The organism is Lachnospira multipara LB2003, assembly GCF_000702205.1.
GTDB classification, from domain to species: Bacteria; Bacillota; Clostridia; order Lachnospirales; family Lachnospiraceae; genus Lachnospira; species Lachnospira multipara_A.
Genome location: NZ_JNKW01000010.1, coordinates 1 through 101,605 on the forward strand (window position 1 = coordinate 1; position 101,605 = coordinate 101,605).

87 protein-coding genes, 1 pseudogene and 1 riboswitch are annotated in these 101,605 nt (G+C 32.5%); of the genes and pseudogenes, 9 read left to right on the top strand and 79 right to left on the bottom strand.

Translation table 11 applies throughout. The annotated features are described in order from the left end of the window. From T537_RS0107100 to T537_RS0107120, 5 genes and pseudogenes are all read right to left on the bottom strand, one after another. Positions 1-1,179, bottom strand: a pseudogene (locus T537_RS0107100) (hypothetical protein); the annotation flags it as partial. Positions 1,180-1,312: 133 nt separating this feature from the next. Continuing rightward, positions 1,313-1,388: riboswitch (cyclic di-GMP riboswitch) on the bottom strand. Between the two features lie 72 nt (positions 1,389-1,460). Beyond that, a complete protein-coding gene (locus tag T537_RS0107105) occupies positions 1,461-1,775 on the bottom strand; it encodes a glutaredoxin domain-containing protein (protein WP_027438612.1) in 315 nt (104 codons plus the stop codon). 23 nt (positions 1,776-1,798) lie between these two features. Continuing rightward, a complete protein-coding gene (locus tag T537_RS0107110; RefSeq protein WP_031556930.1) occupies positions 1,799-2,125 on the bottom strand; it encodes a hypothetical protein in 327 nt (108 codons plus the stop codon). A 127-nt stretch (positions 2,126-2,252) separates the two neighbouring features. Further along, positions 2,253-3,485 (bottom strand): 6-phosphofructokinase, encoded by a 1,233-nt coding sequence (locus tag T537_RS0107115; RefSeq protein ID WP_031556931.1) that lies wholly within the window; start codon positions 3,483-3,485, stop codon positions 2,253-2,255. 1 nt (position 3,486) lies between these two features. Further along, positions 3,487-5,988, bottom strand: coding sequence for an EAL domain-containing protein (locus tag T537_RS0107120; protein WP_031556933.1), 2,502 nt, complete (start codon positions 5,986-5,988; stop codon positions 3,487-3,489). A gap of 265 nt (positions 5,989-6,253) precedes the next feature. Between T537_RS0107120 and T537_RS0107125 the strand changes: the two genes are divergently transcribed. Then, positions 6,254-7,627 carry an NCS2 family permease gene (locus T537_RS0107125; RefSeq protein ID WP_027438608.1) on the top strand — a complete coding sequence of 458 codons (1,374 nt, stop codon included), beginning with the start codon at positions 6,254-6,256 and terminating at the stop codon, positions 7,625-7,627. 70 nt (positions 7,628-7,697) lie between these two features. Here T537_RS0107125 and T537_RS0107130 read toward each other — a convergent pair whose 3' ends face one another. Further along, positions 7,698-8,495 (bottom strand): TatD family hydrolase, encoded by a 798-nt coding sequence (locus T537_RS0107130; RefSeq protein ID WP_031556935.1) that lies wholly within the window; start codon positions 8,493-8,495, stop codon positions 7,698-7,700. A 152-nt stretch (positions 8,496-8,647) separates the two neighbouring features. Between T537_RS0107130 and T537_RS12040 the strand changes: the two genes are divergently transcribed. Next, positions 8,648-10,993: a response regulator gene (locus T537_RS12040; protein ID WP_031556936.1), complete on the top strand. Its 2,346-nt coding sequence runs from the start codon at positions 8,648-8,650 to the stop codon at positions 10,991-10,993. After that, positions 10,978-12,852 carry an ATP-binding protein gene (locus tag T537_RS12415; protein WP_031556938.1) on the top strand — a complete coding sequence of 625 codons (1,875 nt, stop codon included), beginning with the start codon at positions 10,978-10,980 and terminating at the stop codon, positions 12,850-12,852. Before T537_RS12040 ends, T537_RS12415 begins: the two co-directional genes overlap by 16 nt. Before the next feature lie 70 nt (positions 12,853-12,922). Here the strand turns inward: T537_RS12415 and ilvC are convergent, their stop codons facing one another. The 6 genes from ilvC to T537_RS0107170 form a co-directional block, all read right to left on the bottom strand. Continuing rightward, the gene (gene ilvC, locus T537_RS0107145; RefSeq protein WP_031556940.1) at positions 12,923-13,948 is read right to left on the bottom strand and encodes a ketol-acid reductoisomerase; all 1,026 of its coding nucleotides are present in this window, start codon (positions 13,946-13,948) and stop codon (positions 12,923-12,925) included. 181 nt (positions 13,949-14,129) lie between these two features. Beyond that, complete coding sequence (locus T537_RS12690) at positions 14,130-15,434, bottom strand: response regulator (protein ID WP_031556941.1); 1,305 nt, start codon at positions 15,432-15,434, stop codon at positions 14,130-14,132. Between the two features lie 145 nt (positions 15,435-15,579). After that, complete coding sequence (locus tag T537_RS0107155; protein ID WP_027438602.1) at positions 15,580-16,290, bottom strand: FadR/GntR family transcriptional regulator; 711 nt, start codon at positions 16,288-16,290, stop codon at positions 15,580-15,582. Positions 16,291-16,319: 29 nt separating this feature from the next. Next, positions 16,320-16,973: a hydrogenase nickel incorporation protein HypB gene (gene hypB / locus T537_RS0107160; RefSeq protein WP_027438601.1), complete on the bottom strand. Its 654-nt coding sequence runs from the start codon at positions 16,971-16,973 to the stop codon at positions 16,320-16,322. Next, positions 16,960-17,637 (bottom strand): hydrogenase nickel incorporation protein HypB, encoded by a 678-nt coding sequence (gene hypB, locus T537_RS0107165; protein ID WP_031556944.1) that lies wholly within the window; start codon positions 17,635-17,637, stop codon positions 16,960-16,962. Before hypB (T537_RS0107165) ends, hypB (T537_RS0107160) begins: the two co-directional genes overlap by 14 nt. Before the next feature lie 161 nt (positions 17,638-17,798). Further along, positions 17,799-18,452: a sce7726 family protein gene (locus T537_RS0107170; protein ID WP_031556946.1), complete on the bottom strand. Its 654-nt coding sequence runs from the start codon at positions 18,450-18,452 to the stop codon at positions 17,799-17,801. Positions 18,453-18,797: 345 nt separating this feature from the next. Here T537_RS0107170 and T537_RS12425 point away from each other — a divergent pair, with 345 nt between their 5' ends. Continuing rightward, positions 18,798-19,121 carry a hypothetical protein gene (locus T537_RS12425; protein ID WP_051637182.1) on the top strand — a complete coding sequence of 108 codons (324 nt, stop codon included), beginning with the start codon at positions 18,798-18,800 and terminating at the stop codon, positions 19,119-19,121. Positions 19,122-19,322: 201 nt separating this feature from the next. On the opposite strand, the gene T537_RS0107185 is transcribed toward T537_RS12425, so the two are convergent. The 23 genes from T537_RS0107185 to T537_RS0107295 all read right to left on the bottom strand — a co-directional run bounded on the left by T537_RS0107185 (position 19,323) and on the right by T537_RS0107295 (position 43,899). Continuing rightward, positions 19,323-20,468, bottom strand: coding sequence for an RNA-guided endonuclease TnpB family protein (locus T537_RS0107185; protein ID WP_031556951.1), 1,146 nt, complete (start codon positions 20,466-20,468; stop codon positions 19,323-19,325). A gap of 597 nt (positions 20,469-21,065) precedes the next feature. Next, positions 21,066-22,823, bottom strand: coding sequence for an ABC transporter ATP-binding protein (locus tag T537_RS0107190; RefSeq protein WP_031556954.1), 1,758 nt, complete (start codon positions 22,821-22,823; stop codon positions 21,066-21,068). 86 nt (positions 22,824-22,909) lie between these two features. After that, on the bottom strand, positions 22,910-23,368 hold the full coding sequence (locus T537_RS0107195; protein WP_027438597.1) for a hypothetical protein: 459 nt from the start codon (positions 23,366-23,368) through the stop codon (positions 22,910-22,912). 135 nt (positions 23,369-23,503) lie between these two features. Then, positions 23,504-23,962: a hypothetical protein gene (locus tag T537_RS0107200; protein ID WP_027438596.1), complete on the bottom strand. Its 459-nt coding sequence runs from the start codon at positions 23,960-23,962 to the stop codon at positions 23,504-23,506. A gap of 43 nt (positions 23,963-24,005) precedes the next feature. Continuing rightward, on the bottom strand, positions 24,006-24,638 hold the full coding sequence (locus tag T537_RS0107205; protein ID WP_027438595.1) for a hypothetical protein: 633 nt from the start codon (positions 24,636-24,638) through the stop codon (positions 24,006-24,008). A gap of 26 nt (positions 24,639-24,664) precedes the next feature. Next, on the bottom strand, positions 24,665-24,979 hold the full coding sequence (locus T537_RS0107210) for a hypothetical protein (protein ID WP_027438594.1): 315 nt from the start codon (positions 24,977-24,979) through the stop codon (positions 24,665-24,667). A gap of 77 nt (positions 24,980-25,056) precedes the next feature. Beyond that, positions 25,057-25,371 (bottom strand): hypothetical protein, encoded by a 315-nt coding sequence (locus T537_RS0107215; RefSeq protein ID WP_027438593.1) that lies wholly within the window; start codon positions 25,369-25,371, stop codon positions 25,057-25,059. A gap of 21 nt (positions 25,372-25,392) precedes the next feature. Beyond that, positions 25,393-25,725, bottom strand: coding sequence for a hypothetical protein (locus T537_RS0107220; protein ID WP_027438592.1), 333 nt, complete (start codon positions 25,723-25,725; stop codon positions 25,393-25,395). A 21-nt stretch (positions 25,726-25,746) separates the two neighbouring features. Continuing rightward, positions 25,747-26,028 (bottom strand): DUF4176 domain-containing protein, encoded by a 282-nt coding sequence (locus T537_RS0107225; protein ID WP_027438591.1) that lies wholly within the window; start codon positions 26,026-26,028, stop codon positions 25,747-25,749. 72 nt (positions 26,029-26,100) lie between these two features. Further along, a complete protein-coding gene (locus T537_RS0107230; RefSeq protein ID WP_027438590.1) occupies positions 26,101-27,837 on the bottom strand; it encodes a hypothetical protein in 1,737 nt (578 codons plus the stop codon). 12 nt (positions 27,838-27,849) lie between these two features. Further along, positions 27,850-28,119: a hypothetical protein gene (locus tag T537_RS0107235; protein ID WP_027438589.1), complete on the bottom strand. Its 270-nt coding sequence runs from the start codon at positions 28,117-28,119 to the stop codon at positions 27,850-27,852. Positions 28,120-28,131: 12 nt separating this feature from the next. Beyond that, the gene (locus T537_RS0107240) at positions 28,132-28,419 is read right to left on the bottom strand and encodes a hypothetical protein (protein ID WP_155895243.1); all 288 of its coding nucleotides are present in this window, start codon (positions 28,417-28,419) and stop codon (positions 28,132-28,134) included. Between the two features lie 13 nt (positions 28,420-28,432). Next, entirely contained in the window at positions 28,433-28,855 is a 423-nt protein-coding gene (locus T537_RS0107245) for a DUF5082 family protein (protein WP_027438587.1), read from the bottom strand. An 86-nt stretch (positions 28,856-28,941) separates the two neighbouring features. After that, positions 28,942-29,235, bottom strand: coding sequence for a WXG100 family type VII secretion target (locus T537_RS0107250; protein WP_027438586.1), 294 nt, complete (start codon positions 29,233-29,235; stop codon positions 28,942-28,944). A gap of 64 nt (positions 29,236-29,299) precedes the next feature. Next, positions 29,300-33,790, bottom strand: coding sequence for a type VII secretion protein EssC (gene essC, locus T537_RS12430; protein WP_034244418.1), 4,491 nt, complete (start codon positions 33,788-33,790; stop codon positions 29,300-29,302). Positions 33,791-33,806: 16 nt separating this feature from the next. Further along, a complete protein-coding gene (locus tag T537_RS0107260; protein WP_027438584.1) occupies positions 33,807-34,052 on the bottom strand; it encodes an EsaB/YukD family protein in 246 nt (81 codons plus the stop codon). Between the two features lie 16 nt (positions 34,053-34,068). Beyond that, positions 34,069-35,034, bottom strand: a complete 966-nt coding sequence (locus T537_RS0107265) for an AAA family ATPase (protein ID WP_051555025.1) — start codon at positions 35,032-35,034, stop codon at positions 34,069-34,071. An 11-nt stretch (positions 35,035-35,045) separates the two neighbouring features. Beyond that, positions 35,046-35,954, bottom strand: a complete 909-nt coding sequence (locus tag T537_RS0107270) for an FHA domain-containing protein (RefSeq protein ID WP_027438583.1) — start codon at positions 35,952-35,954, stop codon at positions 35,046-35,048. Between the two features lie 25 nt (positions 35,955-35,979). Continuing rightward, on the bottom strand, positions 35,980-39,963 hold the full coding sequence (locus T537_RS0107275; protein ID WP_027438582.1) for a hypothetical protein: 3,984 nt from the start codon (positions 39,961-39,963) through the stop codon (positions 35,980-35,982). Positions 39,964-39,992: 29 nt separating this feature from the next. Beyond that, positions 39,993-40,334 (bottom strand): hypothetical protein, encoded by a 342-nt coding sequence (locus T537_RS0107280; protein WP_027438581.1) that lies wholly within the window; start codon positions 40,332-40,334, stop codon positions 39,993-39,995. After that, positions 40,334-42,019 carry a serine/threonine protein kinase gene (locus T537_RS0107285; protein ID WP_027438580.1) on the bottom strand — a complete coding sequence of 562 codons (1,686 nt, stop codon included), beginning with the start codon at positions 42,017-42,019 and terminating at the stop codon, positions 40,334-40,336. The genes T537_RS0107280 and T537_RS0107285 overlap by 1 nt, the downstream gene beginning before the upstream one ends. Before the next feature lie 11 nt (positions 42,020-42,030). Further along, the gene (locus T537_RS0107290) at positions 42,031-42,792 is read right to left on the bottom strand and encodes a PP2C family protein-serine/threonine phosphatase (RefSeq protein ID WP_027438579.1); all 762 of its coding nucleotides are present in this window, start codon (positions 42,790-42,792) and stop codon (positions 42,031-42,033) included. A gap of 15 nt (positions 42,793-42,807) precedes the next feature. Further along, on the bottom strand, positions 42,808-43,899 hold the full coding sequence (locus T537_RS0107295; RefSeq protein ID WP_031556960.1) for an FHA domain-containing protein: 1,092 nt from the start codon (positions 43,897-43,899) through the stop codon (positions 42,808-42,810). A 227-nt stretch (positions 43,900-44,126) separates the two neighbouring features. Between T537_RS0107295 and T537_RS0107300 the strand changes: the two genes are divergently transcribed. Continuing rightward, positions 44,127-45,095, top strand: a complete 969-nt coding sequence (locus T537_RS0107300; protein ID WP_027438577.1) for a tyrosine-type recombinase/integrase — start codon at positions 44,127-44,129, stop codon at positions 45,093-45,095. 149 nt (positions 45,096-45,244) lie between these two features. Here the strand turns inward: T537_RS0107300 and T537_RS0107305 are convergent, their stop codons facing one another. The 14 genes from T537_RS0107305 to T537_RS0107375 all read right to left on the bottom strand — a co-directional run bounded on the left by T537_RS0107305 (position 45,245) and on the right by T537_RS0107375 (position 60,257). Beyond that, on the bottom strand, positions 45,245-46,528 hold the full coding sequence (locus tag T537_RS0107305) for an O-acetylhomoserine aminocarboxypropyltransferase/cysteine synthase family protein (protein WP_031556962.1): 1,284 nt from the start codon (positions 46,526-46,528) through the stop codon (positions 45,245-45,247). Positions 46,529-46,686: 158 nt separating this feature from the next. Then, a complete protein-coding gene (locus tag T537_RS12050) occupies positions 46,687-49,038 on the bottom strand; it encodes a rhamnogalacturonan lyase family protein (RefSeq protein ID WP_081823267.1) in 2,352 nt (783 codons plus the stop codon). Between the two features lie 166 nt (positions 49,039-49,204). Further along, entirely contained in the window at positions 49,205-49,828 is a 624-nt protein-coding gene (locus T537_RS0107315) for an HAD-IA family hydrolase (RefSeq protein WP_027438575.1), read from the bottom strand. 200 nt (positions 49,829-50,028) lie between these two features. After that, the gene (locus T537_RS0107325; RefSeq protein ID WP_027438574.1) at positions 50,029-50,868 is read right to left on the bottom strand and encodes a CAP domain-containing protein; all 840 of its coding nucleotides are present in this window, start codon (positions 50,866-50,868) and stop codon (positions 50,029-50,031) included. 175 nt (positions 50,869-51,043) lie between these two features. Then, entirely contained in the window at positions 51,044-51,808 is a 765-nt protein-coding gene (locus T537_RS0107330; RefSeq protein ID WP_027438573.1) for a hypothetical protein, read from the bottom strand. Between the two features lie 118 nt (positions 51,809-51,926). After that, positions 51,927-53,162, bottom strand: coding sequence for a threonine/serine exporter family protein (locus tag T537_RS0107335; RefSeq protein ID WP_051555024.1), 1,236 nt, complete (start codon positions 53,160-53,162; stop codon positions 51,927-51,929). 37 nt (positions 53,163-53,199) lie between these two features. Continuing rightward, positions 53,200-53,847 carry a helix-turn-helix domain-containing protein gene (locus T537_RS0107340; RefSeq protein WP_031556967.1) on the bottom strand — a complete coding sequence of 216 codons (648 nt, stop codon included), beginning with the start codon at positions 53,845-53,847 and terminating at the stop codon, positions 53,200-53,202. After that, positions 53,813-54,505 carry a DUF3990 domain-containing protein gene (locus tag T537_RS0107345; RefSeq protein WP_031556968.1) on the bottom strand — a complete coding sequence of 231 codons (693 nt, stop codon included), beginning with the start codon at positions 54,503-54,505 and terminating at the stop codon, positions 53,813-53,815. The genes T537_RS0107340 and T537_RS0107345 overlap by 35 nt, the downstream gene beginning before the upstream one ends. A gap of 207 nt (positions 54,506-54,712) precedes the next feature. Beyond that, entirely contained in the window at positions 54,713-55,141 is a 429-nt protein-coding gene (sufU, locus tag T537_RS0107350; protein WP_031556970.1) for a Fe-S cluster assembly sulfur transfer protein SufU, read from the bottom strand. Further along, on the bottom strand, positions 55,131-56,372 hold the full coding sequence (locus T537_RS0107355) for an aminotransferase class V-fold PLP-dependent enzyme (RefSeq protein WP_031556972.1): 1,242 nt from the start codon (positions 56,370-56,372) through the stop codon (positions 55,131-55,133). Before T537_RS0107355 ends, sufU begins: the two co-directional genes overlap by 11 nt. A 33-nt stretch (positions 56,373-56,405) precedes the next feature. Then, complete coding sequence (locus tag T537_RS0107360) at positions 56,406-57,488, bottom strand: SufB/SufD family protein (protein WP_051637183.1); 1,083 nt, start codon at positions 57,486-57,488, stop codon at positions 56,406-56,408. 134 nt (positions 57,489-57,622) lie between these two features. After that, positions 57,623-59,032 carry a Fe-S cluster assembly protein SufB gene (gene sufB, locus T537_RS0107365; protein ID WP_031556976.1) on the bottom strand — a complete coding sequence of 470 codons (1,410 nt, stop codon included), beginning with the start codon at positions 59,030-59,032 and terminating at the stop codon, positions 57,623-57,625. A gap of 31 nt (positions 59,033-59,063) precedes the next feature. Continuing rightward, a complete protein-coding gene (sufC, locus tag T537_RS0107370; protein ID WP_031556978.1) occupies positions 59,064-59,807 on the bottom strand; it encodes a Fe-S cluster assembly ATPase SufC in 744 nt (247 codons plus the stop codon). Between the two features lie 24 nt (positions 59,808-59,831). Further along, positions 59,832-60,257 (bottom strand): winged helix-turn-helix transcriptional regulator, encoded by a 426-nt coding sequence (locus T537_RS0107375; RefSeq protein ID WP_031556980.1) that lies wholly within the window; start codon positions 60,255-60,257, stop codon positions 59,832-59,834. 231 nt (positions 60,258-60,488) lie between these two features. Here T537_RS0107375 and T537_RS0107380 point away from each other — a divergent pair, with 231 nt between their 5' ends. Then, a complete protein-coding gene (locus T537_RS0107380; protein WP_031556982.1) occupies positions 60,489-61,826 on the top strand; it encodes an MATE family efflux transporter in 1,338 nt (445 codons plus the stop codon). An 81-nt stretch (positions 61,827-61,907) separates the two neighbouring features. Here T537_RS0107380 and T537_RS0107385 read toward each other — a convergent pair whose 3' ends face one another. From T537_RS0107385 to pheA, 22 genes are all read right to left on the bottom strand, one after another. After that, entirely contained in the window at positions 61,908-64,049 is a 2,142-nt protein-coding gene (locus T537_RS0107385) for an ABC transporter permease (RefSeq protein WP_031556984.1), read from the bottom strand. Between the two features lie 149 nt (positions 64,050-64,198). After that, positions 64,199-65,104 (bottom strand): ABC transporter ATP-binding protein, encoded by a 906-nt coding sequence (locus tag T537_RS0107390; RefSeq protein WP_027438564.1) that lies wholly within the window; start codon positions 65,102-65,104, stop codon positions 64,199-64,201. Further along, entirely contained in the window at positions 65,105-65,464 is a 360-nt protein-coding gene (locus tag T537_RS0107395) for a GntR family transcriptional regulator (protein ID WP_027438563.1), read from the bottom strand. Between the two features lie 248 nt (positions 65,465-65,712). After that, positions 65,713-66,054 carry a PadR family transcriptional regulator gene (locus T537_RS0107400; protein ID WP_031556986.1) on the bottom strand — a complete coding sequence of 114 codons (342 nt, stop codon included), beginning with the start codon at positions 66,052-66,054 and terminating at the stop codon, positions 65,713-65,715. 11 nt (positions 66,055-66,065) lie between these two features. Next, entirely contained in the window at positions 66,066-66,941 is an 876-nt protein-coding gene (locus tag T537_RS12435; protein WP_051637184.1) for an NUDIX hydrolase, read from the bottom strand. Positions 66,942-67,026: 85 nt separating this feature from the next. Further along, entirely contained in the window at positions 67,027-68,592 is a 1,566-nt protein-coding gene (cls, locus tag T537_RS0107415; RefSeq protein WP_027438561.1) for a cardiolipin synthase, read from the bottom strand. A 107-nt stretch (positions 68,593-68,699) separates the two neighbouring features. After that, entirely contained in the window at positions 68,700-70,532 is a 1,833-nt protein-coding gene (locus T537_RS0107420) for an ABC transporter ATP-binding protein (protein WP_242839171.1), read from the bottom strand. After that, complete coding sequence (locus T537_RS0107425; protein WP_031556988.1) at positions 70,525-72,261, bottom strand: ABC transporter ATP-binding protein; 1,737 nt, start codon at positions 72,259-72,261, stop codon at positions 70,525-70,527. The genes T537_RS0107420 and T537_RS0107425 overlap by 8 nt, the downstream gene beginning before the upstream one ends. A gap of 82 nt (positions 72,262-72,343) precedes the next feature. Then, positions 72,344-72,847, bottom strand: coding sequence for an NUDIX hydrolase (locus tag T537_RS0107430; protein WP_031556990.1), 504 nt, complete (start codon positions 72,845-72,847; stop codon positions 72,344-72,346). A 229-nt stretch (positions 72,848-73,076) separates the two neighbouring features. Beyond that, positions 73,077-74,351 (bottom strand): pseudouridine-5'-phosphate glycosidase, encoded by a 1,275-nt coding sequence (locus T537_RS0107435; RefSeq protein WP_027438557.1) that lies wholly within the window; start codon positions 74,349-74,351, stop codon positions 73,077-73,079. Between the two features lie 66 nt (positions 74,352-74,417). Beyond that, a complete protein-coding gene (locus T537_RS12440) occupies positions 74,418-75,725 on the bottom strand; it encodes a sensor domain-containing diguanylate cyclase (RefSeq protein ID WP_051555021.1) in 1,308 nt (435 codons plus the stop codon). A gap of 93 nt (positions 75,726-75,818) precedes the next feature. Next, positions 75,819-76,319: a preQ(1) synthase gene (gene queF / locus T537_RS0107445; protein ID WP_031556994.1), complete on the bottom strand. Its 501-nt coding sequence runs from the start codon at positions 76,317-76,319 to the stop codon at positions 75,819-75,821. Between the two features lie 98 nt (positions 76,320-76,417). Then, a complete protein-coding gene (gene queC, locus T537_RS0107450) occupies positions 76,418-77,122 on the bottom strand; it encodes a 7-cyano-7-deazaguanine synthase QueC (protein ID WP_031556996.1) in 705 nt (234 codons plus the stop codon). 58 nt (positions 77,123-77,180) lie between these two features. Continuing rightward, positions 77,181-77,864: a putative 7-carboxy-7-deazaguanine synthase QueE gene (gene queE / locus T537_RS0107455; protein WP_031556998.1), complete on the bottom strand. Its 684-nt coding sequence runs from the start codon at positions 77,862-77,864 to the stop codon at positions 77,181-77,183. A gap of 21 nt (positions 77,865-77,885) precedes the next feature. Then, the gene (queD, locus tag T537_RS0107460; protein WP_031556999.1) at positions 77,886-78,293 is read right to left on the bottom strand and encodes a 6-carboxytetrahydropterin synthase QueD; all 408 of its coding nucleotides are present in this window, start codon (positions 78,291-78,293) and stop codon (positions 77,886-77,888) included. 516 nt (positions 78,294-78,809) lie between these two features. Beyond that, positions 78,810-80,507, bottom strand: coding sequence for a glutamate--tRNA ligase (gene gltX, locus T537_RS0107465; RefSeq protein ID WP_031557001.1), 1,698 nt, complete (start codon positions 80,505-80,507; stop codon positions 78,810-78,812). Positions 80,508-81,273: 766 nt separating this feature from the next. Next, a complete protein-coding gene (locus tag T537_RS0107470) occupies positions 81,274-82,698 on the bottom strand; it encodes an ATP-binding protein (RefSeq protein WP_031557003.1) in 1,425 nt (474 codons plus the stop codon). Positions 82,699-82,924: 226 nt separating this feature from the next. Next, positions 82,925-83,758, bottom strand: coding sequence for a Cof-type HAD-IIB family hydrolase (locus T537_RS0107475; RefSeq protein WP_031557005.1), 834 nt, complete (start codon positions 83,756-83,758; stop codon positions 82,925-82,927). Positions 83,759-83,867: 109 nt separating this feature from the next. Beyond that, positions 83,868-85,649, bottom strand: a complete 1,782-nt coding sequence (locus T537_RS12445; protein WP_051637185.1) for a cellulase family glycosylhydrolase — start codon at positions 85,647-85,649, stop codon at positions 83,868-83,870. 172 nt (positions 85,650-85,821) lie between these two features. After that, the gene (locus T537_RS0107485; RefSeq protein ID WP_031557008.1) at positions 85,822-87,003 is read right to left on the bottom strand and encodes a phosphoribosylaminoimidazolecarboxamide formyltransferase; all 1,182 of its coding nucleotides are present in this window, start codon (positions 87,001-87,003) and stop codon (positions 85,822-85,824) included. 49 nt (positions 87,004-87,052) lie between these two features. Next, a complete protein-coding gene (locus tag T537_RS0107490; protein WP_027438549.1) occupies positions 87,053-87,766 on the bottom strand; it encodes an IMP cyclohydrolase in 714 nt (237 codons plus the stop codon). 70 nt (positions 87,767-87,836) lie between these two features. Next, positions 87,837-88,967 (bottom strand): prephenate dehydratase, encoded by a 1,131-nt coding sequence (gene pheA, locus T537_RS0107495; RefSeq protein WP_027438548.1) that lies wholly within the window; start codon positions 88,965-88,967, stop codon positions 87,837-87,839. A 258-nt stretch (positions 88,968-89,225) separates the two neighbouring features. Here pheA and T537_RS0107500 point away from each other — a divergent pair, with 258 nt between their 5' ends. After that, positions 89,226-90,242, top strand: a complete 1,017-nt coding sequence (locus T537_RS0107500; protein WP_031557010.1) for a DUF5050 domain-containing protein — start codon at positions 89,226-89,228, stop codon at positions 90,240-90,242. Between the two features lie 163 nt (positions 90,243-90,405). On the opposite strand, the gene T537_RS0107505 is transcribed toward T537_RS0107500, so the two are convergent. Next, positions 90,406-92,241 carry a hypothetical protein gene (locus tag T537_RS0107505; protein WP_027438546.1) on the bottom strand — a complete coding sequence of 612 codons (1,836 nt, stop codon included), beginning with the start codon at positions 92,239-92,241 and terminating at the stop codon, positions 90,406-90,408. A 204-nt stretch (positions 92,242-92,445) separates the two neighbouring features. Here T537_RS0107505 and T537_RS0107510 point away from each other — a divergent pair, with 204 nt between their 5' ends. Beyond that, a complete protein-coding gene (locus T537_RS0107510) occupies positions 92,446-92,823 on the top strand; it encodes a metal-dependent transcriptional regulator (RefSeq protein WP_027438545.1) in 378 nt (125 codons plus the stop codon). Positions 92,824-92,887: 64 nt separating this feature from the next. Here T537_RS0107510 and pflA read toward each other — a convergent pair whose 3' ends face one another. The 7 genes from pflA to T537_RS0107545 form a co-directional block, all read right to left on the bottom strand. After that, positions 92,888-93,646 (bottom strand): pyruvate formate-lyase-activating protein, encoded by a 759-nt coding sequence (pflA, locus tag T537_RS0107515; RefSeq protein ID WP_031557012.1) that lies wholly within the window; start codon positions 93,644-93,646, stop codon positions 92,888-92,890. A 159-nt stretch (positions 93,647-93,805) separates the two neighbouring features. Beyond that, positions 93,806-94,024 carry a hypothetical protein gene (locus T537_RS0107520; RefSeq protein ID WP_027438543.1) on the bottom strand — a complete coding sequence of 73 codons (219 nt, stop codon included), beginning with the start codon at positions 94,022-94,024 and terminating at the stop codon, positions 93,806-93,808. Positions 94,025-94,193: 169 nt separating this feature from the next. Then, the gene (pncB, locus tag T537_RS0107525; RefSeq protein ID WP_031557013.1) at positions 94,194-95,390 is read right to left on the bottom strand and encodes a nicotinate phosphoribosyltransferase; all 1,197 of its coding nucleotides are present in this window, start codon (positions 95,388-95,390) and stop codon (positions 94,194-94,196) included. A gap of 143 nt (positions 95,391-95,533) precedes the next feature. Beyond that, positions 95,534-95,941 (bottom strand): hypothetical protein, encoded by a 408-nt coding sequence (locus tag T537_RS0107530; protein WP_027438541.1) that lies wholly within the window; start codon positions 95,939-95,941, stop codon positions 95,534-95,536. Positions 95,942-96,176: 235 nt separating this feature from the next. Continuing rightward, entirely contained in the window at positions 96,177-98,429 is a 2,253-nt protein-coding gene (gene pflB / locus T537_RS0107535) for a formate C-acetyltransferase (protein WP_031557014.1), read from the bottom strand. Positions 98,430-98,657: 228 nt separating this feature from the next. Next, positions 98,658-98,972: a thioredoxin gene (trxA, locus tag T537_RS0107540; protein ID WP_027438539.1), complete on the bottom strand. Its 315-nt coding sequence runs from the start codon at positions 98,970-98,972 to the stop codon at positions 98,658-98,660. 104 nt (positions 98,973-99,076) lie between these two features. Next, positions 99,077-100,063, bottom strand: coding sequence for a putative ABC transporter permease (locus T537_RS0107545; protein ID WP_031557015.1), 987 nt, complete (start codon positions 100,061-100,063; stop codon positions 99,077-99,079). 222 nt (positions 100,064-100,285) lie between these two features. On the opposite strand from T537_RS0107545, the gene T537_RS12450 reads away from it, so the two are divergent. Further along, complete coding sequence (locus tag T537_RS12450) at positions 100,286-101,371, top strand: asparaginase domain-containing protein (RefSeq protein ID WP_051637186.1); 1,086 nt, start codon at positions 100,286-100,288, stop codon at positions 101,369-101,371. The last annotated feature ends 234 nt before the right edge of the window (positions 101,372-101,605 follow it).

A 101,605-nucleotide genomic window follows, 5' to 3' on the forward strand; every position in this document is an offset into this window, starting at 1 on the left:
TACCGGTGTTTCTTCTGCCACTGGAGGTTCTTCCATTACTGGCATCTCTGCTACTGGAACTTCCTCTGTTACTGGCATTTCTGCTACCATTTCTTCTACCGGTGCTTCTTCTGCTACTAGAGGCTCTTCCATTACTGGCGTTTCCTCGGCTACCGGAACTTCCTCTGCCACCATTTCTTCTACCGGTGCTTCCTCAACTACTGGAGGTTCTTCCATCACTGGTGTTTCCTCTGCCACTGGAGGTTCTTCCATTACTGGCATCTCTGCTACTGGTGCTTCTTCCATCACTGCTGTTTCTTCAACTACTGGAACTTCCTCTGCCACTGGCATCTCTGCTACTGGTGCTTCCTCCGCAACTGGTACTTCTTCTGCTACTGGTATATCCTCAGCCACTGGTGGCTCTTCCATTACTGGTATTTCCTCAACTACTGGAACATCCTCTGCTACTGGCATTTCTGCCACCATCTCTTCCACCGGTGTTTCTTCAGCCACTGGCATTTCTGCTACTGGTACTTCTTCTGCTACTGGCATTTCTGCCACCATCTCTTCTACCGGTGTTTCTTCAACTATCGGAGGTTCTTCTGCCACCGGTGCCTCTTCCATTACTGGTGTTTCCTCCGCAACTGGAACATCCTCAGCCACCGGCATCTCTTCCACTGGTACTTCTTCTACTACCGGTGCTTCCTCTGCCACTGGAACTTCTTCAACTACTGGTATCTCTTCTACTACCGGTGTTTCCTCAGCTACTGGAGGTTCTTCCATCACTGGTGTTTCCTCAGCTACTGGAGGTTCTTCCATCACTGGTGTTTCCTCTGCCACTGGCATTTCTTCCACTGGTGCTTCTTGTTGTGTATCTTCTCCAAATGCATCTATTGTTTCAGCTTGTTCATTCATACTATTAGTTACAGCAGCAGTAATGTCTTTTGCTACATTCTCATCTATATCTTCTACTTTTCGCACCATTTCCCTTAATTCACGCATAAAATCAAGTCCCAATGGTGTTTGAAAAACTAAAGCTCCTGCATCTGCTACGTATATAATCTGCTTTTGTGTTTCATAATCATAGATATCATGAAACTTTGCCATATTCTTGATTTTTTCAAGCTCATCTAGAGCAATATTGTACTCTTCTTCTGTTTCAAACGTATAATTCTTTAGCTTATACTGTCCATCTGCCATAACTTCACCTCACCAAACTCTCTAAGTTTTATTCACTCAAACGGTAAAGCTCCTAATCCTTTGTATTTAGGCTAAATCAAATGTTTTTATGACACAAAAAGAGCGCCATTTGGTTAAAAATAGCGCCTAATAAATATGCACCTGGCTACCATTTTAAAGGCCCTCTAGTTTTGCGTCACAGGATTTCCCCTGCTTTGCCCAATATTGAATTCACGATTTATCTGAAATAATAGTATCACACTTTTAAGATATTTTCAACAGTATCAGAAGTGATATTTGACCTAACATCCCTTTCCATCTATGCTACAAGACTGTCCAAAATTTTCATAAGTAATTGGTAGATTTCTTTCTGCTAAAAAGCCCTCCCAATCTGTGAAAACAGTGCCATCTTCCATAACAATAGCTGGAATTCCTATATCGTTAATTTTCTTTAGTCTGTCAAATATAGGATTTGTGTCTCTCATAATTAAGAAGTCTTTTAAATCCTTAAGATTTTTATTAATATCAACGAATCTGTATTCGATCCCATTATCATCAAAACTTCTTTTGCAATTAATGCAATCCGGACACATCTCGCTTCCATAAACAACTAACATAAAAACCTCCTAACTAAAGGCTATTAGCCCTTTAAATCTCTAGACTGTCTGTCCATATCCTCAACAACAATATCATAGATTTCTCCATGAGTTCTGCAATATGATAAAACATCCCATGGTTCATTAGTGTGATAATGAAGCTTAACTGTTGCCTTATTACCATATTCATCTTCTCCACTATCTCCTGCAATTACCATAGAATCGCCCTTAATATTGTCAATTAAATATTCTCTGATTTCATCTGTTAAATCATCCGCTACATCATCTGCATCTACGTCATCATCAGCATAAACGTCTAATAATAATTGTGTATCATATCTAAATTCAATTGTCTGTTCTGGCATTGCCATGTTCTCTTCCTCCTAAATATAATCTAATACTATTATAATCTAGTTTTTCTCCATTTAAAAGTTACTAAACTATAAACTTACATAAAAAACACCTAATTGAGAAAAAATCCCAACTAGGTGTTAAATTCTACTGATTAATTAAATGTGTTACATCTAAGTACTGTGGTAAACCATCTACATATTCTAGCTTAGCTTCGCCCTTAATAAGTGGCTTTAAGTATGTAAGCATCTCTTCTGTAACGTCATTGCCTCGTTCATTGATCCATTCTCTTGGAACAGCTTTAACTCCATTAGCAATTTCACAAACTGGATGTCCACCATAAACTACTTCATATGGTTTATCACTAGTTCTTGTAATAGTTGCCATTAAACCTGTCTTACCATCTTTAGCTAATTCACATGCCTTTTCACCTAACTTAACTGATTCTTCTAAATCTGTTAATGAAGCCTGATGAGTTGCACATCTTTGTAAAATATTTAATTCTACAGAACGTACCTTACAACCAATTTCATTAGCAATTAAGTGTTCAAGAGCTTTTCCAGCACCACTTAGCTGAACATGTCCAAATTTATCAAGTTTGCTTTCAGAAGCTGAGAAATAATTGCCATCCTTGTCTCTAATACCTTCAGAAATAGCAATTATTACATCATCTTGTTTTTCAAGTAATGCCTTAACATCTTCTACACATTCCTTAGCATCAAAAGCTGCCTCTGGAAGATATATAAGATGTGGAGCCTTACTATATTCGTTTCTTGCAAGTGCTGAAGCTGCTGTTAACCAACCTGCATCACGTCCCATAATCTCCACGATTGTAACTGATTTCACGTGATAAATATATGTATCATGAGCCATTTCCAAAATAGATGTAGCAACATACTTAGCTGCTGAACCAAAACCTGGTGTATGGTCTATATGAACTAAGTCATTATCAATTGTTTTTGGAATGCCTATTACTCTTACATCACTATTAATTGATGCTGCATACTTTGATAATCTATCAACTGTATCCATTGAGTCATTACCACCAATATAGAAAAAGGCATCTATATCATTTTTCTTAAAGAAATCAAAAATTTTCTCATATATTTCCTTGTTATCCTCTGGTAAAGGCATCTTATATCTACATGAACCAAGGTACATAGCAGGAGTTACAACTAGTTTTTCTACAAAACCATCAATTTCATTGATTTTTTCTGAAAGATTAATAAATCTATCTTCTAATATACCTGTAATTCCGTTTAATGAACCATATACATTTTCAAAAATTCCATTTTTTATATTGTAGTTTAAAACACCAGCTAAGCTAGCATTAATAGCCACTGTAGGACCACCTGATTGTGCTATAATAGCATTTTTCATATTACTCACCATTCCTAAATTTATTTTTTGCTTGAGCTATTTTTTGGAATGTTGTTCCAAGCATTTGCTCTGCATTAGATTCTTCCAAGCAAGTAGTATATTCTATCAATGCATCAATTGTAAATATTTTATCGGAAATTTTATTTATCTTACGTATTTTTGTAAGTATTCTATCTTTCAAATCATCCATTTCTTTCTCATCATACATGCAGGTAATTACTACGAAATGATCCATAGATAAACGACCTACAACCCCTGTTATACCTACACATTCCCTTATAATATTTCCAACTTCTCTTAACACAAGCTTAGAAAACTCTCTACCATATACATTTAAGCAATGCTCAAAATCTATTATATCTACAACACTAATGCCATACTTAACATCATTAAATATGTATTCATCACAATACTGATTTGCCTCTGCTAATAAACCCTTTGCATTATAAAGTCCTGTATATTCATCCGTTAATAGTAGTTTTTCATTTTTTAATATATTACCTGGAAAATCAGTAATAATGCCAACTACTCCCTTACATTCTCCGCCTTCATAATATGGATGAACGCTTATAATTACCGGTTTTGTTTCATTTCCAAAGCTCTCAGTCTCAACTATTGTTACACTTTTACCTGTGGAAATGGCATATGCCTCTTTTTTAGTAGTAGATGTCTTCTCAGCCCAATTTAATTCACGCTCTGTTTTTCCTATAATCTCTGACTTATCCTTAAAACCATAAAATTCAAGAAAGCTTTTTGATGCATCAACATATCTTAAGTTAATATCTTTCCAATAACAGTTTACACTTGGATAATCCTCATCCTTAAAATTATTCTTGAATTCATCAATTTCAATAATTTTATCCTTGCATTTAGCTATCTTCTTAGCATAAAGTTTTTCCTCATAACTTGCATTTCTTGCTGTAGAGATAACCTTATTGTTACCAATATAAATACATTCCATAGTCTTCCAGACATAATCCATGTTTTCTTTAATTCTAATATACTCTGTTATTATCTGCTCTTTTGAACTTCTAATTCTATTTTTTAATGTATCCATATCGTAGAACTTCAAATACTTATCTCTATCAGAAAAATATATTCTATCCTCAATATACCTAGCCATATTATTGCCTATATCTTTGCCATCATATGAATAGCTATCTTGATCATTTACATATAATTCTGTATTTGTAAATGTATTTAAATCAAACACATCTATCCTATCATACTTATTAAGCAAGAACTTATCATACATCTGCTTTATAGCCCTGTTGTAATATATTTTTTCCAAAAACATATTAACTATATTACAAACATATGCCTTTTTATTATCAAATTCTGCCACTTTACATATTCTTACAACGCAGAATTTCCCATCTATAACAAAATCTGCAGATGCTGCCTTATCTCCTTTTTTATCGGCCGAATTAAATAAACTATGTACTTTGTTATAATAATAGACATTTCTTTTCTCATTAATATAAATTTCTAATTGTTCTGGTGTAGAAAACCTAAATCCGCTTAAGAAGTTTTTAAGGCTGTTGTTATAATAAAGCATAGTTAGCTTATCTTCACATTCTTCAAAAATTGCTATAGGTATTTGTGTATCATAACCCAAATCATCAATTTCATACTTATCGCCTTCCATTATAGGTACACCGCTAAGTACGTTAACTGAACCAATATTGTCATAATAAGACGACTGATATATATATTCTACGCCACCTTCATATGTGTCTATAAAATTAGGAACATCTTCCCAATTCATAGGTTTTCCAAAGTAATAACCTTGTATTTTTTCACATCCTATACTTCTTAGGAATTCATACTGTTCCCTTGTTTCAACGCCCTCTGCAAGTGTCTTAATTCCAATCTTCTTGGCCATATCTATAATTGACATAATAATCATTTGTGACTTTCTATCATTATTAGATATAAATTTCATATCAAGTTTAACATTATCGAACTCGTAGTCTTTTAAAATATTTAAAGAAGAATAGCCACTTCCAAAGTCATCCATCCAAATTTCAAAACCAGCATCTTGAAGTTTTTTTACTTCTTTCTGCATAAATACAGGATCATCAGCCACTGTGCTCTCTGTAATTTCAAAATGAATAATATTTCTTGGGATCTTGTATTTTTTAATATTCTTTTCAATAACATCTAAAATACGATTGTCATTAAAGTCCTGTCTTGATAAATTTACAGATACAGGAAAAAACTTGTTTCTAATTCTTTTATATTCATCGTGGCTTTGACATACTCTTTCTAGAATGCAAAAATCCAGTTTATATACTAAATTAGCTTCTTCAAGTGCAGGCACGAAAACTGCAGGTGAAATCATCCCATATTCAGGATCAATCCACCTTGCTAAAGCTTCAAAACCACATAATTTTCCAGTAATAGATCTTATAATAGGTTGATAATACACATTAATGTATCCGTCATTTACTGCTCTATCTATATTAGCTATTACATATTCCTTCATCTCTTCATTTGACATTTTAGTTCCCCCAAATTATTAGATTTCACGTCACGAAAGAATACTTTTATCGTTAAATGAATTATATCATCAAAACTCTTGTTTATCAACAATATAGATTTCATACATTTTTCTATTATTTTACAAAAAATTAATTTTTATGTTTATTATTCTATTTCTTTTTGATATAATTTAGATGTTCGCGCGTTTATCCCTTGTTTGCTTTATATTCAATCAGTAAACTCGTGAAACAAAATACATTTATTCAAGAAAGAGAGAGAACAAAATGCTTGAAAAAACATTTAAACTCAAAGAACACGGAACATCTGTAAAGACAGAAGTTATTTCCGGTGTAACAACATTCCTTGCAATGGCTTACATTTTAGCCGTAAATCCTAACATCTTAGGAACAGTAATGAATCAGGATGGCGTATTTATAGCTACATGTTTAGCTTCTGCTATTGCTACTTTTGTTATGGGTCTTTGGGCTAACTATCCAATCGTACTTTCTGCTGGTTTAGGTCTTAATGCTTACTTTGCATATACAGTATGCTTGACTGAATTAGCAGATATGGGTGCTAACGCTTTCACAGTTGCTTTAACTGCTGTATTTGTTGAAGGTGTTATTTTCATCGTTATTTCTGCTTTTAAAGTAAGAGAGCAGATTATCAATGGTATTCCTCAGAACGTTAAATACGGTATCACAGCCGGTATCGGTTTATTCGTTGCATTCATCGGTTTAAAGGGTGCTAATATCACAATCGCTAGTAGTTCTACATTAGTTGATCTTGGTGATTTCTCAAGACCAGATGTCGTTTTATGTATTGTAGGTTTACTTATTATTGTAATTCTTAGTCATTATCATGTTAAGGGTTCTGTTCTTATCGGAATCATTTCAACATGGATCTTAGGAATTATTGCTGAGAAGATCGGTTGGTATGTTGTTGATGTTGAAGCTGGCGTTTACTCATTAATTCCTAATGGAATTGTTAGTGTAACAAGCTTTAACGGTTTAAAAGAAACAGCATTTCATTTAGACTTTGCATGGGCTGGAACACATATCATCCAGTTTATTGCTATTCTATTTAGTTTCTTATTCGTAGATTTATTCGATACAGTTGGTACAGTAGTAGGTGTCGCTGATAAGGCTGGCTTACTTGATGAAGAAGGTAAACTTCCAAGAGTTGGTAGAGTATTCCTTGCTGATGCTATCGGTACTGTAATTGGTGCATGTCTTGGTACATCAACAGTTACTTCTTTCGTAGAATCTTCTGCAGGCGTTGCTGAAGGTGGTAAGACAGGTTTAACAGCTTGTGTAGCAGGTTTATTATTTATCGTTGCTTTATTATTTAGCCCTGTATTCTTAGCTATCCCTACATTTGCTACATCTCCAGCACTTATTTATGTTGGTATGCTTATGGTAACTTCAATTACTAAGATTAACTTTGAAGAAGATACAGCTGATGCTATTGCTGCTTATCTTGCTATTGTTATCATGCCATTAACATATTCTATTTCAAACGGTATCATGTTTGCAGTAGTTTCTTGGGTAATTGTTAAGGTATTTACTAAGAAGGCTAAGGACGTTAGTCCAGTAATGTGGGTAATATTCGTATTATTCGCACTTAGAATTGCTACTTTAATTACTAACTTCCACTAGTATTTAAATTACAATTAATAATAAATAAGCCAGAAATACATAAGGTATTTCTGGCTTATATTTTTACTAACTAATCCTTTATATTAAATAATTTCTTAGCATTTAAATTTGTTATATCTATTACTTCCTGTGGAGTAATACCCTTTATTTCTGCAATTTTTTCTGCTACAAATCTAATATTTCTGCTATCATTTCTTGTTCCTCTATGAGGTTCTGGTGCCATATATGGACTATCTGTTTCAACTACTAATTTTTCTAAAGGTAAATGTTCTACCACTTCCTTTAATTTTTTGGAATTCTTAAAGGTTACTACTCCGCCAACACCTATATAATATCCTAGTTTTAAAAACTCCTTACATGCTTCCCATGAATAGGAATAGCAATGTATTATTCCACCTGTCTTATAGGCATACTCCCCATTACTATTCTTAGTGTTAGATAAAATATCAAGTGTATCCTTACATGCATCCCTTGAATGGATAATTACTGGTAAATTCAAATCTGAAGCCAATATTAATTGCTTAGTAAAGCTCTCAATTTGCATATCCCTTGGTGGTTCATCATAGTGATAATCTAAACCTATCTCACCAATTGCAATCACCTTTTTATTAGCAGAATTTTCTCTTAGCCACTCCATTACTTCATCATTAAGATTTAATATATCCTCTGGATGAAGTCCTATGGCCGCATAAACATTCTCATATTTATTAGCAAGTTCTATAGAATCATTACAACCCTTAAAGCTAGCTCCTACATTAACAATTTTTTCTATTATTCCATCTTCTTTTAGCATCTCATTTAATAATTTATCTCTATCTTCATCATAGGATTCATCATCAAAATGCGCATGTGTCTCAAATATCTTCATTTTATTTCCTCGCTTTTTTATAAAACAATTGCTTTATTATACACTTTCTTTTTACAAATTTCTACATCAAGCAAAAGCTTTCCGAATTACAATAATTTATGTTATAATATTACAAGATTATTTGTTTTGTAAAAAAGTTTTGGAGTACTATTATGTTAGAATTCTTATTAAGACATGATGAAGCCCATATACAAGCTTCCGCTATTGTTTTTGACATTATTCTAATATTATTTTCTAATGTGCAAGTTAAGAATAACAAGCTAGGTATTTCATTTAGAAATTTACTTTATTGCGGTACATTTCTTACTATCATCGAAACCACTCTATCTTGGCTTGAAGATCTTCCTAATTGTGCACTTAGTTTTTATGTCATAAATTCCCTAAATATGCTAGTTTACTTACTAATAATCACTCTAGGTTTTGGCCTTGCAGCCTACTTTGAATTATCCTTTGGCAGTTTCAACAATAAAAAAATATGGACATTTAACCTTATAGTTTTTATTGCTTATATTGTAATACTTATAATCAACATATTTACAGACTGCATTTCAATTTTTAATTTAGACACTAAACTCTATAGCCACGGCCCCCTCTTTTATACTGTTGGAGTTCTTTTTCCTGTGTATTCCTATGGTTTTTGCCTTTTTATATACATTAGAAATTTCAAAAATATCAGTACAAGAATTCGTCCTGCACTGTCATTAACTTTCTTAATCATTGTAGTTGGTATTGTATTTCAACCTCTAGTTAATGGTAAAATCACAATTACAGGACTTCTTATATCTATCGGAATGTTCATACTTTATATGACAGTAGAAACTCATGACTATATGCAATTAATTGAAGCCAATCAAAAGCTTTTAATCGCAAAAGAAGAGGCCTATAATGCCAATAAATCTAAAAGTGCTTTTCTTGCTAATATGTCTCACGAAATTAGAACTCCTCTAAATGCATTTCTAGGTCTTAATGATTTAATTATAGAAGAATCTATGGATTTTGAAACCTTAGAGTTAGCTGAAAATATTAAATCTGCAGGAAATGCTCTGCTCTCAATAATTAACGAAATACTCGATATCTCCAAAATTGAGACTGGAAAAATCGAAATAAAAAATACTCCATACAATCTTGGGGATATTATTAGAGATATTGATGTAATAATTAGAACTAGAGCCAAAGACAAGGGCATTCCCTTTATAATGGATATTGATGAAAACCTTCCTAATGAACTAATCGGCGATGTGGCAAAAATACGACAGGTAATTATTAATGTTCTAAATAACTCAGTAAAATACACTTCATCCGGAGCTATAGTTTTTACTTTAAGAGGCAGCGTTCAAAATAATACCTTACTTCTTAAAATGCAGATTTTTGATACTGGTATGGGTATTAAAAAGGAGGATTTATCACACCTTTTTGAAAGCTATAGACGTGTTGATTTAAAGAAAAATGTTAATATTGAGGGCACTGGACTTGGTCTATCTATAGTAAAACAGTCCATTGATATGATGGGAGGAAGTATTAGTGTTAGAAGTAACTATGGCCTTGGAACCTGTTTTTATATGGAGATTCTACAAACTATTAAGTCCTACGAAACAGTTCATGAATACCTCCATATGCAAAAACAGAATGGCATCAGTAGAATTACAGATAGCTTTACAACTCCAAACGCCAATATTTTAATTGTGGATGACAATGACATGAATATTAAAGTAGCCTGTGGTTTTTTAAAATCCACTAAAGCTAACTTATTTACTGCAAATGGTGGTCCTGAAGGCTTAGATTTACTTGAAAACAACAAATATGACATTGTTTTTCTTGATTCCTTTATGCCAATTATAGACGGCACACAAATTTTAAAGAAAATCAGGTCAAATCCTAAAAATATAAACTATAACACACCTATTATTGTACTTACGGCCGATGCCCTATCTGGTTCTAAGAAAAAGTACTTAGATCAAGGATTTAACGACTACTTAAGTAAACCTGTTAATGCTAGCCGCCTAAAGGAAAAACTCATTAAGTTTCTTCCTAAGGAACTAATTGATTTAACTAATACAACTGTAAAGGATAATAATTTAAGCACACCAAAAAATATTATTAAGAACGAAATCGTTATGCCAAAACTTAACAATCACCCTGATAATCTAGTTAATTGGAAAGAAGGCTTAAATCTTTGCAGAGGAAATAAAACTCTTTACAGGGAGCTTCTTGATGAATTTATTCGAATTAAACCAGAAAAACGTCTTGAAATTAACAATGCCTTTGAAAAACAAGATTGGGATTCTTATAACATATTGACTCACTCACTTAAATCCAATGCCAAAACCATAGGTGCTAACCTTTTATCAGATGCCGCCATGGAAATGGAATATGCTAGTAGAGCCATTCTTGCTGGTGAAAATATTAATTCAAACGTTGCCTTCATTAAAGAAAAACATAGGATTTTACTAAAATTGTATGATGATGTACAGGAGGAACTATTATGGATTTCATTCTAAGACATCCTAAAATTAATTTTGAAATTGCTGCTATAATATTTGATATTATAGTGGTTATTTTCTCATGGAATCATTCATACCGAAACGAAAAAACAGCCAAGGCCTTTAAAACAGTAGCAATCTGCTGTCTATTACTAACTACATGTGAAGTTGCTCTTCCATTTATCTTAGAACTAGACAGCTCTTTTAACCTTGTAAAATCCTTTGTAAACTCACTGCAATTCGTTTTTTCATTATTAACTTTATATTCTTACTCAAGATATATGCAGTATTACACCAAAATAACCATGTCTAAATTACTAACACTCATAAACCGCATATTCTTAATAATAAATACAGCATTAATTCTTAGTAACCCTTTTACACACATTATTGATTACTATAATCAAGCATCTAATTCTTTTATTAATTCTTCTGGATATATTTATGTAGGCTACGTCCCTGCAATGTTTTTTGCATGCGAAGCCCTACTTATATACTTTATAAGTTTTAAAAATTTACTGCCAAGAGAAAGAATCGCTCTTAGTTTTATTTTTATAATGTCCTTAATTGGCTCATTTTTACAGCCTATGTTACATGGTCAATTAAAAATTATAGGGCTGTTCTCTTCATTTAGCATATTTTTATTATACCTTTCTCTTGAAAACAGTGATTATCACAGTCTTTCCCTAATCAAGGAAGAATTACAAGAAGCTAACGAATCTGCACGAAACGCCAATAAGGCTAAAAGCGTATTCCTTGCCAACACTTCTCATGAAATAAGGACACCTCTGAATGCTATGCTTGGTATTACTGACATAATTTTAAATACTTCCAACGAAGAAAATGTACTTTCATATGCTAACGATATGAAAATTGCCGGTAATAGCCTTTTGCATATAATTAATGATGTACTTGATATTTCTAAGATTGAAGCTGGTAAGCTAGAAATTCTTAAAAATGAATACCACTTTGCAAGCCTTATTGATGAACTCAATTTCACCTATAAATTAAAAGCAGAAGAAAAAGGACTAGAATTTATATTTGATGTTGATGAAGATCTCCCTGATTTACTCATAGGAGATGAAGCTCATTTAAGGCAAATTCTTAGTAATATTCTTAGTAATGCCGTTAAATTTACAAAATCTGGCGAAGTAAGATTCTCTATATTTGGTGTTGTAAAAAAGCCAGAAGTTTACTTTACTTTTATCATATCAGATACTGGTATTGGCATTAAAGACGAAGATTTATCCCATCTTTTTGAATCCTTTAAAAGGGCTGATATGGAAAACAATAGAAACATTGAGGGTACAGGGCTTGGCCTATCTATTGCCAAACAGCTAATTGATAACATGGATGGACAAATAAGTGTTCATAGTAAATACGGTGACGGCTCTATTTTTACAATTAAAATCAAGCAGCAAATTGCTGATGATATTAGTATTAACGAATATAGAAACCTATTAAAAACACAAGAAAAGCAAACAAATGATGCCAATTCTAAACTAGATTTAACGGATAAAAAAATACTAATTGTAGATGATAATGATATTAATATTAAAGTTGCCCTTGCATTCTTTAAGTCATTTAACGCAGATATCACTACATTTAATGACAGTATTGAAGCCTTTAGAAATATTCAGATTGTAAAATACGATTATATTTTCCTTGATGATTACATGCCTAAACTTTCTGGAAGTGGACTATTAAAGAGAATGCGAAGTCTTCCTAATTGTCCTAATAAAGAGACTCCTGTTATTGTAATGACTGCCAATACTAATATTGAGGATCGTAATAATTACCAAAAACTCGGATTTAACGGATTCCTTGGTAAACCTATTCAAAATGAATCACTAGAAGAGCTTTTTAAAAAATTATAACAAACGAGAGAAAAGCGATAATCTAACGATTACCGCTTCTCCCTCAAAACACATTTACTTATATCGAAAATTAGTTGTTAATTAATTTATCGCTTTCATTATTCCAGCTGTAAAGCTTTCTAATGTCTGCGCCTACCTTCTCTGCTGGATGTTCAGCTGCAAGCTTTCTCATAGCATTGAAGTGAACCTGTCCACCAGCTTCTGACATATCTAATAAGAATTCCTTAGCAAATGTACCATCCTGAATATCTGCTAAAACCTTCTTCATTGCTTTCTTTGTATCCTCTGTAATAATCTTAGGGCCTGTAATATAATCGCCATATTCAGCTGTATTAGAGATTGAATATCTCATACCAGCAAAACCTGACTGATAAATAAGGTCTACGATTAACTTCATTTCGTGTACGCATTCAAAATATGCATTACGTGGATCATAACCTGCTTCAACAAGTGTCTCAAAACCAGCCTGCATTAATGCACATACACCACCACAAAGAACAGCCTGCTCACCAAAGAGGTCAGTTTCTGTCTCTGTTCTAAATGTTGTTTCTAAAATACCAGCTCTAGCTCCACCAATACCAGCACCATAAGCAAGTGCCATATCAAGAGCCTTACCTGTCTCATCCTGTTCTACAGCTACTAAACAAGGAGTACCCTTGCCAGCCTGATATTCAGAACGAACTGTATGACCAGGTGCCTTAGGTGCGATCATTGTAACATCAACACCCTTAGGAGCCTTAATTAAACCAAAATGAATGTTAAATCCATGAGCGAACATAAGCATGTTACCTGGCTCTAAGTTTGGTTCAATATCTTCCTTGTATAACTTAGCCTGCTTCTCATCATTAATAAGAATCATGATAATATCTGCCTTCTTAGCAGCTTCTGCTGCTGTATATACTTTAAGGCCCTGCTCCTCTGCTCTCTTCCAAGACTTAGAACCTTCGTAAAGACCAATAATAACATTACAGCCTGATTCCTTTAAATTAAGAGCATGTGCATGACCCTGACTACCATAACCGATAATTGCAATTGTCTTACCTTCAAGTAAAGCTAAATTACAATCTGACTCATAGAAAATTCTTGCTTCTGCCATTTTTCTATACCTCCATAAAGTGTGTTTATTGGATTTAAGCTAAATCATCTTCCTTCCTCACAACGGGTTACCTCATACCGTTTCTGATTTAGTTTAAATTAATGTTGTATAACAACTTAATATCGTTGTCTGACAACAATAATACAGCAATTTTTCTATGCTGTCAATGCAATTTGAGAAATTAACCTAATACTTCTGTGATATTTTTCATAATATCCTCAGCCAAAAATGGTTTCGTTATAAATCTCTTAGCTCCACACTTTAATGCCTCTAGAATTTTGTCTTCCTGACCAGCTGCTGTAATCATAATTACATTGGCATTGCTATCATATTCCATAATTTCTTTCAATGCCCCATTACCTGTTAATTTTGGCATTGTAATATCTAGTGTTATTAAATCCGGCTTATATTCCTTGTATGCATCAACACCTTCTATACCATCAATAGCCTCACATACAACTGTATATCCATTTTCTTCTAATATTGTCCTAAGAATTTTTCTAGAAAGGGATGAGTCATCTACAATAACAACACTACCCTTACTATCCTCTGACTCAGGGCTTCCCTCTAATACCTCTATATTGCCTTCTATTGGATCCTCGCCTATTTTTACCTCTGAATTAATTGCTATGTAAAATAAGACTTTTTTGTCTTCTATATAAAGCGGTAGGACATAAGCATCACCCATAGCGCTTTGATTTTCATAAGCATGCTGTGGGAATATATCTACTTTAACCCCCTTATGAAATATATTTGTTGCAAATAAGCCTGAAATACAATTAATAAATTCTCCAACTGCATCATATACATCTTCATTTGCCTCGGTATATTGTTCATCTGCATATCTATTAGCAATTAAAAGCATTCCATCCTGATTATCATCTGCTAAAAATCCAATATGAATATCCGCATCACCTTTCAATTCCATTGTAACAAATGATTTATAATCAGCCTGTTTTACTCTAATTATTCTGTCGATGTAAAAATCTGTACTTACAAACCTGGTTATATTTCTTAACATAAGTCCAACAAGATCAGTAACAAATGGCTTTGAAGCAAAAGCAAACATTGGAACCACTTTATCAAATTCATCATGTTTAAGTGCTTCTAATTCATTCTCATCGAATCCTTGCCTCTTCCTAAAATCCTCAATATAACCATTTATTTCAGCTAAGAATAATCCCTTATCCTCACATAATAATTGAATGAATTTTACATAATCCCCTTCTTGCATTGAAAGAAGTTTGTCTAATTGCTCCTTTGATAAAAAATTATTATTAACGGCAATTTCTCCAAACTTTGCATCCTCTATTGCTTGAAGTCTATGTATTTCTTTTACTTCTGTTTCGGTTAAATATCCTTCTTCTATAGCAAGAAAGCCGATTTTAATTCTTGTATTTCTAAGTGCAAGTATAATGTCCTCATACTCATCCTTAGTGATAACATTCATTTCAATTAAATATTTACCAAAAAGCTGACAAAACATAGTGCTACCACCTTTCAATTCTTCACGTCTTAATATAATCTGATTATATCAAATCTATATTTTAAATTCAATAAATCATTTTATTATTTATAAATTTAAAAATAAAGCGTGTATAACCATGTTAACTGGATATACACGCTTTATTTTATAAACTCTCTGTTAAATTGCCATCCCACAAGGCATGTCTTAAATGCATTATACTTGCACTCTTAAGACCTGCTGAATCTCTTCGCTCTAAGAATTTCATAATTACAATATGATCATTGTATGCATCCTGTGCAATCATATCTAGATTTTCTTCAAGGGCAAAGGTTTTTTCAATTGTCTCTGTGAGAATTGGTGTGAACTGAGTTAAAAAATCATTATGTGATGCTTTCATAATAGCACCATGGAAATTGACCTCTGACTCAATTCTTTTCTTTGACTTTGGATTTTTCTTTATCTGTTTCTGACAAATATCTCCAAGTCTAAGTATCTCTTCAATTTCTTCATCTGTTGCTCTCTTTGCTGCAAGTGCAGCTGCTTCTGGCTCAATTATAAGCCTTGCTTCATAAAGATCTCTTAATGTAACTTTCATTGCAAGAACATCTTCTACGTGAAGACTGCCACCATCCACGTACTGGTTTAAGACATCTGATACAAAAGTACCTCGTCCCCTATAAACCGTAAGTAATCCTTCCGAAACCAGGATTCTGATAGCCTCTCTTAGCGTGGTTCTTGATACCTTTAACTCATCAGCTAACACGTTTTCGTTAGGTAGTTTCTCACCAGGTTTATACTTATTCTTGTCTACAATCATACTCTTTAGTGCACTAGCCGTTCTTTGAGAAAGGTTCTCTTTGTTTTCAATCTGCATAATTGTCCCTTTCTGTTATTAACTCTTTACTACATATCTTTTTTTAGGCCCAAAAGATACTCTTCCCATTCATTCATACCCTCACCTGTCTTGGCAGAAACAGGAAAAATACGAACATTAGGGTTAAGCTTCTTAACTGCCTCGTAACATTTATCTTCATCAAAGTTGAAAAAACTCTTAGTATCGTATTTTGTAACAACTAAAGCATCTACCATGCTAAACATTAGTGGATACTTTAATGGTTTATCATCACCTTCAGGAATAGATAGAATCATTACATTGACGTGAGCACCTGTATCAAATTCTGCAGGACATATTAAATTTCCTACGTTCTCAAGTACTGCAATATCTATATCCTCAATTCCTAATTCAAACACGCCTCTTCTTGTCATACCAGCATCCATATGACACATACCATCTGTATGTACCTGAATACTTTTAGCACCATTTTCTTCAATTGCAATAGCATCCACATCTGAAGCTATATCTGCTTCCACAACCCCAAATCTTATCTTATCCTTAAGATCTGTTATTGTTCTTTTTAGAAGAGTTGTCTTTCCAGAACCTGGGCTGCTCATTAAATTAATAAGGCAAACCTTAGCTTTAGTTAGTTCATCTCTTAAATTCTTAGCATCTAAGTCATTAGATTCTGTAACGCTTTTATTTAATTCAATTACTCTCATATGTTCCCTTTCTTATTTCAGCCTTTAACCATGATATCCACTTATCAAAACCTTCTCCTGTTAAAGAAGAGATTGGTATAATTTCCATATCAGGATTTAGTTTATCCACATTAGTTCTTAATGCATCAAAATCAAAATCAAAAACTGACATAGCATCTATCTTATTAACAAGTAAACAATCACTTACCTGAAACATTAAAGGATACTTTAATGCCTTATCATCTCCTTCAGGAACTGAAAGGATCATTACTCTTTTATTAGCTCCCACATCAAATTCTGCAGGGCATACCAAATTTCCTATATTTTCAAGAAAAACCACATCTAAATCTTCACAACCAAGACCATCTAGGCCATGTTTTGCCATGGCTGCATCCATGTGACATGAACCACCAGTATGTAGCTGAATAACCTTAGCTCCTGTCTGTTCAATTGTCTTAGCATCCACATCTGAATCCACATCAGCTTCCATAACACCAATTCTAAATTCATCCTTTAATGCATTAATTGTTCTTACAAGAGTTGTTGTCTTACCTGCTCCTGGACTAGCCATAAGATTAATAAAAAATACGTTCTTCTTTCTTATTTCATCTCGAAGGGCATTAGCTTTTATATCATTATCATTAATAATATCTGCTTTAACATCTAATATCTTAATGTCTCCCATTATAGTGCCTCCTGTGTTTCTTTCGCAAAAAATATTATGCATAGAACTACACAAAAAGTAGATTTCCATACTTATATATTTTATAGTAAATTAGACAATTAATCAATAGTTGTCTGACAACCTATAGTATATGTTTTATTTTTTGTTTTTTCGTTTGCTAACTAACTTTTAGCCTTTTTCCTATACTTTCTTCTCTTTAGATTTCTTCTCTTTTTCTGACCCTTAGCCTGTCTATAATTATTAATAGTCTCTTTAATAGCTTCATAATCTCTTTCAAACAATTCTTCGCTAATAAGATCATTTAACACAGCCTCAGGTACTGTTTCTATTATCTTATCTCTAACCCATGCCTTGCTTTTATAGTCGTATTTATGCATATTATTTATTTGTTGTATATGAGCAAGTTCAGGTCTCCAAAGTAGACTAAGCTTGTTTTTAATTGACATATCAATGCCTAATTTAGCAGCCCTAAGTATGTAAAAATCCAACTTTCCATCTATTAACTCAACACTTATTATTCCCCAATTTTCAGGAACATGCTCACTTGCATGTGCCCCATGACTAGAGCCTACCACCAAATAGTTGTAGTCAAAAAAGGCATCGTAATCCTTTACCTGACTTTTAAGTCTTGTATATGTGTCTGCATCACTTTTTATCTCAATACCAATTAAGGCACCGTCAATAACTCCAATAGCATCAGCTCTAGAATCTCCTATATTTACCTCTTCTAGGATTCTAATTTTCCCATATAGTTCTTCTAAATAAATGAATAAATCTTCCCTAATGTCCTTGTCATACAAGCTAAATTTCTTCATGTTATCTCCCGTATAAAAATCTATCTTTTTTACTCATATTATTATAATTCTGAATTTCCTTATTAATTTCAGATGCAACTGAATCGAGTATCATTTCTAAAAATCGATCAATACTTACCTTTAGTACTTTAGCTATCTTAGCAGTTGTAACCAAATAAAGAAAGAAGTTTTTTACAAAAAAATAAATGAGAAAATATGGGATAAAATATAATATAATAAAAACATATTCTAATAGCGTACGTGTTGGAAACATTCCAGACCATTATAATAAAAAGAAACGACAAAAAAATATCAACCATATTCCCTAATTCAAATCAAACAAGTATTTTAAGGAGGAAAAAATAAATGAATATAACAAAACTAAAAGAAACTATAGAGAGAAGAAACAAATTAGATATTAATGATGATTATGCTCTTGAAGAATGCTGGAATATTTTCACTAACATTCTTACTAACAACATTGATGAAACTATAGATTTTCTAAAGACTTGTACTGAGGACGAATTCTATGGTGTGGCTGAGGTATTCCCAGAAATCATTTCTAAAACTCAAAGTCATGAAATCTACAATACAATGATTGCTAGAAACGAATCACTAGAAAACCAAGAATATAAAGAAAGTAATCAAACAGATTTACAATTTGCAAAGGAAGCCTTCATAAATCAGTAATAATAAAAAATTATCTTTTACCAAACTAAATTATATTCGTTACTTTGTGAACTACTTCGACTTAATGCTACGCATTTGAAGTCGGAGCTTCCTGCTTCAACCACTACTGCATCGGTTACGATGATACGCAACTCAATGTCTTACACAATGTCCACAGGCGTATAAGTTAGGGCTATTCCATCCCTACTGTAATATTTGATTTTAAGCTACTGCAAAAGATTCGTTTAGTATACGTAATCCCTCACGTAAGATATTAATAGCAGCGTTCTGGTCACGGCTTATTGTAAGACCGCAATCACATTTCATTGTACGAATTGTAAGATTTTTCATCTCAGGATGTATCTTTCCACAACAATGACATATCTGTGATGATTGAAACCACTTATCTACTTTTACAAGATATTTGTTTCTTTCTAATAATTTATATTCAAGCATTGACAGAAACATACCGTATCCATTATCAAGAGTAGCTTTGCCATTACCAAAACCTTTATTTGACATAGATTTCATGTTCAAAGATTCTACGCATACAACATCGTACTGATTGGCTATCTCAGTAGATATTTTATGTAGATTATCTAATCTCTGATTAGCGATATGTCTATGTATTTTGTTTACTTTACGGAGTTGCTTTAGGTAATTATTGGATTTGATTTCATGCTTTTTAGAGCCTTGCATACGTGACAGCCTACGTTGTGATTTAGCAAGCTTATCATGGCTTTCACGATAGTATTTGTGATTTGTACCAACGTTACCATTATTATCTACATACAAACCGTCAGAAGCATAATCTAGACCAATACAGTTATTCGTGTCTGCTACATAGGTATTTATACTATCTGCAATCTCAAACAATACGGAAATATAGAACTTTCCATCAGATTCCTGTGATACAGTAGCTGATTTGACTATCCAGCTATCATTAGGCTTACGATGGATAACTGTCTTCACATGACCGATTTTAGGGAGTCTAATGCTGTTATCAGTAATGGCAACAGTACCATGCTGATTGTTTGTAGTATATGACTTACGGCTGCGTTTTGCAGATTTGAATTTAGGAAATCCGTTGTTTTTCTTACGGGATTTGCTAAAGCGGTTCTTGAAAGCGCTTTGTAGGTTTAGTTGTACATTCGCTAAAGCAAGACTGTCTACTTCCTTGAGATATAGATAATCCTTTTTGTATTTGGCAGGTGTTACAGTAACAAACTTACCTGTAGACTTGTAGCTCTCAATTTTATCGGAAAGCATGAGATTATAGACCTTGCGGCAACAGCCGAAGGTCTTGGCAAACATAACACTTTGTTCAGTTGTAGGATATACTCTGTACTTAATTGCCTTATTTGCCATCTTTCTTTCCTTGTGATTGAATATATTGTTTAATAATATCTACCGTAACACCGCCTAAGTAATACGACAGATTTATACTTATATTATACAATCAAATTGCAAAGCAGTCAAACAAATGTTCTCATAGCAATTATATATAACAATAAATGCCTTGTTATTCGCAATTCATCCCGCCACCTATAGAGGTGGGTGATTTCTTGCTCGCGGCGTGTTAAAGAACGCAGTGACACAACGTGCCACTGCGTTCTTATTAATCAATAATACATTTTTTAATTTGTCAAGACTCGCTCGCGAGTCTTGCGCGCCGGATTCGGGTCTGCTTCAGATGTAGCAAACACTCCGTGTTTGCTACTTAGCGTCAGCCTAATTTTGCGAAGCAAAATTCTAATAGCTGATGTTCCTACTACAGACAAATTCCTGTCCGAATCCGTGCGCATCCTCGCGGAGCGCTTAACTCAGTCGGAGCTTGTACCCCGACTGAATATAGTTTGTCATAACCCCCATCTACGCTATTACTGTAGCAATCATATAATGATTGCTATGTAGGAGCCGCCCATAGCCGCCAGGCTATTCTCATGGCGGACTCTTCCCCAACGCTTAGAGGTTGGGGATTTCTCCGACTGAGTTAAATTGCATATCATAAAGCCCACGATAAATACCATTTTTCTCCATAAGCTCATCGTGACTTCCTTCTTCCTCTATGCCATTATCGGTAAGAACTAGGATTTTTTGGGCATTTCTAATAGTTGAGAGTCTGTGAGCAATTACAATAGTAGTTCTGTTAGCTGCAAGGGATTCAAGACTATCTTGAACTACTTTTTCTGACTCATTATCTAGAGCGGAAGTTGCTTCATCAAAGATAAGTATTGCAGGATTCTTTAAAAAGACTCTTGCAATTGAAATTCTCTGCTTTTGTCCACCAGATAACTTAACTCCTCTTTGGCCAATATCCGTATCATAACCATCTGGCATAGCCATAATAAATTCATGTGCATTGGCATTTTTAGCAGCCTCAATAACTTCCTCTCTTGTGGCATCTGGGCGACCATAAAGAATATTTTCATAAATAGTACCTGAGAATAAATATACATCTTGTTGTACAATACCAATGTTACTTCTAAGGCTCTTTAGAGTTACATCTCTTACATCTTTGCCATCAATCTTAATAGATCCAGAAGTTACATCATAAAATCTAGGAATTAAAGAGCAAAGGGTTGTCTTACCTGCACCAGAAGAACCTACTAGAGCATAATAAGCACCTGCTGGCACCTTTAAATCCACCTTTGATAAAACCTCTTCTGTGGCATCTTCATATTTAAATGAAACATCCTTAAACTCTATCTCGCCATTTTTAACTACAAGCGGCTTAGCCCCCTTCTTATCAGTAATATCAGGGACAATATCCATAATTTCTCTAAATCTTTCAAAACCTGTATAACCATTCTGGAACTGCTCTGTAAAGTTAATTAATGTATTAATAGGCTCTGTAAGAACACTAATATAAAGCATAAATGTTACTAAATCTGTAGCTGTAACACTTTTATTAGCTATAAGAATAATTCCAGAAACAATTACTAATACCTGTACAATTGTTGTAAAAGTACCAACTCCTGCTTGGAAAACTCCCATATAGAAATAGCTATTTTTCTTAGCATTTAAAAATCCAAGATTTCCTATTTTAAATTTTTCATTCTCAATTTCCTCATTGGCAAAGGATTTTACCACACGAATTCCTGATAGATTATCTTCAATCTGACCATTAATTTCAGCTATCTTGGCACGATTATTCTTAAATGCACCTCTCATTTTCTTATTAAGTATATAAGAGAAAATAAACATAAATGGTAATACCACAATGGCACATATAGCAAGCTTCCAATTAATTGATACAAGAATAGCAATAGCACCAACAATCTTAATTACAGATAGAATAATATTTTCTGGACCATGGTGCATTAACTCTGTAATATCAAATAAGTCATTAGTGATTCTTGACATTAAAGCACCAACCTTTTGGTTATCATAAAAGCTAAAGGATAGCTTCTGTAAATGATCAAAAATCTCTGCTCTCATATCATATTCGATCTTAGTTCCCATGACATGGCCGATGTTTGAAATATAAAATTTACAGCCAAAATCTACTATAATCATAAAGATAAGCCCTAGAGCAATCCATTTTCCTCTTGATATGATAAACTCTGGACTCTCATAAATTAGATTAGCTGTTACATAACGTACTATAAGTGGAATTATAAGTACAATTGCTGCAGAAAGAGCAGCAAAGAATAAATCCAACCAAAAAACCAACTTATACTTGCTGTAGTAACTAATCATTGTTTTTAGATTCTTTTTCATAACTTTTCCTTTTTTCATTCTTAATAGATATTAAAAATAACAAGCACAACAAAATGTTGCGCTTGTTATAATCATTATTTTAAATCTTATTTTACAAATTCAATTTCTAATCTACTAAAAACTTCCTTAGCAGATTCCTCAGATACGATATTACCTAATAAAATCGCTGTGTTAGCATCCTTAATCTGAATTGCATAATTATATTCTTCATCGTTATAATTCCACATCACATAAGTAAGATTATCCTTAGTTCCTTCTTCAATTATTGTACTATTTAGATCTGACTTAGCTGCCTTAACATATTCATCATAATATTCTGGGTAAATAAATGTAGCTGTGCTTAATGTGTCTGAATCCTTCTTTATTTCAAAAGGAACGCTTGAAGTTAACTTATAACCATCATTAGTCTTTAACTTTACTTTAACCTGATCTCCATTGTCTACATTAAATGTATATGACATTGTTGTAGTTACATTCTTACATCCTGCCATAAATACTACTGTTACTAACATTAATGCTAGTAAAATCTTGTTTAATTTCTTCATAAATTAAATATACCTTTCTTCTTTTTTATTTTTGCAAATGATAACATTTTAACAAGCCATAATTAATCAGTCAATTTAACTCTAAATCTAACTATCTATAGTTTAATCATACATTTTGCTATTACAGTTTCTACTTTATTTTAATAATTCAAAATCTAATCTATTAAGAACTTCCTTAGCTGATTCCTCAGATATTGTGTTATTTAATAATATTGCTATATTGGCATCCTTGATCTGAATCACACAATTATATTTTGTATCATTATAATTCCACATTAAATAATTAATATTACCCCTTTTTCCTTCATCAATAACCGTACAACTTGGATCTGACTTAGCTACCTTAACATACTCTTCATATTGGTTAGCATAAATAAATCCACCTGACGTTATAGTATCTGAATCCTTCTTTACTTCAAAAGGAACGCTTGAAGTTAACTTATAACCATCATTAGTCTTTAATTTCACCCTAATTTGATCTCCATCATCTTCAGTAAATGTATATGACATAAATGTTGTTACATTCTTACAACCTACCATAAATACTACTGTTACTAACATTAAAGCTAGTAAAATTTTGTTTAGTTTCTTCATAAATTAAATTACCTTTCTTTTTATATAAAGCATCCGCTTTCACTTAGTTATATCTATGTTGATTTAAATACTCATATAATGATGGAGTATAATAATCATATAGACTTATAATATTATTATTCATTCCGTTAAATTCTATTTCTTCATCCCTTGTGTTGTAATCTAAAACTTTTTCTTCCATACATCCTTCAATTACAATTTCTCTCTTTTTTTCATCATAATCTATGGTATATATACTTGATAAATCTATAGCTAAAAAAGCTCTTTGAGGTGTTGGATTAATGCTTAACTTTTCGTAACTATAAATTAACTTATTATCAATAACACTCATTCTCTCCTGTTTTTTTACATCTTCTGAATTAAGAGCTAAATATCCTATGATTAATTGAATTAAAAAGACTCCACCAAAGCAAAATACTCCAATGAATATTTCCCTTGATATCACAGAAATAATATATTGCTTAAGATAAGATTTACCCATAATCAATTTTAAAAAATTATTGTCATCAAGTTTATACATAAGCCAAGAAAAAATAGGATTAATAATTAACACTAAAGCAATGGAAATTTTTACAATTATTAAAGCTATAGCAGCTGTATGATATGAACCTTCTTTTTTATACAAATTCCTTAGATCAATCTTGTTTTTTAATTTACGATCAATTTCAAATTCCATTTAATAACTCCCTACTAATATCTAATTTAAAGCATACATAACAATAAAACTAAAGCTAAAGGGAAAAAGACCAAAATATTGATAATTATCTTTTTCTTTCCCGATTGATTAACTGGTATAAGTCCGTCATCAATAATACTAACAATCTTATCTCTCTCATTATATGCTACATCTACAACATCACCCTCTGACAATATTTGTGAATACTCTTGATAATATATCGAAGGTAATCTTTTATGCACACCATTTTTTTCAATTCCAACTCTATAATTAATACTTTTATTACTAAAATTTACAAGTTCAATAACTCCAACAGTATACACTTTTTCCCTTTTTCTCATTTCCCACCATTCCTTTCATAAACCCGAAAAGCAGTAATTGATTTATTCTATATTTATATTATTTATCAGATACATAATTATAATAAGCATGTTATAGCAACTAATAGTATAAGCAATCCCCACAAAATATATGTTACTTTATCAACCATATAAATAGATCCACTTTTAATAAGTCCGCCATCTAAGATTCTTACAATATTAGCATTTTTATTATAAATTACATCTACAATTTCACCCTCTGATAATAGTTCTAAATCACCACGATAGCCATAACTTTCAGCTCTTCTATACTTTCCGTCTACTTCCACACCTACTTTATAATTAACTTTTCTCTGACTTCCGTATATCTCTTCTATAACTCCCACTGCATATACGTCACCTTTTCCAAGCATCTTACACAAGTTCCTCCATTTCTATATAAAATGATAAATTAATCTATACATAAACCAGCAAAACATAAATATATCCAATGCTACAAAACCAGCAATATCTTTAAAATTAACTTCATCTTTTAATGGAAGTTGGTGTTCATTTAATATCTTCACATTTTTACTAATACCTGTTGGTGATTGCCAATAATCAACATCAACAATACTTCCTTCTGGAACTTCTTTTCTTTTTTTCGAATACGGTATAGATTTTGCTTGAACAATTTCTCCATTCACATTTACATCAACCACGTACCTTATATATATTCTTTCGTATATAATTTCCTTAATAGTTGCTGTTGTTTTTATAATATCCATATTTAACTACTCCCATTAAAATTATTCATTTTTTATTTCATCAAGTATCTGTTCGGCTTTTTCTATAAATTTTATTTGTTCTTCATCCTGATAGCCTAAAGCATATATCTGCGATATTTGATCATTGTTAAACAAAAACATATTTTCCGAATCATAATATCCTTCTGGAAAAAGAACTCCTGTATAATCCCAAACTGCATTAGGATCATGTCCTCCTTTTTGACAAAATCCTACAATCATTAGTTTCTTTTTCATATCAGATACTAATACTACACTTCCTATTGGTAATAATCTGTTAATCATTTTTTAATTCCTTTCTTACTAATAATCACACTTATTCTATCACACTACAACATATACATTAAAGTTGATTTTTTATTTAAACATTTTAAAAAATTGCTTTGAAGCTTTAGAAGCTGCTTTTGCTGCACCTGTTGCAATTCCTGCAACATCAACATCAACATTCACCGAAGCTCCAACTCCTAGTGCTGCACCAAGATCACATTTAAGGACACCATCTTTATATCCAAATTTACCATGTGCCCCCACACCTACTTTAACATCTCCTCCAAATTTGGCACCCCCGCCAAGTATATTTGTTTCGAGACTACCTTTTAATTCTGCTGCATTATATTCCAAAGCCCCCTCGGCATATAACTGCGGATTATAATTTCCATTTTCATCCTTCAAATATGCTCCTGCATCCATATTGGCATTGGCTTCTCCAATAGTTACTCCAGCTTCACCGTCTAAACCTATTTGATCATTTCCTAAAATATTCTGATTCCATTCTGAATCTAATACACTGCAACTTAATCCCACATCAACGCCAATGCCTGGACTAAAGTCTTTTTTACCATCTCTGCTTACTGAGTAACAACCGACTTTAAATGCTCCATGTGCCTCAGATTTTCCTACCGTAGTAGTAATGGTACCATCATGTGGCAAGTTAATTGTACCTTCATATGCACTATCGGAAACTTCTCTACTAAAATCATATTCAAAAATTTTATTTGTATCTGAAAATCCTGAATCTTTTTTTGAAATTAAATTACCATCTTTATCAGTATACTCCTCGCCATCACCATAACTTTTTTTATACTTAGACTGTTTTAATTTTTTGTCAATAGCCTCATTTTGTTCTTTTATTTTTTTAATATTCACATCATAGCCCGTTATTCCAACTTTATCTTTTTTTTCATGCTTATTATCATAAAGTGTTATATACTTGTCTTCGTATTTGCCTTTATACGTTGTATAACTTGCTATTATTGATAAGTCCTTAATTTTTGCTGAATATTCTTTACCAAAATGTGAATATGTTGTATCTCCCTTTTTCTCAGAAAATAACGAAACAGCAAAAGACGTTCCATTTTCATCTAAATCATATACACTATTAAGAATTTCAACATACATCTTATCATATCCTTCTAACTTTGCTACACATATTTTATTACTAGTATGAATTTCTGTTAACATCCTACTTTCATCCGGGTTATATTTAGAACTAATTATAGTTAAAACATTCTCAATATCAACTTTCTTTAACAACTCATAATATACATCAATAAGCACTCTTTTTTTCTCGTCAGATAATTGTGTTTCATCTTTTCCAAGATACTCCTTTAGTAATTCCCCATTAAAAACCAAATCTCCATCTACATTCTGCATCAAACTATCCTTTAAACATTGTGCACTTGCTTTCTCCTCTCTTTCAAGAATATCCTTAAATTTATTATCCATAGCACTTGTATTAAAAGAACCGTTACTTGGTGTCACTATAAAGTTCATTGTATCAAGATATGCCTTAATTTCACTTAATTCTTTATCAACATTTCCCATAATAGTTCCGTAAGAATTATCAATTCCTATAACTTTACTAAATATGGACTGTATTTGATTTTTAGTTGCATTGTTTTTTAAAAGTATCATTTCTTGGTAATTGTTTACATCATTTATACTTTGTGTAATTGACAATCTATCCATTAAATTATTATATTCATTCCATCGATCCCTTCGTAAGTCCACTATCCTACTTTCTTTATCTTCTTCTGTTACTGAAACAATTTGCAATGCCTGTTCTTTAGCAGTTTCTGAAAAATCCCTAAGCACTTATTCACCTCCCTATTTTACTGTATTTGCCGCATTATTATCACTTTCTGTATAACTTGTTTTTATATTATCCATAAATGAAACTGTACTTTGAACTAATACTTCCATCTTGTCTTCAATATCTTTAAACTTATTCCCAATGTTTTCTATATTAGATACCGTATTACCTCCACCAACTACTCCCGTTGGACCCTTTTTATTACTAGTAATTTTATTTTTTAATTCATTCAATTTATTAATCTCAGTACCTAAGCATTCAATATCCACTACAATTTCAGCCATAATTTGCTCTCCTTAAAATAAAAATTGGTCAGCCTCATCAATTTTACTAAGAAAAGTAGAGACATGAGTATTAGCAACTGTAGAGATATCACTTATTTTACCTTTTAACTTATTTGCATAAGTAATGTATGAATTTAAAGCTTCATTTACATCGCCACCTTTAATACCTGTATCTCTTATTCTTTCCAAGATAGTAATATATTCTGTTAAATAGCCTTCTAACTTAGTTCCTTGATCAGTAAAATACTGTTTCATACCTGAACAATACTCATCATCTATCTGTAAACTATTACTTGCCATACTCTCACCTACCTTAATTGTCATCAACCATTTTAAGTTGTTCATTCCAATAATCTAATTTGTTATTATAAGACCTTATATACTCATTATTGCTATCAATTCTAGCCTTAATAGAACTTATTTCAGAATTTACTTTTTCTTGAGCATAAGATAAACCATTATATGCTTTTCTGTATTCTACTCCGGTTAAAAGTTTATTCATTTCTGTTGCATAAATTGATGCTGTTTTTACTTTTAATTTGGAGGACACTAACGTTGATAATTTTGTCTTTCTTGCACTTTGCCTTGTTCCAAAAGAATCTTGTAAAGATTTTATCTTACTTCTTAAACACTCAAGTTCATGTATTTGTGATTCCAAATTAGCATTGTCGCCTCTATATTGTGCAATTAATTTTTGATTATAATTTATATTTCTTTGAACATCTATTTTTGTCATACATTACTCTTTCTAGCATTTTATATAAAGGCAAACGATAATTTATAATTACCGTTTGCCATTAAGATGTACATTATAGTACTATCTTATGCCTTAAACTGACCAGCAATATTTTTATCAGTTTCTTCCACAATACTTGCTGTGTTCTTTAACGCAGTTGAAATTTCATCAATTAAATCCTTAGCTTTTACAAATCCAGGTCTAAGTTCAGTAAATCTCTGTGCATATGCTTCACTAGCATTACCTTCCCATTCTTCCTGAAGATTTTTTAATAAACTATCCATCTTTGTAATAATAGAATTAAGATTGTTAGCTTGAGTTGTATACTCACCTGCTCTCTGTCTCATTTTTTCCGGTGTCATTCTAATCTGACTTGCCATAGTTATATTCCTCCTTAAAAATTTAATATATATGAAAATTGGTTAACCCAATAATCATCAAAATTTAATTTGTATGTTTTAGCTTCAATTTTATTACTTTATTATCCCGTATATAATAAGCGTCGTCAGCCTGTAAACGTTTTTTATTTTCTTTCATATCTTCATATGAAACATCAAAAACTTTCAAATTATCTAAATCATCAAAATACAATAAATGACGTTCCTGCTTAATATTTCTTATTGGTTCAGGAGCATCATATGAAATATTAGAATTATTGTAATTAGTAAAAATAACACCTATATTCAGATTCTTATATCTAGTAATCATTTCTGTATATTGATTCATTGCATCCATATCCTCATATATAGTTTTAGCAACATCATTATTATTGATTATTAATAACAATAATTCATTCTTCACATCTTCAACTTCATCAATCATATTTTGATATCTTTCTTGTAATTTATTATTCCATTCATTAAGCAACTCAATAATCGGTTCACTAACAATTGTGTATTTCGAAACAATAGGAAGATTTTCACATTCTCTAAACTCTCTGTTAACATCATCAAAAATACATACATTAACAGGATACTCTTTTCTCCTTTTTGACAATTGTATTAATATATCCTTCATGAATCTCACATGTAATTCTGTCTCTTTTCCACATAAGCCTATAGCTGCAATTCTTGAAAAATCTAAATCAAAATGTTCTACATTCTTATATGTAAGACCTATTGGAATTTTATACTCATTAACAACTGCTCCATAATCTGTACACAATGACTCTTCTGTCAAAATCGTAGGAATATATGGAATACGTCTTTTCATTTTAAATTTATTAATTGCATTTCGTTCTTTTATAAAAGCCTTAATTGCAGTCACTCTTTCAATTTCTTTTTCACCTTCAAAAGCTAAATACGACTGACATTCAAGAATTCGCTTATCATATTCAATAATTGCTCTTCCTGGTATTTCATCTGGCTTATTATCAACATGATCAAAAATATTTCCATATTCATTTGTATCATTACAGTACAAAGCAATTTTATTTGCAAAATTAGATAAATACCTATATCCAATTCCACTAGTTTGAGAATTCGCAACTATTACTGTGATACCAACAGATATGCCTTCTCTTATAATTCCTAAAAACGTCTCATCATTTTCAAGATATAATTCCATAAGTGCGGTCATATTATCAACAAATACATATATATGTGCTAAATCGTTATATCCTGCTTCTAAATAAGACGAAAATGAACTTACTCCAACAGAAACAAGTCTCTCCCTTCTTTTATATAATTCATCCTGTAATAATTTAAGAAGATTTTTTAGTTTTTCATCATCAGTAGGTATTACAACACCACCAACATGATTAAGTTCCTCAAAGTTCTTAAGGACAAGAGAGCCAAAATCAATAATATAAATATTTGCTTCACTTACCTTCTTTTTTAGTGCTATCTGTTTAATTAATAATTGTAATATGTTTGTTTTTCCGTACTGTGATGAACCAATAATAAAAGTATTCTTTTCATCAATATTTAAAGATAATGGACCTTGATATTGATTATCAGGATCATCATATATTCCTAATAAGTAATCCTCATTGCCATCATCGGTTTCATATACAATTTTTGTGTCTAATGCCTTTATACATATATCAGGTAATGATTTTATACCTGATTTATTACAATAATTAGCTATATATGAAACGATAGCTTCTAACTGGTTTTCGCCCCTTACATCGCCTTTCTTCCTTTTTTGTTCAAATATCTTTTTTCTTTTTCCAGATAATGATAATTCGTAAATACTGTATTCTTTGATATCAGCTGCATCACTCTGTGCTAAAGCTCCACTGTAAGCTGATTGAAATAATTCAAATATTTCATTATTACCCACCTGTAAATATGCTCTTCCTGGTTCTTTTATTTCGGCAGCAAGTGGTGATTTTAATACTTCATTACTATCTTCTGGCCCTTGAACCTTTAAGCATAATTTAAATCTAGAATTACTCCAAATCTGTTCATCAACTTGTCCAGCAGGTTTCTGAGTTGCCAATATCAAATGAACTCCCAAACTTCGACCTATTCTAGCCGCAGATATCAATTCCTTCATAAAATCGGGTTGCTCAGCTTTCAATTCTGCAAATTCATCTACAATTATTATTAAATGTGGAAGTGGAATACTTGCTTTCCCTTCTTTATATTTATAAATATATTTATCAATATGATTAACTTCAGCTTCTGCAAATAATCGTTGTCTTTTTTGTAATTCAGCCTTAATTGCCTTTAGCGATCTGTTAATTTCCTTACCATCTATATTAGTAATTGCACCTAACAAATGTGGTAAATCTTTAAACTGATTCACCATTCCTCCACCTTTAAAATCAATTATCAAAAAAGCTACTTCATATGGATGAAATAATGTTGATATTGATAATATATAAGATTGCAATATTTCTGATTTACCTGATCCTGTTGTTCCAGCTACTAAACCATGTGGTCCATGTGCTTTATCATGTAAATCTAAATAAACAACTCCATTTTTTGAAACCCCCAATGGAACTGACATAGATTCATATACTTTAGAATTTTTCCATCTTTGTTGTAAATCTAAATCTTTAGGTGAAACTATATTTAACAACGTAAATAAATCTATATTTTTTGTTAGACTTCCCTCAAGTGAAATCTCTTCAGCTTCTACTGGTGCAAGTAAATCATTGATTCGAGCTATCATATTACTACTCACTTTATAGAATTTAAAAATTCTATTTAATAAAACATTCGATGTATCTATAAGATTAGCTTTATCCTCATCAATCTGTTCTATTAAATAATCACAACCTTGTGGTATTTCTGATGCTTTTTCAGAGAAAAATACAAATGTAACTCCTAACTCTGAAGCCTTCTCAACAAACCTTGAAATTGGATGAGTTGCAAATCCATATAAATCATAAAAATAAATTACATAATTTATAAACTCACCATCTTTTTCATTCTCTCTTCTAGTTAATTCGTTATATAAAAATTCAAAGACAATGTTTTTACTTTCTTCATCACAAACTATATTTCTTGCTGCAAAAATTGTGTTTGTAACATATGGTAATAATCTAAAATTTTTCACAATATCAGCATGTTTTTTATCCATAATAAAAAACATCTTAACATCTGAATAAAACTGTCTTGAACAAATATCAAAAACAATATCATTAAGTAAATACAATCTAAATTTCTTATCTCCAATAATTCCAACAGCATTACTAGCGTTAAAATCACAAACTACAGGAGCTTCGTGTATCCATTCTAATTCTTCGCATAATTTTTCTGGCATAACTTGTAACTTATCTTCTATTTCTAATTGTTCTTTCTTTTTATACTTTTTTTTTTTATGAGCCTTAATGTCACCAGTCCCTATTAATACATGCAAATAATCTTTATCACTTTTTTCTCTATCAAATAAATCAGGAGAAAATGAAATTAAATTTTGTCTATTTATGTCCTCATTCCTATATATTTTATATAGATTACTCAATTCGTCTTTTCTATCAACTTCAATTTCATTTCTTTTTTTTGCAATATATATTTCATATTCACTTTCTCGCCTTTTTAGACTATCTTTATAATCTCTGTTTCCTTGTAATAAACTTGCTACTGATGTTAATATGGCCATAGTTGCTGAGATTCCGCTAAAAATAAGCATAGTCTTGCCACCCATAAATGCCATAACCCCAGCTGCTACTAACATTCCAGTAGATGGTAATAAGCTTAATAAAATATTATTTTTGGGTTTCTGAGGTTTAGCTGGTGGATCTAATACTTCTATTTCCTCCTCATCTAATACATGCTTAACTCTTGTATTTCGAACAAACAATGGATATTTACCACGCTTAGTATAATCAATATACTTTAAAGCATTTATTATGCATTTCTCTGAATTTTCTGTCATTATGTAATCCTTCATTACGCAAAAACTAAATTCAGCTATTGAAAGAAAATCTCCAAATTTTAATAACTCATTATATGATATTCTTTTTCCATTTTTCTTAATATCATAGGCTCCCTCTAATGTCTTTATGTAAAAACCTTCAGGACAACGATATAATCCAATTTCCATATTTTCTAAATATTCACTTTTTAAAGATATATTAGATTTATTCGATGTTCCAATAGTAAAAGATCCTATTTCTTTAATATTTATTTCTCGATTATACTCAGTATTTTTGTTATCAAACATTAATTCGAACTCTATTTTTAAGATTTCATGATTATTATCTTGGCCTTTTAAAACAAAATTAGTTCCATGAAATAAAGATATACTAAGTAATTTCTTACTATCGCCAAAAGAAATATATATATTTTCTGAACACATTAAATTCCATTCAGAATCAATATTTTGAAAATATAAAATAAAATCATCTAAAAAATCATCTTTATATAATCTATAATCACATTCTGACGTTGTACCAACTTTATATATTTCCTTATCATTAGGTAATTCTACTTCTTTGTATATTACTCGATTATAAAGAGTTATTTTATATCTATTATCCATTGTTTCACATCCTCAACTAAAAACTTATTACACTTCCAGTTCTTATTCCTGTATCTTTCAAAAGCATATTGCCACGCAATAACATCAATGGTTTATCTACCTTCAAGTAACAATTTTGTATGTTGTCGGTATTAATCTCTAAAGCATATGCTTTATTTAAACCTATTATTAATTCCCTAACTGTTATATTAAGTGGTATTTCTATATCTACCTGCTGCTTACTTTTATCATTGTTAAAAACAACTATAACAGTATCTTCCACTACTACTAACCTCCAATTATAAACAAATTATCTTTTTTATCTTATCTATTTCATCTAAAGATAATATTTCACCATTATTACCCTTATTTTTTATAAACTCATATTTTTCTTGATTCACACAATCTATATTATTCATAAAATTATTAGTTGCACTTACAACATATTCTTCATCTGATGTAATAATCAATACTTTATCCGCCAGATTTAACATCTTCGTTTTATAAAGATCAAATGTAGTTTCTGTATCAATAATTATGTAATCATAATCGTGGCTCTCTTTAGCCATAATTGCTATTTTTTCATAAATTGAATAATCAATTTTTAATGTTAATAATGAAGCTTTAAAAGCAGGAATATAGCTAAAATTTTCTGTTCTTATAAAGTTTTTTATGCTTTTATATACATCAATCTTCGGATTTAACAAATCCAAATAAAATTTATGATTGTCTATAACACTTTTATCCTTTAATTTATACTGAAAAGTTTGTAACCTTGAAGCCTCTATAAATAAGACTTTTTTATAATCATTAGCTAATGAATTAGCAAGTCCCATAGCAATGGTAGTTTTACCTATCCCACCAACGGCTGATGTAACTGTAATAATCTGTGTATCTATACTTTCTAAATCAGAAATATTCAAAGAGCCTCTGCTTTTACCAATAATCTTAGTGAATATGTCTCTCAAATCCGAATATTTATATATATTTGTAATATATAAATCAGATGTTTCTGAATCTTCATCATCTTCTTGCATCAAAAAAATATTTTTAATATCATGCAGTCTTATTTGTGGAGTATACAACTTATCAGATATAATAAGTACATCTGCGCTTTGTGGTCTTGAAAAAAGCTCTTCAAAATAACTTCTATCTGTAATTATTTCTAAATCAATCTTATTAAAAAACTCTGTCACAAATTTAAATTGTAAAGATGCTATATAATCTTGATCTTCATCTGCTATTATTATTCTAGCCTTAGCCATTTTGCGCCTCCCTATACTATCTTAAAATCACTGTTTGCAAGACGTATTAAATCTCCAGATTTAATTTTTATACTCTGTCCAACTTCTAATCTTTTCCCATTAACATAAGTTCCATTGGCACTTTGTTCATCATTGATATAATAAGCACCATCTATTTTCCTGATTCTACAATGTTTCCTACTTATCATCTTATTAAAGGGAATAACTAAATCAACTAATTCCTTCTTTTTACCTATAAGCTGATCATTAGAATCTAACACTAATTCAAAACTCATAGGAGCATTAAGTGCCACTAACCTTAAATCATTATTGTACAAACCCATCTTAGTTCCTTCACCAATAGATATATTCTTATTAGCAAATACTTCTAATTCCATTTTTAAATCTTCTAAACTCTTAAATGAATCTGCTATAGCATTTCTGATCTTTAATAAGTCTGATTCTTCATCTTCCTCATATGAGTTAATTAGTTTTATCAGTTTAGTTCTTAAGCTACTTTCAAATTCAACATAGTTGTCAAACTCTTTTATGGTTAAAGGTAGGTATATTAAACGAATCTTATAGCTATTAGCCTCTACAAAAATCTTATCTATATCTAGTTTTATTGACTCACAGGTTAAAAACCCGTTATTTTTAACTAAAAGAATTGCTTCTAATAAATTCCTTAAAATAGCTATAAAGCCATCATTCTTAACAGAACTTAATAGTGTATTTAGTGAATTTAAATCCTTAGTTAAATAACATAAATCAATTTTTCCATTTTTCTTTATCTGCATCGATTCGACAAAGAGTCCATTATTTTGATTTTGTATTATTTTATATTCTGTTTGGGCGAAATAATCTTTATCAGCTAAAAAATATTCCAGATAAACATCCGTTTGTTTCTCCTCTAAAACGCTATTTTCTCTTAATGAATTCATAATCACCTATCCTTTAATAAACTTACTAATTCTTTTTTGATATCCTTACAAATGACATCACCCCTGCAACTATCGCTATTAAACTTGCTATAGATCCATAGAATAAAACCTTGTTTGCAAACCATCTAACTAATAAATTAGTTGATACTGTTACTTCTCTTTTAAACTCGAAAGAGCTCTTATAATCCTTTGCATCTGTATCTGTTACATTACCTGCCTTATCCTTAATTACAAATCTTACTTTTTTAGGGCTAGAGCTTTCGTTTAGCACAAAACTTTCCTCGTAATTGTTATAATCATTAGAAAAATCTTTTATATAATCAATTTCTTCTCCGTTAACATAAATCTGTACAGAATCTAGGGCAAATGTATCAAAAAGATTATATTTAACCTCTAACTTAGTAGCATTAACAAAGGATTTTTCAAGACCTGTAATGCTTGTTATTTCTGGTGCTGTTTTATCTACTCTAAAAACTATATTATGGCTTATATTTTCCGAGTTATTACCAGCTTTATCCTTAGATGAAATCACTATCTTATAGACACCTTCTTGATTAAAATTATCCTTACTAATTCCATAATTATATTGATACCATCCATTATCTATATTATTTTTTGTGTTTATTCCCGTTACAGAAACTATGTTTTTGTCGTCAATTAATGCTCCGTCCCTTAAAATCTCAATTTCAAGAGAGTCAGATATAATCTCATCTGGATTATATTCTGTAATTAATAAGTCATTATCAACCGACTTGACAAAAGCACCGCCTTCTTTTACTAACTCATTAAGATAATCATCATAAACATAAACAGAACCAAATCTATTAACAGTAAATGTTACACTTTTCTCACTTCTATGACCCGCTTTATCTCTTAACACCAACACTAAGTTATATATTCCGTCATTTTCTTTTAACTTATCAAAATCACTAAACTCGCCTTCTCCACCAGTTTCATTGTAATTAACATGACCTGTAATAAATTTATCTGTTACATCTTCATTTTTTGTTTCAAAACTTGATCTATAAAGCTTTATTTCACATGACTCATAATTCTTGTCATAAAAATAAATATAAGGAATCACGTCTTCCTTAAAAGCTCTACCATTAGCATCTCCGCCATTTATTGTTATAGTTGGCTCCTCTATTGTTGTATCTATAGTCATCTGTTCTGATACATAGTCTTGCATGGCATTACTTGAATTATCCCTATATCTAATTTCAACCTTGTAATCACCATCTCCTGTAATATCAAAACTTCCTATATGTAAATCTGCAATAGTTTCTGTAAAACTTATATTTAAAGGACTTGCTACGCCATCCCTTATTAAGCTAGCCTTCACATCTTCAGGATAAAAATTAGCTTCATGAATAGTAACTGTTCCTCTAATATTTCCATCATAATAACTAATACCATCTACTGTTTTAACTGCTGCACTATATTGAACCTGCGCATTAGCCGCTATATTATCAACAACAATTCTTTTATCATCTCTAAAGGCATCACTTTCATTCTTAGCTCTATCTGTAGCAGTAAAATTAATATATCCATTAAACTGATTATTCTCAGATAATGCTCCCTTAGGAAGTTCAAAACGCGCAACACCTTCACCACTTTTACTATTAGTAATCATGTTCGCATCTATTAATTCATCTATTATTTCTGAATTAATATCACTAACTCCCTCTGCTCTAAGACAGCTATACTTAAATCCATTAATTCCTGAAATATTATCTATTGCTGTTATTGTTACTTCTGGCTTTGCTTTATAAAAGCCAAAACTAATTCCTTCAATCACCTTATCCAAAACACTAGTAGATAAACTAACCGATAAATTAGTTGGCGCACTTGTATCTACAGTAAAATCATATTCATCATATTCCTTAGCCTTATTTCCAGCTAAATCGTAACACTCAATATTAAAGCTATAGTTAGCGTCTCCTGGATAATAAATTGTTAGCTCATGTCTATCTCCATTATGTTTCCATTCAAGAATTTCATATAAGCTATCATCATCTAAATCATTACCTGCAAAATCCTTAGCAGTAATATCTATAAAAACATTATCCTCACTAAAATCATGCTCAATTACTGTAATCACAGCCTTTTGACTTTCATTATAATAATCTCTTAATTTATTATTGTTATCCTCTATTCTATTAATTACATTTTTATTAGAATACTCTATGTTTAACTCTGGTCTTACAGTATCTATAATCATTTTATCTGACTTATAGTCCAGCATTTCATTATTACAAAGATCTGTATAATTAACTTCAAACTCATATTCTCCATCAAAAGAATGATCAGCGTTAACTAAAAGATTAACTATAGCTTCATGTTCTGTATCTGAAATATCCTGCCAATCCGCTTTTAATCTCTTTTTATTACCCTTAGCATCCTTTAAATAAATCTCCACATCTTCCGAATTAAAATTCTTTTCTGTTATTGTAAATTTCGCTGTTAAGTCGCTATTGTAATAATTTTTATCTCCTACTGTATTAGAAGCTTTAGTATATTCCACATCAGACATAAAAGGTCTAGTCTTATCAATTACTACTGTTTCAGACTCATAAAAATCCATATCATTTCCTGATGGATCCTTATATGACATACTTATCTTATAACTTCCATCCTCTGTTAAATCTAGACTGGCCTTATAATTATCTTCATCACTACTATCCTCTGTCCAATCTAAACTTTTACTTTCATAAACTCCATCATCCTTTTTTACACTTATCTTAACGTCATCAGCGTAAAAATTAACTTCATGAATATTAAAATTAAAAGTCATATCATCATTAAAATAATGAGTATCATCCAGACTTTTTTCATATCCACCATTCTTTAAACCGTAAGTCACACTTGGTACTGGATTAATAGTATCTATTACAAAAGCAGAATTATCATTATAATTTTTAGTTTTATTACCTGCCTTATCAACTGCCCTAATTACTAAATTACCTCTTAACTGTTCTGCCTTATCAGACGGAATTGTTAAACAAGCGGTATACTTATTAGGATTACTAGAATCCTTACTTGCACTTACAGTTCCAGATAAAGATTCTATATTAGTCTTACTTGCTCCATCTTCACGCTTATATTCCCATTCAAAATAATCTACACCAGATTCATAATCATATGCTGATAATTTTATCTCTACATCGCCATCATAAAATCTAATATCATCCTTTATATTAGCCTCAGGGAAATTTACAGATAAATTAGAAGGAGCAACTGTATCAATTTTTCCAATATCTAATTCCTGTTTTTTTGTTATTTCACCTGTTGTAACATTTCTTAAATAAATCTCTTTTTTGGCATTCTCACCTTGATCTTTAGCATAATTATCACTAATTTCACCAAAAACGACTTTGTCTGAAAATTCAAGTTTATTCCCTTTCATTTCATCAGCCCTTATGATTTCATAGTTCTCATCTGGTTTAACAATAACCACAGTATTATACCAATCATTTAAACCATTAGGCCCTGTAAGTTCTTCGTTTTCATTGTCATAAGAATAGAGTTTATAGTTAAACTCCTCTATATTGGCTAAACTAATATTTAAGCTATAACTTGCATTCATAGCCTCATAGCTACTTGCCTTATTCCACCAAGATGCTCTATAAGCTTCTAAATTAGCAGTTACATTTATACTAAGTTTTTCATCATTACTCTCAATAGCATTAACAAGCTTTCCATAATCATTAATGGTTATTGTTCCCTTATTAGCATCTATTAAAAGGCCATAGCTTTCTGACTTATCTAGGCTATAAGTTAACTTAGATTTAATTTTGAAATTTTTTGCATTTAATTTATTAGTTGGAATATCTGCATTAGTCCCTAAAACATAATCAACACTATCCTTTTCAAAAGCTATTAATAATTCATCTTTTATAGTATCTGCTTTAATGTCCATTATATACAAAGGCATTTCTGAAATTATTATTAATATACACATTAAAAATGCCAATAGTTTCTTAGTTAATTTAAAGCTATCTTCCTTCATATCTTTATTACTACCCTCGTTTTTTATTTTTATATTTTTTCTTTAGTATGAATTAACATCAAGGAGTCAATCATCTCTAATCCTTCATTATTATCTTCTTTTATCAAGCTTTGAGTTTCCTCTGTATCTAATAATTCACATGTTTCATTATCTTCATTTTCAATTTTTCTATAAGATAAATCTAAAACTTTTTTATGATTAATCTCATTATTATGTCTCATTAATTCAATTGTTTTTCTAGCATTTCGTCCATTTAAATCTCCTATTAAATCAGGAATTTTAAAGACAACAAAAACAATTATAGTTAAAACAAAAAAGACAATTGCCAAAAGAAAAAATACTAGAGAAAATCTGTTTAAAATATCTGCCATTAGTTTCTTTTCTCCTCTACACTTACATAACTCCTGTTAATTGCATCTAAAAACTCGTCTTGTTTACTTAGAATCTCATCTTGTAACCTAAGTGATTGTTCTTTTAAAACAGTAAGATTTTTACTTCTTTCATAGATTCTGTTATAAAGACTAATAACACTTTCCCTAGGAACATTGACCTGAGCCATAAGATTTCTTTGATCATATAAAAACATAACCACGCCATTATAAAGTGTTAATTGATCATATGCATTAGAATCTGTCACTAACTCTATTGCCTCATCTATACTTGAAAACAATTCATCATAATTTTCCTTAGATGCCTCTTCAACACTAGTATTATTTAAAATGAATTTCTTATAAAATGAACATATTAAATAATAACTATCTGAAATTGTCTGTTTATCAAAACTAGTTTGATTCTTATAATTAGCCTCAAAAAATGGATATGCCTTTTGAACTCTAGTTGCAAAACTATAACCTCCATTATTATTATCTGTATAGTAATTAAAGTAGAGCATTCCAATCATATAATTTAATCTTGATACTTCCTTAGACCTAATATCTAACTTATCTTTATTGGCATTATAAATAGCTAAAAATTCATCGTTTTGCTCTTTACTAAACCTTCCTTCATCTTGATAAGCTTCAACTAGTTTTATATATGCATCAACCCTAGATGGATAGATCTTAATTGCAGCTTTGTAATTACTAATCTTATCCTCAAAAGAACTTGCTGTTGATGTTGAAACTAATAAATCATAATCGCCATTGTTAATATTTCTAGCACTTATCTTAGTAACAAGTCCTAAAAGCAAGAAAACAACTGTAGCAAGACATAATGATATAAACAATCTTAACTTTCTTTTTTGCTTTCTTTTATAATCCTTAGTAATTAACTCTGGGTGTTCTAAATCATATAAAAGATCATTACAGTTTTGATATCTATGTTCGGGTGCTGGAGAAACACACTTGTCAATAATTAACTCCATACCTTCTGATATCTCAGGATTCCACATCCTTACAGGAGCATAACTTTCACCCCTTCTTGGATCTATTCCTGTAAGTAAATGATGCATTGTCATTCCTAGAGCATAAATATCTGATCTAGCATCAGTTTGACCACTATACTGCTCTGGTGGTGCATAACCCTTAGTTCCTAAAACCGTAGTATCAGATAAACTTTCTTCCTTATACTCTCTAGCAATACCAAAATCTATGATTTTAATGTTACCTTCCGGTTTTAACATAACATTAGCCGGTTTCATGTCTCTATATATAATAGGCGGTTTTTGTTGGTGAAGATATGATAAAGCATCACAAAGCTGTTTTGCCCACTCTAACACTAACTCTTCTGATTGTGGCCCCTGTTCTAATAAAATCTTATCTAGTGATTCACCTTCGATATAATCCATTACAACATAAATAGTCACTCCATTATCAATAATATCTACAATTCTAGGCAGTGCAGGATGATCTAATCTCTTCATAAGATTAGCTTCCGCAAGCAAACTATTAACAACAATTTCATCATTTTTCCCAGTTTTACTTTTTCGGATTTCTTTAATTGCCCACTGCTTATTAAGATGAGTATCCATTGCTAAATAAACGACAGACATTCCGCCCTTACCTATCTGTGTAAGAATTTTATATTTTCCATCAATAACAGAACCAATATTAGCCACAATCTCACCTCCTATTCTGCCTTAATAAGAATCGCTGAAATATTATCTTTTTCCATACGCTTCTTAACTAATTCTATTAAGTACTCTAGTCTATTAGCCATTTCCTTCTTGCCTTTTAATTCTTCAATTGCCAAATATTCTAGCATCTCTGCCTCAGTTAATTCGTGTCTAAAACCATCTGAGCAAAGTAGATATACACCTGATTTAATTATTCCAGTTTTTAGCTCTGCCCTTAGATTCTTAGATGCACCCACACACTGTAAAAGCATATTTCTTCGCTTATCTTTTTTTGCTTCACTAGGGCTTAACCTTCCGCTTCTTATTTCTCTTTCAATAAAAGTATGGTCAGTAGTTAACTGTTTTATATAACTATCTATATAATATAAACGCGTATCACCTACATGAACCAATAAATAGTCATTATCAACAAACAAAATTCCTGTAAATGTTGTTCCCATAGAAATAGATTTTTCCTTAGAATAACTAAGCATTTGCTTATTTATTTCCTCAAGCATATCTTCCCATTCTTTAGCAATAGCATTAAGATTTAAATCATTTAATCTGAATGTTATTTTTTTGTCAAACCATTCACAAAATTTTTTTACAACAGCTCCACTTGCTAGCTCTCCTTTTTCTAGTCCGCCCATGCCATCACATATGATAGCCATTACTATCTCTGCACCTTTATATCTAGCATGTTTATATAATAAGCTGTCTTGATTTACCTTTTTTATTATTCCCTTATCTGTTTTAGCTACAACTCTAAAATTCATAACACTAACCCTTTATTAAACTCTAAATTCAAATTCTTCATTAGCTAATTTTATTATATCCATATCATGAATTTCGTATTCTTCATTAGCTGCTATTAAATTACCATTCACATATGTTCCATTTTTAGAGCCTAAATCTAAAATATAATAGTTTCCTGCTCTAGTAATAATCTGAGCATGCTTTCTACTAACCATATTATTATCTAAAACACAATAATCAGAATAACTTCTTTCTTTACCAATTCTAAAATCTTCCTTATTAATTTCAAATACGTTATCTGTGCTGATTCTTCGCATCTTAGCATAGTTGACTCTAACTTCTTTTAAATCTAATAAACCTGTAACCTCTTCATCTATTAATAAGCCTGTAGCCTCTTCATCATAATCATTAAGAAGTCCTGTGGCTTCATCATCTAATAAGCCTGTTAACTCTTCATAATTATCTAATTGGCTAATTTTTTTTCCATTTTCTTCTTTTCCTTCGTAATGTTCATAATAATGCTTAGGCTTATCTGTCATAAAACCACTCTGCCCTGCATTATGTCTCTTTATTGTATTAACAATAGTTCTATCTTCCCTCGTTATGAAATTTTCAATTTTACTGATATCAAATGCCGATAAAGAATTAAGATAATAAACAAATCTTGATATATAATCCATATCTTTTTCATGCATAGGTTTTGCTGCATAAATGATCTGTTCTAGAAATCCCATCAGATTTACTGCTTTATCTCCACCATCAAGCGGTAAGTAAATAAACTGCATCTCTTTTGTAGTTTCATTAATATAAACATGTCGAATATCCCAAACCACGCAAGACAAACTTAAAGCATTTGCTTTTATCTTCTCGCTAATATCTAAAACTTGTTCTATCATAAAGAAGAAATCATGTTTTGATACTTCTTGCTTTAAGCGTTCTTGTAAGCTTATAGCAACAGGTCCGTAATACTCTATTGATCTTTTCTTAATTATCTTAATCTTTAAAAGACCTCTTAGATTTTTTCTTGAAAAGAAATCTAATGATACATCATTAATTCTTTCAGAAAAGGACAAAGAAGCTTTTAAATTAAGCTGACAGTTTCTAGTTTTAGCTTTAAACTTTGCCATATTACTCTCCGTTTTAATATGTTTAATCTTTAATATAAACATATATATCATAATTATCTATAATCTTGCGTAGAACTATCAGTTCTTAACCAATGAGCACACAAGTGTTTGTAGTTTACCAAACTAAAATATATATGTCAACTAATGAAATGAAAGATTATTAAATGTTTGGATTTGGAATTATGTAGAATTTCATACAAATATCATATAAATACATAGGAGGTCATATGAACGAAGAATTAATACAATACAAAAGAGAAATTACAATAAAGGATTTATTGGAACAATGGCTAAGGAATAAGGAATATCAGCTTAAAAAATCTACAATTCTAAAATATAAAAACATAATTAATCTACATATAATCCCTGAGATTGGTGATGTTAAATTAGAAGAAATAACATTTAATACTATCAACCAATTTCTGTATAATAAAAGTCTTACTGGCAGAATAAATGATAACAAAAACCTAAGTAAATCCTATATAAAAACCATGGCTATCATTCTTTCATCAGCTATAAACTATGCAATTCTTTATGGTTTAACTAAACCTCTTGTAGGAAAAATTATTAAACCCTCCATAACAAACTCCAAGATAATAGCTTTAACTAAAGAAGAACAATATAAATTAGAAAAGCATTTATCTAAATGTAAAGATAATACCGAATTAGCCATTATAATAGCTCTTAATACAGGTTTAAGAATAGGCGAGATTTGCGCATTAAGTTGGGCTGATATAGACTTAAATAAGGATATTCTTCATGTAAAAAATTCTGTCATTCGTATAGAAGATTCTTCAAATAATAAAAGCTCTAAAACTAAACTAATTATTGATCTGCCTAAATCTAAGCATTCTATTCGAGATATTCCTATAACAAGTAAATTAAAAGAGTATCTATTAAAATATTACGTTCACAACAAATACGATTATGTCTTAACAAATTCTAATGAATTTTTAAGCCCAAGAACTTTAGAATATAGATTTCATAGCTTCTTAAAAAAATCTGGAATTAAAAACTTTAATTTCCATATTCTTAGACATACTTTTGCCACAAGATGTATAGAATGTGATGTTGATATTAAGACATTAAGTGAAATAATGGGCCATGCCAGTGTGAATATTACGCTTAATAATTATGTGCATCCTTCTTTTGAAAATAAAAGACATCAGCTTGAAAAGCTGGATAATTTTGGTTAAGAACTGATAGTTCTACGCAAGATTTAAAATCTAGATTATCATAAATGTTATTTATAAAAACGCCTTCATCCCTTAGGATGAAGGCGTTTTACATACACATATTATTTATAAAACTTTGCTTAGTTTGTTTGTTTTTTTTCTAAAAACAATTAGATCTGATCAAGTGCCTGAGCTAAGTCTGCAATTAAGTCCTTCTTATCTTCAAGACCACATGACATTCTAACTAAACCTGCTGGAATTCCTGCAGCCTTAAGCTGTTCATCATTCATCTGACGATGTGTTGATGTAGCTGGGTTTAAACAGCATGTTCTAGCATCTGCTACATGAGTTTCAATAGCAGCAAGCTTTAAGCTCTTCATAAACTTCTGAGCTGCATCTCTACCGCCTGCAAGTTCAAATGAAACAACACCACAACCACCATTTGGAAGGTACTTCTGTGCTAAATCATAGTACTTATCTGACTTAAGACCTGAGTAATTTACCTTAGTTACCTTAGGATGAGCCTCTAAGAATTCAGCAACTGCCTGTCCATTCTCAACGTGTCTTGGCATTCTTACATGAAGTGATTCAAGACCAAGGTTTAAGATGTATGCATTCTGTGGAGACTGGATTGAACCGAAATCTCTCATAAGCTGTGCTGTTGCCTTAGTAATAAAGGCACCTTCCTTACCAAACTTCTCGGCATAAGTAATACCATGATAAGATTCATCTGGTGTACAAAGTCCAGGGAATTTATCTGCATGTGCCATCCAGTCAAATTTACCAGAATCTACAATACAACCACCTACAGCTGCACCATGTCCATCCATATACTTAGTTGTTGAATGAGTTACAATATCTGCACCCCACTCAATTGGTCTACAGTTTACTGGTGTTGGGAATGTATTATCTACAATTAGTGGTACTCCATGTTCATGAGCTACCTTTGCAAACCTCTCAATATCAAGCACTGTAAGGGCAGGATTTGCAATTGTCTCACCAAATACCGCTCTTGTATTATCCTTAAATGCTGCATTAAGCTCTTCTTCTGTAGCTGTTGGTTCTACAAATGTTACATCAATACCCATTTTTTTCATTGTAACTGCGATTAAATTAAATGTACCACCATAAATTGATGATGATGCTACAATATGGCTTCCACATTCGCAGATATTAAAAAGAGCAAAAAAGTTAGCAGCCTGACCTGATGATGTAAGCATTGCTGCACTTCCACCTTCTAAATCAGCTATCTTAGCAGCAACATAGTCATTAGTAGGATTCTGTAATCTTGTATAAAAATAGCCTTCAGCCTCTAAGTCAAAGAGCTTACCCATATCCTCACTTGTATCATACTTAAATGTTGTTGACTGTACTATAGGAATCTGTCTTGGTTCACCATTCTTAGGTCTATAGCCAGCCTGTACACAGCTAGTGTTAATTGAATAATTTTCCATTTTCGCCTCCAAAAAAGTTACTATAGGAAGAAAGGATAAGTATTACGAGGTTACATAATACTTATCCTTTAAACCCTTACATGATATATTAACTCAAACTTTAATTGTAAGCAATCTATATTTTTTAAGACAGTCTTATTTTTTCTTAAAAGTTTATATTAATAATTCACTTCCTCTAATATCCAATCCTGACAATTATAGCCATTCATGCTAAATTGCTGTACATTAGCGCCTGAGGCAGTTGAACCGTTTGCAATCTCAATAACCGATGCATCCTTAGATGCCTTTGTATAAATTTTGTATGAGCCATCCTTATTCTTAGAGAATTTAAATTGCTGTGCATCAGACCCAGATTTTGTGTATATCTGAATATTAGTGCCATTAGTTGCCTGATTTCTATTAACATCAAGTAAATATGTATTGCCATCTCCTAGCATACTATAAATATAATAATATCCACTTCCTGCATACTTCACAGTCCATGTATTATATGCTGCAGGGCCATAAGCTCCCCACTGGTCCACATTAGTAGCTGCAGCTGCTGTTCCTCCAGATACTTCAAGATAAAGACCTGAATTAACATTCTTAATCATATATTTTTTGTTAACATCTATTGCTGATGCTGATACCCCTTGGCTACTATTATTAGAAGTCTGATTTCCTCTAACCTTTACACTTGGCATACTAGGAAGGCTCTTATCTGAACCTAGGTAGAATGAAGTGTGTGCTGGTTGATTGTATCCTACATTCTGTCCTGCAACCTGATTTCTATATTGTGGATCTTGCATAAGAGTAGTAATTCTGTAATCTGTATCATATGGTGTTGAATAAATTCTAATTGAATTTCCATCAGCACTTTGCCAGATAACCTCTTCTCTCCAATCCCCTAAGATATCAGCACAAAGACAAGGAGTTGCCTTAGTTGAGTTATTAGATGCAATCTCACTAGATGAGAATAATGTTGAGATTTTACTTGGACTAATATATTTTGTGATCTTAGTTCCATCAAGTAACTCATCTTCTAAATCTCCATCCCAATAACATAAGAAATTAACACTTGGTCTATTAGTTGCTATGCTGCTTCCACTTGAATTATATAAATCACTTGATGCTGTAGACCAAAACTCTGCTCCGTAATTTCCTGCATAAATATTACCTGCAGCAGCTCTACCCGTGTCTGCGCTTGCATTATAATGGAAAATCTTGCTTCCTGTGTTAGCATCTAATAATGAAACACCATAAGGTTTTTCTTCATGACATGTCCATACTTCTAGTCCTGGTCTATCTGGTAAAAAATCTCCCACATGAAGAGCATCGCCATGACCTAACTTCGTACACCACTTAATTGAGCCATTATCATCAAGACACAATCCACCAAAAATCAATTCCTGTTTACCATCTCCATCCACATCTGCTGGCATACAGTTATGATTACCATTTCCTGCTGCATAAGAGTTGTTTGAATCATTAGTATCAAAAGTCCAACGCACCTTTAATTTTTTATTAACCACATCATAAGCTGTAGCTGTCATTCTAGTATAATAACCTCTTGCTGTTACTGCTGTTGGATGATCTGAATCAATATACATTACAGCACCAAGGAATCTATCTACTCTATTACCATATGAGTCACCCCAACTCTTAACACTACCTCTTGCTGGTGTATAATTAACAGTATCAAGGCACTCACCTGTCTGACCATCAAATAATGAATAATACTCAGGGCCTGATAAAATGTAGCCCTTAGAATTTCTGTAATTCTTAGAAGCATCACCTATTACTTTGCCCTTGCCATCCTTAGTTCCATCTGCCGTCTTACAGGTCATTTCAGCCTTACCATCACCATCAAAATCTGCAACTAAAAATTGTGTGTAATGAGCACCTGCTCTAATATTAACTCCAAGGTCTATTCTCCATAATCTTTGACCTGTTAACTTATAGCAGTCAATATAAACATTATCTGTCTTTCCGGATTGTGAATTATCCTTTGAATTTGAAGGATCCCACTTTAGAAAAATCTCATAAGTTCCATCCCCATCAACATCCCCTACTGAAACGTCGTTAGGTGTATAGTTACTAGCCGGTTTACTCAAATTTAGTTCTAGATAACTATTATTAGAAGAAACCACAGGACTATCACTTGAAATAACCTTATTATTCACAATAGTATCTACGCGATAATTTGAATTAGCATTGCCACTTTTGTCAATATAACAAGTAGAATCTGTGGAATTGCTAGTATAAATAAGATTATTATCTCTATATAGCTTAAAAACAGTATTGCTGGCATCACTAGCCAAAAGTCGCCAACTAACAATCATTCCACTACCTGTGTTAAAAACACTCATTCCCCTATTTAAGTATTCTACCGTTACAGGATTTGCAGCCTTAGTTTCTGTAAGATTAACATTTAAGCCAAGTACAGCACCAACTCCTAGTGTTGCGGTTAATAAAGCACTGGCTGCCGACCTTATTAAAGGCCCTTTTCTTAGTCTTTTTAATCCTCCCATATTTTATAAAAACCTCCTAAAAATATTTGTTATGATATAGATAGCTTATATCAATCACTTTTATCATATTTTTTTATAAAACGTTATTCAATAGGCTTTTAACACTAAAAAAAGACGCATTCTTCCTAATTATTAGGAAAAATACGTCTTCTAGTCACAAATAATATTACTTTAGTACATCCATCTTAACTAATTCATCAAGTAGGGTTAGTAAATGTTCTTTTGATTTAATAACAATGCCATCCATACCTGTATTTATGCCACCTTTAACATTTTCTTCTCTATCGTCCAAAAACAAAGACTCTTTTGGATCTATATTATATTTTTCATATAATGCCTTATAAATCGTTGCTTCTGGTTTTAATTCATGTACCATGTATGAAACCATCTTGCCATCCACATACTGCCAAAATGATGCATCCTTTGTATGTAAATCTAATAATTCCTTAGAATAATTTGAAAGGACATAAATCATATATCCCTTCGCCTTTAATTTGCCAACCATTTTCCATACATCTTCTCTTGGCTGTCTCATCAATCTAGCATTTTCAAAAAACCACTGAATGTCATCTTCCATATCTTTATACTTAATCTTAAATTCATTAACTATATCCCAATAGCTCATAACTCCCCTATCAAATTCAAGCCAAAGCTTATCATCAAATAGAGTTCTTCCTAGCTTTATAGCTTTTTCTTCCTCCATTCCATGATCTTTAATTAACATATCCTGCCATCTATAACCCATTAATACTTGTCCAACATCAAAAACTATATTCTTGTAATTCTTCATTATTCTACCTTCCTAATTTTTCTTTATCAGTATTTTCCGATAAAAGAAATGGCGTGTCAAGGTGGTGTTTCTGCCATGCGAATAAACTTCGTTCGCACCCAGGCATTCCACTCGTGACACGCCTCCAATAATAAAACCCTTACAATTGCTTTTTATAAAGCTTAAAAATAGGCTTTTATAAGCCTCTAAATGAGGGTTTATTAATTCATAAATATTGCAACCCAGTAAAGTTGTCCGTTACTATCCGATGCAACGCCTATACCCACTCTTGTATATTTAGCTGAAACCAATACATTATAGTGAGTAGGGGAATTAATCCAACCGTCTATTATTCCCTTAGGTGTCTGTTGGTAACGTCCCATTACTTCTCCAAATGCTCCTGACAAGCCATAATAAACTGCTACAGTCGATGCTTTTTGTCCATTAGGTCTTAAATGATGTCCAGTGGAAGGATCCACTGTAAAATAATTATTTACTGCATTCTCATACGCTCTATGACAAGCTGCCAATTCAATAGTTCCATCATAACTAACAGCTTCTAGTCCATTATTTACTCTAAGTTCATTAATAAGACTATAAACCTCGCTTATGTAAGAACTATAAGTTATAGCATTATTTCTTGCTGCGTTTGAATTCACCTCGTCTTCACTCAAAGCAGCACTATAAGCTACAACTGATTCGTTTGAACTATAGCTAGAATCTTCTACCTTCTGAGATTCTTCTACCTTCTGACTATCCATTAGTGTACCCACGCTAGTAGATTCGTCATTAGCACTAGTACTATCAATACTAGCCTGTGCAGTGGTTACTTCTGTAACTTCCTGCGTCTGTGTATCTATTGCTTCACTAGTCTCACTATCAACATCCAAAACAGTCTCCACTTCACTTTCATCTTCTGCATTAGCTACAGCGGATTGACTAGCTCCGGTATTTAAAAAATTAGGATCAAAACTTACATAAATTACTAATCCTATACCTATAATTGTAACTAAACTAGCTAAAGCAATCGATAGTTTTCTTCCTTTATCATTGCCTAGCATAATATATCTCCTATACAGTTATATAAAAATATGTCTTGTCTTTAAGTTACCCTTATCATATACCCTATATATTATACTGTCAAGTAATTTTATGGTACCTTAGTACCATTTTTATTATAACTTTAATGTATACATAAAAAGGCGTAGCCTATTAGACCACGCCTAAATTTTACTATTAATTAGCTTTTCTAAAATCATGCATATATGCCACAAATAAGAAATAAATAAGTATTAAAGAAGCTAATCCACAAGCCACTGAACTATATAAAGTATAATTCATAGCCACAATCATAATGCTACATAGAACCAGCATCACCATTCTTGCTAGGTTAACAACTTGAAAAAAAGTTACTAGGCTTTTTTTCTTAGTATAATGTGGCTCCATAATAGGTGCTAACATTGCCCAGGCTATTGTTACAATTTCAAGTCCAAAGAAATAATTCAAGCCATGATACATTGTAAAAGCCCAAGTCATAACCACAATAAAAGTTCCAATAAAGTACAGGCTCTTTAATAGCCTCGCTTTCTTTATCTCCTTTACTGCCTTCTTTAATTCCATACATGCACCATACAGATTGATTTGTTTAATTTCTTCATTTGTAAGACATTGATCAAGAAAAATAAAGCCTTTATCATCTGACTTTAACTTATGAACAGCAGCTTTTATTTTTCTTTCTGAAACCTGCTCTAAACCTAGAATTACATTAATAAACCTATTAAAGAAAGTAATTTTTTTATCAGAGCAAGACTCTAAAATCTCATCTAAATGATCAATCATTAAATCACTTAAACCAGATTCCTCCGATAGATTAAGCAAGATATCATCTAAATTTTCATCAGATGTATCAATTTTAATCTCCTTAACCCTTAGCTTAAAGTAGTTTACAACTTCCAAAATACGGCTGTTGTAATCAAGGACTTCCTTAGCTGAATCATCCATAAAGACCCCCATTCTATTGGGAATGAGCTTCCCCCCGATGCCTTCACCAATCATATTTAATTCCCACGAGTGTTGTAGTTATATTATACTACATTTAGAGTCAAAATGGGATTAAAATTTATCTATCTCTTTTCATAATAAATCTCTTAGTCAAACCTTTTTCATCAAGACGTCTAGTTATAACGTCTGCAATTGCTGTTACTATTATTACACCAGCTGCTATACCAAAAGAAATCAAAACTGTTCTTACACCTAAATTAGTAAAGCCTTGATAATCTCCTGACACCGCTCTTCTAAGAGTTCTATATAATAAACCTCCTGGCACCATTGGCACAATTCCTGGTACCAAAAATACTGTAACAGGGCATTTATAAACCCTAGCTAGCGCTTCTGTAAATATTGTTAGGGTTGCTGTGGCAATTATATAACATAAAAATTCCATAAGGCCTAGACTTGTACATAACATTACTATTGCCCAACCTCCGGTTCCACAAACTGTTCCCATAAATATATGCTTATAGTCTAAATTAAACCAAAGAGTAATTCCTATTGTTCCACCACAAGCTGCAAAAATTGTTATCCATGCATTAACATCACTTTTTACCTCAGAACTTGTTGTACAAAGTGCAAATCCGAATGCAATTCCAAGACACAATATAATAGATTCAACACTTCTTAGTAAGCCAGTAATTGTCTCCCCTGAGAACATATCTCTAATTGAATTAGTAAAGGCGAGTCCTGGTACAAAAGGCATAATATTTCCCATACTTATAGCTGCTGCATTAAGAGGTAAACCTATGGTCATTGGTCCATTAGCTAAAAGTCCACCTGCAAAACTACAGATAAGAATTGCATAGTAATTATTAAGACCTCTACTTAATATGTAGCTATACATAACCCTAAGTAACGCTCCTAGTACTGCACAGTAAACCGCCTCCACTGCATCTCCACCAAAAAAGATACAAAAAAATCCAGATACCAAAGCCCAGGATATGGCAAGTTTCTTTAAAGAGTTACCTTCTTTATTATTGATTTTTTCTAGTCTTTCCCTAAATTCATCCAAAGATACATTGCTGCTACATATACACCTTGATAAATTATTTAACTGAGATAGTTTATGCATATCATAGTCTTGTCCAGGTACTCTTCTTGTCTGTGTTATTACCTCTTCATCTGTTTGAACTGTTACAATCAAACAAGAAGTGATTCCTAGAATATCTACCTTCTTAGCTCCATAAGCATAGCAAATTCTACTAACCGTAGATTCTACCCTACTTACCTCACCACCTGCCACATATAAGCTTTCTCCTAAATCCAAAGCATATTTTACTATTTGTTCCCATTTACCAGCCATTTTATAACCTCATTAGAAATAGTTACCTATCTCTACCTTATCTTTCTAAAATATCTTCCACGTCACAGCCTAGTGCCCTTGCTAAGTTTACTACCGTCGCCACACTTGCCTTATTAATATCATTTTGACGTTGTTCGTATAATTGAATCATTCTATAAGTTACTTCCGATTCATTAGATAGCTGCCTTTGAGAAAGTCCCCTTGCTTTTCTTATCTTAGCAAGATTCGTTACCATTTCCTTCTTCTTAGAATTAATAATTTTATAGGCTTCCTTTACAAAAAGAGATATATCTTCATCATGTAGTCCGTCGTACAAAGACAGTATCTTCTCTATTGTAAGCCCTCTGCGGTAAATGTCAATAAATCTTAGGCCAGAATACCATTGAAAATAACAAAGTGCCCATCCACACCAATACTCTGGTTCATCAAACTCCTTATTTCTAGGGCTTATTGCCTGAATCTCTTTTTTCTCTTTTATTAAAACCAAATCACACAATTCAACTCCAGACATACCAGTTATAACTTTAGGATTACCCATCTCAAATTGAGTGGCTACACCTGTCTCCATAAAACTAGTAAAAAAATCATCTCCATTAAGCTTAAGATCAAACATAGCATAATCCATCATATCACCTAGGTTACACATAGCATCATCCAAGTAAGAATCGTTGTACGAATGCATCATCGTCAACCCACCCCGCTTCACAAATATCATTAATATAGAAATTTTCTATGTCCGTCTCTTTAGCAATTTCTTCCATAAATGAGTTTCTAAATTTCATATCTCTTGCAAGCTTTTTAGGATAATAAATCTCCTTATTTGCAAATGTAGCTTTGCAAAACTCCATTAATTCATATGCTTTCTTAGTTCTTAATACAACCTGAAGTCCATTTTTCCCAAGCCTCATAGCTTTATAAAAAATATCAATTGATATTTCGTTATTTAAAAAGGCATTAGTTATGGCAAAATACGAATCATCCGCTCTAAAGCCCTTAACAATATCGCACTTCCAATAGTCCACATAAAAATTATCCAATATATATTTTCTAGCTCTAATAGCATCCTCTCCATTAATTCGAAACTGCCTGTTTTCAAGCACAATTGCCATCCAGTTTAGAATATTATAATCGCCATTATTAAGATCTAGAAAATTAATACCTTCACCCTTAATCTCTATGTCAAACTCACTTACAAAGCCATGGGTCTTATTTTGGCAAGCCCATTCCTTAGTTACTTCCTTTTCTAGGGAACAATAAAATCCTTGTCCAAAATCATTAAAAATAAAGCCCTCTCCCCATACAGGCTTAGTAACAATTCTTGGGGCACCATGATAAAGTTTCATATCTTATCTCCCCTTATAAATTAATATATTTAGTTGTAATCACATTAGTATTTGTATATATTATATCGTTTCACCGATAGTTTTTCAATAAGGGAAGTTACTATTATTTAATTTCTACTAAAAAAGCCTTCACCAATTGATATGTACCCAGAATCCTGGACACGTATCAAATAAAGGTGAAGACTCACAACTTACTCATATAAAATCCTATTTACATTCAAACATTTCCTCTAATGTATGCCATGATAATACTGCACACTTTACACGCGCTGGCATATGTGAAATATCTTGTAGGGCACCAGCCTCTTCAAGCTCTTCTAATTCATCTTCGCTAATTTCATCCTTAATCATTCTAAAGAATATATCAGCAAGACGAAGTGCCTCTTCTTTTGTTTTTCCAAGAACTAGGTCTATCATCATATCTGCACTAGCCTGAGAAATAGCACAGCCATCCCCAACATAACCTGCATCTACGATTTTGTCATTATCAACCTTTAGCTTTAAAGTTATTTCATCACCACATGATGGATTAACTCCATGTAACTCATAGTTAGCATCTTTAATATCCGTCTTGTGATATGGATTTACATTATGTTCTGTAAGTATTTCATTATAAAAAGATCTATTATTCTCCATAACCTAATTTACCTCTTATCTGTTTTAGACATTCTATAAATCTATCAATGTCTTGTTCATTATTGTAAAACCCTATACTTGCTCTTGTTGTAGAATTTAGGCCTAACCACTTAGTTAGTGGCTGTGCACAATGATGTCCTGCACGAATATTAACTTTATATGCATTCATAATTTCAGAAATATCATGTGGATGACATCCATCAACTGTAAATGTTAATATTCCATGATGATTATCAGGATTATTCGAACCAACAACATGAACATGTGGTATTTCTATCATCTGCTTATAGGCATACTCGCATAGCTGATTTTCTCTTTGTTCAATGAAATCAAAGCCCAAATCATTGATATAATCTATTGCTGCATGTAAGCCTACAGCTCCACCGGCATTAACGGTTCCTGCTTCAAATTTATGTGGAAGTTCTGCATAAGTTGCTCCCTCAAGAGTTACATACTCTATCATTTCTCCGCCATAAAGAAATGGTGGCATCTTATCCAATAACTCCTTCTTACCATAAACAGCACCAATACCCATTGGAGCTAACATCTTATGTCCAGAAAATACTAAAAAGTCCACATCTAAATCCTGAACGTCTACCTTCATATGTGGCACTGACTGTGCACCATCACATACAAAAACTGCTCCATTTTTATGAGCTATAGCAGCTAATGACTTAATGTCATTTAAACATCCAAGCACATTAGAAACCTGAGTAATTGCAACTAGTTTAGTTTTTTCCGAAATAATATCTTCAAGGGCTTGTGGTAGAAGTGTTCCATCTTTTAAAGGTTCTAAATACTTAATTGTAGCGCCAACTGCCTTAGCTACCTGTTGCCATGGAAGCATATTAGAATGATGCTCCATTACACTAACAATTATTTCATCCCCTTCTTGTATGAAATTTCTACCATAGGAATATGCAATTAAATTCAAACTCTCAGATGCATTTCTAGTAAAAACAATTTCTGCACTTTCCTTAGCATTTATGAATTTTCTTACTGCTTCTCTAGCATCTTCATACCTTTCTGTGGCAATTACTGATAAATCATATAAACCTCTTAAAGGATTAGCATTCTCTTCTTCGTAGTACTTTCTAACTGCATCTAAAACCTGTCTTGGTTTTTGAGATGTTGCAGAATTATCTAAATATGAGTATGTATCATTTATAATAGGGAAATCAGCTCTAATTTTTGCTCCCTTAGCTCTTAATTCTTCAATTGTATATTGCATATTAGCCCTCCCTTTTTAACCATATTTATTAGACTATTCAGAAATAAATGATTCCCACTTATTTCTTATCTCCTCATCGGAAATTTTACTAATAACTGAATGAAGTCTTGCTTTTGCAAGCATTTCATATATATCCTCTTCTTTTATTCCTCTTGATTTTAAATAAAAAAGTTTCTCATCATCAATCTGTCCAATAGTTGCCCCATGATCACCTTCAACATCTTCCTCGTCACAAAGAATAAGCGGTATTGTTTGGTTTACTATTGTATCATCAAGAAGCAATACATCTTCTAACTCGCTTCCCTTTGAACCTGCACAACCTCTAATAAAATCAATTGTTCCTCTAAAAATCTTAAAGGCTTCGTCTCTAAGAATTCCTTTTACATCAAGGTTTGAATTAGTTTTTTTGCCCTTCTGGAATTCCACAAAATTCATATCTAATTTATCTTTATTCTCTACTAAATATGCAACTTCTGCATTAAATTCGGAATTATCACCTACTAAATTAGATCTTGAACCTAAATAGGTCTTTGAAGCTCCTATAATAACCTCTTTTAAATCAAATGTGCTCTTCTCATCCTGCATAGATCCTATGTCATTAATAAAAGTTACACCTGATCCCATTCTTTGAAGCTGAATAAGATTAATACTTGCACCCTCTTCTAAGACTATCTTAGTCTGAATGGCTAGATGTGCACTTACTTCACTTTCACTTTCAAATTCTTCAAAAACAACAGCCTTACAATTTTTCTTAACTACTATTTCAATTGCACTTGCCCATGCGCTCTGATTCTTAACAGTCCACTTTAATTTAAGGACATTAGAATCACCCTTATTTATTTCATATCTATTTAAAGTGATATTGTTATCAAATAATAGATTATCCATATCAGGGCCAACCCCTGTAATATTCACCTTATTTGCTGCTGCAATTCTCATTGCACCATTATCTCTTGCATCAATATTTCTTCTAGTTAATGAATCAAGAGTATTATCTATATCACCATTTTTATCAGATGTAAAAATACTGTTTTGTAATTTAGGAATGCCAACAACTTCGCTACCATTCATTTTAAGCCAATTCCATGTTTCAGCTGGTAAATGATTTATATACATACGGGTCCCTCCTTTAATTCACGTTACCAATTCCGGTGGTTTTTTTTGGGAGTTGCATCCATGAGATGCGCTTTGCGCTGGGATGCAACAAGATCAAAGGGATCCTCCCACTTCGTGGGTCCCTCCTTTGATCACTAACCAATCGCACCTTTCATTTCTAGGCGGATTAGATTATTCATTTCCACTGCATACTCTAGTGGTAATTCCTTTGATACATTATCTGCAAATCCACTTACAATTAATGCTTTGGCATCATCTTCTGAAAGGCCACGGGACATAAGATAAAATACAGTATCATCACTTATGCTTCCTATCTTAGCTTCATGTCCTACATCTGCATCCTTAGTTCTAATATCCATTGCTGGTATTGTGTCTGACCTTGAAATATCATCAAGCATTAATGAGGCACAACTTACAGAAGACTTTGAATTTTTTGCCTGAGGCTTAATATTAACTGAGCTTCTAAATGTATTTCCACCACCTGATTTTGAAATTGATCTGGTATTTATATAACTTGTTGTATTCTCTGCGTTATGAATAACCTTACATCCTGTATCTAAATCCTGTCCTTCACCTGAGAAGGTTACACCTGTAAATTCAGATTTTGCACCCTTTCCCTGTAACACTGAAGTTGGATAAAGGTAAGATACATGAGAGCCAAAAGATCCTGATATCCACTGAATTGTACCACCCTCTTCTACTAAAGCTCTCTTAGTATTTAGGTTGTACATATTCTTAGACCAGTTCTCTATTGTGGAATAACGAAGAGTTGCATTCTTTCCTACAAAAAGTTCTACACAGCCGGCATGTAAGTTAGCTACGTTATATTTTGGTGCTGAACATCCTTCTATAAAGTGTAAATCAGCTCCTTCATCTACAATAATTAACGTATGTTCAAACTGACCAGCTCCTGGAGCATTAAGTCTAAAATATGACTGAAGCGGAATCTCTACCTTAACTCCCTTTGGAACATATACGAATGAACCTCCTGACCAAACTGCTCCGTGAAGTGCTGCAAACTTATGATCTGTTGGAGGAACTAATTTCATAAAATGCTCTCGTATCATATCTCCATACTCTCCATGAGTTGCACTTTCTAAATCTGTATAGATTACACCAGCTTCAGCAACTTCCTTACGAACATTGTGATATACAAGCTCTGAGTCATACTGTGCACCTACACCTGCTAGAGATTCTCTTTCTGCCTGAGGGATTCCAAGTTTTTCAAAGGTATCCTTTATTTCTGTTGGGACCTCTTCCCAATTAGCTCTCATCTTATTATCCTTTGGACGAACATAAGTAACAATCTTGTCCATATTTAAACCATCTATTGATGGACCCCACTGTGGGAAAGGAGTCTCATTAAAAATCTTAAGTGACTTAAGTCTTAAATCCAACATCCAATCAACATCGTTTTTTTCCTTAGAAATCTGTCTTACGATTTCTTCTGACAGTCCACCATCTAGCTTATATGCATCTTTATCTTCATTTCTAAAGTCATAAATACTTCTATTTATATCTTCAACATATGTCTTTTCCTTCATAATACCTCCTTATTAGATTTAGTTTATAAATCTAGTTAATGTAATTTTCAAAACCATTATTGTTGATTTCATCAACAAGGGAAGCATCACCTGATTTTACAATTTTTCCATCTACCAAGATGTGTGTATAATCCACATCAAGAGATTCAAGAATTCTTGTACTATGAGTAATAATGATTAAAGCTCCACCAACCTTCTCTTTATATGCTTTAATTCCTTCAGATACTGTCTTTACTGCATCTACGTCAAGTCCTGAATCTGTTTCATCTAATATTGCAAGATTTGGCTTTAACATAAGTAGCTGTAAGATTTCAGCCTTCTTTTTCTCACCACCTGAAAAACCTACATTTAAGTCTCTGTTAGCATAAGACTTATCCATTGAGAGTAATTCCATGGATTTTTCCAAATCCTTCTTAAAATCCCAAAGTCTTATTCTTCCACCATTTCTATTCTGGTAAGCATTTCTAATAAAATTAGAAAGTGTAATTCCAGGAACCTCAATTGGATTCTGGAAAGAAAGGAACATTCCCTTCTTAGCAATTTCATCAGTCTTGCTTTCTGTAATATCATCACCATTAAAGATAATCTGACCTGAAATCTTCTCATACTTAGGATTACCCATTAATACATTACCTAGTGTTGACTTACCAGCTCCATTAGGTCCCATAATTACATGTGTTTCTCCTTCCTTTACAAGAAGATTTAGTCCATGAAGGATTTCCTTATCCTCAACTCTTGCCTTTATATCCTTTACTTCTAGAATAGTATTTGCCATTTTTTATACCTCCTATATACTTAACTATTTCTTATCAGGGTTAATGCTATCAAAACACTTTTGTTTATCTGCTTTTCTAGCTTCCTCTAATCTTATCTTTGCCTGTTCAAAATTAGTTGCAGCCTCTAATTTAAACTGTTCTAGCGACCACTCTCTAATTGTGTTTAAGATAGGAATAATGCTCTTACCCTTATCTGTTAAACCATATTCAACTCTTGGTGGTATTTCATCATATTGCTTTCTCTCAATAATATGTTCCTGCATAAGTTCCTTAAGAGTTGAAGCAAGCATTCCATCTGTTATTTCTGACATTTCGTCCCTTAACTGGTTGTATCTAAGGGTTCCCTTATCGTTTAATACACAGATTGCTCTTGATTTCCACTTTCCACCAAAAACCTGGAATCCATATTCAATTGGGCAATAAATATTCTTCTTCTTGTCTTCTTTCATGCGCACCTCACAAATTTATCTTTCACTTTTAATTTAATTATCTAATGTAAACAAAAGTTCAATCTTGTATGTTACTTTTAGCAGTAATATAATGTCCTGTGTTGAACTTTTATGGAATTATATCACCATACTATTAAAAATACAAGCTACTATTAAAAATAATAGTATTGGATTTTACTGGGAAAAGTTAACATTTTATTAAATCACGAAAGGATATATTAAGAATTAATTATGACTAAAGATCTTACCAAGGGAAAAATACTTCCCTTACTAGTTAATTTCACAATACCACTTGTAATTGGAAATATATTTCAATTAACATACAACGCAGTGGATAGTATTATCGTTGGTAGATTTGTTGGTGCTACTGCATTAGTTGCTGTTGGTACTGCCAATCCTATTACAAGCCTTATGATTAAGCTTCTTAACGGACTTTGTCTTGGTGCCGGAATCCTAATGGGCGTTCAATTTGGCGCTAAGGATTACAAAACCTTAAAAAGACAGATTAGTACCACAATGCTTGCAGGCCTATTTTTCTCAATCTTTATAAGCCTTGTGTGCATAATACTTGCTCCAGAAATTCTTATAATGCTACAAATCGATTCATCTGCATTACAGGAAGCAACAAGCTATATGCGAATTGTATTTTTAGGTCTAATTTTTACCTATGGATACAATTTCTTATCAAGTACACTTCGTGCCCTAGGCGATAGCACAACCCCGCTTTATTTCCTAGTTGCAAGTGCAATTATTAATATAATTGGAGACTTGCTATTTGTTATTATATTTAATCTTGGTAGCAATGGATGTGCAATTGCAACTGTTATCAGTGAATTTTTAAGTGTGCTTTTTTGTATTATTTACATTAAGAAAAAAGTTCCACTCCTAGACCTTAGAAAAGATTGGATTATATTTGATACGAGCTTACTTAAAAAGACCATAAGCTATGGATGGGCATCTGCTATGCAACAGGCAACTGTTCAAGCAGGAAAAGTTGTAATTCAGGCAATTGCTAACTCCATGGGTGTTGCTGTTGCTGCTGCATTTACTATTGTTAATAGAATCGATGATTTTGCCTACACCCCTGAACAAAATATTGGTCATGCCATGACAAGTCTCATGGCCCAAAACAGAGGTGCTAAAGATTACAAGCGTGTTAAACAAGGATTCTTTGAAGGTATGAAATTAGAACTTATATATGGATTCATGGTTTTACTTGTATGTTATTTACTAGCAAATCCTTTAATGAGAATCTTCTCAACAGATAGCACAGTAATCGCAGAAGGTGTGACATACCTACATATCATTGCCTTTTGCTATTTGCTACCTGCAATTACCAATGGTGTTCAAGGCTACTTTAGAGGAATTGGCGATTTAAAAATCACACTAATAAGCAGCTTTGTTAATATGTTTGGCAGAATAATTGCCTGCTTTATACTTGTTTACTTCTTTAAATTTGGCATTAGTGCCTTCCCATACGCATACTTAATTGGATGGATTGGCATGTTAATTGCTGAATTACCACTACTCATTAGAAATATTAAAAGCGGCAACTACATCCAATCCTAATCTATTTATAAAAAAATACGCCAAGATAAAGGATTAACCTTTATCCTGGCATATTTTATGCGGATATTATAATATTTTTCTTTAGTATTTATCTTTCATATTTATAAAATAAATATAATCACTTACTTCATTTAAGTCTTCATCTTGATAATAAGCATCATAGTTTTCATAATAGTCATCATCATATATACGACTTACATACACACACAAGAATTTATCATTAGCATCAATTTTCTCTATACTTTGACCTGTCTTTAAAGCCTCTATAGCAGTTTCTATAATTTCTTTTTTGTCTTGCTCGCTTAGAGAATATTCATGTGCCGTAATAGATGCTCTATCCTTGCAACTATATGAGTGTAGTGCAAATCTAATACTGTATTTCTTGCCATTTGTAAGGCTAAACTCTGCTCCATAGTCAAATAAATCTACACTTGAATCATTACTAATGCCTTCAAGTTTTTTTATAAGCTCATTTTTTAATTCAGTATTACTATTTAGTTCATCGATTCTATAATTCATCATTTCTGACATGGCTTCAGGTGTGTAATCCTGTGACAATGGAATTGATACATTATATTTCTTACCATTTCTTGAAAAATCCACATTAAAATCATTATAACTATTAGTAAGTCTTGCATAGAAACAATCCTTAAAATCTAAAGATTTTAATTCCTGTACAGCAATACTATATACTTCATTTGCCTTATTATAATCTAATTCAAAAGGACCATCATAGTTAACAGAAACCTTCTTAACATCAGGATAATCATAATATACTTTTTTATATTTAGCATTTGACTCAAGTCTAGCTGCCAAGTTATTAATTTCATCCTCATTTAGCCATACAATTCTCTTGTTATCAAAAATAAATCCCTTAAATCCCACAATTACGGCTATGTTTCTTTCCTCACTTGCAAAATCAAAATTATCTTTTTTGGCTTGTTCCTTCGATTTTTCAAATGCATTAGAAAGAATATCTATTACCTCTTCATCCTTTATTTCAATGGACTTAGTCTGACTTATTAAATAGTTAGTTTCTATCGCATTAATGTTATTACACATCACACTAAGGGTTACAGACTTTGTATTATCTAAGGTTGGAGTGTAGTTATTAATATTATCAATTATAAAATCCAATCCAAATGATATTAAAATCGTTAGCACAAGTCCAACTATAAATCCTGGAATTGCCTTATAAATATATGAAATTCTCTTAGATGAAACAAATTCATAAAGTCCAAGAACAAATATAGTTACTAGTATTGTAGCAACTATTTCCCATACATCCTGGTATCCGCCTTCTGAATTAATAAATGTCACAAAGGAAACTATATTTATTGCTGTAACTATAGCAACGCAAATAACAAATCTTACTGGTTTACTAATTGCTCCCTGACCTGCATATTCAGATTTTCTCTTATTAAACACTATCATTGCAAGCAGCAAATATATTATTGATAAAATAATTGTATATACGTAACTTGCCTTACATGTAACTATTTCCGTAAAATCAAAGTCCTGATTAAATCCTAAGTCTGAAAATATTATTCCCACATCCAGATTATATCTATTATTAAGCAGCCCAGGAACGTTATTTACTCTAAGAATTGTTGCTGAATCAATTAATTCAAAAGCTAAGCTTGTAATAAACCTAGGTAGAAAAATTATCATACCTGATGTAATACAGTTACTTAGCACATTTCCTGTAAGAGCACAGCCAAGAGAAATGGCACATAAAGCCTGAAAGCCATATAAGAACATACTTATATGCATAAGTATAATTCCCTTAGTATCAATTACATACCACTGACTATTAAAACCGTAACATATAAGCTGTGACACTAAACTTGATAATATAATTAAGAAAAACCAGCTAGTTGCAGCTAGAAATCTACTTAAAAATAAGGCATTACGTGTATATGGTAAGGAATGATAAAAATCCGATCCACTACGAGTATTTTGAAAATGCCATATTAAAATTCCCAACGTCAGTATAATAAAGGGAATTATAACAACTAGGTATTCATTGTCTGTAACTCCAGAAACAATGATTTTCCCATAAGTATCAGTATGCTTTAAATATGCTTTATAAGAACTAGCTTCATTAATAATTCTTGTACATGAAATAAAAACGGAAAGCACAATTCCTATAATTCCAATGATTTTTATCTGTAAAAAAACGCTTTTATATAAATTAAAACTAAAAATCTTCTTATCGTTCATTAATTAGCCTCCCAACTCTTCGAGATTGCAACAATTTTTGGAACCCCACGATTGCAGCGCCTTCGGCTGCGTGGGGCTACATTGCAAGCTCTTCGAGCTTGCAACAATTTTTGGAACCCCACGATTGCAGCGCCTTCGGCCACGTGGGGCTACATTGCAAGCTCTTCGAGCTTGCAACAATACCCTAGACTCTCCATTTCGTATATGAATACTTCTTCAAGGGTCAATGGTAATATTTCAAGAAGTATAGGGTTTAAACTAGAAAGTCTGTCATATACTTCATCTTTGTTGCCATTAATAATTATGTTAGCTACTGAACCCTGCTTAACAAAGTTAATAATCTCAAATCCGTCAAATTTTGTCTTATCAAAATCTTCTTTAAAGGCAACCTGAACCTTAAATTTATGAGTCTTTAAATCTAACACATCGCTATCAAGCACAAGTCCCCCCTGATGTATTAATATAAGATGGTCACATAAATCCTCTAATTCACGTAATGAATGAGAACTAATAATTATAGTTGTCTCTCCTTGTAAAACCTTGTCATATAATAAATTCTTAACATGTCTTCTAACAACTGGATCTAGTCCATCAAAAGTTTCATCAAACAATAGGTATTTTGCATTGGTTGAAAGAGCAAGAATAATTGCAGCCTGTCTTCTCATTCCCTTAGAAAAATATCCAATATTCTTGCTTATATCTAGCTTAAAGCTTGCAACTAATTCTTTGAATTTATCTATGTTAAAATCGTCATAAATATCTTTATAAAAAGAAGCCATATTTTTTAAATTAGCTCCCGGTAAGAAAAATAGCTCATCCCCAACAAAGCAAATATCCTTCTTAACATCAGGATTGTTATAAACAACCTTACTATTAAATTCAACAACTCCATTATCTGGCTTATAAATACCAGCTAATACTCTTAAAAGTGTGGATTTTCCAGCACCGTTAGAACCTACCATACCATAAATACTGCCCTCTTCAATATTACTTGATATATTTTTTAGTGCCTCAAAACGATCAAATTTCTTACATACATTCTTGATTTCTATCATCTAGTACACCTCCCTAATAAGATCTAATATCTCATCTTTACCAATACCTGCCATCTTCATTTCAACTAACAGGCTCCTTAAATCATCAAACTTTTCTCTCTTATCATTACCAATTATTTCCTTGGCATTAACTGAAATAAAAGAGCCTTTTCCAGGGACAGAGGTAATCAAACCCTTTCTGTCTAACTCAGTATAGGCTTTCTGTATTGTATTAGGATTTATACTCAGACTTCCCGATAAATTTCTAACTGAAGGCATCTTATCATTAGATTTCATAACTCCCGTTAAGATCATCATTTCAACTTGTTCCACAAGTTGCTCATAAACAGGCGTACGAGACATAACGTCAATATTAAACATTCTCTGCCCACCTTTCATACATTTGCCTTTCAAGTAAATCATAAATATTACAAAAATAGCAACCCCCTATTTGCATCTGTGTTTTTGGGATAAAGGTTGATAACATTAATTTACAGGGATTGCTATTCAAAATAAAAGTGTGTTATAACTGTACTATCTGTCTTAGTACAGTTATATTATTAACCATAAATTTGTATTTGTCAATAAAAAAAAAGAGAAATGTAAAAATTACATTTCTCTTAAAATTCCTAATTAAGCAAAATATTATTCACATTAGATGAAAAATTTTTCCATAATTCCTTTAATTCATCAAGCACAACCAAACCTGGCATTGTTATGGAATAGTACTTTCTACTAACTTCTCTTGCCTTAGGCTCTGTCCACTTAGAAACAACTAAGCCTTCGTCTTCAAGTCTATAAAGAATAGGATAAAGGGTTCCCTCCTTTACTGTAAACATCTCATTACTTCTTGCTTTCATCTCAGTTAAAAGCTCATAGCCATATTTCTCATGTTCACTAAGTAATTGAAGAACAAGTATTTCAAAAACTCCTTTTTTTAACTGTCTTTCATACTTTTTATTAATCGCCATTAATCCATATCCTACTTTTCTAAATATTCTAGCATCTTATTGTCAATTTGATTCTTAAAACGACTATAACGTCTTTGTTCTGAAGGAACAAACCTATCAGATTCTACCATGGCATGAAATTCTTCATAATCAACAAATTTATAATCCATTGTCTCTCCAATCTGAAGTGTTATCTTTGGTTCTGACTCAATAGGATTAATATAACTATGATAAATTACATGTTTTTTAGAATCCACAAATTGATATAGAGGAACTAAATCCTCTGGATTTGCCTTGATTCCAGTTTCTTCTAAAAGCTCTCTACACGCGCCATTTCTAGCATCCTCTCCCTTTAAGATAGAGCCTCCTGTGATTTCCCACTTTAATGGATAGGTCTTATTTCTAGAACGCTGTGTAACTAATATCTTCTTAGTTTCATTTACAATTGTATAAACTAGCACTACTACATGGAATACTCCGTCTGGTAATGATTTAGCCTGACTTCTCTTTACATCAAGTCCAAGTCTATGCTCATTGCAATCATATCCATCCCAGATTTCATCATCAATGATTTCTAGCTCACTTTCATAATACTGTTCATTAAAGTAAATCATCTCTTCTAATTGCTGTCTAGTATAATGAATGTTCTCTGGAACAATAATCCAAACAGAATTATTCTCGCTATCATCCTTTCTTCTAACAATAGCTGTCAAAACTCCGGTAAATTCGTCTAGCGGAACGTCCACACCTAATACATAAGCCATCTGCTTACTATAATCACCGTCTAATTCTGACATTTCCTCTTTCTCAATGTAGCCACAATTTATAGGGTACACTATCGAGGGGTTTTCTTCATCATTACTTCCTAAAGGATGATCAATTTTAACAGTAACTGTTTCTACTCTCATATTACCTCACTTTTATATCAAATAAAATTGACATGATAACTGTCTCATGTGTTAAATATACACTATTAATTTTCTATTATCAACTTTAGAACAATGGAGAAATTAATCTTAAAATACACTGACTCATTCTAAGTTGCTGCTTTTTATAATCCGAATATTTTAAAGAAACATTTTCTGATCTTGCAAAAATTTCTTCAAAATTCTGTCTAACCTTAACTGCCACTTCTCTATCGTAAATAAGTGTACCATTTTCAAAGTGATGATATAAGCTTCTAAAGTCCATATTTATTGTATTTACTGCTGATATCTCATCATCACAAACCCACTGTTTAGCGTGCATAAATCCTGGTGTAAACTCATATATCTTAACTCCATGCTTTACTAGACCAGCATAATAAGAACGTGTCATGGAATAAGTTACCTTTTTATCAGGAATTCCAGGCGTAACAATCCTTACATCAACACCCCTTCTTGCTGCAAGGGTTAATTCCCTTCTCATCTCGTCTGTAATAATAAGATAAGGAGTTGTTATGTATACATAGGTCTTGGCATTTTTTATCATATTAAGATAGACATTTTCTCCAACTCTATCTTTACCAAAGGGGCCATCTGCATATGGGCACACATAGGCATTACTTGTATCTGTTAAATACTTAACCTCAGAAAAATCTATATCTATATATTTATTAAAGTCCGTATCTGATAACTTAATTGCATTCCACATTGATAAAAAAATCAAGGTGTAATTCTTAACAGCCTTTCCTGTTACCTTAATTCCTGTATCATACCATTCTCCATAAGGATGGGTGATATTAAAATACTCATCTGCTAAGTTATAACCACCTGTTACAGCATAAATGCCGTCAACCACTGTGATTTTTCTATGGTCTCTATTATTCATAAACATATTAAAAAATACCCCAACAGGGTTAAACACTCTACATTGAATGCCTTTAGCTCGCATCTCCTTAATAAAATCCTTATTAAGGAAAAAGATACTGCCAACATCATCATAGAATAGTCTTACCTCAACCCCTGCCGCAGCTTTTCTAATTAGAACATCTTTAATTCTACCAAAGCTCGTTGCATCCTCTATTGCATGGTATTCCATAAAGATAAATGTCTTGGCTGTCTCTAGGGTTTCTATTAAGCTTTCTAAACCGTCTTCTGCTCTTTCATGATATTCTACCTTTGTCTCATCATAAACCGGAAAAGCAATATGTCTATATAAATACTTAAATTCGTTAGAAATCCCCTTATCTGTACTATCTAATCTATTGGCAACCCCTTGATCTTGAACCATAAATTGATTCATATAATCAGTAATTGTCTGAAATTTTGCCCTGGATTTTTTGGTAATTATAGGTTGTCCATATAAAAAATACAAAGGCAAACCCATAATAGGAAAAGCTAAAATGGCAATAATCCATGGGGTTCGAAGGGCTGCATTACTTGTTTTTACATACATCTTAAGTACAACAATTATTGCAATAACAATAAATATCAAATTCAATCTTTCTGCGTGTTCACGCAAGGCATAGACTAGCGCCTCAATCCATACAATCTGTAATATAAACATAAATACAGATACAAATAAACGACTGGCGCTATTCTTGGCTGATGTCTTTTTCTCTGTTCGTATATTTGACATATTATAAATTCCTCATACATATAATTTCTTCTTAATATTACAACAAAATAATATCTTTACAAGCACACTTAGGCTTTCTTCATAGTAAATTAATTATTAGCTATATCCTAAGTCTCAACCCCAGCAAATTGTGTCATATACAAATCATAATATTTTCCCTTTGCCTTAATTAATTCCTTATGGTTACCCTTTTCCACAATTCGTCCATTATCCATAACAACAATTAAATCTGCATCCTGAATTGTTGAAATTCTATGGGCAATAATTAAACTTGTTCTATTTTTCATAAGATTAACCATGGCATCCTGAATTCGTTTTTCAGTTCTAGTATCAACATTGGATGTAGCCTCGTCTAAAATAAGAATTTTAGGTTTTGCAAGAAATGCCCTGGCAATGCTTAATAACTGGCGTTGACCTTGGGAAATATTCTGCCCCTCTTTTGCTAATCTAAAGTCATATTTTCCTTTAAAGTGATTAATCATATTGTGGCAACGGCTCATTTTACAAGCATCAACCACCTCTTCATCACTAGCCTCTAAATTAGAATATCTAATATTATTCTTAACAGTATCTGCAAAAAGCACAGTATCCTGTAATACAATAGCTGTGTTTTTACGCAAATTATTACAATCTATATCCTTTATATTAACATTATCAACTAAAATCTCACCGCTGTCTATATCATAAAAGCGCATAAGTAGGTTAACTACTGTTGTTTTACCACTACCTGTAGCCCCAACTAAAGCCACCTTTTCTCCTGCCTTAACCTCTAAATTAAAATCGTATAACACCTGTTTTTCCTTAGTATAGGAAAAATTGACATTCTTAAAGCTAATAACTCCCTTAGCCTCATCCATTTTTTGGCTACCTGACTTATCTTCAAGGGATTCATCCATTACTGCAAATACTCTTTCTGCACCGGCAATTGCTGTCTGAATTTGTCCATAAATATTGGCAATTTCATCAATCGGTCTTCCAAATTGCTTAGCGTAAACTAAAAAAGCAGAAATAATACCAACAGAAATAATGCCATTAATTGCGAAGTACCCTCCAAAGGCCGCAATAATCACAAAGCCAATATTATTAATAACATTCATTATAGGTCCCATGGAACTAGCTAGTACCTCTGCAACAATTCCCACCTTAGTAAGATTATCAGAAGTCTTAGCAAAATCCTTTAAAACCTGATCTTGCCTATTATAGGCAGTAACTGTCTTATAGCCTGTTACCATTTCTTCAATTGTACCATTTAGGCTTCCAAGTAAAAGCTGTTTTTTCTTATAAAAAGTTCTCATGGCCTTAGATAAGAACTTAGTTACAAGTAAAGTAAGAATTACAGTAACCATGGAAAATACTGCAAGTCTTGGGCACAAATAAATCATCATAACTGCTGTTGCTATAATTGTTATAACTCCTGAAAAAAGAGAGGATAAGCTTTGAGAAATAGTTGTAGAAACATTCTCAACATCGTTGGTCATCCTACTCATAATATCCCCATGGGAGTGGGAATCTAAATACTTAATTGGCAAATTAACAATACAATCAAATAGATCTGTACGCATTTTTCCAACTATTCTTTGGCTTAATTTAGCACTTAAACGAGTCTGAATAAAAGAACTTATACTATAAATTCCATAAATTATAAGAAGTATTACGAGTATAGGAGCTATCTTATTAAAATCTCTAGCAATTATGCAGTCAATGGCATTACTCTGCAATTTAGGAGCATAAACTGATGTTATACATGCAATAACTACTGCAAATAATAAGACTATTAGTGTATTTAATTCATTCTTAAAGTATTTAATTAAACGGACTATGGTTTTTTTACCATCTTGAGGTTTTTCAACCATAAGATTTCTTTTGCCACCACGGCCTGTACCCATCATTTTACTATAATTCTTTATATCTGCAGATTTGCTCATATTATCATTAGGCATCTTTACTACCTCCTAACTGAGAATTATAGATATCCCTATAAACTCCACTAGTTTCTAGAAGTTCGCTATGACTTCCAACTGCTGATAATCTACCATCCTCTATAATAACGATCCTGTCAGCATCCTTAACTGAAGCTATTCTTTGTGCTACGATTATCTTAGTCATATTAGGATATTCACTATTAAGATTTTTATAAAGATTAGCCTCTGTCTTTAAATCTAGTGCTGATGTGGCATCATCAAAAATTAAAATACTAGCCTTTTTTAGCACTGCTCTTGCAATGGCAACTCTCTGTTTTTGTCCACCAGAAAGACTAGTTCCACCCTGACTTACCATTGTGCCTATACCCTCTGGCTTAGAATCAATAAATTCACTTGCCATACTTATGTTGGCTGCATGCATTATTTCATCATAACTAGCCTTTTTGTTGCCCCAAGAAATATTCTCTCCTATGGTCTGATTAAAAATTTCGCTTTTTTGCAAAGCTATAGAAACTAAATCACGTAAATCTTTTAACTTATAGTCTCTAACATCCACATCATCTATAAGAATACGTCCAGCAGTTACATCATAAAATCTAGGAATTAAATTTACCAAACTTGACTTACCACAGCCTGTCTCCCCAAGAATTCCTATGGTTTCACCTGGATTTATAACTAAACTGAAATCCTTTATTATCATAGTTTCTTCCTGTGTTGGATAAGCAAATGAAACATGATCAAATTCTATTTTTCCTCTTGCCTCTTTCTTTCCATTAAAATTGCCATCCCTAATAACTGGAACACAATCAAGCACTTCTTTAATACGTCTCCAAGAAGCTACTCCCCTTGATGCAGTCTGGAAAATCATATTCATTCTCATAATTGCATTTAAAACCTGTGAAACATAGGTAATTGCTGCCATTACCTCACCTGGTGTAACAACTCCCCTATAAACATTTATCTGTCCTACCTTAATAATAGCAACAACGCTATAATTAAGAATTATATTCATAATTGGTGTCATAAAGGACAATAAAAGTAAGACATCAAGCTGTGTATCAACTAATTCCTTATTAGTTTTTTCAAATCTATTGATTTCATAATCTTCTCTGACATAAGCTTTTACAACCCTTGATCCTGACACATTCTCTTGCATTACGTTATTTAAATTGTCCAGTTTTTTCTGTAAAATACTAAACTTTGGGTTTGCCTTTGAAATAAAATAAATCACGCATAATATAATTAAAGGTAGGGAAATTACTATTACTACTCCAAAACTAAGATTTAATGAAAGCATACAAATAAGGCCACCTATAAAAAGCATAAAGGTTCTTACAAAACCTCTTATTGCCATTTGCACAAAGGTCTGAACCTGTGTAACATCATTGGTAACCCTAGTAATTAATGATCCTGTTTGAAATTTATCTGTCTGACTGAAAGAAAAAGACATTATTCTATTAAACATATCTTTTCTTAAGTCATTACCGAAATTTTGTCCTGCTATATTAGCAAAAACACCTGATAGAATTCCGCACACTCCACCTATAGCCACAAAAGCTATCATCATAAGTCCTGTATGAATTACCAAATTTAAATTACCTACACCATTATTGTTTAATCCAAGCACACCATCATCCACAATTATACTCATCATTCGTGGTTGCATTAAATCCATAAAGACTTCACCTAGCATAAAAAGTGGAGCTAGAATGGCTGCCCACCAGTATTTTTTTATATACTTTAACATGTCCTCTCCTTTATAAAAAAATGACAACCCTAATAAGAGCTGTCATTTTATTAGCATTTTAAAGAACTAATAAATATTGCCACTAATCTTCAAAAACCTTCTTAATACTGTCATAGTGTAAAAACTCACCTCTATCAGCAATTTCCTTGATTTCTTCTATAGTCGCAAATTTAAATTCCAATGCTTCCTCTTTTTGTATTTTAACGTCATTTTCATTAATATCCATCTCAAATCTGTATATATCAACGAAATAATTATCCTTTTCCTTAGGATTATCTCTTCTATAACTAAAGCAAAAGCCTCCCTTAGCTTCAGAGACATCTATACCCGTTTCCTCAAATACCTCTCTTTTTACAGCATCTAAGGATGTTTCCCCGCTTAGGGCTGCACCTCCTGAAACCTCCCAATGACCTGGAGCCCATGCTTTGCTTAGAACTCTTCTTGTAATTAAAAAAGTATTATCTGGTCTTTTTATAACTCCTAATACTGTTAAATGATAATCTCCTGGCTGCATATTCCAGTCATTTCTTACCATTGTTCTTCCTGTCTTTTCCTTATTAACATCGTAGATGTCCCAAATTTCCATTAACTCATTCCTCACAATTCCACATAAAATCATAGCATGCCTTCTAACGAAAACATGCTATATTACTACATCAAGTCAAGACTCGCTCGCGAGTCTTGCGCGCTGGATTCGGGTCTGCTTAAGCAGACAAATTCCTGTCCGAATCCGTGCGCATCCTCGCGGAGCGTTTAACTCAGTCGGAGCTTATACTCCGATTGAGTTAAATTATATCATATAAAACTTAAATTTTTCAATTATATGTTTTGTCATATTCTGCCTTAAGAGCTTTTTGTCTTTCTTCAGATAAGTTGCCATAAATAAGTTTACAAGCATCATAGGTTTGAGCTAGATTTTTCACTGCAAAAAGCCATAAATAAAAATCCATTCCCTGCTTAGGCTTTGATGCCTTATCTTTAGTTTCTACCTTAACTTTTATTTCTGCCTCAGTTTTAGTTTCTGCCTCAACTTTCGCCTCTTGCTTTACTTGTACTTGTCCTAGATTGTCCTCTAGATTAACAGCTAGTCCTAGATTTTTAGCCAAATCTTGAATTGGCTTATTTATTTTTCTTATATTATTGGCAATTCCAATATTAACGTTAAAGGTATTCTTATCCTTATACATTGCAAAAGCTACCCAAGCCGCAAGCTGTGCGTTGCCATTTACATCTGACATAAAAATAGATTTACTTGCACCAGCTGTTAACTCCTTCAGTCTAGAAAAAATGAATTTATTAAATTCATGTCTACTAAGTTTTCTTTCCTTTGCCTCAGTAAGAGCAGTATTAAGTGCATTTCCAAATTCTTCCTTAGACAATAAACTGTTCTTATTAACAGGATTCATAACAACTAAAGAAGATTCCACACCCAACTCTCTTTTTACATTGTAAGCAAGAGCAACTGCCTGTGGTGTATCAAGGCAATAATTGACTTTAGCATCTTTATCTAAATAAAAAAGGCAAGGCACCTCTTCCGTCTTAAATCCAGCCACACAAATACCCCTTGTTTCTAATAATTCAAGAGTTCTTGTTATATCGCATCCTGGCTTAATTCCTGAACATACAATTAATACATCCTTTTTTGACAATTCATCAATATCTGGAGAAACATTTAAGCTTTGATCTGCTCCGTTTGTAATTCCACCAATAGAAGCACATACAACTATTTTTATACCAACAATACTTGCTATCTCCACTGTGGCTGAAGTTGTAAGCACGCCTGTTTCCTTGGCTGCAATTGAAAGTGCTAAATCTTTTTTAGCTATACAAGAAACACTTTCTATATTGGTTCCTATGGATTCTATATCCTCGTCACTAAGCCCTATCTTTATCTTGCCATTTATAACTGCAATTAAAGCAGGAACAACCTCGTACTCTCTAATAGATTCCATCACAACATTTGCAAGCCCTTTATTCTCAGGATACTGTAAATTTGAAAAAATGGCTGATGTCTCTATTGCCACAATAGGTATATTTTTTTCAATGGCATCTGAAACTTCCTCAGATATCTCCAAAAATCTATTTTCCATATTTTTCTCCATCTTTCCTACCGATTACCAAAAGCAAAATTTTCAAGTTTAAAAAGCTACAGATAATTAAAAATCAGCTATAACTCTATTACGTCCAGTTGACTTTGCTTTATATAGCATTTCATCAGCTCTCTTAATAACTTTGTTATTCTCATCCTCTGTTCTTCCCCTTGTAATACCAAAAGACATTGTTACCTTAATTGTGGTGCCATTTATCTTAATAGTTTCCTTAGCAATTATTTCGTCAATACGTTTTAAATATTTAACTGCCGTTTCATAGTCCATTCTTTCAAACACAAGTAAAAACTCTTCACCGCCCCATCTTGCTACAAAGCCTTTACCATTCATGCTTTTTCTTAAAATGTTAGCAACCGTGACTAAAACCTTATCACCTGCATCGTGGCCATAGGTATCATTAATTTTTTTAAAGTAATCAATATCTCCAATTGCAACACTGAACTGAGTTCCGTTATTTTTTGCCTTAAAAATCGTTGTTGATAGTTTAGTATCTCCTCGCCTTCTATTATTTATCTGGGTTAGAGCATCTAATTCAATCATAGCTTTTAAGGCCTTTTGCATCTTAGTTACAGATCTTGCCATACTTCCTATTTCATCTGGTCGATTTAAAATACTTGTATCTACCTGGCTATCTAATTTTCCCTTAGATACTGTATTAAACTGTTTTTCTAGTCTACGAAGAATATCTACAAAACGATTTATCATTTTTCTATTAACAAGGGCTATTAAGATTATACCCATAATTCCAACAAAAAATACAGGAATTAATCTGATAACAATGTACAATGTTACCTTCTTGGCAGATTTTAAAACCTCTACCATTCCTATAATCTGTCCATCTGAATTATAGATAACCTTATAATACGCATAATATATAACCCCATCCAAAGTAACATTATTATAAAATCTAGATTTTCCCTCTTCTAAAACCTCTCTTGTTACCTTGCTATGTGCAGCTAAATTAACCAATCTATTCCCATTATCATCAACAAGCGTTGAAATAACTCTTAAGTCCTTATAAAAAAATGTAATGTCTAAATCCGTTCCATCAACTATCTTATCAATTAAGTCGTAGTTATTATTAAGGACAGTTTCCCCCTTATAAATAACCACTTCTTCTTCTCCAACTTTAGTATAATCACCCGGATTTTCTCTATCCATCATATTAATAGCAACATTAGCCATATTATCTAGTTCTCTTTTAACATCATTATCGACTGTAATCTTCATTAATGTGTCAAAAAGTAGCATAATAACCACTAATGTAACTATTGTTGGTACTAATATTGAAAAAAGCATTTCCCCATGTATACTTTTTTCCTTGATGGCTTCCTTAGGATTTTTTTCCTTGTCCATATTTACCCCTCTGTTTGCCTAATTTTTCACGCAAGTTTCTATTAAAATAATAACACAAACAGAGGTTAATCTCAATATAACATAATATTTTAACTATCTATTATCCACCTTTTCTGGATACATATCATGATGTGTTAATCTATCAAAGGCAACCTCTTCCCACTTAGTACCTTTCTTACCATAATTGCAATATGGGTCAATTGAAATTCCTCCTCTTGGAGTAAACTTGCCCCAAACCTCAATATACTTAGGGTTCATAAGCTTAATTAAATCCTTCATTATGATATTTACGCAGTCTTCATGGAAATCCCCATGGTTTCTAAAGCTAAATAAATATAGCTTTAATGACTTACTTTCTACCATTAACTCTCCTGGAACGTAAGAAATATAGATTGTTGCAAAATCAGGCTGTCCTGTAATTGGACATAAAGATGTAAATTCAGGGCAATTAAATTTTACAAAATAGTCATTGTCTGGATGCTTATTAACAAAAGTTTCAAGAACTTCTGGAGCATAGTCTGATTTATATTTAACACCTGCCTTACCAAGTAATGTTACATTTTCTCTTTCTTCTGGTTTTCTTGTTGTACTCATAATTTACCTTAGGCTATTAGCCTTACCTTTCTATGTATAAGTTTTAATTTGTATCGTCAAGACTCGCTCGGAGCTTGTACCCCAACTGAGTTAAATTCCTAGAAAGTAAATCCTAGGGCTGGATCTTCGACGCCGTTAAGTCTAAAAGCTTCTGCTCTATCTATACATGTTCCGCAAACTCCGCATGGCTTATCCTTACCTTCATAACAACTCCATGTATACTTATAAGGTGCACCAAGTCTAAGACCTTCCTTGACTACATCAGCTTTATGAGAATTAATAAATGGTGCTTCTACTCTAAGCTGCTTACCACTACCCTCATAGATTGCCTTATTCATAGCATCGTTAAATACTGTTGAACAGTCTGGATAAGCACTTCCTGCTGCATCATCTGCATGAGCGCCATAGTAGATTACGCTGCATTCCTTAGAAAGAGCAAAGCTTGCTGCTGAGGATAAGAATAGCCCATTTCTAAATGGAACATATGTTGAAACTGGCTTACCATCAGTTTCTTCAAGCTGCTTAGCATAACTTTCCTTAGGAATTTCTCCATCTGAACCCTTTAAAAGAGTACAATTGCTGTATGTAAAAATCTTAGCTAAATCAAGTGTATAAAGTTCAACACCATAAAACTCACAAACCTTCTTAGCGCTCTTAATTTCTCTATCATGCTTCTGACCATAACTAATTGAAAGAGCAACTACGTTGTCCTTACCATATTTATCAACTGCCATTGCAAGACATGTTGTACTATCAATACCACCACTGCATAAAACTAATGCTTTTTCTTTTTTCTCTGTCATAATCTATACCTTCCTTTTCTTTTTATTGTCGTAATTAGCTTCGCTAAATTACGACAGGTTAAACTCCTTGCTTGTTTGGGTCCCAGATGATTTTATGCATCTGTAACTGTAAGAAAACATCATTCATTTCATGTTCCTTCATAAAATCAACGATATCCACTGGCTCAATCTGGCCAAACACAGGACTTATGATACAATTCGCTTTTGCTGTTAAGTCATACTTAGTTATAATTTCAAGAGTTCTTTCAAGGTCGGCTCTACTTCCACTAACAAACTTAACTGAATCTTCTTTATGAAGATAGTTGAAATTATCAGTATTCATAGCTGCCTCACAACCTGAACTTGCAAGCTTATAATCAAGAGTCATAACCGGACGGCGCTCCCAATCATCGTATTTTTTAATAGACTGACTTCCGTTAGTCTCGATTTCAAGTCTAATATTATCTACTTCTAAAATTGCAGCAATAAGCTTATCAACATCCTTCTTTAAAAGAGGTTCTCCACCTGTTAATGTCACATTTTTACAATTAGATTTCTTAACAATGTCTACAATTTCAGGAATTGTCTTTTTTTCAAATTTTACATCAGCCTTATTAGCCCACTTAGTATCACAATAGCTACAATCTAGGTTGCAACCTGCAAGACGGATAAAAAGTGCAAGCTGACCTGCCCTTCTACCTTCACCATTAATACTAATAAAATGTTCTACTAAAGGAAATGTAATCTCATTATTAATGTCCATTTTATTCAATCCTTTTTCTGTTTATTTTGTATATGTTGCGTAGTTCTTAGGTGTTTCATAAACCTTTACTTCTACAATTGGATATTCCTTCTTCTCTAACTCATCGAAGAAATACTTAGCAAAATTTTCTGCTGTTGGAATAAAATCCATAACATTTATCTTAAAGCCCTCATCCATTAATGCAGCAAAAGTCGCTGGCTTTAAGCTATCTTTTTTCATAATTAAACTATGATCTAAATTGTCGCAAAGCTCCTTTAAATCCTTCTTGATGTCAGTAAAATCCACTAACATGCCAAGTTCATCAAGTTCTTCGCCCTTTAGGGTTACTTCAATACTCCATCTGTGACCATGAAGATTCTTACATTTACCTGGATAACCGGCAAGAAAATGTGCCGCATCGAATTCGCCTTTTGTTGTAACACTATACATAATAATTACTCCTTAAAAACTAAAAACACTAATTTATCATGTACCAAAAAGACTAAAAATAAATAAAGCCCCAGAGTTAGACACTTCTGGGGCATAAATTCAGAATTTAGCCCTAGTTTTATTTAACGACAGGATGGTACAAATGAACTGTCTCCTGTAGCAAGGTGCCCACAAAGTGGACAGATCCCTTGCTACACGTGCACATCTCATTGCCGAAGGCAATTCTTATGGCGGTGCACTCTCTGTAAAAAGGAGGGACCTACGAAGTGGGAGGATTCCTTATTACACGTGACCGCCCATTGCCGAAGGCAATTCTTATGGCGGTCACTCCTTTTATCCTTGTCTTAAGGGGGACCGCGTAAGCGGTGGATTCCTTAAGACCCAAGGTGAAACGTTAGTTTCAGCTTGATGTGTGCAAGTACTTCATAATTAAATATTGAGGTACTTGCACACAAAAGGAGGTGCCCACAAAGTGGGCAGATCCCTTTTCACTTTATATTTCTTATTCAATTTTTCCTACTTAATACAAGCCTGAATCTTCTCTCTCATTACATCCTCACCCATAATATGAACAATAGTCCAAAGGTCAGGTGTGTTAGCTCTGCCAGTTACTGCAATTCTTACAGCCTCAGCAATATCTGAAACTGAGCCCTTGTAGTTCTCTGGATTAGCCTTATAAGCCTTCATATCTGATGCATATCCTAATTCATCAGCGATTTCCTTAAGCTTGTTAAACCAAGCAGAATTATCATCGTTATGGTCATACTTAGCAAGGTAAGCTGTTAAGATCTTGCTGATTTCTTCAGAATCTAATCTAAAGTCATCCTTTTCCTTACCATTCATATCAACTTCTCCACCTTCAATAAATGGTTCAGTTACTGCATCAATGCCAAAGAAGTAATCAAAGAGGTTAAGAATCTGTCTAGCATACATAAGATCCTTTCTTCTTCTCTTAGCACCAACACCCATGTATAAACGAAGAATAGAAAGCATTTTTTCCTTATCAGCAAACCAAATCTTAGCCTTCTCTGGTTCATTTTCAGTAGCCCAATTATAAAGGAATTCATAAACGTCTTCCTCAGATAACTTAGAGAATTCGTTCTTACAAATGTTATGAAGCTTTTCCTTATCAAAAAGAGCACCAGAAACACTCATCTTCTCAACTGTAAATGGGAATTCATTAATATCCTTATCAGGATACTTGTCATGCCATTCCTCAAAGTTAGAGTTAAGAAGTGTAAGAAGATAAACCTTCATTGTGTATGGATGATAACCATCCTTACGGTAATAATCAAGGCTTAACTCAGGATCCTTTCTCTTAGATAACTTTCTCTTACCACCAGTTGTTTCATCAAACTTCATAAGATGAGCTGTGTGAGCATACTTAGGCATCTTAAATCCTAACACATGGAATAATTCATAATGTGTAGGAACTGATGATAACCACTCGCCACCTCTAATAACTGTTGTTGTTCTCATGAAATGATCATCAATTGCATGAGCAAAGTGATATGTTGGAATACCATCCTTCTTTAAAAGAACGATATCATGAATATTCTCTGGTAACTTAATTTCACCCTTAATGCTATCAACAAATGTGATTTCCTTATCTGGGCTACCCTGTGAACGAAGTCTTAATACATAAGGCTTACCTGCCTTAATGTTCTCTTCAATTGTTTCATAAGATAAGTTACGGCTAATAGCATATTTTCCATAGTAACCTGTAAGTTCCTTATTAGCTTCCTGCTTCTTTCTGATTTCTTCAAGTTCTTCCTCAGTAGCAAAGCAAGGATAAGCTAAACCTCTTTCAACTAATGATTTAGCAAATGTATGATAAATCTCTACTCTCTGTCTCTGGAAGTAAGGGCCATATGCATTACGAGGATCTGAATCATCAAAACCTGCACCCTCATCAAATTCTATATCAAAATATTTTAAAACGTTAATAATAATATCAACGGCACCTTCTACTTTACGCTTTTCATCTGTATCTTCGATACGAAGATAAAAAACTCCACCCTTTCTATGAGCAATTCTTTCATCAGCTAATGCTGAATAAAGGTTACCTAAATGAATAAATCCTGTAGGTGATGGAGCCATACGTGTAACTTCAGCACCGTTAGGTAACTTTCTATATGGGAATTTCTCTTCATAATACTCTGGTGTATGTTCTACATCAGGAAATAAAAGATTAGCTAACTTCTGATAATCCATAATATCCTCCTAAACTATTTTATAAGCTTTCGCCTATATCCAACTAAATAATAGATTGAACTGTAAAAGACAATCCAATCTATTTTACACATTTTTTTGCATTTTTTCAATATGCTATTTTTCCTTGCTTTCGCTGTTATAAATAAATTGAGAATTTCATAAGAATAATTGCTTTATCGGGAGTTTTTTAGATACTTGGATTCGATTTCATACTCACTTCCGTATCGATCTATCAATAGATTTAATGCCTTATCTATTTTAGACTGAAACGCCTCTTTCTCGTCATCTGAAGAAAAATCGTTGGAGGTGAATTCGCTTGGTGTATCTATGTATAATCCATCGAAAGTTTCCTGGATATCTAACAACAGATTATCTTTTCATGTAATTTCTCCTTATAGTTGTTCTCAACTCTTTCTTGTTTTGATTTATTTTAACAAAACTAAAAAATATGATAAAGTGACCAAATTCGGAATGTTACGCAATTATCTTTCCGTTTTATGTCACCTTTATAAAAGCTTAACTTAAAAGTGACCAAAATGCTGTTAATAGTGACCAAATCCGGAATAATTAACTACATTTTTTGTCAACTTTCTTACGTTTTAGCCCATTTCTCTTACGTTTTACGTCACCTTTTACGTTTTACACCACTCCTCTTACGTTTTACGTCACCTTTGTAATTGGAAACTCTTGTAAATACTGGATTTGTTTCGACATAAAAGAAAAGTGTTCATCTAAACAAAAACTAATAAATAATGTTGTTCTTACATTATTTGTACATATCATCTAACGTTATTAAAATTATATTTGATGTATCAATGTTATTGAACCATTCAGTAAATCCAGAGAGTGAGAACAATAAATAGTGGGTTACAGCATATTTACCTGTGATTAATTTGGATCTTCTGATTAATGTTTCACAAATTGTTTTATCTATCTTTTCTTTTTTAAATTTACATTCACCTACGATTGCTGTGTTATCTACAGTAGATATTCCAACCACATCAATATCAGCTGATTGCTGATACCAGTTATTATTTTTGTCTTTTAAATGTTCAACTCCCCACCAAGTTCCTGTTTCAGTTATAAATGAACCATATGCACCAAGTATTCCTTGTTCTAAGGTATAATATCTACACATTTCCTCGAAAACACTTCCCATAAATGAATGAAGCTGATTTTTTACAACTTTATCATAGTATAGCTCGCCTTGCCCCATTTCAATTACGCTAACAGCTTTAGGGATGAATTGATACCAAAACTTAAACATATGGTCTTTTAGTACATATTGTGTTTTTTTCTTGTTTTTCTCCTCTGTAATACAATGCTTTTTTTCAATTAATCCAACATCAATTAGTTTTTCAAGCGAATATAGAACTGTTGAGTCTTTTTCCTTAATTTTTGAAGAGATTATATTTAATGTTGTTTCGCCTGACGCAACCTGTTCAATAATATTATTTACAATAGTTACATCAGCAAATTCTTGTGTAAGGAAATTTTTAGTTTCATCATAAAGATATCCGTCTGTACTAAAAAATTGATTTTTAATATTTTCATCAAGGCTCTTGTCAGCCTGGAACATTGATAAATATTTTGCTACACCTCCAGTAACTCCATAGCATATAGCCTTTTCTTCAGCAGTATAATTAGGTGTGAATAATGCAGCATCTCTATAATTAAAAGGTTCTAGTTTTATTTGTGAAGTTTTACGGCCAAAAAGAGGACTTTTTTCGCTTAAGATTTTATTTTCCATAAAACTTAAAGAAGAGCCGCAGAGTATAATCATAAGGTTTTTGTCGAGCCATTGTGTATCAATATATTTCTGCAATATAGATAATAGTGATGTGTCTTTTTCCGCCCAATAAGGGAGTTCATCTATAACTAAGACTAGTTTTTCTGATAAATTTGTTAATTTTTTTGTTATTATATTTAATACATTTTCTAAGGAAGGAAAAGTAGCGTCCGTATACTCAGGATCTAATACTTCCATTACTTGTTTCGAGAATAATTCTAAATTTCTATCTGGACCGACTTTAGTAGCTGTATAAAAAATAGCCATTTTCCCTTTTAAAAATTCTGTAATCAAAAAGGATTTACCAATTCTTCTACGACCGTAGATAACAGTCATACCAAATTTTGGACTTGAATAGATTTTTTCTAATGAATTTAATTCTTTTTTTCTACCTATGAACATATTATCCTCCGTTTTATTCAAATTAATTTTATTCAAATTGATTTTAATAAAATTGATTTGAATTAAGTATACTATATTATTTTATTAATTACAACATTTAGTAATCTTTTTATCTAGCCCTCCAATTTTTTACAATAAACTAAAAAGCACAGTATACTATCCTAAGACAGTATACTGTGCCCTTTTTTATTTGATTCTAATTAATCTTCAAATCCACATTAATAAATTAAATAATTTCAAGAATGTTTTTAAGTGCGTAAGCCACACCATTCTCGTCATTGGAAAGTGTTATATAATCAGCTTCGCTTTTAAGAGCTTCATTGGCATTAGCCATCGCCACTCCTATTCCTGCAAATTTGATCATATCTATGTCGTTGTCTGCGTCTCCAAATGCCGCTACCAAATCCCTATCAACTCCTAAGTAATCTGAAAGGAATTTAAGACCTGATGCCTTACCGCAATCCTTATAGGAAAACTCAAGCATTACAGGACTAGCACTTGTAATATAAACGTCGGATGTTTTAGAACTAATTTCTTCTATAATATCCTTCCTTATATCTTGATCTCCTAATATAATATTCATACAATCTAAATTGTCTTTATTTTTTCGGATAAAATCTATAATATTATCAACCGGATGTCTTGTTCTTCTTATGTATTCAACTGAACGCACATTATCACCTACAATCAAAGGATTTTCTATATAATCCTTCTGTGCATAAGCCGTTCCATTAATAAAGCATTCAAAAGTTATGCGTTTGTACTTTTTAGACATGCTAAGAATTAAATCAACTGAATCAGCTAATAATTTATAAGCCTTTATAAGTTCTTTATTCTTAACTTTATAGATAGCGGCTCCATTACTTGTAATTGCATATTCAATGCCAGGGACCTCCAACACTGCTATAGGAAGAGCATCAAATGCGCGTCCACTAGCAATACATACATTTACTCCATTATCCATAGCAGCCATCAAAGCATCTTTCGTTTCTTCGGATAATTTTCCGTTTTTATCAAGTGTTGTTCCATCTAAATCTAAAGCAATTATTTTTACGTCCATAAGCCTCCTATTTATTTTGACACAATATTGCATAGTATAGTATCATTAAAAAATTTTGTAAACAAAATGTCCAATATTTTCAAAATTATCTTTTGAACAAAAAGGACATTTACTGATTTTTTATAGCTTGCATAAACCACTTACCTGCATCGCTATAATCCTCCTCACTCCATCCGCTCGTTTTAGAACAAGAAGAATTTATAAGTGCAGAGGTTTCCGCCTTATTACACAAACTCCATGCAATATAACTTACATCTAGGCTATTAAGAAGTTCTAGCCAACTATTAGCCGAAGCATAGTCTATTCCTCCATTTCCTGAAGCATCACAAATACTACATTCAGATACAAATACAGGAACACCGTTATTAATAGCATACCTCAACTTATTTTGAATATTGTCTTTATGAGTTGCAGCGTAAAAATGCAGACTATAGCATACATTTGCATCATCAATTTCATTTCCCACTACTGCATCTACATCCTGAGACCAGGTATTAGTTCCAACTATAACTAAAGCATTAGGATCATTGGCCCTTATTGTTGCTATTACAGATTCTGCATATGGTTTTATCTGACTTGCCCAATCTGCCCCCACAGGCTCGTTACATATTTCATATATAACATTGTCGTATCCAGCATATTTCATAGACATTTCATTAAAAAAGCTAATAGCCTCATCTTTTATCTCATTCGGATTGTAATTTAATACATGCCAATCAATTATAACATAAAGGCCCTGATTAGCTGCAGCACGAACCCCTTCATCTATCTTAGCTTTTAAAGTCTCCTTATCTCCACCAGTTAAATAACCTGCGTATTCCCTAGGATACATAGCAATTCTAAACACATTTATGCCAAAATCAGCTTTTAGGCTTGCCATGGCTGATTCGTTAACATATTCCGGGAACCAAGAAAGTCCATGACTACTCACGCCCCTTAGCTGAACCACATTTCCACTAGCGTCCACAAGCTTAGTTCCACTTACTCTTAATCTGCCTGTTGGAATGTTTTTATTTCCAGCCACAGATGTTACTGGCTCATTATCTTCCACTGCTTCAGGGTTTGAATCTTCTATGACTGGCTCGTTATCTTTGCTTACTTCATAAGCATTATTATCATCATTAGCATTATTAGCTGTATTAATTGACTCTACATCCCCATCTGTTGCAAACTCACTAGCTGTCTGAGCTGCTGTTACGGCAGCCTCTGCTATTGTTTCTTGTTCTTCCTTAGGTTCTGTATTTAGGACTATCATATAGTCATAACATGCTCTAATTGCTATTACTGGCGCATCTGCATAGCTTAAAAAACATCGGCTAGCTACAAGTGCCGCATTTGCTAAATTTTCGTCTATTTCTTCTGTTTCTACTTCATCTCCTGCATTGATTTCTTCTGTTACTTCTACGCTTTCCTGACTTTTAGTTTCCTCTTTATTAGAATCCTCTTCTTTTATATTAGGACTTTCCTTAACCTCAGTTTCAAAAACTGGGCTTATACTTGCATTTATATTACTAGTTTCAGCTGGAAAAGACATAATTAGACCTACATTAGATATATTTTCCCCGGCCTTAATTTCCTTATTGTAAGATTCAGGCTTTAGTTCATAACTATTTCCTAAATCACTAACAAAACAGCACCAGGACTGACTAATCTCTCCCCCTGACTTTGATATATTTATGGTCCAATCTTGCAGATTTTTACTGCTATTATTAGTTATTGTTAAATTAAATTGAGCATAATATTTACCTTCTGACTCCCAAGAATTTGACTTAGATACACTAAGATAGACTTGCTCATCTGCCTTTATATTAACAAAACTGCAGTTCATACTTACAATTACTAATACTAAAGCTAGGGCATATGAGATTAATATCCTAATTACTCTCTTCATAAGACCTCTCCTATATTTCGTCTATAAATTATTATTTACTTGTTCACATTTTTCTTAACTAAATTCTATCACATGCCAATTTTTAGGTAAAGAAAAACGTCAGTACAGTTTTTTGATTCTGTACTGACGTTTTGATTTATGATTATGATTTATGATGCAATTTAATTTTATTTTAGTGGTGGAATAAACGCATTCCTGTAAAGCACATTGCAATGCCTCTCTTATTACATGTTTCAATTACATTATCATCTCTAATTGAACCACCTGGCTGAGCAATATACTTAACACCTGACTTATATGCTCTCTCGATGTTATCGCCAAATGGGAAGAATGCATCTGAACCAAGAGCTACATTTGTATTACCATCAAGCCATGCTCTCTTCTCTTCCTTTGTAAATACTTCTGGCTTTGTTGTAAAGATTCTCTCCCACTCGCCATCACGAAGTAAATCTTCGTATTCATCACCAATATAAAGATCAATTGCATTGTCTCTATCTGCGCGACCGAGATTTTCCTTAAATGGAAGGTTTAATACCTTTGGATTCTGTCTTAAATACCAGTTGTCTGCCTTAGAACCTGCAAGTCTTGTACAATGAATTCTTGACTGCTGACCTGCACCAATACCAATTGCCTGACCGCCCTTAGCATAGCATACTGAATTTGACTGAGTATACTTTAATGTTATAAGAGAAATGATTAAGTCAATCTTAGCGCTTTCTGGAATTTCTTTATTTTCTGTTACAACATTATCAAGTAATTCCTTATTAATTGCAAATTCATTACGTCCCTGTTCAAATGTAACACCAAATACCTGCTTTTTCTCAATTGCTTCTGGCTTATAGCTTGGATCTATTTTAATAATATTATAGTTACCCTTCTTCTTCTTGCTTAAGATTGCAAATGCTTCATCTGTATATCCTGGAGCAATAATACCATCTGATACTTCATGCTGAATGAGCTTAGCTGTTGCTTCATCACATACATCTGAAAGTGAAATAAAATCACCAAATGATGACATTCTATCAGCGCCACGTGCTCTAGCATATGCACATGCTAGTGGGCTTAATTCACCGATTGTTTCATCTACCCAGTAAATCTTTTTCTCAACTTCTGAAAGTGGAAGTCCTACTGCAGCACCTGCAGGAGAAACATGCTTAAAGCTTGTAGCTGCTGGAAGTCCTGTTGCTTCCTTTAATTCCTTAACTAATTGATAACCATTAAATGCATCTAAGAAATTAATATAACCTGGTCTTCCATTTAAAATCTCAACTGGAAGATCACTTCCATTCTCCATAAAAATTCTTGATGGTTTCTGATTAGGGTTACATCCATATTTTAACTGAAATTCTTTCATTTTACATTCCTCCAAAAAGCATTGATTAATTATTATTAATCATTATTAACTAGCAATTTTTATTAATTATTCTTGTTTCATATTCACCTGTTGCGATATTGATATATCTAACAAATAAAGATACCTTATTATCCTCGTTTAAGTTCTCCCAAACTGTCTTTGTAAATGTATCGATATCACCTGAAAGCTTTACCCATGTAGGCTCACCTTCATAACTTGGAAGTGGATTTCCATCTCCCATATATGTGTGAATAAAATGACCTTCTCCTGCTAATGGAGCATCATATGTAAATGTGTATCTATTACACTGACTAGGATTACCATTATGACTCTTAAGTATTGACATTGCATAATCATACTTGCCTTCCTTAACTGTCATAAGACCTGAAATTCTAGGTGTGTAATTAGGAGCATCTGGTTCAAATTCTCTTTCTCTTAACGACTCTTCAAAAGTCTGTCCTTTGCTCATATTGTCATAAATTGTGTCTGTCTGATCGCCATTTGTAACGATTGTCTTATCTCCTAAAACTCTAACTGGAGCATAAATAATAAGACTTGGATCTTCTAGCTTACTTGGGTCATAAGCCTCAGTTCTAATGCCTTCGCCCTCTGTAACAAATACTCTATTACGGCTATTCTCACTTCTTCCCATAATAAAATAAGCTGTTACTGCGTACTTGCTATCATCAGACATACCAATGACAATTCCTCTTCCTGGATATGAACATCCTGAAAGTTCTTTTTCAAGCGATTTGATTTCCATTTTCCTTCTCCTTAAAAAAAATAATTTATATTTAACCTGCTGGGGGTTAAATCAAATTCATAGCGGGAAATTAATAATTTCCCAATAGTCTTATAGACTTACTCTCTTCCTCAATTCCTCTAAGAGCATTCATTACTACTTGGTCATTTATATTTCCTTCTATATCAACGAAAAATCTAAATTCCCATTGGCGACCTTCTATTGGTCTTGATTCAATTTTAGTCATATTTAAACCATTATAAATTATATGGCTTAGTAAATTATATAGTGAACCTGGCTCATTGACGCATTCAAAAACGATGCTTGTCTTCTTAGCATCCTTTATAAATGTACGAGTCTTAGATACAATCACAAATCTTGTTGTATTATTGGCCTCATCAGCTATATCAGTCTTTAGGATTTCTAAGCCATATAGCTTAGCTGCCTCTTTACTTGCTATTGCAACATGAGAATTATCCTTATCCTCAAAAATCTTCTTAGCTGCAACTGCAGTGTTTGGCTGGCTGATTTGCTGCCAATCTTTATGTGATTCTAGAAATGATTCGCATTGTGTTAGGCCTTGGGCATGGGAATAAACTGTTGTTACTTTTGAAAGATCTGTACCAACCAATCCCATAAGAACATGCTCTACCTTAACATACACTTCTGCGACGATATAGTTATTGTATTCCTGTAATAGATCATAAACCGCTGTAATACTGCCTGTTGTAGAATTCTCTATTGGAAGAACTGCATAATCCGCCTTTCCTTCTTTAACAGCCTCCATTGCATCCTTCCATGTGGAAACATTGAAATTATCAATGTCTTCTCCAAAATAATCTATCATTGCAGCATAGGCATACGCCCCTGGAACTCCTTGATAAACCACCTTTATATTATCTGTATTTATCTTATCAACAATCTCAAATGGTTCTCTTAAGCTTTGTCCATTTTTTTCAAGTAACATATATTGCCACTTGCGGGAATTAGCCATTATATGCGAGAACAAATCATCAATAGGATGCTCATTCTCCTTCTTAGTCACTAATTTATTAATAGCTTCAAGTTTCTGTCTTTCTCTTTCTACATCAAGAACTTTCTTACCTGTGTGCAGCTTAAATTCTGCAACCTGCCCAGTAAGCCTCATTCTCTCTTCGAAGAGTTGAACCAACTGCTTATCGATATTATCGATATTCTCTCTGATTTCTTCTAAATCTAACATTTACTACCTCTCATTTTTTAAATGCTAACTTTGTAATATAGCTCTTGTTAAATTCCTTACATTTACTACATTGCGCTAAAACTCACGCCCCTTAATTGTAACTTGTATTTTTACCTTTGGCAAGAATTAATATATTTATTTTACAATATTATTTATACATTATTAACAATTCTAATAATATATGTTATAATATAAAAAAGTTAATATTAAAATTTAACAATTTATCTTCCATAATCGGAGGTGATTAACATAAGAAAAATGGTAAAAATAGCCATTGGCGCTATTATTATACTAGCTATTACTATTTTTATTACATCATATATTCTTATTAACCGCATTAGTTACAACAAGGATGATGCAACTGGTAATACCACTGGCAATCTCAATAACGGCGGACTTTTTTGCGAATATAAAGGTATGATTTATTTTGCCAATGCTGCTGATAAAAATAAGCTCTATTGTATGACTTCTGATTGTACTAATGCTAGAAAACTTGTAGATGACTCCGTTGCATATATTAATGTTTGCGGTAAATACATTTACTATGTTAGAAATAACTATTCACCAGACGCTATTGCTATGGTTTTTCGTGGACAATTATTTGGACTTTATCGTTGCAACCTTGATGGCTCTCATATTCAAACTGTAACAACAGATAAATCTGGAATGATTAGTTTATGCGGTAACTACATCTATTATCAGCATTACGACGACAATACTGCACTTACTTTACAAAAAATCAAAATTGATAAGAAAGACCAGACTTTTATAGATGATACTGAATATAACGTTGCCAATGTCTACAATAAAAAAATCTATTTCTCTAATCCAAACCAAAGAAATAGAATTTATTGTTTAGACACAAGTAATGATTCCATAACACCTTTTTACGATGCCAATTCTTATCTTGTTGACTATGAAGGTGATTACATGTATTACATCGATTTAGATAAAAATTATGCCCTAATGCGTGTTAATACTAAGACTCGTGTTCTAGAGCAAATTTTTGCACCACCAGATGGAATTATTGTTAATTATAACGTATACGACAAAAAAATATTTGTACAAGTGGAGGGAAAAAACGGTCTTACAACTGGTTTATACCGTTTAAACACTGATGGAACACAGATTGAATATATTGCCCAAGGTAATATAACCAATGTTCATTGTACATCAAAATATACATTTTTTATGTATTTTTCAGACCAACAAACTCTATATAGAGTTCCAACCACTGGAACTTTCTCTAAAGTAGAGATTATTACTATAAAGTAATGTTTTGTTAACATGAAGCTAAGATTAGGTAATTCTTAGCAGCTTTAAATACCTCCTTTTTTAAATATTTCTACACAAAAAAGGAACTGTATGCTAAATCCAATTCAAGTCCTAGGATTTAACTACAGTTCCTTTTTTCATTGTTATATTTAATTGTTAATAATTAGTCTCTATCAATAATATTATTCTCTCTAATATCTGCAACTAACTGTCTTCTAAATGCTCTGCAACCTGTTTCGTTCCAATACTTCTTCTTATCAAATTTAATTACTTCATAAGAACTATCCATAATATCTGAATTATAGCTTGTAATTGGATCCTTTCTTGGATAGCATACCGTAATTGAATTAACGTATTCTGTCATATTAAGTCCAAAGTCGTTGGCAAAACGTCTTGCCTGATCTTTATTACTAAACATCTTTATATGTGAATAATAGCCTACTAAATAAGCAAAATAGTTAATATCAAATTCATCTATCCAATCCCCTTCTGCATTAAAAATTACTACTGGGAATCGTCTTTCATCGTTCTTTATTAACTTCACTAGATTGTCGTAGTCTTCATTATTATCTACATACTTAACAGCTTCTTTTAATTTTTCTACATCACAAATACCTATGTTATCAGCTATTTCACCATAGAAATTAGGTCTTGAGAACAATATATTATCTGTATCTCTAAATCTATCCTCTGGTTCTGCATATCTGTTAGTTACCTCAAATTCCAGCCTATTATCTATTTTTTTAATTGATGCATCTGAAATCCAAAGTCTAGTAGCTACATTTGAATCCAAATGAGTTGTTTTCTCCACAAATTCAAGCTTTTCCGGATTATAGCTAACCATAACCGAATATCCTGGACTTGTATTAGAATAACTAGCCACTTCTTCTGGTATGTCTGTAAATACTTCATTAAACCTTGAATTTACCCAAGAATAAATAAGGTTTGATGCCTTTCTAAATGCGTCTTCTATGCTTAAATTATTAAGATCTATATCTGTCTTAGCATGAAAAACCTTATACTGACCCAATGTCTTAAATGGTTCAAACCTTCTACGTCTATTAAATGAATTGCCTTCTTTCTTCTCCAATTCAATTTTTACAAAAGCGTCATTTAATCTATCATCATTTGGTCCAATCTGATTAACTATTCGTACTATATTAGTTACTGTAAGTTCAGCCTGCTTTCCATACACATTAAGGCATAACTGATTAATTAAATTAGCTCTCTTGAATTTATAGAATTTCTTAGCCAATTCTGTATCACTATTAAAAATCTCCTCAACATATGGATGCAATGGCTCATTCTCAAATTTCAATCTATAATGGCATCTTAACATATCATTCCAGTTCTTATTCTTGTAATGGTGATGTCCTAAATCTTCAATAAGTCCTACCATTGAATCATCACATAATTCATAAGTTGCAAGGATAGAATTCATCTTTCTTGCTAATGCTTCATTACCACCAAAGGCTGAACCCTTATACCTTGTATCATGCTCTATTTCATGCCAACCTTCAAAGGAATTAGTTCTAACCTGAATTTCAAAAGTATCATCTATGTAATCTGAAAGCATTGGATTAGATATATTCTTGCTTAAATATGTTGGCAATTTAAAAATACCATTAACCTTACTTGCCTTAAATTCATACTCAGATGCTTCTGTCGTCTCCCAAACACCTGGTGTTGAAAAAATTGTATCTAGTAAGTCCTTACAAATCTCCACATCATCCTCATAATAAAGAATAACTCTAATACCTACTAAATCCTGCATCTTCTTATGTTCATTTGGTGAGCCTTCTATCTGATATCTCTTTAATAACAATTTATTAAGGATAGAATCCGATGTTTTAACTCTATAAGCAACACGATAATAAAAACCTACCTTAGTAAGTTTTTCCTCTATGATGCTTAACAAATCTTCCTTCACAACTTCAGGAACAACGATTTGATCTACATTATATTTATTAAATACTTCATTTACCCCGTTGTTATCCATATCCAGCTAACCTTTCTTAATTATTACTACTCTTTTTTAATTTATCGCCCAGTATCTTAGCTTATTATAGCACTAATCCGCATCAAATAAAAGTTAAGAGCTCTTTTATAATTCTTAAATTTCTATATATAATTTGCGAATATATCTTTTTCATGTTATACTTGTCAGAGTAGTCGTTACCTATACATATGGAGGATTTTAAAAATGTCAGAAATTCATGAATCTGCAGAAAATTATCTTGAAACTATACTAATGCTTAGTAAAAAGCTTCCAGTGGTTCGATCAATCGATGTATCTAACGAAATGGGATTTAGAAAATCATCAGTAAGCATTGCAATGAAAAATTTACGCGAATCTAACTATATAACAGTAACAAAAGAAGGATATATTTATCTTACTGACGCTGGTAAAGAGATTGCTGAAACTATTCTAGAACGCCATGAATTACTTACTAAATGGCTTATGAGTTTAGGCATTGATTCTAAGATTGCAGAAGATGATGCTTGTAAAATCGAACATGATTTAAGCAAAGAAACTTTTGCTGCATTAAAGAAAGTTATTATACAACAAATCGGAGAATAATTTATTAGTATTACCAAAACTAAAATCCCCTGCTTATTACTTAAGCAGGGGATTATTATATATATTACTTTCCTAAATATCCCTGATAATTAGCTGTTTCAAGAATATTATTAGCTCTTTCAATTTCTTCCTTTGTTGGAGGTAAGATGCCATCTAATTCATACTTAATTCCAAGTTCTTCATATTTTACAACACCTAAAGTATGGTATGGTAATACCTCAAAACGCTTTACTGTCTTAAGTGTCTTAACAAAATCACGTAAGCCTTCTAAATCCTCAGTGTCATCTGTTACGCCTGGAACTAATACATTTCTAATCCACATATCCTTGTTATTATCTGATAAATACTTTGCTAATTCTAAGATATTCTTATTAGTCCAACCTGTTAATTCCTTATGTTTCTCATCGTCAATGATCTTAATATCAAGTAAGAATGTATCTGTTAAATTCATAAGTTCATCGAATTTTTTAAGATATTCAGGATCTAATGAGAATGGATTACCAGATGTATCTATACATGTGTTAATTCCCTTTGCCTTAGCAAGCTTAAATAATTCAATAATAAAATCCATCTGAAGAAGTGCTTCACCACCACTAACTGTGATTCCACCACCATTTTTCCAATATGCCTTAAATCTAATAGCTTTATCCATGATTTCCTGTGGTGTCATTTCCATGCCACCTTCCATACCCCAAGTCTCTGGGTTATGACAATACTTACATCTCATATGACATCCTTTAAGGAAAACTATATATCTAACACCTGGTCCATCAACAGAACCAAAGCTTTCTAATGAATTAACTCTACCAATTACTTCGCTCATAATAACTCCTTTCATTAATAAAAGCACCAGAAGCGTTAATTTACTCCTGATGCTAAATTGTATACAATATACACTTCTTGTTAAATATATCACATACGCCTTGTTTTTTCAACTCATAGGCATATTTTAATTGTACTAAATACAAGACATTTGCTTAAATTAACTAAATGCTCTCCTAAATAGTGCAACTAGCGCTACAATTGCTAATATTGGGAACACAAAACTTAATGTTGATATCAAAGCAAAGCCTACAATTGCCAATATCAAATAACCTATAATTCCAAAGAACAATCCGAATACTGTTCCAAATACTTTAAATGAAAATATGGCCATTTTAAAAAAGCCTATAAATAATAATAGCATTAGTAATGTTATCATAGATTAATCCTCCAATTTTAAAAATAGACAAAGAGAAGATATCTGTTTTGGAAAGGAATGTGTTTATTAATCTTCCCTTTGCCTATTATTATATTATCAAAAGATTAAAATGACATTAATCATAAGATTAAGATTTTATTAAATATAAAGTGCTTTAAAATGCACTATATTAATGTTCCATTCTCCATGCAATAGTTCTTCTTAAATAATGCACATAATCTGGATTCTTGCACATTCCCTTACCTTCAACATCTGAAATCTTAGCTACATCCATACCGTTACATGCAGTTGTCTTCATTACAATATTAAGAGCATCAACATCTGTATCATTAGCAATATATGTTCCAATGCCAAATGCTACCTTTACTTTGTCTTTAAAGTAAGAATTAATCTCATCAGCCTTCTTAAAGTCAAGACTATCACTAAAGAGTAATGTCTTAGACTTAGGATCAATTCCAAGGCTTTCATAATGTGCAATCATCTTATCACCCCATTCAAATGGGCTGCCGCTGTCATGTCTAACACCACTAAATAATGTTGCATAAGTTAATTTAAAGTCTCGTAAAAAGCAGTCAGTTGTAATTGTATCTGTAAGAGCTGTACCATTTAATACGCCATATTCCTTAACCCAAGCATCTAAAGCATACCAGTTAGAGTATGCTGGATTGTGTTTATGATTTCCCTGACCTACACACATAATCCATTCATGTGCCATTGTACCTACTGGCTTGGTATTAAGCTTCTTTGCAAGATATACATTAGATGTACCTACAAAAGTTGATGCCTTAAAGTTAGCTTTCATAAGTTCCTTTATTGCTAACTCTTGTGCATCAGCTGATAATCTTCTTCTTATACCAAATTCAGAAAATGCGCCTATATTATACTCACCGCTAACAAGCTTATTTACCTTATCTTCTAATCTTTCCTTAAAGCTTAATAAAAGCTTATCGTAATCATATTTCATTCTAAAGTAAACTTCATTAACAATGGCAAGTGTAGGAATTTCATACATTGAAGTATTAAGCCAAGTACCATTAGTTTCTATTGTTAAGCCACATGGGCTGTCTGTTCCAAATGTAAAATCCTCATATCTTGGATGCCATAGACGTAAAAAATCTACATATGATTTCTTAAACCACTGAATAGAAGAAAGATATTCTAACTCTTCTTCCTTAAATCTTAATTCACAATACATCTTAATTTGGTTCTTAATCTCGTCCACCATTTCTTTAGTAAATACAACATCTTTATTTCTGCATTTAAAAGACCATGTTGTCTCATAGCCTGGAAAATGATGATATATTGCCTGCCCCATTGAAAATTTATAAAGATCTGTCTCTAATAAACTATTTATTATCTTATGCATATTTAACCCCTTTCTAACTAGAAAAAAAAGCCTTTTAAATCCTATGTCCAGATTTAAAGGCTCTTTTAAAAACTAGAATCACATGATTATTGTAATTCTATCAGATTTTTTGTCAAATCTAAAGTGAAAAATTTAACATTTTATTAAACATGTTTTCCAATAATATTTTTTGCTAGATCTCGTATCATTTTTTCATAGTCATCGTCTGATATTTTTTTATCTTCAACCTCTACTTTAACAGAACCATCTCTGTAAATAAATTCACCATTTATCTTCATTTCGATATGTCTATTTATTACAGCAATAGCTATTTCAATTGTATCAGCATTCCACATTTCATTACTTCCAACTGTTAGCATTTCAATGTAAAAATCCCCAGCTGAAATATTAAATCCGTGGCTATCATACATGCTCTTTCCTGCTTTATGTATTTTATATTCCATTTCCGTTCCCAAAAACTTTATCAAATCAACATCCATAGCTCTAAATGTCTTACTTGGTAGAACAGCTGGAAGTTCACATATAAACCTGATTCCCGATACATTCTCCATGTTTTTTCACCTCGCAGAAAATGTTATTTATAAACCATTTTTCACATAATCTATACTGTAATTATAACATTTAAATACTTAGTAGTAAACAGAATCTATTCATTCTTTACTACTAATTGTAAATAGACAAGATTCTATTTTTTCAATTTTTAGCATAAAAACAAGGGGCTTGTAGTAAACTACAAGCCCCTTGGCGTCCGAACTATATATATTTAAATTTTATGCTTTTTAAAAATTACATTCTTTCATGGAATGTTCTGCTAATAACATCCATCTGCTGTTCCTTAGTTAAGTCGATGAACTTAACAGCGTAACCAGATACACGGATTGTGAAGTTAGCATACTCAGGCTTTTCTGGGTGTTCCATAGCATCGATTAACTTATCCTTACCGAATACGTTAACGTTAAGGTGATGAGCACCCTGATCGAAGTAACCATCCATTACATTAACAAGGTTATTAACTCTTTCTTCTTCATTATGACCAAGAGCGTCTGGGTTCATAGTCTGAGTATTAGAAATACCATCAAGAGCCCAACCGTAAGGTAACTTAGTTAATGAGTTAAGAGAAGCTACTAAACCGTTCTGTTCTGCACCGTAAGATGGGTTAGCACCTGGAGCAAGTGGAGAACCAGCTCTACGTCCATCAGGCATGTTACCTGTGTACTTACCATAAACTACATTTGATGTAATTGTAAGGATAGATGTAGTTGGCTTAGAATTTCTATATGTATGTCTCTTCTTAATCTTATCCATGAATGTCTTAAGTAACCATACAGCGATGTCATCAGCTCTATCATCATCGTTACCATACTTAGGGAAGTCGCCTTCTGTTTCGTAATCAACGTTGAATCCTGTTTCGTCTCTGATAACCTTAACCTTAGCATACTTAATAGCAGAAAGTGAATCTACTACATGAGAGAAACCAGCGATACCTGTAGCAAATGTTCTTTCAACATCTGTATCGATAAGAGCCATTTCAGCTGCTTCATAGTAGTACTTATCATGCATGTACTGGATTAAGTTAAGTGTATTAACGTAAAGACCAGCTAACCAGTCCATCATCTTATCAAACTTAGCTACAACATCATCATACTCTAAGTATTCTGTTGTAACACGTGGATATGCAGGACCAACCTGATCTCTAGACTTAGCATCTACACCACCATTGATAGCGTAAAGTAAGCACTTAGCAAGGTTAGCTCTAGCACCGAAGAACTGCATTTCCTTACCTGTCTGTGTAGCAGATACACAGCAGCAGATAGCATAATCATCGCCCCAGTAAACCTTCATAACGTCATCGTTCTCGTACTGGATTGAAGATGTATCTACAGAAATCTTAGCAGCATACTTCTTGAAGCTTTCTGGTAACTTTGAAGAATAAAGTACTGTTAAGTTTGGTTCTGGTGAAGGACCCATGTTCTCAAGTGTATGTAAGAATCTGTAATCTGTCTTAGTAACCATTGAACGTCCATCAACACCCATACCTGCAAGGTCACAAGTTACCCATGTAGGATCACCTGAGAATAACTGCTGGTAAGCGTTTGGTCTAGCAAACTTAACCATTCTAAACTTCATTACTAAATGATCGATTAATTCCTGAGCTTCGCTTTCTGTTAATGTACCAGCAGCTAAGTCTCTTGAAATATAGATATCAAGGAATGTAGCAACACGACCAACTGACATAGCAGCACCGTTCTGTGTCTTAACTGCAGCTAAATAACCAAAGTATAACCACTGAACTGCTTCTCTAGCATCCTTAGCTGGCTTAGAGATATCGAAACCATAGCTAGCAGCCATAGCCTTCATACCCTTAAGTGCGTTGATCTGATCCTTTAATTCTTCTCTCTGTCTGATGATTTCATCGTACATTGTACCATCACCACAGTTGTTGAAGTCATGAGTCTTCTCTTCGATAAGGTAATCAATACCGTAAAGAGCAACTCTTCTGTAATCACCTACGATACGTCCACGACCGTATGTATCTGGAAGACCTGTAATAACATGGCTATGTCTAGCAGCCTTCATCTCTGGTGTGTAAGCATCGAAAACACCCTGGTTATGTGTCTTATGATATTCTGTAAAAACCTTGTGCATTTCAGGATCTGGTGTATAACCATTCTCTGTTAATGACTTCTCAGCCATTGCGATACCACCGTAAGGCATAAATGCTCTCTTAAGTGGTGCATCTGTCTGAAGACCTACTACTGTTTCAAGGTCCTTCATTGTTTCATCAATATATCCTGGGCCGTATGCTGTAAGACCTGAAACAACCTTTGTTTCCATGTCTAATACGCCGCCGTTAGCTCTTTCCTGAGCCTGTAATTCCTGTAATCTACCCCAGAGCTTATCTGTTGCTTCTGTAGGGCCTGCTAAGAAACTCTCATCACCATCATAAGGTGTGTAGTTCTTCTGAATGAAGTCTCTAACGTTAATTTCTTCTTTCCAAAGTCTACCTTCGAAACCGTTCCACTGTTCAAACTGTAACATCGTTGAACTCCTCCTTAAAAAGCTATAAAAAATTAATATGTGTGTTATAAGTGTATATTGTATACAACTCCAGTTAAAATAAAAATGTCTCCGCTAAAGCTAATAATTCAATAACTATAACTTTGACAAATCTGTAACAATCTTAACTGCAAATATATAGTAACACCGATTATTCTCTTTTTCAATAGAACTTTATCAAGTATTAAATTTAATACAATACCACTATTCTTACTCTAAACCTGCAAACTTTCTTAAAGCTGGTTCGTTAACAAAGCCAACCTGCTTAGCTTCTTCCTTACCACCCTTAAATAGAATTAATGTAGGAATTGACATAACATTGTACTTCTCTGCAATATTAGGATTCTCGTCAACATCGATCTTAACTACTTTAATTTCATCTGTGCTTGCTGCTACCTTCTCAAGGATTGGTGCAATCATCTTACATGGTCCACACCAAGTAGCCCAAAAATCTACCAATACTGGTTTATCTGAATCTAAAACTTCTGTTTTAAAAGTTGCTTCTGTTCCATGAATAATTTCCATATTCCATTACCTCCATTAAATATTACGAATTTACATTAGTGTGATTTAATTGTGTACAATTATTTTATAACACAATTTAATTGCGAATGCAAGCTTTTTATTTTTTATTTATCCATTAAATGTTTAATTTCCTCTAAAGCTTCCCTATTCTTAGTTGATGTAGCTGTTGGGTTTCTTCTAAGAATCTTTACTAAACTATTAAACTGCTTATTATCTATCATACTTAGTTTATTCTGTTCTCTTGTAGTTGTTTCTTGAATTGCTTTCATTACAGTTTCATCAATTAACTTATCCTTAAGCAATTCTTTTGCCTTATCAGCAATCTTTGAAAGTTCTGCCATCTTAGTTTCTTTAAAGGCCATAACTGAATCTGTTAAATCATTTCTCTTTTCTTCAAAATACTGTTTAACATGAACTTTCTTACGACTAGCAATAAAGGCTAATTCTCTACGTTTTCTATTATATTTCTTTTTATTTTCCTTAAATTCATCCTCAGCAAATGCATATGCAATTTCAAGTTTTTGTGTAACGAATTTTATATGTTCATGCTCTGATGTGATCTTATCAAGCATTGCCTTAAGATCCATAGCTTCATTAAATGAATTTGTAAAATCAACAGACATGTAAATTACTAGTACAAAAGCCACTATTTCTGTAATAAAGTCTGGTATATCAAGAACCATCTTTTCAATTGGACTATGAATAATTTTGACCATAATACAGGAAAAAAGGCCCCAGCATAAACTTGCAATCAAACAAATATGACCATTAATATTAAGAAATCTATTAGAATAATCCCAATATCTTACTCCAAATATTTTTTCCATTAAAGCGCCTGTAAAATATTCCAATACTGTAGCACCCAACATGCCAAGTAAAAAAACAAGAAATACGTTATTTCTAACATTAATAGTGCTAATAAGTATTGTAACAGCTCCTGCTCCATATATTGGCAAAAAAGGGCCGTGTAAAAATCCCCTATTTACCCATTTTTTCTCTCTAGTTGACACATAGCAAGATTCCCAAACCCAGCCTATAAAACAATATAAAAAGAAAAAAAGCAACCACTGTGTTAGACTATAATAATTCATTTAAATTCCTCTCAATATGCCTTATATTTGTTCAATGATATTGAATTTATCTAAACTCTCTTGAACAATTATACATTCTATTATTTTTTCTTCTATATGGCTACAATTTAAAAATAAAATTTCCCTCAAAACTCTTAAGTTTATTTTAACAAAATACACTTGAACTTTCAACCAAACTACCATTAAAATAGAGTATGCACATTTCAATCATTAGGAGGTTTTATGAATATTCATGTTATCTTTACCGGAGGTACAATCGGTAGCTTTGTTGGAAGTAACGATTATATTTCCACTGATAAAGGAAGTCCATATAAATTAATTAACTTATATAAAAAATCATATGCTAACGCAGCAACTATCAATTTTACAACATCTAATCCCTACACACTTTTAAGTGAGAATTTAGATGGCGATCATTTAAGTCTTCTTATTAAGGATGTTAATGAAGCCCTTTCCAATAAGGAATTAGATGGTATTGTAGTAACCCATGGAACTGACACATTACAGTATTCAGCTGCTATTCTTGCCTATGTTTTTAATAACGCTAAGATTCCAATTATACTTGTATCTTCTGATTTTGTCCTTGAAGATCCACGAGCTAATGGTCTTATTAATCTTCATGGAGCAATCGATTTTATTAAAAGAAAAGCTGGAACAGGTGTATTTGTAAGTTACTGCAATAAGGGTGGATTAACAACAATCCATAGAGGAACACGACTTGAGCCGCCTGTTACTCTATCAGCTGATGTGGAAAGCGTTAAAAAAACTAGTTATGCTAACTTTACATCCGGCAATCTAAACTTTAATCCTAATTACAAGGTAGACCCATCTAATATTGAGAGTATTACTGAATTAGGTATCAATAGTGCAGATGTTGTTCTTACTAACACATGTACGGAAGTCCTAAGAATTAGACCTTATGTTGGTATGACATATCCTGATTTAGATGATGTTTTGGAAAATATTGCCCAGGACAACATTATTGATGAAGAAGAAGGTAAAGACGTGTTTAATAATAGCCTTGAAGCTATTTTACTTGAAAGCTTCCACTCAGGTACAATTCATGTTACAAAGGAACTTGAAGCCCTTGCAAAAAGAGCTGCCGAGCTTAACATCCCAATTTACTTAATTGGATTGTCTAACTCTGAAAAAGCTTACGAAACAGTTGAAGATTATAAAAAGCTTGGAATTATACCACTAAATGAAAGCTCTTATATATCACAATATTGTAAATTATGGCTTGCAGCTAGTAATGGACTAAATATTAGAGAAGTAATGTCTAAGTCAATTGCGCAGGACTGGATATAGTTTCAAAAAAATAATATATCTAATAAAAAACACGGATAATCGAATAACGATTATCCGTGTTTTCTCATTCGCAATCCGCTTCGCTCCTTGCTCACGAACGCAGCGATGCTTTCGCATCGTATCATAGAACAGCTTGCTGTTCTATGATTAACAAAAACACTTTATATAACATTCGCAATCCGCTTCGCTTCTTGCTCACGAACGCAGCCGATGCTTTCGCATCGTATCATAGAA

Excerpts from the sequence above, each read along its gene's own strand:
- T537_RS0107115 (WP_031556931.1), bottom strand. The coding sequence starts at position 3,485 with ATGAAAAATGCTATTATAGCACAATCAGGTGGTCCTACAGTGGCTATT.
- T537_RS0107500 (WP_031557010.1), top strand. The coding sequence starts at position 89,226 with ATGGTAAAAATAGCCATTGGCGCTATTATTATACTAGCTATTACTATT.
- T537_RS0107305 (WP_031556962.1), bottom strand. The coding sequence starts at position 46,528 with ATGGAAAATTATTCAATTAACACTAGCTGTGTACAGGCTGGCTATAGA.
- T537_RS0107520 (WP_027438543.1), bottom strand. The coding sequence starts at position 94,024 with ATGATAACATTACTAATGCTATTATTATTTATAGGCTTTTTTAAAATG.
- T537_RS0107130 (WP_031556935.1), bottom strand. The coding sequence starts at position 8,495 with ATGAAGATATTTGAGACACATGCGCATTTTGATGATGAATCCTATGAT.
- T537_RS0107375 (WP_031556980.1), bottom strand. The coding sequence starts at position 60,257 with ATGAAAGAAGACAAGAAGAAGAATATTTATTGCCCAATTGAATATGGA.
- T537_RS12425 (WP_051637182.1), top strand. The coding sequence starts at position 18,798 with ATGAATATAACAAAACTAAAAGAAACTATAGAGAGAAGAAACAAATTA.
- T537_RS0107170 (WP_031556946.1), bottom strand. The coding sequence starts at position 18,452 with ATGAAGAAATTTAGCTTGTATGACAAGGACATTAGGGAAGATTTATTC.
- T537_RS0107475 (WP_031557005.1), bottom strand. The coding sequence starts at position 83,758 with ATGGACGTAAAAATAATTGCTTTAGATTTAGATGGAACAACACTTGAT.
- T537_RS0107195 (WP_027438597.1), bottom strand. The coding sequence starts at position 23,368 with ATGAAGAAATTAAACAAGATTTTACTAGCATTAATGTTAGTAACAGTA.
- T537_RS0107510 (WP_027438545.1), top strand. The coding sequence starts at position 92,446 with ATGTCAGAAATTCATGAATCTGCAGAAAATTATCTTGAAACTATACTA.
- T537_RS0107220 (WP_027438592.1), bottom strand. The coding sequence starts at position 25,725 with ATGGATATTATAAAAACAACAGCAACTATTAAGGAAATTATATACGAA.
- T537_RS0107110 (WP_031556930.1), bottom strand. The coding sequence starts at position 2,125 with ATGGCAATGCCAGAACAGACAATTGAATTTAGATATGATACACAATTA.
- T537_RS12440 (WP_051555021.1), bottom strand. The coding sequence starts at position 75,725 with ATGGACAAGGAAAAAAATCCTAAGGAAGCCATCAAGGAAAAAAGTATA.
- T537_RS0107435 (WP_027438557.1), bottom strand. The coding sequence starts at position 74,351 with ATGGAAAATAGATTTTTGGAGATATCTGAGGAAGTTTCAGATGCCATT.
- pheA (WP_027438548.1), bottom strand. The coding sequence starts at position 88,967 with ATGTTAGATTTAGAAGAAATCAGAGAGAATATCGATAATATCGATAAG.
- T537_RS0107345 (WP_031556968.1), bottom strand. The coding sequence starts at position 54,505 with ATGAAACTTTATCATGGTGCCCCAAGAATTGTTACTAAGCCTGTATGG.
- T537_RS0107385 (WP_031556984.1), bottom strand. The coding sequence starts at position 64,049 with ATGAACGATAAGAAGATTTTTAGTTTTAATTTATATAAAAGCGTTTTT.
- queC (WP_031556996.1), bottom strand. The coding sequence starts at position 77,122 with ATGACAGAGAAAAAAGAAAAAGCATTAGTTTTATGCAGTGGTGGTATT.
- T537_RS0107400 (WP_031556986.1), bottom strand. The coding sequence starts at position 66,054 with ATGGCGATTAATAAAAAGTATGAAAGACAGTTAAAAAAAGGAGTTTTT.
- T537_RS0107275 (WP_027438582.1), bottom strand. The coding sequence starts at position 39,963 with ATGAAGGAAGATAGCTTTAAATTAACTAAGAAACTATTGGCATTTTTA.
- T537_RS0107490 (WP_027438549.1), bottom strand. The coding sequence starts at position 87,766 with ATGGAAATCAAATCGCTTGAAAAAGAACTTTCAGGATGTTCATATCCA.
- T537_RS12040 (WP_031556936.1), top strand. The coding sequence starts at position 8,648 with ATGTTAGAATTCTTATTAAGACATGATGAAGCCCATATACAAGCTTCC.
- gltX (WP_031557001.1), bottom strand. The coding sequence starts at position 80,507 with ATGGATTATCAGAAGTTAGCTAATCTTTTATTTCCTGATGTAGAACAT.
- T537_RS0107390 (WP_027438564.1), bottom strand. The coding sequence starts at position 65,104 with ATGATAGAAATCAAGAATGTATGTAAGAAATTTGATCGTTTTGAGGCA.
- T537_RS0107210 (WP_027438594.1), bottom strand. The coding sequence starts at position 24,979 with ATGAGAAAAAGGGAAAAAGTGTATACTGTTGGAGTTATTGAACTTGTA.
- essC (WP_034244418.1), bottom strand. The coding sequence starts at position 33,790 with ATGGATAATAGATATAAAATAACTCTTTATAATCGAGTAATATACAAA.
- T537_RS12445 (WP_051637185.1), bottom strand. The coding sequence starts at position 85,649 with ATGAAGAGAGTAATTAGGATATTAATCTCATATGCCCTAGCTTTAGTA.
- sufB (WP_031556976.1), bottom strand. The coding sequence starts at position 59,032 with ATGAAGGAAAAGACATATGTTGAAGATATAAATAGAAGTATTTATGAC.
- T537_RS0107125 (WP_027438608.1), top strand. The coding sequence starts at position 6,254 with ATGCTTGAAAAAACATTTAAACTCAAAGAACACGGAACATCTGTAAAG.
- T537_RS0107315 (WP_027438575.1), bottom strand. The coding sequence starts at position 49,828 with ATGAAGAATTACAAGAATATAGTTTTTGATGTTGGACAAGTATTAATG.
- trxA (WP_027438539.1), bottom strand. The coding sequence starts at position 98,972 with ATGGAAATTATTCATGGAACAGAAGCAACTTTTAAAACAGAAGTTTTA.
- T537_RS0107295 (WP_031556960.1), bottom strand. The coding sequence starts at position 43,899 with ATGGCAAAGTTTAAAGCTAAAACTAGAAACTGTCAGCTTAATTTAAAA.
- T537_RS0107280 (WP_027438581.1), bottom strand. The coding sequence starts at position 40,334 with ATGGCAGATATTTTAAACAGATTTTCTCTAGTATTTTTTCTTTTGGCA.
- T537_RS0107235 (WP_027438589.1), bottom strand. The coding sequence starts at position 28,119 with ATGGCTGAAATTGTAGTGGATATTGAATGCTTAGGTACTGAGATTAAT.
- T537_RS0107325 (WP_027438574.1), bottom strand. The coding sequence starts at position 50,868 with ATGCTAGGCAATGATAAAGGAAGAAAACTATCGATTGCTTTAGCTAGT.
- T537_RS0107290 (WP_027438579.1), bottom strand. The coding sequence starts at position 42,792 with ATGAATTTTAGAGTTGTAGCTAAAACAGATAAGGGAATAATAAAAAAG.
- T537_RS12050 (WP_081823267.1), bottom strand. The coding sequence starts at position 49,038 with ATGGGAGGATTAAAAAGACTAAGAAAAGGGCCTTTAATAAGGTCGGCA.
- T537_RS0107185 (WP_031556951.1), bottom strand. The coding sequence starts at position 20,468 with ATGGCAAATAAGGCAATTAAGTACAGAGTATATCCTACAACTGAACAA.
- T537_RS12690 (WP_031556941.1), bottom strand. The coding sequence starts at position 15,434 with ATGTTTTGTCAGCTTTTTGGTAAATATTTAATTGAAATGAATGTTATC.
- T537_RS0107505 (WP_027438546.1), bottom strand. The coding sequence starts at position 92,241 with ATGGATAACAACGGGGTAAATGAAGTATTTAATAAATATAATGTAGAT.
- T537_RS0107105 (WP_027438612.1), bottom strand. The coding sequence starts at position 1,775 with ATGTTAGTTGTTTATGGAAGCGAGATGTGTCCGGATTGCATTAATTGC.
- T537_RS0107265 (WP_051555025.1), bottom strand. The coding sequence starts at position 35,034 with ATGGCTAAGGCTAGAATAATAATAGCAGATGAAGATCAAGATTATATA.
- T537_RS0107430 (WP_031556990.1), bottom strand. The coding sequence starts at position 72,847 with ATGGAAATTTGGGACATCTACGATGTTAATAAGGAAAAGACAGGAAGA.
- pncB (WP_031557013.1), bottom strand. The coding sequence starts at position 95,390 with ATGCATAAGATAATAAATAGTTTATTAGAGACAGATCTTTATAAATTT.
- T537_RS0107530 (WP_027438541.1), bottom strand. The coding sequence starts at position 95,941 with ATGGAGAATGTATCGGGAATCAGGTTTATATGTGAACTTCCAGCTGTT.
- T537_RS0107245 (WP_027438587.1), bottom strand. The coding sequence starts at position 28,855 with ATGACAAAAATAGATGTTCAAAGAAATATAAATTATAATCAAAAATTA.
- pflB (WP_031557014.1), bottom strand. The coding sequence starts at position 98,429 with ATGTTACAGTTTGAACAGTGGAACGGTTTCGAAGGTAGACTTTGGAAA.
- T537_RS0107155 (WP_027438602.1), bottom strand. The coding sequence starts at position 16,290 with ATGCAGATTGAAAACAAAGAGAACCTTTCTCAAAGAACGGCTAGTGCA.
- T537_RS0107200 (WP_027438596.1), bottom strand. The coding sequence starts at position 23,962 with ATGAAGAAACTAAACAAAATTTTACTAGCTTTAATGTTAGTAACAGTA.
- T537_RS0107545 (WP_031557015.1), bottom strand. The coding sequence starts at position 100,063 with ATGAATTATTATAGTCTAACACAGTGGTTGCTTTTTTTCTTTTTATAT.
- T537_RS0107470 (WP_031557003.1), bottom strand. The coding sequence starts at position 82,698 with ATGTTCATAGGTAGAAAAAAAGAATTAAATTCATTAGAAAAAATCTAT.
- T537_RS0107240 (WP_155895243.1), bottom strand. The coding sequence starts at position 28,419 with ATGGCAAGTAATAGTTTACAGATAGATGATGAGTATTGTTCAGGTATG.
- ilvC (WP_031556940.1), bottom strand. The coding sequence starts at position 13,948 with ATGGCAGAAGCAAGAATTTTCTATGAGTCAGATTGTAATTTAGCTTTA.
- T537_RS0107340 (WP_031556967.1), bottom strand. The coding sequence starts at position 53,847 with ATGATGCATTCGTACAACGATTCTTACTTGGATGATGCTATGTGTAAC.
- sufU (WP_031556970.1), bottom strand. The coding sequence starts at position 55,141 with ATGGAGAATAATAGATCTTTTTATAATGAAATACTTACAGAACATAAT.
- T537_RS0107190 (WP_031556954.1), bottom strand. The coding sequence starts at position 22,823 with ATGAAAAAGAATCTAAAAACAATGATTAGTTACTACAGCAAGTATAAG.
- T537_RS12435 (WP_051637184.1), bottom strand. The coding sequence starts at position 66,941 with ATGAGAGTAGAAACAGTTACTGTTAAAATTGATCATCCTTTAGGAAGT.
- T537_RS0107330 (WP_027438573.1), bottom strand. The coding sequence starts at position 51,808 with ATGGATGATTCAGCTAAGGAAGTCCTTGATTACAACAGCCGTATTTTG.
- T537_RS0107120 (WP_031556933.1), bottom strand. The coding sequence starts at position 5,988 with ATGTCAAATGAAGAGATGAAGGAATATGTAATAGCTAATATAGATAGA.
- T537_RS0107355 (WP_031556972.1), bottom strand. The coding sequence starts at position 56,372 with ATGCAATATACAATTGAAGAATTAAGAGCTAAGGGAGCAAAAATTAGA.
- T537_RS12415 (WP_031556938.1), top strand. The coding sequence starts at position 10,978 with ATGGATTTCATTCTAAGACATCCTAAAATTAATTTTGAAATTGCTGCT.
- queF (WP_031556994.1), bottom strand. The coding sequence starts at position 76,319 with ATGAGTACAACAAGAAAACCAGAAGAAAGAGAAAATGTAACATTACTT.
- hypB (WP_031556944.1), bottom strand. The coding sequence starts at position 17,637 with ATGGGAGACATTAAGATATTAGATGTTAAAGCAGATATTATTAATGAT.
- T537_RS0107300 (WP_027438577.1), top strand. The coding sequence starts at position 44,127 with ATGAACGAAGAATTAATACAATACAAAAGAGAAATTACAATAAAGGAT.
- queE (WP_031556998.1), bottom strand. The coding sequence starts at position 77,864 with ATGGACATTAATAATGAGATTACATTTCCTTTAGTAGAACATTTTATT.
- T537_RS0107205 (WP_027438595.1), bottom strand. The coding sequence starts at position 24,638 with ATGGAATTTGAAATTGATCGTAAATTAAAAAACAAGATTGATCTAAGG.
- T537_RS0107425 (WP_031556988.1), bottom strand. The coding sequence starts at position 72,261 with ATGTTAAAGTATATAAAAAAATACTGGTGGGCAGCCATTCTAGCTCCA.
- T537_RS0107360 (WP_051637183.1), bottom strand. The coding sequence starts at position 57,488 with ATGTATATAAATCATTTACCAGCTGAAACATGGAATTGGCTTAAAATG.
- T537_RS12450 (WP_051637186.1), top strand. The coding sequence starts at position 100,286 with ATGAATATTCATGTTATCTTTACCGGAGGTACAATCGGTAGCTTTGTT.
- pflA (WP_031557012.1), bottom strand. The coding sequence starts at position 93,646 with ATGAGCGAAGTAATTGGTAGAGTTAATTCATTAGAAAGCTTTGGTTCT.
- queD (WP_031556999.1), bottom strand. The coding sequence starts at position 78,293 with ATGTATAGTGTTACAACAAAAGGCGAATTCGATGCGGCACATTTTCTT.
- hypB (WP_027438601.1), bottom strand. The coding sequence starts at position 16,973 with ATGAGAGTAATTGAATTAAATAAAAGCGTTACAGAATCTAATGACTTA.
- T537_RS0107250 (WP_027438586.1), bottom strand. The coding sequence starts at position 29,235 with ATGGCAAGTCAGATTAGAATGACACCGGAAAAAATGAGACAGAGAGCA.
- T537_RS0107420 (WP_242839171.1), bottom strand. The coding sequence starts at position 70,532 with ATGCCTAATGATAATATGAGCAAATCTGCAGATATAAAGAATTATAGT.
- T537_RS0107270 (WP_027438583.1), bottom strand. The coding sequence starts at position 35,954 with ATGAATTCATTAAGAGAAAATAGCGTTTTAGAGGAGAAACAAACGGAT.
- T537_RS0107485 (WP_031557008.1), bottom strand. The coding sequence starts at position 87,003 with ATGAAAGAATTTCAGTTAAAATATGGATGTAACCCTAATCAGAAACCA.
- sufC (WP_031556978.1), bottom strand. The coding sequence starts at position 59,807 with ATGGCAAATACTATTCTAGAAGTAAAGGATATAAAGGCAAGAGTTGAG.
- T537_RS0107225 (WP_027438591.1), bottom strand. The coding sequence starts at position 26,028 with ATGATTAACAGATTATTACCAATAGGAAGTGTAGTATTAGTATCTGAT.
- T537_RS0107215 (WP_027438593.1), bottom strand. The coding sequence starts at position 25,371 with ATGCTTGGAAAAGGTGACGTATATGCAGTGGGAGTTATAGAAGAGATA.
- T537_RS0107395 (WP_027438563.1), bottom strand. The coding sequence starts at position 65,464 with ATGTTTAATATTGACGTTATGTCTCGTACGCCTGTTTATGAGCAACTT.
- T537_RS0107335 (WP_051555024.1), bottom strand. The coding sequence starts at position 53,162 with ATGGCTGGTAAATGGGAACAAATAGTAAAATATGCTTTGGATTTAGGA.
- cls (WP_027438561.1), bottom strand. The coding sequence starts at position 68,592 with ATGTCAAATATACGAACAGAGAAAAAGACATCAGCCAAGAATAGCGCC.
- T537_RS0107380 (WP_031556982.1), top strand. The coding sequence starts at position 60,489 with ATGACTAAAGATCTTACCAAGGGAAAAATACTTCCCTTACTAGTTAAT.